Annotated in this window: 110 protein-coding genes, 3 tRNA genes and 1 pseudogene (2 of these 114 running past the window's edge); 62 read left to right on the top strand and 52 right to left on the bottom strand. The window is 67.3% G+C overall.

Annotated features, from left to right (window positions below; translation table 11 throughout):
• The 3 genes and pseudogenes from ABD115_RS05500 to ABD115_RS05490 all read left to right on the top strand — a co-directional run.
• On the top strand, positions 1-453 hold the final stretch of the coding sequence (locus tag ABD115_RS05500; protein ID WP_343959021.1) for a tyrosine-protein phosphatase. The gene continues 489 nt to the left of window position 1, outside the view; only the last 453 of its 942 coding nucleotides appear in the window; the start codon falls outside the window, past its left edge; it ends in the stop codon at positions 451-453.
• A 3-nt stretch (positions 454-456) separates the two neighbouring features.
• A pseudogene (locus ABD115_RS05495) lies at positions 457-741 on the top strand (RsmD family RNA methyltransferase); the annotation flags it as partial.
• On the top strand, positions 721-1,296 hold the full coding sequence (locus ABD115_RS05490; RefSeq protein ID WP_343959858.1) for an RsmD family RNA methyltransferase: 576 nt from the start codon (positions 721-723) through the stop codon (positions 1,294-1,296). The pseudogene ABD115_RS05495 and the gene ABD115_RS05490, both read left to right, overlap by 21 nt.
• Before the next feature lie 619 nt (positions 1,297-1,915).
• Here the strand turns inward: ABD115_RS05490 and ABD115_RS05485 are convergent.
• Together ABD115_RS05485 and gabT are read right to left on the bottom strand one after the other, a co-directional pair.
• Entirely contained in the window at positions 1,916-3,382 is a 1,467-nt protein-coding gene (locus ABD115_RS05485) for an NAD-dependent succinate-semialdehyde dehydrogenase (RefSeq protein WP_343959019.1), read from the bottom strand.
• A gap of 53 nt (positions 3,383-3,435) precedes the next feature.
• Positions 3,436-4,770, bottom strand: a complete 1,335-nt coding sequence (gene gabT, locus ABD115_RS05480; RefSeq protein WP_343959017.1) for a 4-aminobutyrate--2-oxoglutarate transaminase — start codon at positions 4,768-4,770, stop codon at positions 3,436-3,438.
• Positions 4,771-4,896: 126 nt separating this feature from the next.
• Here gabT and ABD115_RS05475 point away from each other — a divergent pair, with 126 nt between their 5' ends.
• On the top strand, positions 4,897-6,177 hold the full coding sequence (locus ABD115_RS05475; RefSeq protein ID WP_343959015.1) for a PucR family transcriptional regulator: 1,281 nt from the start codon (positions 4,897-4,899) through the stop codon (positions 6,175-6,177).
• 60 nt (positions 6,178-6,237) lie between these two features.
• Here ABD115_RS05475 and ABD115_RS05470 read toward each other — a convergent pair whose 3' ends face one another.
• Both ABD115_RS05470 and thiL read right to left on the bottom strand, forming a co-directional pair.
• Entirely contained in the window at positions 6,238-6,861 is a 624-nt protein-coding gene (locus tag ABD115_RS05470; RefSeq protein WP_343959013.1) for an SIMPL domain-containing protein, read from the bottom strand.
• A 25-nt stretch (positions 6,862-6,886) separates the two neighbouring features.
• Complete coding sequence (gene thiL, locus ABD115_RS05465) at positions 6,887-8,023, bottom strand: thiamine-phosphate kinase (RefSeq protein ID WP_343959011.1); 1,137 nt, start codon at positions 8,021-8,023, stop codon at positions 6,887-6,889.
• Between the two features lie 221 nt (positions 8,024-8,244).
• On the opposite strand from thiL, the gene ABD115_RS05460 reads away from it, so the two are divergent.
• The gene (locus ABD115_RS05460) at positions 8,245-8,811 is read left to right on the top strand and encodes a DUF3515 family protein (RefSeq protein ID WP_343959009.1); all 567 of its coding nucleotides are present in this window, start codon (positions 8,245-8,247) and stop codon (positions 8,809-8,811) included.
• A gap of 94 nt (positions 8,812-8,905) precedes the next feature.
• Here the strand turns inward: ABD115_RS05460 and ABD115_RS05455 are convergent, their stop codons facing one another.
• From ABD115_RS05455 to ABD115_RS05425, 7 genes are all read right to left on the bottom strand, one after another.
• Positions 8,906-10,024, bottom strand: coding sequence for a D-alanine--D-alanine ligase family protein (locus ABD115_RS05455; protein WP_343959007.1), 1,119 nt, complete (start codon positions 10,022-10,024; stop codon positions 8,906-8,908).
• Positions 10,021-11,226 (bottom strand): NAD(P)H-dependent glycerol-3-phosphate dehydrogenase, encoded by a 1,206-nt coding sequence (locus ABD115_RS05450; protein WP_343959005.1) that lies wholly within the window; start codon positions 11,224-11,226, stop codon positions 10,021-10,023. Before ABD115_RS05450 ends, ABD115_RS05455 begins: the two co-directional genes overlap by 4 nt.
• Positions 11,223-11,996 carry a lysophospholipid acyltransferase family protein gene (locus ABD115_RS05445; RefSeq protein WP_343959003.1) on the bottom strand — a complete coding sequence of 258 codons (774 nt, stop codon included), beginning with the start codon at positions 11,994-11,996 and terminating at the stop codon, positions 11,223-11,225. Before ABD115_RS05445 ends, ABD115_RS05450 begins: the two co-directional genes overlap by 4 nt.
• Before the next feature lie 75 nt (positions 11,997-12,071).
• Entirely contained in the window at positions 12,072-13,400 is a 1,329-nt protein-coding gene (gene murA / locus ABD115_RS05440) for a UDP-N-acetylglucosamine 1-carboxyvinyltransferase (RefSeq protein WP_343959857.1), read from the bottom strand.
• Between the two features lie 105 nt (positions 13,401-13,505).
• Positions 13,506-14,108 (bottom strand): 3-isopropylmalate dehydratase small subunit, encoded by a 603-nt coding sequence (gene leuD, locus ABD115_RS05435; protein WP_343959001.1) that lies wholly within the window; start codon positions 14,106-14,108, stop codon positions 13,506-13,508.
• 2 nt (positions 14,109-14,110) lie between these two features.
• Positions 14,111-15,553, bottom strand: coding sequence for a 3-isopropylmalate dehydratase large subunit (gene leuC / locus ABD115_RS05430; protein ID WP_343958999.1), 1,443 nt, complete (start codon positions 15,551-15,553; stop codon positions 14,111-14,113).
• A gap of 171 nt (positions 15,554-15,724) precedes the next feature.
• A complete protein-coding gene (locus ABD115_RS05425; RefSeq protein WP_343958997.1) occupies positions 15,725-16,798 on the bottom strand; it encodes a TerC family protein in 1,074 nt (357 codons plus the stop codon).
• Between the two features lie 256 nt (positions 16,799-17,054).
• Here ABD115_RS05425 and ABD115_RS05420 point away from each other — a divergent pair, with 256 nt between their 5' ends.
• Complete coding sequence (locus tag ABD115_RS05420) at positions 17,055-18,020, top strand: TIGR00645 family protein (RefSeq protein WP_343958995.1); 966 nt, start codon at positions 17,055-17,057, stop codon at positions 18,018-18,020.
• A 130-nt stretch (positions 18,021-18,150) separates the two neighbouring features.
• On the opposite strand, the gene ABD115_RS05415 is transcribed toward ABD115_RS05420, so the two are convergent.
• Complete coding sequence (locus tag ABD115_RS05415) at positions 18,151-19,626, bottom strand: HNH endonuclease signature motif containing protein (RefSeq protein ID WP_343958992.1); 1,476 nt, start codon at positions 19,624-19,626, stop codon at positions 18,151-18,153.
• Between the two features lie 124 nt (positions 19,627-19,750).
• Here ABD115_RS05415 and ABD115_RS05410 point away from each other — a divergent pair.
• Positions 19,751-19,835 (top strand) — tRNA-Leu (locus ABD115_RS05410).
• A gap of 145 nt (positions 19,836-19,980) precedes the next feature.
• Here ABD115_RS05410 and ABD115_RS05405 read toward each other — a convergent pair.
• Together ABD115_RS05405 and ABD115_RS05400 are read right to left on the bottom strand one after the other, a co-directional pair.
• Complete coding sequence (locus ABD115_RS05405) at positions 19,981-20,949, bottom strand: IS3 family transposase (RefSeq protein WP_343958989.1); 969 nt, start codon at positions 20,947-20,949, stop codon at positions 19,981-19,983.
• Positions 20,841-22,009, bottom strand: a protein-coding gene (locus tag ABD115_RS05400) for an IS3 family transposase (RefSeq protein ID WP_343958987.1) whose coding sequence is annotated in 2 segments (ribosomal slippage) — positions 20,841-21,722 and positions 21,725-22,009 — 1,167 coding nt in all. Because the reading frame shifts where the segments join, the coding sequence is not laid out codon by codon here. The genes ABD115_RS05405 and ABD115_RS05400 overlap by 109 nt, the downstream gene beginning before the upstream one ends.
• A 118-nt stretch (positions 22,010-22,127) precedes the next feature.
• Between ABD115_RS05400 and ABD115_RS05395 the strand changes: the two genes are divergently transcribed.
• A complete protein-coding gene (locus ABD115_RS05395; RefSeq protein WP_343958984.1) occupies positions 22,128-23,153 on the top strand; it encodes a hypothetical protein in 1,026 nt (341 codons plus the stop codon).
• Positions 23,154-23,164: 11 nt separating this feature from the next.
• Here ABD115_RS05395 and ABD115_RS05390 read toward each other — a convergent pair whose 3' ends face one another.
• The 4 genes from ABD115_RS05390 to ABD115_RS05375 form a co-directional block, all read right to left on the bottom strand.
• Positions 23,165-24,286 carry a hypothetical protein gene (locus ABD115_RS05390; RefSeq protein WP_343958982.1) on the bottom strand — a complete coding sequence of 374 codons (1,122 nt, stop codon included), beginning with the start codon at positions 24,284-24,286 and terminating at the stop codon, positions 23,165-23,167.
• Between the two features lie 137 nt (positions 24,287-24,423).
• Positions 24,424-25,539 carry a UvrD-helicase domain-containing protein gene (locus ABD115_RS05385; protein WP_343958979.1) on the bottom strand — a complete coding sequence of 372 codons (1,116 nt, stop codon included), beginning with the start codon at positions 25,537-25,539 and terminating at the stop codon, positions 24,424-24,426.
• Positions 25,529-27,127, bottom strand: a complete 1,599-nt coding sequence (locus ABD115_RS05380) for an ATP-dependent nuclease (RefSeq protein ID WP_343958977.1) — start codon at positions 27,125-27,127, stop codon at positions 25,529-25,531. Before ABD115_RS05380 ends, ABD115_RS05385 begins: the two co-directional genes overlap by 11 nt.
• A gap of 71 nt (positions 27,128-27,198) precedes the next feature.
• On the bottom strand, positions 27,199-27,621 hold the full coding sequence (locus ABD115_RS05375; protein WP_343958975.1) for a COG3415 family protein: 423 nt from the start codon (positions 27,619-27,621) through the stop codon (positions 27,199-27,201).
• A gap of 190 nt (positions 27,622-27,811) precedes the next feature.
• Here ABD115_RS05375 and ABD115_RS05370 point away from each other — a divergent pair, with 190 nt between their 5' ends.
• Together ABD115_RS05370 and ABD115_RS05365 are read left to right on the top strand one after the other, a co-directional pair.
• A complete protein-coding gene (locus ABD115_RS05370; RefSeq protein ID WP_343958972.1) occupies positions 27,812-28,246 on the top strand; it encodes a hypothetical protein in 435 nt (144 codons plus the stop codon).
• 109 nt (positions 28,247-28,355) lie between these two features.
• Positions 28,356-28,748, top strand: coding sequence for a hypothetical protein (locus ABD115_RS05365; protein ID WP_343958969.1), 393 nt, complete (start codon positions 28,356-28,358; stop codon positions 28,746-28,748).
• 32 nt (positions 28,749-28,780) lie between these two features.
• Here the strand turns inward: ABD115_RS05365 and ABD115_RS05360 are convergent, their stop codons facing one another.
• The 3 genes from ABD115_RS05360 to ABD115_RS05350 all read right to left on the bottom strand — a co-directional run bounded on the left by ABD115_RS05360 (position 28,781) and on the right by ABD115_RS05350 (position 31,066).
• Entirely contained in the window at positions 28,781-28,993 is a 213-nt protein-coding gene (locus ABD115_RS05360; RefSeq protein ID WP_343958967.1) for a hypothetical protein, read from the bottom strand.
• A gap of 66 nt (positions 28,994-29,059) precedes the next feature.
• Positions 29,060-29,935: an ATP-binding cassette domain-containing protein gene (locus tag ABD115_RS05355; RefSeq protein WP_343958964.1), complete on the bottom strand. Its 876-nt coding sequence runs from the start codon at positions 29,933-29,935 to the stop codon at positions 29,060-29,062.
• A 222-nt stretch (positions 29,936-30,157) separates the two neighbouring features.
• On the bottom strand, positions 30,158-31,066 hold the full coding sequence (locus ABD115_RS05350) for an ABC transporter ATP-binding protein (protein WP_343958961.1): 909 nt from the start codon (positions 31,064-31,066) through the stop codon (positions 30,158-30,160).
• A 184-nt stretch (positions 31,067-31,250) separates the two neighbouring features.
• On the opposite strand from ABD115_RS05350, the gene ABD115_RS05345 reads away from it, so the two are divergent.
• Together ABD115_RS05345 and ABD115_RS05340 are read left to right on the top strand one after the other, a co-directional pair.
• Complete coding sequence (locus ABD115_RS05345; protein ID WP_343958959.1) at positions 31,251-31,922, top strand: ClpP family protease; 672 nt, start codon at positions 31,251-31,253, stop codon at positions 31,920-31,922.
• Positions 31,919-32,512, top strand: a complete 594-nt coding sequence (locus tag ABD115_RS05340) for a ClpP family protease (protein ID WP_343958957.1) — start codon at positions 31,919-31,921, stop codon at positions 32,510-32,512. The genes ABD115_RS05345 and ABD115_RS05340 overlap by 4 nt, the downstream gene beginning before the upstream one ends.
• A gap of 28 nt (positions 32,513-32,540) precedes the next feature.
• On the opposite strand, the gene ABD115_RS05335 is transcribed toward ABD115_RS05340, so the two are convergent.
• Complete coding sequence (locus ABD115_RS05335; protein ID WP_382389263.1) at positions 32,541-32,888, bottom strand: helix-turn-helix domain-containing protein; 348 nt, start codon at positions 32,886-32,888, stop codon at positions 32,541-32,543.
• Positions 32,889-32,995: 107 nt separating this feature from the next.
• On the opposite strand from ABD115_RS05335, the gene ABD115_RS05330 reads away from it, so the two are divergent.
• The 8 genes from ABD115_RS05330 to ABD115_RS05295 all read left to right on the top strand — a co-directional run bounded on the left by ABD115_RS05330 (position 32,996) and on the right by ABD115_RS05295 (position 41,061).
• The gene (locus ABD115_RS05330; protein WP_343958955.1) at positions 32,996-33,442 is read left to right on the top strand and encodes an SRPBCC family protein; all 447 of its coding nucleotides are present in this window, start codon (positions 32,996-32,998) and stop codon (positions 33,440-33,442) included.
• 150 nt (positions 33,443-33,592) lie between these two features.
• A complete protein-coding gene (locus ABD115_RS05325) occupies positions 33,593-34,219 on the top strand; it encodes a TetR/AcrR family transcriptional regulator (protein WP_343958953.1) in 627 nt (208 codons plus the stop codon).
• A 67-nt stretch (positions 34,220-34,286) separates the two neighbouring features.
• On the top strand, positions 34,287-35,384 hold the full coding sequence (locus tag ABD115_RS05320) for an alcohol dehydrogenase catalytic domain-containing protein (protein WP_343958951.1): 1,098 nt from the start codon (positions 34,287-34,289) through the stop codon (positions 35,382-35,384).
• Positions 35,385-35,487: 103 nt separating this feature from the next.
• On the top strand, positions 35,488-36,255 hold the full coding sequence (locus tag ABD115_RS05315; protein ID WP_343958949.1) for an alpha/beta fold hydrolase: 768 nt from the start codon (positions 35,488-35,490) through the stop codon (positions 36,253-36,255).
• Entirely contained in the window at positions 36,252-37,019 is a 768-nt protein-coding gene (locus tag ABD115_RS05310; protein WP_343958947.1) for a HEAT repeat domain-containing protein, read from the top strand. The genes ABD115_RS05315 and ABD115_RS05310 overlap by 4 nt, the downstream gene beginning before the upstream one ends.
• A gap of 201 nt (positions 37,020-37,220) precedes the next feature.
• Complete coding sequence (locus tag ABD115_RS05305; protein ID WP_343958945.1) at positions 37,221-39,644, top strand: MucBP domain-containing protein; 2,424 nt, start codon at positions 37,221-37,223, stop codon at positions 39,642-39,644.
• Between the two features lie 36 nt (positions 39,645-39,680).
• On the top strand, positions 39,681-39,986 hold the full coding sequence (locus ABD115_RS05300) for a hypothetical protein (protein ID WP_343958943.1): 306 nt from the start codon (positions 39,681-39,683) through the stop codon (positions 39,984-39,986).
• Between the two features lie 268 nt (positions 39,987-40,254).
• Positions 40,255-41,061 carry a YidC/Oxa1 family membrane protein insertase gene (locus ABD115_RS05295; RefSeq protein WP_343958941.1) on the top strand — a complete coding sequence of 269 codons (807 nt, stop codon included), beginning with the start codon at positions 40,255-40,257 and terminating at the stop codon, positions 41,059-41,061.
• A gap of 20 nt (positions 41,062-41,081) precedes the next feature.
• Here the strand turns inward: ABD115_RS05295 and ABD115_RS05290 are convergent, their stop codons facing one another.
• A complete protein-coding gene (locus ABD115_RS05290) occupies positions 41,082-42,524 on the bottom strand; it encodes a helix-turn-helix domain-containing protein (RefSeq protein ID WP_343958939.1) in 1,443 nt (480 codons plus the stop codon).
• Between the two features lie 151 nt (positions 42,525-42,675).
• On the opposite strand from ABD115_RS05290, the gene fepB reads away from it, so the two are divergent.
• Genes fepB through ABD115_RS05265 form a run of 5 tightly spaced genes read left to right on the top strand, consistent with a single transcriptional unit; the run spans position 42,676 to position 47,715 of the window.
• On the top strand, positions 42,676-43,671 hold the full coding sequence (gene fepB, locus ABD115_RS05285; protein WP_343958936.1) for a Fe2+-enterobactin ABC transporter substrate-binding protein: 996 nt from the start codon (positions 42,676-42,678) through the stop codon (positions 43,669-43,671).
• 3 nt (positions 43,672-43,674) lie between these two features.
• Positions 43,675-44,727: a FecCD family ABC transporter permease gene (locus ABD115_RS05280; RefSeq protein ID WP_343958933.1), complete on the top strand. Its 1,053-nt coding sequence runs from the start codon at positions 43,675-43,677 to the stop codon at positions 44,725-44,727.
• Positions 44,724-45,821, top strand: coding sequence for a FecCD family ABC transporter permease (locus ABD115_RS05275; RefSeq protein WP_343958931.1), 1,098 nt, complete (start codon positions 44,724-44,726; stop codon positions 45,819-45,821). The genes ABD115_RS05280 and ABD115_RS05275 overlap by 4 nt, the downstream gene beginning before the upstream one ends.
• 11 nt (positions 45,822-45,832) lie before the next feature.
• Positions 45,833-46,861, top strand: a complete 1,029-nt coding sequence (locus tag ABD115_RS05270) for an ABC transporter ATP-binding protein (RefSeq protein WP_343958929.1) — start codon at positions 45,833-45,835, stop codon at positions 46,859-46,861.
• On the top strand, positions 46,858-47,715 hold the full coding sequence (locus ABD115_RS05265; RefSeq protein WP_343958927.1) for a siderophore-interacting protein: 858 nt from the start codon (positions 46,858-46,860) through the stop codon (positions 47,713-47,715). The genes ABD115_RS05270 and ABD115_RS05265 overlap by 4 nt, the downstream gene beginning before the upstream one ends.
• A 44-nt stretch (positions 47,716-47,759) precedes the next feature.
• On the opposite strand, the gene ABD115_RS05260 is transcribed toward ABD115_RS05265, so the two are convergent.
• Complete coding sequence (locus ABD115_RS05260) at positions 47,760-48,755, bottom strand: D-alanine--D-alanine ligase family protein (RefSeq protein ID WP_343958925.1); 996 nt, start codon at positions 48,753-48,755, stop codon at positions 47,760-47,762.
• 104 nt (positions 48,756-48,859) lie between these two features.
• Here ABD115_RS05260 and ABD115_RS05255 point away from each other — a divergent pair, with 104 nt between their 5' ends.
• The 12 genes from ABD115_RS05255 (at position 48,860) to ABD115_RS05200 (ending at position 61,204) form a co-directional block, all read left to right on the top strand.
• The gene (locus ABD115_RS05255; RefSeq protein WP_343958923.1) at positions 48,860-49,093 is read left to right on the top strand and encodes a hypothetical protein; all 234 of its coding nucleotides are present in this window, start codon (positions 48,860-48,862) and stop codon (positions 49,091-49,093) included.
• Between the two features lie 5 nt (positions 49,094-49,098).
• Positions 49,099-49,377 carry a hypothetical protein gene (locus ABD115_RS05250; RefSeq protein WP_343958921.1) on the top strand — a complete coding sequence of 93 codons (279 nt, stop codon included), beginning with the start codon at positions 49,099-49,101 and terminating at the stop codon, positions 49,375-49,377.
• Between the two features lie 110 nt (positions 49,378-49,487).
• Entirely contained in the window at positions 49,488-50,222 is a 735-nt protein-coding gene (locus tag ABD115_RS05245; protein ID WP_343958919.1) for a PadR family transcriptional regulator, read from the top strand.
• Complete coding sequence (locus tag ABD115_RS05240; protein ID WP_343958917.1) at positions 50,219-51,019, top strand: ABC transporter ATP-binding protein; 801 nt, start codon at positions 50,219-50,221, stop codon at positions 51,017-51,019. Before ABD115_RS05245 ends, ABD115_RS05240 begins: the two co-directional genes overlap by 4 nt.
• Positions 51,016-54,054: an FtsX-like permease family protein gene (locus ABD115_RS05235; protein ID WP_343958915.1), complete on the top strand. Its 3,039-nt coding sequence runs from the start codon at positions 51,016-51,018 to the stop codon at positions 54,052-54,054. Before ABD115_RS05240 ends, ABD115_RS05235 begins: the two co-directional genes overlap by 4 nt.
• Before the next feature lie 346 nt (positions 54,055-54,400).
• Positions 54,401-56,566, top strand: coding sequence for an MMPL family transporter (locus tag ABD115_RS05230; RefSeq protein ID WP_343958913.1), 2,166 nt, complete (start codon positions 54,401-54,403; stop codon positions 56,564-56,566).
• Complete coding sequence (locus tag ABD115_RS05225; protein ID WP_343958911.1) at positions 56,563-57,888, top strand: sensor histidine kinase; 1,326 nt, start codon at positions 56,563-56,565, stop codon at positions 57,886-57,888. Before ABD115_RS05230 ends, ABD115_RS05225 begins: the two co-directional genes overlap by 4 nt.
• Positions 57,885-58,505, top strand: coding sequence for a response regulator (locus ABD115_RS05220; protein ID WP_343958909.1), 621 nt, complete (start codon positions 57,885-57,887; stop codon positions 58,503-58,505). The genes ABD115_RS05225 and ABD115_RS05220 overlap by 4 nt, the downstream gene beginning before the upstream one ends.
• 123 nt (positions 58,506-58,628) lie before the next feature.
• Positions 58,629-59,078, top strand: coding sequence for a DUF2871 domain-containing protein (locus ABD115_RS05215; protein ID WP_343958908.1), 450 nt, complete (start codon positions 58,629-58,631; stop codon positions 59,076-59,078).
• Positions 59,079-59,142: 64 nt separating this feature from the next.
• A complete protein-coding gene (locus ABD115_RS05210; protein WP_343958906.1) occupies positions 59,143-59,595 on the top strand; it encodes a hypothetical protein in 453 nt (150 codons plus the stop codon).
• Positions 59,582-59,893: a transcriptional regulator gene (locus tag ABD115_RS05205; RefSeq protein WP_343958905.1), complete on the top strand. Its 312-nt coding sequence runs from the start codon at positions 59,582-59,584 to the stop codon at positions 59,891-59,893. The genes ABD115_RS05210 and ABD115_RS05205 overlap by 14 nt, the downstream gene beginning before the upstream one ends.
• 330 nt (positions 59,894-60,223) lie before the next feature.
• Positions 60,224-61,204: a TIGR01777 family oxidoreductase gene (locus ABD115_RS05200; protein WP_343958903.1), complete on the top strand. Its 981-nt coding sequence runs from the start codon at positions 60,224-60,226 to the stop codon at positions 61,202-61,204.
• Between the two features lies 1 nt (position 61,205).
• On the opposite strand, the gene ABD115_RS05195 is transcribed toward ABD115_RS05200, so the two are convergent.
• Positions 61,206-62,711 (bottom strand): cryptochrome/photolyase family protein, encoded by a 1,506-nt coding sequence (locus tag ABD115_RS05195; protein WP_343958900.1) that lies wholly within the window; start codon positions 62,709-62,711, stop codon positions 61,206-61,208.
• A 157-nt stretch (positions 62,712-62,868) separates the two neighbouring features.
• Here ABD115_RS05195 and ABD115_RS05190 point away from each other — a divergent pair, with 157 nt between their 5' ends.
• Positions 62,869-63,345, top strand: coding sequence for a PaaI family thioesterase (locus tag ABD115_RS05190; protein WP_343958898.1), 477 nt, complete (start codon positions 62,869-62,871; stop codon positions 63,343-63,345).
• A 413-nt stretch (positions 63,346-63,758) separates the two neighbouring features.
• On the top strand, positions 63,759-65,258 hold the full coding sequence (gene mgtE, locus ABD115_RS05185; protein WP_343958896.1) for a magnesium transporter: 1,500 nt from the start codon (positions 63,759-63,761) through the stop codon (positions 65,256-65,258).
• Positions 65,259-65,417: 159 nt separating this feature from the next.
• On the opposite strand, the gene ABD115_RS05180 is transcribed toward mgtE, so the two are convergent.
• Positions 65,418-66,629: an MFS transporter gene (locus ABD115_RS05180; RefSeq protein WP_343958894.1), complete on the bottom strand. Its 1,212-nt coding sequence runs from the start codon at positions 66,627-66,629 to the stop codon at positions 65,418-65,420.
• Between the two features lie 126 nt (positions 66,630-66,755).
• Between ABD115_RS05180 and ABD115_RS05175 the strand changes: the two genes are divergently transcribed.
• Positions 66,756-67,364 carry a TetR/AcrR family transcriptional regulator gene (locus ABD115_RS05175; protein WP_343958892.1) on the top strand — a complete coding sequence of 203 codons (609 nt, stop codon included), beginning with the start codon at positions 66,756-66,758 and terminating at the stop codon, positions 67,362-67,364.
• Here the strand turns inward: ABD115_RS05175 and ABD115_RS05170 are convergent.
• The 7 genes from ABD115_RS05170 to rplS all read right to left on the bottom strand — a co-directional run bounded on the left by ABD115_RS05170 (position 67,348) and on the right by rplS (position 74,792).
• On the bottom strand, positions 67,348-70,383 hold the full coding sequence (locus ABD115_RS05170) for an aminotransferase (RefSeq protein ID WP_343958890.1): 3,036 nt from the start codon (positions 70,381-70,383) through the stop codon (positions 67,348-67,350). The genes ABD115_RS05175 and ABD115_RS05170 overlap by 17 nt on opposite strands.
• 199 nt (positions 70,384-70,582) lie before the next feature.
• On the bottom strand, positions 70,583-71,179 hold the full coding sequence (gene rdgB / locus ABD115_RS05165; RefSeq protein WP_343958888.1) for an RdgB/HAM1 family non-canonical purine NTP pyrophosphatase: 597 nt from the start codon (positions 71,177-71,179) through the stop codon (positions 70,583-70,585).
• A gap of 57 nt (positions 71,180-71,236) precedes the next feature.
• Positions 71,237-71,971: a ribonuclease PH gene (gene rph / locus ABD115_RS05160; RefSeq protein ID WP_343958886.1), complete on the bottom strand. Its 735-nt coding sequence runs from the start codon at positions 71,969-71,971 to the stop codon at positions 71,237-71,239.
• Positions 71,968-72,807 carry a glutamate racemase gene (gene murI, locus ABD115_RS05155; RefSeq protein WP_343958884.1) on the bottom strand — a complete coding sequence of 280 codons (840 nt, stop codon included), beginning with the start codon at positions 72,805-72,807 and terminating at the stop codon, positions 71,968-71,970. Before murI ends, rph begins: the two co-directional genes overlap by 4 nt.
• A gap of 51 nt (positions 72,808-72,858) precedes the next feature.
• Positions 72,859-73,530, bottom strand: coding sequence for a ribonuclease HII (locus ABD115_RS05150; protein ID WP_343959852.1), 672 nt, complete (start codon positions 73,528-73,530; stop codon positions 72,859-72,861).
• Between the two features lie 25 nt (positions 73,531-73,555).
• Positions 73,556-74,287: a signal peptidase I gene (gene lepB / locus ABD115_RS05145; RefSeq protein WP_343958882.1), complete on the bottom strand. Its 732-nt coding sequence runs from the start codon at positions 74,285-74,287 to the stop codon at positions 73,556-73,558.
• Positions 74,288-74,444: 157 nt separating this feature from the next.
• The gene (gene rplS, locus ABD115_RS05140; RefSeq protein ID WP_343958880.1) at positions 74,445-74,792 is read right to left on the bottom strand and encodes a 50S ribosomal protein L19; all 348 of its coding nucleotides are present in this window, start codon (positions 74,790-74,792) and stop codon (positions 74,445-74,447) included.
• Between the two features lie 181 nt (positions 74,793-74,973).
• On the opposite strand from rplS, the gene ABD115_RS05135 reads away from it, so the two are divergent.
• Together ABD115_RS05135 and ABD115_RS05130 are read left to right on the top strand one after the other, a co-directional pair.
• A complete protein-coding gene (locus tag ABD115_RS05135; RefSeq protein ID WP_343958878.1) occupies positions 74,974-77,088 on the top strand; it encodes a RecQ family ATP-dependent DNA helicase in 2,115 nt (704 codons plus the stop codon).
• Positions 77,089-77,125: 37 nt separating this feature from the next.
• Positions 77,126-77,386 (top strand): hypothetical protein, encoded by a 261-nt coding sequence (locus tag ABD115_RS05130; protein ID WP_343958876.1) that lies wholly within the window; start codon positions 77,126-77,128, stop codon positions 77,384-77,386.
• Positions 77,387-77,494: 108 nt separating this feature from the next.
• On the opposite strand, the gene ABD115_RS05125 is transcribed toward ABD115_RS05130, so the two are convergent.
• From ABD115_RS05125 to ABD115_RS05115, 3 genes are read right to left on the bottom strand one after another with little or no spacing between them, the layout of a single operon-like run.
• Complete coding sequence (locus ABD115_RS05125) at positions 77,495-78,541, bottom strand: Fpg/Nei family DNA glycosylase (protein WP_343958874.1); 1,047 nt, start codon at positions 78,539-78,541, stop codon at positions 77,495-77,497.
• A gap of 2 nt (positions 78,542-78,543) precedes the next feature.
• The gene (locus ABD115_RS05120) at positions 78,544-79,035 is read right to left on the bottom strand and encodes a ribose-5-phosphate isomerase (RefSeq protein ID WP_343958872.1); all 492 of its coding nucleotides are present in this window, start codon (positions 79,033-79,035) and stop codon (positions 78,544-78,546) included.
• 10 nt (positions 79,036-79,045) lie between these two features.
• Positions 79,046-79,666: a DsbA family protein gene (locus ABD115_RS05115; protein WP_343958870.1), complete on the bottom strand. Its 621-nt coding sequence runs from the start codon at positions 79,664-79,666 to the stop codon at positions 79,046-79,048.
• 58 nt (positions 79,667-79,724) lie between these two features.
• Between ABD115_RS05115 and ABD115_RS05110 the strand changes: the two genes are divergently transcribed.
• The gene (locus tag ABD115_RS05110) at positions 79,725-80,405 is read left to right on the top strand and encodes a DedA family protein (protein ID WP_343959850.1); all 681 of its coding nucleotides are present in this window, start codon (positions 79,725-79,727) and stop codon (positions 80,403-80,405) included.
• Between the two features lie 79 nt (positions 80,406-80,484).
• Here the strand turns inward: ABD115_RS05110 and ABD115_RS05105 are convergent, their stop codons facing one another.
• Entirely contained in the window at positions 80,485-81,444 is a 960-nt protein-coding gene (locus ABD115_RS05105) for an aldo/keto reductase (protein ID WP_343958868.1), read from the bottom strand.
• Positions 81,445-81,534: 90 nt separating this feature from the next.
• Between ABD115_RS05105 and pepN the strand changes: the two genes are divergently transcribed.
• From pepN to ABD115_RS05090, 3 genes are read left to right on the top strand one after another with little or no spacing between them, the layout of a single operon-like run.
• Positions 81,535-84,120: an aminopeptidase N gene (gene pepN / locus ABD115_RS05100; protein ID WP_343958866.1), complete on the top strand. Its 2,586-nt coding sequence runs from the start codon at positions 81,535-81,537 to the stop codon at positions 84,118-84,120.
• Complete coding sequence (locus ABD115_RS05095; RefSeq protein ID WP_343958864.1) at positions 84,120-85,046, top strand: mechanosensitive ion channel family protein; 927 nt, start codon at positions 84,120-84,122, stop codon at positions 85,044-85,046. The genes pepN and ABD115_RS05095 overlap by 1 nt, the downstream gene beginning before the upstream one ends.
• Positions 85,043-85,564 (top strand): globin, encoded by a 522-nt coding sequence (locus ABD115_RS05090; RefSeq protein ID WP_343958862.1) that lies wholly within the window; start codon positions 85,043-85,045, stop codon positions 85,562-85,564. Before ABD115_RS05095 ends, ABD115_RS05090 begins: the two co-directional genes overlap by 4 nt.
• Positions 85,565-85,641: 77 nt before the next feature.
• Here ABD115_RS05090 and ABD115_RS05085 read toward each other — a convergent pair whose 3' ends face one another.
• Genes ABD115_RS05085 through ABD115_RS05070 form a run of 4 tightly spaced genes read right to left on the bottom strand, consistent with a single transcriptional unit; the run spans position 85,642 to position 88,110 of the window.
• On the bottom strand, positions 85,642-86,415 hold the full coding sequence (locus tag ABD115_RS05085) for a hypothetical protein (protein WP_343958860.1): 774 nt from the start codon (positions 86,413-86,415) through the stop codon (positions 85,642-85,644).
• Positions 86,416-86,426: 11 nt separating this feature from the next.
• A complete protein-coding gene (locus tag ABD115_RS05080; RefSeq protein ID WP_343958858.1) occupies positions 86,427-87,536 on the bottom strand; it encodes a hypothetical protein in 1,110 nt (369 codons plus the stop codon).
• The gene (locus ABD115_RS05075) at positions 87,533-87,829 is read right to left on the bottom strand and encodes a hypothetical protein (protein ID WP_343958856.1); all 297 of its coding nucleotides are present in this window, start codon (positions 87,827-87,829) and stop codon (positions 87,533-87,535) included. Before ABD115_RS05075 ends, ABD115_RS05080 begins: the two co-directional genes overlap by 4 nt.
• On the bottom strand, positions 87,826-88,110 hold the full coding sequence (locus ABD115_RS05070; protein ID WP_343958854.1) for an SAV_915 family protein: 285 nt from the start codon (positions 88,108-88,110) through the stop codon (positions 87,826-87,828). Before ABD115_RS05070 ends, ABD115_RS05075 begins: the two co-directional genes overlap by 4 nt.
• Before the next feature lie 219 nt (positions 88,111-88,329).
• On the opposite strand from ABD115_RS05070, the gene ABD115_RS05065 reads away from it, so the two are divergent.
• The 5 genes from ABD115_RS05065 to ABD115_RS05045 all read left to right on the top strand — a co-directional run bounded on the left by ABD115_RS05065 (position 88,330) and on the right by ABD115_RS05045 (position 90,529).
• Positions 88,330-88,405: transfer RNA gene (locus tag ABD115_RS05065), tRNA-Arg, on the top strand.
• Between the two features lie 339 nt (positions 88,406-88,744).
• Positions 88,745-88,996, top strand: coding sequence for a hypothetical protein (locus tag ABD115_RS05060; protein WP_343958852.1), 252 nt, complete (start codon positions 88,745-88,747; stop codon positions 88,994-88,996).
• Complete coding sequence (locus ABD115_RS05055; RefSeq protein WP_343958850.1) at positions 88,993-89,667, top strand: DUF998 domain-containing protein; 675 nt, start codon at positions 88,993-88,995, stop codon at positions 89,665-89,667. Before ABD115_RS05060 ends, ABD115_RS05055 begins: the two co-directional genes overlap by 4 nt.
• A gap of 87 nt (positions 89,668-89,754) precedes the next feature.
• Positions 89,755-90,210, top strand: a complete 456-nt coding sequence (locus ABD115_RS05050) for a hypothetical protein (RefSeq protein ID WP_343958848.1) — start codon at positions 89,755-89,757, stop codon at positions 90,208-90,210.
• A gap of 133 nt (positions 90,211-90,343) precedes the next feature.
• Positions 90,344-90,529 (top strand): hypothetical protein, encoded by a 186-nt coding sequence (locus ABD115_RS05045; RefSeq protein ID WP_343958845.1) that lies wholly within the window; start codon positions 90,344-90,346, stop codon positions 90,527-90,529.
• Positions 90,530-90,598: 69 nt separating this feature from the next.
• On the opposite strand, the gene ABD115_RS05040 is transcribed toward ABD115_RS05045, so the two are convergent.
• The 3 genes from ABD115_RS05040 to ABD115_RS05030 all read right to left on the bottom strand — a co-directional run bounded on the left by ABD115_RS05040 (position 90,599) and on the right by ABD115_RS05030 (position 93,646).
• Positions 90,599-90,808, bottom strand: a complete 210-nt coding sequence (locus tag ABD115_RS05040; RefSeq protein ID WP_343958843.1) for a putative quinol monooxygenase — start codon at positions 90,806-90,808, stop codon at positions 90,599-90,601.
• A 1-nt stretch (position 90,809) separates the two neighbouring features.
• Positions 90,810-91,898, bottom strand: coding sequence for a methyltransferase (locus ABD115_RS05035; protein ID WP_343958841.1), 1,089 nt, complete (start codon positions 91,896-91,898; stop codon positions 90,810-90,812).
• A 254-nt stretch (positions 91,899-92,152) separates the two neighbouring features.
• Positions 92,153-93,646: an SHIRT domain-containing protein gene (locus ABD115_RS05030; RefSeq protein ID WP_343958838.1), complete on the bottom strand. Its 1,494-nt coding sequence runs from the start codon at positions 93,644-93,646 to the stop codon at positions 92,153-92,155.
• Between the two features lie 192 nt (positions 93,647-93,838).
• Between ABD115_RS05030 and ABD115_RS05025 the strand changes: the two genes are divergently transcribed.
• Entirely contained in the window at positions 93,839-94,411 is a 573-nt protein-coding gene (locus ABD115_RS05025) for a GNAT family N-acetyltransferase (RefSeq protein WP_343958836.1), read from the top strand.
• 62 nt (positions 94,412-94,473) lie between these two features.
• Here ABD115_RS05025 and ABD115_RS05020 read toward each other — a convergent pair whose 3' ends face one another.
• The 4 genes from ABD115_RS05020 to ABD115_RS05005 all read right to left on the bottom strand — a co-directional run bounded on the left by ABD115_RS05020 (position 94,474) and on the right by ABD115_RS05005 (position 100,452).
• Complete coding sequence (locus ABD115_RS05020; RefSeq protein ID WP_343958834.1) at positions 94,474-96,579, bottom strand: hypothetical protein; 2,106 nt, start codon at positions 96,577-96,579, stop codon at positions 94,474-94,476.
• A gap of 8 nt (positions 96,580-96,587) precedes the next feature.
• A complete protein-coding gene (locus tag ABD115_RS05015) occupies positions 96,588-98,513 on the bottom strand; it encodes an HSP90 family protein (RefSeq protein ID WP_343958832.1) in 1,926 nt (641 codons plus the stop codon).
• 110 nt (positions 98,514-98,623) lie between these two features.
• Positions 98,624-99,109: a type III secretion system chaperone family protein gene (locus tag ABD115_RS05010; protein WP_343958830.1), complete on the bottom strand. Its 486-nt coding sequence runs from the start codon at positions 99,107-99,109 to the stop codon at positions 98,624-98,626.
• Positions 99,110-99,279: 170 nt separating this feature from the next.
• A complete protein-coding gene (locus ABD115_RS05005) occupies positions 99,280-100,452 on the bottom strand; it encodes a calcium:cation antiporter (RefSeq protein ID WP_343958828.1) in 1,173 nt (390 codons plus the stop codon).
• Positions 100,453-100,690: 238 nt separating this feature from the next.
• Between ABD115_RS05005 and ABD115_RS05000 the strand changes: the two genes are divergently transcribed.
• Entirely contained in the window at positions 100,691-101,908 is a 1,218-nt protein-coding gene (locus tag ABD115_RS05000; protein ID WP_343958827.1) for an MFS transporter, read from the top strand.
• A gap of 106 nt (positions 101,909-102,014) precedes the next feature.
• Here the strand turns inward: ABD115_RS05000 and def are convergent, their stop codons facing one another.
• Positions 102,015-102,581, bottom strand: coding sequence for a peptide deformylase (def, locus tag ABD115_RS04995; protein WP_343958825.1), 567 nt, complete (start codon positions 102,579-102,581; stop codon positions 102,015-102,017).
• A gap of 63 nt (positions 102,582-102,644) precedes the next feature.
• Between def and orn the strand changes: the two genes are divergently transcribed.
• A complete protein-coding gene (orn, locus tag ABD115_RS04990) occupies positions 102,645-103,316 on the top strand; it encodes an oligoribonuclease (protein WP_343958823.1) in 672 nt (223 codons plus the stop codon).
• 114 nt (positions 103,317-103,430) lie between these two features.
• Here the strand turns inward: orn and ABD115_RS04985 are convergent, their stop codons facing one another.
• Complete coding sequence (locus ABD115_RS04985) at positions 103,431-103,856, bottom strand: DUF1801 domain-containing protein (RefSeq protein ID WP_343958821.1); 426 nt, start codon at positions 103,854-103,856, stop codon at positions 103,431-103,433.
• Between the two features lie 90 nt (positions 103,857-103,946).
• Here ABD115_RS04985 and ABD115_RS04980 point away from each other — a divergent pair.
• The 5 genes from ABD115_RS04980 (at position 103,947) to ABD115_RS04960 (ending at position 106,307) form a co-directional block, all read left to right on the top strand.
• Positions 103,947-104,022 (top strand) — tRNA-His (locus tag ABD115_RS04980).
• Between the two features lie 255 nt (positions 104,023-104,277).
• Entirely contained in the window at positions 104,278-104,997 is a 720-nt protein-coding gene (locus ABD115_RS04975) for a PIG-L deacetylase family protein (protein ID WP_343958819.1), read from the top strand.
• Between the two features lie 67 nt (positions 104,998-105,064).
• Positions 105,065-105,412 carry a metallopeptidase family protein gene (locus tag ABD115_RS04970; protein WP_343958817.1) on the top strand — a complete coding sequence of 116 codons (348 nt, stop codon included), beginning with the start codon at positions 105,065-105,067 and terminating at the stop codon, positions 105,410-105,412.
• Positions 105,413-105,414: 2 nt separating this feature from the next.
• Entirely contained in the window at positions 105,415-105,717 is a 303-nt protein-coding gene (clpS, locus tag ABD115_RS04965; protein WP_343959849.1) for an ATP-dependent Clp protease adapter ClpS, read from the top strand.
• The gene (locus ABD115_RS04960; RefSeq protein WP_343958815.1) at positions 105,714-106,307 is read left to right on the top strand and encodes a DUF2017 family protein; all 594 of its coding nucleotides are present in this window, start codon (positions 105,714-105,716) and stop codon (positions 106,305-106,307) included. Before clpS ends, ABD115_RS04960 begins: the two co-directional genes overlap by 4 nt.
• 38 nt (positions 106,308-106,345) lie before the next feature.
• On the opposite strand, the gene dinB is transcribed toward ABD115_RS04960, so the two are convergent.
• Entirely contained in the window at positions 106,346-107,560 is a 1,215-nt protein-coding gene (gene dinB / locus ABD115_RS04955; RefSeq protein ID WP_343958813.1) for a DNA polymerase IV, read from the bottom strand.
• Positions 107,561-107,633: 73 nt separating this feature from the next.
• A complete protein-coding gene (locus ABD115_RS04950) occupies positions 107,634-108,602 on the bottom strand; it encodes a sugar-binding transcriptional regulator (protein WP_343958811.1) in 969 nt (322 codons plus the stop codon).
• A 106-nt stretch (positions 108,603-108,708) separates the two neighbouring features.
• On the opposite strand from ABD115_RS04950, the gene ABD115_RS04945 reads away from it, so the two are divergent.
• From ABD115_RS04945 to glpK, 3 genes are all read left to right on the top strand, one after another.
• The gene (locus ABD115_RS04945) at positions 108,709-110,430 is read left to right on the top strand and encodes a glycerol-3-phosphate dehydrogenase/oxidase (protein ID WP_343958809.1); all 1,722 of its coding nucleotides are present in this window, start codon (positions 108,709-108,711) and stop codon (positions 110,428-110,430) included.
• A 135-nt stretch (positions 110,431-110,565) separates the two neighbouring features.
• Positions 110,566-111,321: an MIP/aquaporin family protein gene (locus ABD115_RS04940; RefSeq protein WP_343958807.1), complete on the top strand. Its 756-nt coding sequence runs from the start codon at positions 110,566-110,568 to the stop codon at positions 111,319-111,321.
• 22 nt (positions 111,322-111,343) lie between these two features.
• Positions 111,344-112,447: the 5' portion of a glycerol kinase GlpK gene (glpK, locus tag ABD115_RS04935; protein WP_343958805.1), read on the top strand. The gene runs 411 nt beyond the window's last position; only the first 1,104 of its 1,515 coding nucleotides appear in the window; it begins with the start codon at positions 111,344-111,346; the stop codon falls past the right edge of the window.

The raw sequence follows: 112,447 nt of genomic DNA, 5'->3' as shown, positions 1-112,447 counted from the left end.
GGCGTCAAGCTGCTCGAAGAGTCGAACCGCCTCATGGTGTCGAGCGAGTCTGCGCTCGCGGCCTACCGCGAGTTCTTCATGCTGCTCAGCGAGCCGGGCGACTACGCGCCAACGCTATTTCACTGCACCACCGGAAAAGACCGGACGGGCTGGGCCGCCGCCGCCTTCCTGCTGCTGCTCGGCGCCGACGAGCACACCGCCATGGCCGACTACCTCCAGACGAACGCCGACATTCTTCCAATGATCGAGCCGATGCTCGAGCGGGCCGAGCGCGGCGGCGTCGACCCCGCACTGTTGAAGCCCGTGCTCACCGTGCACGAGAGCATGCTGCAGGCGGCGTTTGACGAAATGCGCGCGAGATTCGGCACGATCGAGGGCTACTTCACCGAGGGGCTGGGGCTCGACGCCGCGCGCCTCGAGACGCTCCGTCGCCGCTTCACCACGGCGGGCTAGGGCATGACACGGATCATCGCGGGTCGGGCGGGCTCACTGCGCCTGGAAGTACCAAAGGCGGGCACCCGGCCAACGAGCGACCGCGTGCGCGAGGCGATCTTCTCGGCGCTCGAGTCTTGGGGCGTCGTCGAGGGCGCCAGGGTGCTCGATCTATATGCAGGTTCGGGAGCGCTGGGGCTTGAGGCCGCGAGCCGCGGGGCGGCCGCGGTGACGCTCGTCGAGCGCCACTCGCAGGCCGCGCAGGTTGCCGGGCGAAACGCTACGACCGTGTTGCGGGCGTGGCGTGCTGGGGCCGCTGGGGCCGCTGGGGCCGCTGGGGCCGCTGGGCGCGAGAGTGCCGCGGGCGGCGCACCAACCATCGCCGTGGAGCGGCAGGCCGTGCAAACGTTTCTCGACCGAGAGGTCGAGCGCGCCGCCTCGGGCGGCGCCGCGGGTGGAGCTGCGAGCGGCACCGGCGTCACCACCGCCCCCGAGGCGGGCGTAGACGGGGGCGTCTCGGGCACAGTAGTTAGCGCTTCGGGCGCGGGCGGCGCGGGCACAGCTGCCAGCGCCGCGGGCACAGCTACCAGCGCCGCGGGCACAGCTACTAGCGCCGCGGGCACAGGCGGCGCGGCCCCCGCGCGCTGGGACGTGGCGCTGCTCGACCCGCCCTACGACCTCGATGAGGAGTCGCTGACCGCGAACCTGACTGCTCTACTGCCGCTGCTGGCACCCGACGCGATTGTGCTCGTCGAACGCAGCAGCCGCTCCCCCGAGCCGACACTTCCCGCTGGGCTCAGGCCCATTCGCAATCGCTCCTACGGCGAAACCGTTCTCTGGTGGTCGGAGCCCGACTCCGACTAGGCGCGGCACGGGCGGGCTCCGGGCGGGCTCCGGGGTTGCTCCCGGTTGGCTCCCGGCGTTCTCAGCGCTTTCTCTGTGGTGCTGTGGCGGCTCGTGCGTGCTGATCAATCGTCGATCCGTGGCTGCATCTCTGCGAGCCCCGCAGCAGGCGACTGTACTCCCTGCGCACAACAGGCCTCGGCCTAGTGGCTCCTGGGTGGCCGCCGAGACCCAATCTGGAATCTCCTTGGCGTTGCCCGGCAGCATTCCAACAAGTTCCCGGTAGCGACCGAGCAGATTCCCTGCTTTGGACTAGCGCTGCCGTTGCCGATATCGCACCACGACTGCGATAGATAGCGGATCTGCAGAACCACGGCCCCTGCCCCGCGCCCGGGGCCTATCTTGTGCAGATCGGGTCGAGTTCGGCAGAAACCCGGTGCGCGCAGCACGCACAGGCACTCCACCCAGGCACACAGGCCACTGCAGTAGATAGCGGATGTGCAGAACCACGGCCCCTGCCCCGCGCCAAAGGCCTATCTCGTGCAGATCGGGTCAAGTTCGGCAGAAACCCGGTGCGCGCAGCAGCACAACGCAGTGTGGCCCGGGCAAAAGCCCGGGCCACACCTGCAGCTGCCGCTCCCTAGCGCGGAATAAGGGTGTACTTGCTCGAGAGGAATTCGTGGATTCCCTCGAAGCCGCCCTCGCGGCCGATGCCCGACTGCTTGATGCCGCCGAAGGGGGCAGCAGCGTTCGAGACGAGGCCGGTGTTCAGGCCCATCATGCCGGTTTCGAGCTTCTCGATCATGCGGTGACCGCGGGCAACGTTCTCGGTGAACACGTAGCTCACGAGACCGTACTCGGTGTTGTTCGCAATCTCGACAGCCTCTTCTTCGGTCGAGAAGCGGATGATGCCGAGGACGGGCCCGAAGATCTCCTCGCGCATGATCGCAGCCTGCGGGCTGAGCTTGTCGATGACGGTGGGCTGGAAGAAGTTGCCGGGGCCGTCGATCGCTTCGCCACCGGTGACGATGGTTGCGCCGGTCTCGACCGCGTCTGCGACGAGGCGAGCCGTGTTCGCCACGGCCTTCTCCTCGACGAGCGCGCCGATGTCGTTGCCTTCTTCGGCCCCACGACCGATGGTCATGGCAGCGACCTTCTCGCCGACGCGACGAGCGAACTCGTCAGCGACCGACTCGTGCACGATGATGCGGTTCGCAGCGGTGCAGGCCTGGCCGATGTTGCGGAACTTCGCGAGCAGCACGCCTTCCACAGCCTTGTCGAGATCCGCGTCTTCGAACACGACGAACGGGGCGTTGCCGCCGAGCTCCATCGAGGTGCGAAGCACGTTCTGCGCAGCTGCCTGCAGCAGCGTCACGCCAACCGGGGTCGAGCCGGTGAACGAGAGCTTGCGCAGACGCGTGTCCGACAGCAGGGCGCTCGACTGAGCGCTCGACTTCGACGTCTGCACGACGTTGACGACACCGGCCGGCAGGCCAGCGTCTTCGAGCAGCTGCGCGAAGAACATCGTCGTCAGCGGGGTGAGCGCTGCGGGCTTGATGACCACGGTGCAGCCGGCAGCGAGCGCCGGAGCGATCTTGCGGGTTGCCATCGCGAGCGGGAAGTTCCACGGCGTGATGAAGTAGCAGGGGCCAACGGGGATGTGCGAGACAACCATGTTGCCCGTGCCCTCTGGGTTCTGGCGGTAGTCACCGCGCACGCGCACGGCTTCTTCCGAGAACCAACGGAGGAACTCGCCACCGTAGTTCACCTCGCCGCGTGCCTCGGCGATGGGCTTGCCCATCTCCATCGACATGAGCAGCGCGAACTCTTCCTTGCGCTCCATGAGGAGGTCGAAGGCGCGGCGCAGAATGTTCGAGCGCTCGCGCGACGAGGTGGCTGCCCACTCCGCCTGCACGGCGACTGCCGAGTCGAGCGCGCGCACTGCGTCTTCGACGGTTGCGTCGGCGATCGTCTTGATGACGGCGCCGGTTGCGGGGTCGACGACGTCAAACGTCGCGCCGGAGGTCGAATCCTCCCACTTGCCACCGATCGCGAGCCCCGAGGGGACGCGGTCGAGGAGTTCCTGTTCATTGGGCTTGAGAGCCATAAGCGGTTTCCTTTCAGCCTGGGTGTGCTGTGAAAGCGTACGTGCTGTGTGGGTTAGTTCGCTGCGAGCGCGTCTGCAACGATCTGCAGCGCCTCGCGGAGCAGCTCGTCGGAGATCGAGAGCGGCGGGAGGAAGCGAACGACGTTGCCGTAGGTGCCGCAGGTGAGGAGGATGACGCCCTCGTTGCCGGCGTGCTTCGCGATCGCGCCGGTGAGCGCTGCGGCGGGGGTCTTCGAGCCGGACTCGACGAACTCAACTGCCATCATCGCGCCGCGGCCACGGATGTCGCCGATGCGGTCGTCGGTCTTCTGGAGCTCGGTGAAGAACTCGGTGATGATCGCGCCGATCTCCTTGGCGCGGTCAGCAAGGTTGTCCTTCTCGTAGGTCTCCATCGTTGCGAGCGCGGCCGCACAGGCGATCGGGCTGCCAGCGTAGGTGCCGCCGAGGCCGCCAGCGTGCGCGGAGTCCATGATTTCGGCGCGGCCGGTCACTGCCGACAGCGGCAGGCCGCCCGCGATGCCCTTGGCGGTGGTCACGAGGTCGGGAACGACGTTCTCGTGGTTCGCTGCAAACAGGTCGCCGGTGCGGGCGAAGCCGGTCTGCACCTCGTCGAGAATGAAGACGACGCCGTTTGCGGTTGCCCACTCTTGGATCGCGGGGAGGAAGCCCTCTGCGGGAGCGATGAAGCCGCCCTCGCCCTGGATGGGCTCGATGATGATCGCTGCGACGTTCTTCGACCCGATCTGCTTTTCGATCTGCGTGAGCGCGACCGCTGCCGCGTCGACGCCCGAGAGGCCGTCACGGAAGGGGTACGAGGTGGGAACGCGGTAGACCTCGGGGGCGAACGGGCCGAAGCCGTCCTTGTAGGGCATGTTCTTTGCGGTCATGCCCATGGTGAGGTTGGTGCGGCCGTGGTAGGCGTGGTCGAAGACAACGACCGCGCCGCGGTTGGTGTAGTGGCGTGCGATCTTGATCGCGTTCTCCACTGCCTCTGCACCCGAGTTGAACAGTGCCGAGCGCTTCTCGTGGTCGCCGGGGGTGAGCTCGTTGAGCTTCTCTGCGACGGCAACGTAGCCCTCGTAGGGGGTCACGGTGAAGCAGGTGTGGGTGAACTGCTGGACCTGCTGGGTCACGGCCTCGACAACAGCGGGAGCCGAGTTGCCGACGCCGGTCACCGCGATGCCGGAGCCGAGGTCGATGAGCGAGTTGCCGTCAACGTCGACCATGACACCGCCGCCTGCGGCAACGATCGAGACGGGCAGCGCAACGCCAACGCCAGCCGCAACGGCTGCGTTCTTGCGTGCGAGCATCTCCTGCGACTTCGGGCCGGGGATGCTGGTGACGAGCTTGCGCTCCTGTGGGAGTGAGGGGCCGCCGGTGAGAGTCATGGATGTCTCCTTACGATGTGAGGGGTGAACGCGCAGCCGCTCGCCAAAGTGGCGCTCAACCGCACGTGTGATAACTCCAAGGATACGATCGTCGACCCTCAGCAGAAGATGCCATAATGGCGATTGATGATGCAATTATTCGCCGAACCGGCAATTCACTCCTGGATCGAGCTCGACACGCTGCTGCGTGACTACGAGCTCGGGCTCGTCGTCGTTGCCGGCGGTGACGACGACACCGGTTCGCGCGCCGTGCAGTGGGTGCACTCCACCGACCTCGCTGACCCGACGCCGTTTCTCACCCCGCGCACGGTGCTGCTCACGACCGGCGCCCAGTTCAAGGGCACGCTGGGGTTGCGCACCGCCGAGGCCTACGTCGCCCGCCTCATCGCCGCCGGCACGACGGCGCTCGCGGTCGGCGTGGGGATTCGCTGGGACCGAATTCCCCCGACCCTCGTCGAGGCGTGCGAGAGGCTCGGCCTGCCCCTCATTCGGGTACCGTACGATACCCCGTTCATCGCGATCACGAGGGCCGCCGCGCGCCTCATCGACGCCGCGGTGCACGCGCAGAACATGGCCAGGCTGGAGAACGCACGCACGCCGCGTTCCAGTGGTCTTGCCCGCTCCGAGGCCGCCCTCGCGACCGCGGTGCTCAAGCTCCTCATCGCGGGGCACCGCAGCCTCGCCGACGACGTCGCCGGGCCCAGCTTTCCGAAGCTGCCGCGCGGCCAGGTCTCCGTCATCGCACTCCCTGCGGCACAGTACGGCTTCGACCCGCGCGAGCTGGGCGACGGAACGGCCGCCGGGGTGGTCGACGGCAGGCTGCTGCTCGTCTGCGAGGCGGGCCGCATCGCCGCGGCAAAGAAGCTCACGCGGGGCATCCCCGGCGGGCTATCTGAGCGCGGCTCGCTCGACGATCTCGTCGAGCTGGTCGCGCAGGCAGACCGCGCCCTCGAGCACGCCCGCGCCGCGGCGCTCGCCTCCGCGGCCGAGCAGCGTGCGTCGCAGGCGAGCGGCGCGTCAGGGGGCGGATCTGGTGGCGGATCGAACACCCCGCTCACCGGCAAGCTCGTCGAGTATCGCCCGGCCATGCACGCGGGGCTGCTCCAGCTCATCGGTGAGAGCCAAGACGCCCGCCGCCGCGCGACCGGCTTCCTCTCCCCCGTGCGCTCACACGACTCCCGCCACGGCGACGAGATTGAACGCAGCCTCGAGGCATGGTTGCGCCACAACTCCCAGCTCTCGCCCGCCGCGGAAGAGCTCGGAGTTCACCGCCACACGCTGCGCGCGCGGATCCGCACCGCTGCGAGCCTGCTGCAGCGCGACATCGACTCGCCCGACACCCGGGCCGAGCTCTGGACGGCGCTGCGCATCTCAGCACCAACCGCCAGCGCTAGCGGCCAGCGCTAGCGGCGCCGAGCGACCAGCGCTATCACCGCAGCACCGCAGCACCGCAGCACCGCAGCACCGCTACTCGGCGGTAAACACCGCCTCGATGCGCACACTCACGTCGATCTGGCCGACGGTCACCTCTGGCGCCGCCATGTCGGCCATCGCCATGCGCGCGCCAGCGACGGGCACTGGCCCACCGCCGCCGCGGCCATCGGAGAGCGACACGAGCGCCGGCTCGCCCGCCCCGATCGCCGCAGCGTAGTCGCCCGCGGCGACCCTGGCGTCTGCGACGGCGTCTGCGCGAAGCCTGCGCGTCCACTCCTGGCGCAGCGCCGACCCCAGCTCCCACTGCACGCGCACGTCGGCCCCGCTCGCGGTGAGCTCGGCCGCGACCTCGCCGACGCGCTCGAGCGCTGTCAGCACGATGCGCACGCTCGCGTTCGCCTGGTGCTCGACGACGTTCTCGCCGCGCTCGTCGCGCCAGGTGTTCGAGTAGGTCGACACGGGGTCGGCGTCGTAGCGACTCGCGGCCCCCTCGGCGACGAGGGCCTTGGCCCGCTCGACGAGCCGCGCGTGCGCCTCGTTCGCCCCGGCGAGCGCGGCCTCGCGAGACGCGTCGCGGCGCGACACAGAGGCATAGAGATCGGCCTGATCGGCTGGCACTCGTGCCTCCGCCGCTCCGCTAACAGTGATGTGAGTCATGCTCCGCCTATCGTGTGGGGCTGCGCTACTCGGATGGAGACCGCAGGGTGGTGAGCCTATTGTATGGATCCCACCCAGTCGGCGCATAGGGTTTCGCCCCGACCGAAATCAGGGTCGCTGCGCCGCCCTCCGCCCCCAGGCCGCCGCGCTCGCCGCCCTCCGCGCCCGGGCCGACGCGTTCGCCGGACGCCGCACACTCGCCGCGCTCGGCGCCCTCGCCGCCCTCCGCCCCCTCGCCGCGCTCAGCGCGCTCTAGCACCCGCCCGATCGCGAAAAACCCGCCAGGCAGCGGCGCGTCAGGCGGGAAGCAGGCGAGCAACCCGTGATCTTCGCCACCCTCGAGCATCGCGTGAAGGTCGACGTCGACTCCGGCCTGCGTGCCAAAGCCCGACGCGAGGAGCGCGGGGTCGAGGTCGATACGCACGCCCGAGGCGCGAGCAAGCCGCTGGGCGTCGAGCGCGAGGCCGTCTGAGACATCCATCATCGCGGTCGCGCCGCCGAGGCTCGCGGCGACACCGTCGGCTATCGGGGCGTGCGGAGCGAATTGGGCACCCAGCTCGGCCGCGTGCCGTTTGCGTAACGAGGGCACACCCTCCGCGCTGGCGACGCCCGCCGAGTCTGCGCTGTGCTCGAAGAGGAGCGCGAGGCCCAGGCCTGCGAGCCCGAGCGCGCCAGAGTAGGCGACGATATCGCCGGGGCGTGCACCTCCCCGCGTCACGAGCTGGCGACCCTCGAGGTCCCCGAGCGCCGTCACCGCGCCGAACAGCACGGGGGCCTGACCGAGGTCGCCACCAACCACGCCACAGCCGGGGGCAAGCGCGCGACACGCCGCGTCGAGGCCGCGCGCGATCTCTTCGAGGAGCGCTACTGGGGTGGCCTTCGGGCACGCGAGCGCGACCGTCAGCGCCGTTGGCCGCGCGCCCATCGCCGCGACGTCTGAGAGGTTCGTCGCAGCGAGCTTCCACCCGAGGTCGAAGCCGTCGTGCCAGGCGAGCCTGAAATCTGGCCCCTCGATCATTGTGTCGCTCGTGACGACGACGTCGCCCGCGCTCGTGAGCACCGCGCAGTCGTCGCCCGGGCCGATCGTCGCGGCCGCCGCGTCGCCGAGCTGAGCCAATATTCGCGCGAGCACGCCCGCCTCGCCAAGTTCTCCAACGGTCATCACTCCCCTACGGTACCGCGTTGGTCGGCGCGCGGCGGCGCCCGGTCGTCGGCGGTGCAGGATCCACGACGGTGCAGGATCCGCGACGGTGCAGGATCCGCGGCAGTGCGGTGCGAGGCCGGGCCGCTTGCACCCCTCGTCTAGACGCAGGCGCCCCTCGGATCCGCCCCACTCAGCGGGCTCCCCGGATTCTCGGCGAAAGCAACGGCTAGGCTTGAGGCGTGAAAGCTCGTTTCGTTCGATCCAGCGCCCTCGCCCTTGCAGCAGGGGCCATCGCAATGGCCCTCACGGGCTGCACGACCGAGGTACCGATGGAGGCCCCGGCCGACGCGAACAACCCCGCCTGCGCCGACGTGATCGTGCGCTTGCCCTCGAGCGTCGACGGCCTCGACAGGCGCAACACGAATGCGCAATCGACCGGCGCCTGGGGCGACCCGGCGAGCGTTCTCCTCTACTGCGGCATCGAGCCGAGCGGCCCGACAACCGACAGCTGCGTGAACGTCAAGGGCGTCGACTGGATTATCGACGACACGCGCGCGCCCCTGTTCCGCTTCGAGGCCTACGGCCGAAGCCCCGGTCTCGAGGTGATCGTCAACGCAGACGAGGGCGTGAGCGGCACGAACGTCATCATGGAGCTCAGCAACTCAGTCGCCAAGCTGCCGCAGGAGCGCAAGTGCACTGCCGTCACCGATCAGCTCGACGATTCGCAGTTTGGCGACGCGCCACAGACCGACGTGGCTCCCGAAGACGAAGCTCCCGGCGACGTCGCCACGCCAGAGGGCGAGTAACCTCCGCGGCACGGCGCCGCGCCGGAGCGCACCGGAGCGCCGCCGCGCCGGAGCGCCGGAGCGCACCGCAGCGCCGCGGGGAACCACCGCTCCGCTAGTAGGCTGGCTGCTTCTCGAGCGCGAGTTCGAGCAGTTCGGTGATGAGCTCGGTGTAGCTCACTCCAGACGCCTGCCACAGCATCGGGTACATCGATGCGGGGGTAAATCCCGGCAGCGTGTTGATCTCGTTGAGCACCGGCCCCTGCTCGGTCAAGAAGAAGTCGATGCGCGACAGCGAGCGTGCCTGCGTGCCCTCGAAGGCGCGCACAGCCGCATCACGAATAGCGGCGAACTCCGCGTCGCTCACTTTGGCGGGGAGCACGAGCTCGACGCCGCTCGCTCCGAGATACTTCGCCTCGAAATCATAGAACTCTCGGCCGGTGACGACGATCTCGCCGAGCACGTCGCTCGTGCGGGTCGGCTCGCCCTCGCGCCCCTCGAGCACGGCGATCTCAACCTCGCGCCCGGTGATGCCAGATTCGATGAGCACCGTGCGATCCTCTGCGAACGCGACCTCGAGCGCGGCCGGAATCTCAGACTTTTCGGTCACGCGACTCACCCCGACCGAGGAGCCGGCGCGCGCCGGCTTCACGAACAGCGGGTAGCTCAGCCCCTCGTCGATGCCGTCGAGCAGCTCTGGGTTTCGATCGAGCTCACCGCGAGTGACGGTGCGCCACGGTGCGACGGGAATTCCCATGCTCTGCAGCACGACCTTGACGAGGTGCTTATCCATGCACAGCGCCGAGCCGAGCACCCCCGAGCCGACGTATGGCATATCGATGAGGTCGAGCATTCCCTGAATCGTGCCGTCCTCGCCGTAGGGGCCGTGCAGGGTTGGCATCACCGCGTCGACGTGGCCGAGCGTGGTGAGGCTGCCGTCGCTCGACACGAGTGTGAGCGAACGCGTGTCGACCGACGCCGGCCAGATCACCCGCGTACCGTTGTCGCCGACCTCGGGCAGCTTCGGCCCGTCGAGCCGGTAGTCAGCGAGGTCTTCCTCGTGCATGAGCGTCATCGCACCGCGCTTGGTCACCCCAACAAGCAGCACGTCGAAGCGCTCGCGGTCGATCGCGCGAAGTATGCCGGCGGCGGTGACGCAGCTGATGCCGTGCTCGCTCGAGCGGCCACCGAACAGCAGGGCGATCGTCTGCTTCTTAGCCTGAACTGCGCTCACTTCGCGCGCTCCTTCCGGCGGCCAAAGAGGCGACGCCAACCTGTCTGTGCGTCGCGACCCAGAACGAGTTCGCGCTGCGGAATACCGTCTTCGGTTGCGAGGTGTGGGCCGAGATCTTTCGGCTCCATCTCGCCGTCGAGCACCATGCCGACCTGCTGCACGATTGGCATGACGACGCCCTGCTGCTTCGCGATCTCGAGAATCGGGGCGACCGACGTGATGCCCTCGGCTGTCTGCTGCATCTGCTCGCGGGTTTCCTCCTGCGAATACCCCTGGCCGATAAGCCGGCCGGCAGTGTTGTTGCGCGACAGCGGCGACTGGCAGGTTGCGATGAGGTCACCGAGGCCCGCGAGCCCCGACAGTGTGCCGGGCTCCCCGCCCTGGCCGACGGCGAACTCGGTCATTTCTGCGAGGCCGCGCGTGATGATTGACGCCTTCGTGTTCTCTCCGTAGCCCACACCGTCGACGATGCCGATCGCCAGCGCGATCAAATTCTTGAGCACGCCGCCGAGCTCCGTGCCGACGACGTCGGTGTTCACGTAGGTGCGGAAGTACGGCGCCGAACACGCCTTCGCGACCTCCTGCGCAATCTCGATCGATGCGCAGGCCGCGACGGCCCCGGTCGGCTGCTCTTTGGCAATTTCGAGCGCGATGTTCGGGCCAGAAACGACAGCGATGCGGTCGGGCTCGAGGTCGAGGGTGTCGTGCACGACCTCACTCATGCGCATGGTTGTCGAGCGCTCCACTCCCTTAACGAGGCTCACGAGAATGCTCGTGCGTTCGAGGTAGGGCTCGAGGTCGAGCAGATTCTGTCGCAGCGATTGGCTCGGGACCGCGAGGAACACGAGCCTGGCACCCCGCAGCGCGTCGGCGAGCTCGGTGGTCGCCTTCAGCGTCTTCGGCAGGTTCACGCCTGGCAGGTACTGGCTGTTGCGCTTGGCGACCTGGATCTCTTCGGCGACCTCGGGCCGGCGAGCCCACATCGTGACGTCGGAGCCCGCGTCGCACAGCACCTTGGCAAAGGTGGTTCCCCAGCTGCCGGCACCGATGACTGCGACCTTAGCCCCGGGGGCGGAGGTCGCAGAGGCGCCGCGCGCCGCGCTCGCAGTCGCGGATCCGCCACGGACCGCGGTGCCTGCCGAACGCGCGCCGCGAGCCGCGCCGCCCTGCTTCACGCCGACCGCGCCGCGCGCCGCGTTCAAAAACGCCCCGTTTCGTTCTGCTGGTGCTTCGACGGGTCCCAGCGCTCGGCCGGGGCCTGCTCGCCGCGCAGCCCCTCGAGGAGCGCGGTAATCGCGTTCATGAGTTTCTTCGTCGCCTCGTTGATGAGCTTCTGGTCGACGTGCTTGCCCGCGAACTCGCTCATGTCGAGCGGCTCCCCGATCGCGACCTCAATGGTCTTGCGCGGGAAGGGGCGGATCGACTTGCCGTAGCGCGGCATCAGCTCCTGCGTGCCCCAGTGGGCCGCCGGAATGAGCGGGATGCCGCTCTCGAGCGCGAGCCGCACGGCCCCGCTCTTACCGCGCATGGGCCAGAGGTCTGGGTCGCGAGTGAGCGTGCCCTCGGGGTAAACGATGACGCCGCTCTGGTTCTCAATGAGTTTGCTTGCGGAGCTCATTGGGTTGTCGAGGCCGGTGGATCGCGTGGTACCGGCGCGCTCCACGGGGATTTGCCCGCTCTTGCGCAGCATCCACCCGAACACGGGAACCTTGAACAGGCTCTCCTTCGCCATGAAGCGCGGCACCCGACCGAGGTGCCACACGGCAGCCCCCATAGCGATGGGGTCGATCTCGCTGTAGTGGTTGGGCGCGAGAATGAACGGCCCGCGCTTCGGCAGCTTCGACTCGGGCGTGAAGCGGTAGCGCACCATCAGCGACCACACAGGCAAGATCAAGCCTGCGAGCAGCCAAAACATCGAGGGCTTGCGCTTCTCAGCCCCTGGCTGGCTCCGCAGCTTCACCGTTTTCGTCATAGTTCAATTATCCCGGAATCCCGCGCTCGCAACGGCATAGGCCGCCGTGCGGCGCGGGACTCGTCGAGACTGTTCCTAACCCTCGAACACGAAATCAGCGCCGAGCAGCCGCAGCTTCTCGATGAAGTTCTCGTATCCGCGGGCAATAATGCCGATGTTCGAGACCTTGGATTCGCCCTCGGCAATCATCGCTGCGATGAGGTGGCTGAAGCCGCCGCGCAGGTCGGGCACGACGACGTCGGCCGCCGTGAGCGGCGTGGGGCCGGTAATGACCGCAGCCTGCTCGAACTCGCGACGCTTCACACGGCGCGTCTCGTCGCTGAGCCCCTGCGGGTGCACGACGATGTTCGCGCCCATCTTGTTCAGGGCATCGGTGAAACCGAAGCGGTCTTCGTACACGGTCTCGTGAATCGTCGACTGCCCCTCGGCCTGAGTGAGCGCGACGATGAGCGGCTGCTGCCAGTCGGTCATGAAGCCGGGGTGCACATCGGTCTCGATGGTCACTGGCTTGAGCGCACCGCCGGGGTGCCAGAAGCGCATGCCGTCGTCGTGCACCGAGAAGTCGCCGCCAACCTTGCGGTAGGCGTTCAAGAAGGTCATCATCTCTTCCTGGCGCACACCGCCAACGAAGATATCGCCCTTGCTCGCGAGCGCGGCTGCGGCCCAGCTGGCGGCCTCGTTACGGTCGAAGATCGCCTTGTGGTCGTACCCGCGCAGCTCGTCGACGCCCTCGATGAAGATCACTCGGTTGGGCTCCATCGAGATGATCGCGCCCATCTTCTGCAGAATGCAGATGAGGTCGATGATCTCGGGCTCAATCGCCGCGTTGCGCAGCTCGGTCTGCCCCTCGGCGAGCACCGCCGTGAGCAGCACCTGCTCGGTCGCGCCGACCGACGGGTAGGGCAGCTCGATGTTCGCACCCTTGAGGCCGTTGGGCGCGGTTAGGCTGATGCCGCTCGGCAGCTTCTCAACGACGGCGCCAAACTCGCGCAGCGCGTCGAGGTGGAAGTCGATCGGGCGGTCGCCGATGCGGCAGCCGCCGAGATCTGGAATGAACGCCTCGCCGAGCCGGTGCAGCAGAGGGCCGCAGAACAGGATCGGAATGCGCGACGACCCGGCATGGGCATCAATGTCTGCCTTGTGAGCAACCTCGACGTTCGAGGGGTCAAAGTGCCACTCATCGGCGTCGTCACCCTTGGTGATGAGCACGCCGTGGAGGGCCAGCAGGCCAGCAACCACGCGCACATCCGAGATATTCGGCACGTTGCGCAGCACGCTAGGGGTTTTGCCGAGCAGCGTCGCGACCATCGCCTTGGTGACGAGGTTCTTGGCGCCACGCACCTCGATGCGGCCCTCGAGTGGCTTGCCGCCCTTGATGATGATCTCATCTGAGCTGAGCCCCACCTTTGCGCCCTGGTTAGCGTTGTCTCGCGCCACGGCGTCCCCCTGCGGATCTTCCGGGGTCTCCGGCGTCTCCTGCTGTTCTTCGTTACTCACGTACTGGCCTCCCTAGGCGGTTTTTGCGGGCAGCGTCTGCGGCATCCAGCTTGGACGGCGTGCCTCAAAATCGGTGATCGCCTGTTCATTACGAAGCGTCAAGGAGATGTCGTCAAGACCCTCCATCAGTCGCCACCGAGTGTAGTCGTCGATGTCAAACGGAACTGTGAGGTCGCCGGCGGTGACCGTGCGCTCCTCGAGGTTCACCATCACGCGGGTCGCCGGATCCGCCTCGACGACGGCCCACAGGCGTTCGACGTCGGCCTCCGCGACCTGCGCGGCGAGCAAACCCTGCTTACCCGAGTTGCCGCGGAAGATGTCTGCGAAGCGGGCCGAGATGACGACCTTAAACCCGTAGTCGCGAAGCGCCCACACCGCGTGCTCGCGCGACGAGCCGGTGCCGAAATCGGGGCCGGCGATGAGAATCTCGGCTCCGGCGTACTCCGGCCGGTTCAGCACGAAGTCTGAATCTTGGCGCCAGTGGTAGAACAGGGCGTCGTCGAAGCCCGTCTTCGTGACCCGCTTCAAGAACACCGCGGGGATGATCTGATCGGTATCGACGTTCGAGCGGCGCAGGGGCACCGCGGTCGCGTTCAGCGTCGTGAACTTATCCATCGTTATGCCTCCACATTCTGAGTTGCGTCTGCCTGCAGATCCCACGGGCTCGACAGCGTGCCCCGGATCGCGGTTGCTGCGGCAACGAGCGGAGAGACGAGGTGGGTACGCCCGCCCTTGCCCTGGCGGCCCTCGAAGTTGCGGTTCGAGGTCGAGGCGCAGCGCTCCCCCGGTTCGAGCTGATCTGGGTTCATGCCAAGGCACATCGAGCAGCCGGCGAAGCGCCACTCGCCGCCGAACTCCTCGACGATCTTGTCGATGCCCTCGGCCTCGGCCTCGAGCCGCACGCGGGCGGATCCTGGGACGACCATGAGGCGAACGCCGTCTGCCTTCTTCTTGCCCTGGATGATGCTTGCGAACTCGCGCAGGTCGTCGAGCCGCGCGTTGGTGCAGGATCCCATGAAGACCGCGTCGACCCGGATCTCCTTCATCGGCGTGCCCGCCTCGAGATCCATGTACTCGAGCGCGCGCTCAGCCGCGGCGCGCTCGTTCGCGTCGGCGATCTCGGCAGGGTTCGGCACTGACTCGCTGAGGTGCACGCCCTGGCCCGGGTTCGTGCCCCAGGTCACGAAGGGTTCAAGCGAGCTCGCGTCGATGTTGACCTCGGCGTCGAACACCGCTCCCTCGTCGGTCGGAAGAGTCTTCCAGTAGGCGACAGCCTCGTCCCAGGCTGCGCCGGTCGGGGCAGCCTCGCGGCCCTTTACGTATTCGAAGGTCTTCTCGTCTGGCGCGATCATGCCAGCGCGGGCGCCGGCCTCGATCGACATGTTGCAGATCGTCATGCGCCCGTCCATCGACAGGTTGCGGATCGCGGAGCCGCGGTACTCGAGCACGTAGCCCTGGCCGCCACCGGTGCCGATCTTTGCGATAACGGCAAGAATAATGTCTTTCGCTGTGACGCCGGGGCGCAGCTCACCGTCGACGTTGATCGCCATCGTCTTGAACGGTTTCAGCGACAGCGTCTGCGTCGCCATGACGTGCTCGACCTCGCTCGTTCCGATGCCGAAGGCGAGCGCGCCGAAGGCGCCGTGGGTCGAGGTGTGGCTATCGCCGCACACGACGGTGATGCCGGGCATCGTCAGGCCGAGCTGCGGGCCGACCACGTGCACAATGCCCTGCTCTTTGTCCCCGAGCGGGTGGGCTCGCACGCCGAACTCCTCGACATTCTTGCGCAGCGTGTCGATCTGCAGCCGGCTCGTCGGGTCTTCGATCTGCCGGTTGATGTTCAGCGTCGGCGTGTTGTGATCTTCAGTTGCGATCATCAGGTCGACGCGGCGCAGCGGGCGATCTGCGACCCGCAGGCCGTCGAAGGCCTGCGGGCTCGTGACCTCGTGAATGAGGTGCAGATCGATGTAGATGAGGTCGGGGCTGCCGCCCTCACCCTTGACGACTACGTGGTCGTCCCAGAGTTTTTCGGCCAGCGTACGGGGCTTCGTGTCAGTCATTGCTTCTCTTCATTCTTTCGCTTCGCGAAGCGCAAACGTACGTTGCGAACGCGAGTGGATCGGCCGTGCAAGAACCCCGCGACGGGCGGCCGTAGGCTAGATCCCGTCGCGGCCACGAAGAAGCTGGTGCCGCTGACGCATGATGAAGAGTCTAACACTCAGCCCATGCGATCAATTCCCGGCGTCTGAATCACGATCCTTCGCGGGCCCCTGATCCGCTGCGCTGTCGTGCGCGTGCGGCTCCGCAGCGCCGAAGTGCAGCGTCTCACCCGTGGCCTTCGCAACCTGCTTCGCCTTCCATACGCTCGCGACAGTGGAGACCACCATCGCAGCGAGAATGAAGATCAGCGACATGCCGGTTGTGATGTCGGGGACAGCAACGGGCTCGCCGCCGTTGATGAACGGCAGCTCGTTTTCGTGGAGGGCGTGCAGGATGAGCTTCACGCCGATGAACGCGAGGATCGCGGCGATGCCGTACTTGAGGTACGGGAGCTTCTCGAGCAGACCGCCGAGCAGGAAGTAGAGCTGGCGCAGGCCCATGAGCGCGAAGACGTTCGCCGTGAAGACGATGAACGGGCTCTGCGTGATGCCGAAGATCGCGGGGATCGAATCGAGCGCGAAGAGCAGATCGGTCGCACCGAGCGCGATGAGCACGAGCAGGAACGGCGTGAACATGCGCTTGCCGTCGACGGTCGTGCGCAGCTTGCCGCCGTCGTACTCGTCGCTGAACGGCAGCACCTTCTTGACCTGGCGAATGATCCAGCTGTCGCCCTGGTCCTCGTGCCCGCCCGGCTTCACCTGCTGCCACGCGGTCCAGATGAGCCACGCACCGAAGATGAAGAAGACAGCGATGAAGCGCTCGATGATCGCGGCGCCGACGAGGATGAAGATGCCACGGAAGACGAGCGCGAGCACGATGCCGATCATGAGGGCGCGCTGCTGGTATGCGCTTGGCACCTTGAACGCGCCGAGGATCAGCACGAACACGAAGAGGTTATCGATCGACAGACTGTACTCGGTGAGCCAGCCGGCGACGAACTCTGTGGCGTGCTGAGCGTCGCCGAGCAGGTAGATCGCACCGGCGAAGACGAGCGCGAGGAGCACGTAGAAGCCGACCCACAGGCTAGCTTCGCGCATTGACGGAACATGGGGGCGCTTGATGATGAGCAGCAGGTCAACGATGAGGATCGCGGTGAGTAGCACCATGGATCCGATTTCGAACCAGAGCGGTAGAGCGAGGGTCACGGTAGAGACATTCTCCTTCGGGTGGGCGCAGGGTGCGCGAAACGCCGAAAGTCTCTTCCCGGAGCTGGCCTGTGCAGGCCGCCCCGCGCTCGCACCGGCCGCGCGGTCTTCGCGCGGCGTATTGACGATACGAGCGAGGTGGAATACTCCCCTTCGCAGAGAGCCAGTATAGCCCCGAGAGGTTACCGCGATGTTTCGGCCACACTGCTCCCCCAAATTTCTTCTTCAGCATTCGGCTGCCGCACTGGGATAACATATGACTCTCATTTCCAGCCTGCAGCACCCCGGGAGAACACACGTGAACGAACGCTCGACGCCGTCAATTCAGCGCAGCACCGATCGCGGGCCGGGCGCAGCCTCACGCACACTCGCGGCATTTATCTTCGCGAGCCGCTGGCTGCAGGCCCCGCTCTACCTCGGGCTGATCATCGCGCAGGGCGTCTACGTCGTGCTGTTCTTCGTCGAGCTGTGGCACCTGTTCGAGAACGTCATCATCTCAGGCAACATCACCGAGACCGATGTCATGCTGTCGGTGCTCGCGCTCATCGACATCGTCATGATCGCGAACCTCCTCATCATGGTCATCATCGGCGGATACGAAACCTTCGTCTCGAAGATTCGCGTCGAGGGGCACCACGACGAGCCCGAGTGGCTGTCGCACGTCAACACGAACCTGTTGAAGGTCAAGCTCGCCGTCTCGATCATCTCGATCTCCTCGATTCACCTGCTCAAGACCTTCATTGAGGTGGGTCGCATGCAAGACGGCCTCGTCGTCGACGCCAAGGGCAAGGTGATTTACTCGTACGACGGCGTGTTCTGGGAGGTCGTCATTCACCTCGCCTTCATCGTTTCGGCGCTCGCGCTGGCCTGGATTGACAAGATGGCGCAGCACCACCCGGCCGTGCAGCGCGACGAGGTCACCGCAGGGGCCATCGAGGCGCGACTGTCGGGCGACAGCGCTGGCAGCGTCGGCGGTGCTGGCAGTGCTGGCAGTGCTGGCAATGCCGCAAGCGCCGGAAGCGCCGGAAGCGCCGGAAGCGCCGGCAGTGCCGGAAGCGTCGGCTTCGGGGCGAACGGGGCGCTCGGGCCCTTGGCTTCACCGGAACATGCGGCCACTACCGCGGCACCCGCACAACCGAGCGACGGCTACGTGACCGTGCGCATGCCGGCCGGCTCAGCGCTGCCCGCCGGCGCGGAGATCATCGACACCACTCGCCCCTAAGCCCAGAGCTGCCCGCCGGCGCGCCGATCGTTGACGCCACCCGACCCGAGATTCTCGCTGCCAGGCGCTCGCTGCCAGGCGCTCGCTGCCAGGCGCTCGCTGCCAGGCGCTCTCCAAGAGCGAGCTGGTTTTAAGCATCGGCCGCCTCCGGGCGACGAAACCTCACCCGGCTCGGTGGGCGGTCGTGGTGCACGCGACCCGTCGGGCTCGTCCAGGTCATCACACCGTTTGCCTCCTGGCGCACTGTCCAGTCGGTGTGGTGTTTGAGCGTGTGGTGCCCCCGGCAGAGGTGGGCGAGATTCGCCGTAGAGGTTGCCCCGCCGCGTGCCGCGTCGATTGTGTGGTCGATGTCGCAGCGGGTCGCCGGCACCCGACAGCCGGGCGCTCGGCAGTGCAGGTCTCGGGCTTTCAAGCGCCGAGCATGCTCTGCCGACGGCCGGTAGCGATCGACCGAAAGCACGTCGCCTGCTTCATCGACTCTAATTCGCTCCCAAGCCTCGCTCTCCCCCGCGATGCGGGCGGCCGTGACATCATCGAGCGGGCCGTAGCCGATCAACTCCGCGGGCCCATCTGCGGGGATGACCACCTGAATGTGGGCCTGAACCGCCTGCCGCCCGAGTGCCGCCTCGCTCGCGACGCCCGCCGCGCCCGCGTCGCCGGCCTCGCCGGTCTCGCCCAGCAGCAGATCACGAAGCACATCGGCTCCAGCGACGGCCGCGGTGCGGCTTTGGCCGGCCCCTGCCTGCCTACCCGTGCCGGCGCTGGGTTCCGTGCTTGCGCTGGTACCCGTGCCGGCGCCCGGCCCTGCGACAGTCTCGGATCCATCGTCAGCGACGGAGCCAGCGCCACCGCCAGCGTCTACGCCCACGCCATGCGCCTCGCCGCGAAACGCAACCGGCGCTGCGCCTGCTCGCACGGCGGCTTCTCCCCCGCCCGCTGGCGCCACCGACTCGTGCAGTGCCCGCTTCGCCAACCGTTGGATGCGGTCTTTGATTGCGTAGGCGTCTTCGGCGGGCAGGTGCGCAATCAAATCTGCCATGCCGTCTTCGAGCGGCACGACACGCACGCAGCGACGTTGGAGCGCGGTTTCGTGGCGTTCAGCGAGCGCCACGTCTGAGTGGGCCGCAGCGAGACGTCGCGCGATGGGGCGCAGCCGGTTCGGGGTCTCCTCGCGCGCGAACGCGAGCGCCGCGCTCTCGTACCGCGCCCGGCGCTGCTCGTCGGTTGCGGGGTCTCCCGTTTCGATCGGCGCACCCTCATCGGTAATCACCCGAAGGTGGCTCATGGAAATCTCGCCGCCACGCAGCGCGCCCAGCGTGGCGGGGTAGCTGTTCTGGGCGAGAAACGCCGTGTTCATCATGCGCTCTGCAATGTACTCGCTCTCGTGCAACGCCGTAGCAACTTCGAAGCGCAGCGATCGAAACGCCAGCTCACGCTCGGCGCCGTTGCCGCCGGCAGCGTCGAGCGCGCTGCCCATCGCGGCCGCGAGCGCCGCGAGCTGCTCTGCATCGAGCCGGCGCTTCTGTGCTTCGCAACGCTCTATCTGGCTGACGGAGGCATCGATCACCGCCAGTTGGGTGTTTGTAAATTTTCCACTTGAAGTCATGTGTCTAGTAACTCATGAACCACCGACATTTAGCAGCGTCAAGGAGCGAGCGCGCCCACGCCACGGCATGCGCACCACGCTCCTCAGAAACCGATAGTCTAGATCGGTGCCGTTCGCGGCACGAGCGCGAGTGGCGGAATTGGCAGACGCGCTGGATTTAGGTTCCAGTGTCTTCGGACGTGGGGGTTCAAGTCCCCCCTCGCGCACCATCATGCTCTTACTAGAACTAAAAGCACTAGAAAGAGCATTGGGAGAGTGAATTACATCAGCAAAGACCCTGTCGGAAACGGCAGGGTCTTTGCTTTTGAGTGCGAATTCATTGGCAGCGATTCGGGCCTATAGGACAAAAGGGGCTTAGGACTGTTTTTTGGTCGGTTTTGCTTCCAGTGTTTCACGATACTCCGCGATCGTGATTCCGCCGAGTACGGTCTTGATTCGGTCGTTGTTATAGAAATGCATGTAGCTCTGGATCGCGTCCTCGATCTGGGCCGCGTTTTCCCACTCGCGCCCGTAGAACATCTCGGTCTTCATTCGTCCGAAGAATCCTTCACAAGCTGCGTTATCGCCGCTGTTGCATTTTCTCCCCATCGATCTGGTGAGTCCCGCCGACTTCATCAACTCGATCCATTCACCACCGCGGTAGTGGCCGCCCCTGTCGGTATGAACCGCTAACTGGGCGGTGCTATTCGCTGCGCGAAGCTCTGCCCGATATGCGGCAGGCAACGTGCTGATCGCATCGTCAAGCATGCTCTGGGTGAGGTTCTGGTTCGGGCTGCGAAGTGTCCGCCAGGCCACGACTTTTCCGTCGAAACAATCAATCATCGGACTCAGATACACCTTCGCGTCCGGCGCCGCGAACTCAGTCACATCGGTCAGCCAGATCTGGTTCGGGGCATCAGCCCGAAACTTTCGCTTCACCAGGTCAACGGGCGCTGGTGTCAGCTCGCCCTCGTAGCTGGAGTACTGGCGTTTCCGTTTGGCGTAGAACACGGGAATGCGTTCCTCTTTCATGAGCCGGCGCACGACTTTCTCCGACACCCGGATGCCGGCTTTCCGCAGCGCGAGCCAAATCCTTGGGGAGCCATACGTGTGCATGCTCGCGTGCGCGATCTGCCGAATCGTGTCCCGCAGCTCGGCATGACTCTGCGGGCGCTCTAACACTTTCTTGGAGTACTGGTAGCTAGGGTCTGATGCACGTTGAGGTGACAGTTTGATCAGGCAGCGAGTGCGACCTGTTTGGTCATGATGCTCTCGTATTCGATCGGCGTCAATCGCCCCAGCCGAGCCTGTCTGCGACGTCGATGGTAAGTACGCTCGATCCACGTCACAATTGCCAACCTGAGCGCGTCTCGGGTGGCCCAGGTCTTGCGGTTCAGGACGTTCTTCTGGAGCAGGCTGAAGAACGACTCCATCGCCGCGTTATCGCCCGCAGCGCCCACGCGACCCATCGAGCCGGCCATGCCATGACCGGTGAGTGCACGCTGTAGTTTCCGGCTTCGAAACTGGGACCCACGATCGGTGTGCAGGACGCAGCCCGCGACGTCACCACGGCGTAGCACGGCGTTGTTCAACGCCGTCACCGCCAGCAAGGAGGTCATCTGCGAGTCGATGGAGTAACCCACAATCCGGTTCGACCACACGTCTTTCACCGCGCACAGGTAGAGCTTGCCTTCACTCGTCCAATGCTCGGTGATGTCCGAAAGCCACAATTCGTTCGGGGCAGCGGCCACGAACTCGCGCTGCACGAGATCGTTATGCACGGGCGGGCCAGGCTTTCTGCCCTTCCCGCGGGCTTTCTTCTTCCCAAACGCTGACCACCAGCCCTGGTCGCGGCAGAGCCGCCACGCAGTCCGGTCGCACATCGGTTCCCCGAGAGCTTTCGCCTCGTCTGCGAGGAACCTGTACCCGAACTCGGGGTCTTCCAGGTGGGCGTCGTGGAGCGCGTTCGCTCGATACGCCTGCGTAAGGTCTCGTTCAGTGACTGGGCTGCGGAGCCATCGATAGTAGGGCTGGCGGGCGAGCTTGAGTACCCGGCACGACACCTGGACGGGGATCCCGTCATTGGTGAGCTCTTTCACGAGCGGGTAGAGCCTTTTCCCGGCAGGTGCGCCTGGGAAAGATACGCGGCCGCACGACGGAGTACTTCCACTTCTTGTTCGAGGAGCTTGTTGCGTTTGCGTAGCTCACGCAGCTCAGCATTCTCGGACCGCGTGACACCGGGTTTCTGGCCCTGTTCGACGCGTTCCTCTCGGAGCCATTTATCGAGGGTTCCAACGTGGATGCCGAAGTCTTTCGCGATCTGCGCCAGTGTCACTTCCGGGCCGCGATCCAACGCGATCCTCACGACGTCGTCACGGAGCTCTTTGGGATAACGAGGAGGCATAGGTTCATCCTTCCAGGCCAGCCGAAACTAGCCATGTTGATGTCACCTACACGTGCATCAGACCCCTGTCATAATCAGGGGCAGTATGAGCAGGGAAGAACGAGGGAGTAGTGTTCGTGTGAAGTTTCTTAAGTGGCTATTTTGGATCCTGCTTGTCGTTGCCTTCATTGAGCTGTTCATATGGAAGCTTTTGCCAGTGCTTCAAAGACTCGAGTGGCAGACAACTTGGGATATCTGGGCAATACTCACGGCCATTGGTACCATTGGTGCGACGGTCACCTCGTTGGTACTTGCGTTTCGTGCATGGGCTCAGGAGCGCAAATCTGCAGCGAGGCTCATCTCAGCGTGGATCACCGACGATCACGTTGCTAAGCCAGACGGAAGCGCGTACGAACGCAAGGTTCAGCTTCACATTGCCAACGAATCAAACGAACCGGCTTTTAATGCTATGGCCTCCGTACATGTCGGGAGAGAACACACGCCGCTTGGGCCACTTGCCGCGCCGTCCCCAATAAGCGTGATTCCGCCGCGTCGGGAGCATGTGTATGACATTTCCGTTCCTTTGCTCGCGCATTCAGGCGCGTGGCTGCCAAAGGCATCCCTCACTTTCCAAGATCCCAGCGGAAAAACCTGGCTCAGGGATGTTGACGGTTCTCTGCGCAACGTCAGCGGGAAGAAGCAAAAGTGGTCGAAGCCCAGGAATGAGCCTGATGAGCGCCAGATCGGAGACCAAGACAGTTTCTTTAATCCGCTCACAACAGTCCTGACATTTCTTGCAGGCCTGCGAGATCCCGAGACAGATAATGACAACCTAAAAGTCCTGCTTGCCGAACAAGCTCCCGGTTGGAATGACGTTGACCTTGCCGCTGTTCAGGCTGATCTTGAAGGCTTCCAACCGACATCAATGGTGGACTATCAAGCCCCACGAATTGCGAGAGTAAAGCTTTCGGGCGACCGCTCTCTTGAGGGGCGGTACGTCGTAGGTGACGGAAAGCACATTGAGCTTCAGAAGCTGAAATTCGTCACGCTCACCCTTCACCCGGAGAAAGGATGGCAGATCTTTGGCATTGGCGACGCGGTGCCCACTGACCGGATCCACTTCGGAGGCAGTCTGAACGAGGAGATCAAGCCCTACGGAGGATAGGTATATGTCGCTTACGTCCAACGTCCCTGCAGCCAGCTATTCATAAGAGCGGCGGTTTCCGAAATAAGTGCATCAAAATCTCCGAAGAAATCTTCCACTCGCTCTTCCCCGAGCGCTGCGGCGAGCAAGGTGCCAAGAAGATTGTCGGTGTTGAGCTGCGTTGGGTCAAGGCGCGAGTCAACGCTGTAGTGCATAAGAGTGTTGCGTAGTGGCCGCATATCGTCTGCCATGAGCGCCCGTGCACCCGGGTGCTGAGCAATCAAATCGATCGCCTGGAGAGACTCTGCAGTGAGCCTTTCGTGTTGTTGATCCCGAAGAATGACCAAGCTTCTCACGATTTGATAGATACCGAGAAAACGAATCTTGAAGGTGCTGTAGCGCAGCCGTGCGGAATCGGGTTCCGTCGAGACAATCTCGTTGATGAAGTTCAGATGTCCAAGAAGGAGTAGTAGCGTCGCATTGAGTTCCGGCGTTTCAGTGCCATTGAAGATCGTCCGGTAGTACTTTTTAGCTTGGTAGTCTTCTTCCCGTTGCGAGAAGAGCGCCCCATCTAAATAGTCGGGGAATGAGACGGCCGACATGTCCAGTGCTGCACCCAGCGCACCAAAGTAACGCCCGTATTCCGTTGAAATGCTTAGGATGCGTTCGCCGAGATTTGCCTCGACAATGGCAGAGGCTTCCAGTCCAAGCGAAAACGAAGCCGCATGGGTCGTTGAAATGACCCTCCCGTTGTAGCGGTAGACCCCAACGTCCTTAGCGAGAGGCTTGAGCCAAGAGAACCGGAGCAAACCAACAAAGTAGTCTTCGTGCGAGGGGACAATCTCGTCCCAAAATAGCGACTGCAGTCCCTCCAGTCCGAGTTTTGAGTCATCAAAAAGCTTGAGGCTATGCCGTGAACGAGTAAGGACTTGTTGAGCCGCATCGGATATTTCAACGCCCAGATCTGGGTCTATCTTCTTGATTTGTCGCTGACCCTCGTACACGAAGAGCGCCATGTAGCTCCCCATGCAGAAGCTCAGGAACGGCATAAATCCCTGGGCTTCGGGGCGCTGCAGTGAACTGAGATAATCGCCGATGAACAGTGCATCTTCGTGAATTGCATGCATCATCAAGAGCTGACGGCTATGTTCCATGGTCTTCGTACTATGGATTCTGCGTTCAAGAAAGTCAACTTTATGCTTGGCACTATCACGGAGTAGTCCTCACTCCGGCTCTGATCTACCGCCTGTCAGCCGTATTGATGAACTTAACTGACGCCGGAGTTCTAGCTCTAACTACTCCACAGGTTGATCTTGCCCTTAAAATCTGCGTGAAGCTGAGCATGCAGCTTTGCCGCCCCTTTTGTCACGAGCGCCACGCTATACCGCGCTCTGGTCACCGCCACGTAGAAACCACTCGCCGAACTATGTTTCAGGAGCTTACGCGACTTCAGAAGACTCACTATTGGGCCAGTAGTCAGTATGGCGACTCGTTCTCGAGTGATGCCTTTGGCTGTACCAAAGGTGAGAAGTTCACCCTGCGGGAGTTGCCGCTGTGACTTTTGCGACCAGAGAATTGTCGCTCGCCGAGGTAAGGACTCAAGGTACTCCGCGAGCTGCGACTCATCTACCAGGAAAACACCGTCATGACCAGTGACCTCCATCTGAGTAGAAGAAGTCGGCGGAAGCTCTAGCGTCGGGTCATGAATCAAGTCAGAGAAGTCGGCGATGGCTTGGTTGAAGCGTGTCGTTGTGTCACTTGGCACAAGCGTGCAGAGACCCGCATCGCGTTTCGCCCGAAACCAATCAACCTGCTTCACTCCACGATAATCCTCATTAAGCCGGTCGGAACGTGAAGTCTCAAGAACTGACTGGCGAACATCACCCGTCATGAAGAGGTTGATTTCCGAGTCCATGAGCGCGGCAACTACCTCTAGATCGTTGCCAACCAAGTCTTGAAACTCATCGATGTAGATGTTGTCGTAAATACGCTGGAGCCGTTCAATTGGCGCGCCATTGGTCTTCTTAATGACCTGTTTTGCCAGAAGCGCAAGCCTGAGATTGTATGGCTGGTGCTGATCGTTGAGGTAATACTTCCAGCCGCCACGACCTTTAGGAATCTGGCCAAGGCTATCGATGAAGCAGAGGCCTCGGGGAATAAGATCCTTGTCCGGATAGAGCAGCGGAAAGAAGGGTCGCACAATGTGCCGCACGAGAAAGGCATACCATCCCATAGTCTCGTGCTCGGAGGCGAGTGTGCTCGGTAAACGAGCCTCAATTTCCGACTGAGCGAACTGCGTAAAGGTAAGCGCGAGAGAGGTGGTACCTTGTTGCTGCTCAGAGATCTTCCTGACGATTTCTGACGTCTTCCCACTGCCCGCAACGGCCAAACGTACCTCAGCTGGCATCGATGAACTCAATCGCCTCTTGGATATATGTCGGCCATACGAGGCCTGGCTCAGAATCAGCGACCCTCCAAGCCCACTCCGTTTTCTGGGAAAGCATGTATTTGAGCAAGTCATCTTTTGCGTCAAGCCCGAAAAGTATGCGGAGCGCCGTGTCGTTTCCCGCTTCAATCATTTGAGGCTCAAGCGTACGACCGAGCGACGTTGCGCCGATGAACATTTCACGCACTCCGTCCTCTAGATAGTCGCTCACTGGTGCCCTCCAATGGTCAGGTTCCTGATCATCGTTATCCCGGAGGACTGCCATCTTTCGTCCAAGTGCTTTTCCTAGCTCAAGCGCTCGTTTCCCTCGGGTTCCCAAGGTAATTACGTCAACGCCTGCAGCACGGGGAGAACGTCCCTTGACCTTTTCAAAGGCCAAATTGAAGATCATCTCGTCCGAGGGCCCCTCTACGACCACTACCCTGTTTGCCAGCACTAGCCGCAAGGTGTCATATCCCGACTGCTTCTTGAAGTACGCCATCGTGTCAGCAGATATAGCACTGGCATCAAAGGGAATGATTCTCGATTCGTGCATCAAATGCAGCGACTTGAATCCCAGACGGTTAAGGACAAACGAGCTGTGAGTAGTGACAAAGCACTGCCGCCCGTTTGAGAGTGTTTGAATTTTCTCAATGACGCTCTGCAGCTCAGTGTGAGAGAGGTGGTTTTCAGGTTCTTCAAGCAGCACCAACTGGGTATGCTCGGCGCTGCGACTCATTGCGAGAGCGATCTTTGTGGCAACCTGCCGCCCCTGGCCAAGCATGGCAAATGGCGTTTCCTCAACATGAGGCGCCACGACCGTGTCCCAGTTGGAATTGGCACTTTGATCCATCTGCAAACTCACACCAAAAGAGCCTTCGTCCTTGGCTATGCGCTCGTTCACAGTTCGAAGGATTCCGTTGGAAATCTTTGCTTTTGAGGTGCGATGTTCTAGTGCAATCTTCGCGCTCTCCTGAGGTTTAACGAAGTCTCGCAGTAGCTGGCGGAGCTTGTAGTCCACCCCTGAATGCGTTGACGATGTGTTGCTATTTACTAGCGCAACCCCAAGACCACGAGGTTGTCTCGTGATCGGATCACCAGAAAACGCGTGCCAACTCACCTGATATAAGTCAGTCGGCAGCAACTCCGGTAGCTCGTCTTCGGCAAGATACGCCTCCAGCTCAGCATGATGGTCAGAATCTGGGCGGACACGCATACGAATTCCGGGGCACTTGAGCCTTAGGGAGTTGTGCGCCCCCAAAAGCGTCGCGACACCCGGAGCGTCGTCCGAGAAGTAGATTTCAAGATCAATTTCGGGAAGAGCCGGGTTCTGACCTGCCTTGTGAGCAGCGAAGTATTGCCTGACGACATCATGGTTAAACCAGTAGGGGTTGAGATCATCAGCTGCCCAACGGCCTCGTACGCGTCCCCCAACAAGCAGAGAGATGACCTCCAGGAGAGTCGACTTGCCCGCTTCATTTCCACCGACAATGATGTTCATCCCCTCATGAGGAACAAAGTCCAAAGACTTGAAGCATCGATAATTGGTCGCCTTGATGCGGGTGATCATACCTATGAGTATGACATCGTTGTAATTTCAGTCAACCAGGCGGCAACTGTACGGGTTTGGCAAGCAGCCGATCAGTCTTCGGATGCGTTCAGTAGCGCAGCCTCACTTCTACTGCGCCGCATCACACCAGACCGTTTCAGAGACTTTTCAACGGCACTCTTGCTCACCCCAATGTTGTCTGCCACCTTCGCGATTGATAGCCCCGTGCCGTAGAGACGCGCAATTTCAGCCGCCTGAGACGGCGTAATTGGCGGTGCTTTACGAATCTTGACCCCATTGCGGTTCAGGACGTCCAGAACCGTCTTGTGCGGCTTTCCGAGCCTCTCAGCAACTTTGTTTGCGGGCAGCCCTTGGGCGTACAGATCAAGGATTTGCGCCACCTCACGCCCCGTCGTGAGCCTGTAGCCACGTTTTTGAGTTGCAGCCTCTGGCGGTTCAAGAGGTTCGATAGGCTTTTCTAACAGAGGTGCGACCTTTTCAAGAACAGAGGTCAATTCTTTTGTCTTGCAGGAACTGAGGCGCACACTATACGGGGCAAGGGAAGTAGCGCTTCTCTTGCCCCGTGCTCGTTTCTGGCTGCACCTTATTTTGCATCTTTTGGAAGAATTCGCAGCAGCGATCACAGCGCAGACACAGCACCGACTCCTACACTCGGCCAGACAAAGCTCGACGAACGGATCGGCAATGAAGGCGCGGTTAGGCACGCTCGTCGCGGCCTTCGTTGCTCTTGCAACAGTGCAGGGACTCGCGGGTTGCGCCGCTGACGCGTGCACAACCGTCGGCTGGTCAAATGTACTGAAAGTGAAACTCACCGGTGAAACCGCTGCCCTGGCCATGGTGCAAGTGTGTGTTGCGGGAGACTGCGCGCAGATAGCCGACGGCAGCCGAGCCGAGGCCCCCGGGCCCCAACGTTTTGAGCTTGATCTGTTCGATCAGCGCGAGGCAAACGTTTGGCCATTCGACGCTGGAATGACGCAGCCCAAGCGAGTCACGGTGCTCGTACTCGGGCCCGGGGGCGAAGTGCGCTCCGACACAGAGGTCACCCCGGAGTGGGAGCGAGTGGGCGGTGACGAGCGCTGCGGTGGGCCGGCCGAGGCGACGGTCACCGTGCGGCCCTAGGCGCCTCACCTGCGTCGCTGCTGTACGCCTCGTTGCTAATTGAGCCCGCCGCCACATGAGAGCGGTCAACGGCGCACCTACCGAGCTCCAAACCGCGTACGCTGGGACAATGCCCACCCGCTTTGAAGCCTCCATTCGCCTCGACATTCCCCTCGAAATGGCGAAGCGCCACGGGATCCCATCGCAGATCAGCAACACCGAGCTCGACAAGATTGAGGCAGACCCGCCAGCCTGGCTGCTGCAGTCACGCGCGAACCGCACCGGCAAGAAGCCCGTGTGGGCGACGCTGACCTGCGTCGTGTGCGGGCGCGAGGAGAAGGCCCGACCGAAGAAGTGGTGGCCTGAGTTCACGTTCGTTGCCTGCGACGAACACGACACACACCAACTCCCCGCGGCGCCTGCCGGCGCGGATCGGGAGTTCGTCTACGGCGTCGGCACCCAGTTCTTCGGCATCGTCGACGGGCCTGGCCGAGTCGACGGCCCTGGCAGGGACCAGCGCTAGGGCTGAGTCGAGCGCTAGGGCGGAACCGAGCGCTAGGGCTGTGCCGACGGCCCGGATGGCGGCGTAGACGCGAGGGGCACAGTGGCCGGCGCCGCGGTCGCGACAATATAGAACGTTGCGAACGGCCCAAAGAACAGGCTCAGCAGGAACCACGCCCACCGAGATCGGTTCTTCTGCTCCGCAAGCCCAGCGTTCACGAGCGCGAGCGTGATCCAGAAGAGGCCGTGCGGCACGTAGTCACCCATAGCTCAACCCTAGACGAGCCGTTGGCGCCGGTCGATTGCGGAAGCCGCAACGATGGGATCTCGCCGCTACCCAGCGGAGCTCGCCGCCCCGATGCGCAGCGCGGCGACGAACTCGCGGTAGAGCTCGTCGCGCCCCAGGAGTTCGTCGTGCGTGCCGCTCGCGCGAAGTCGCCCGGCTTCGAGCACGAAGATCTGATCGGCGTCGAGCACGGTAGAGAGCCGGTGCGCGATCGTCACGACGGCGCCAACGCTGGCGGCCCCCGCGATCGCGCGCTGGATCGCCGCCTCCGTGACTCCGTCGAGCTGGGCGGTCGCCTCGTCGAGGAGCAGCACGTCGGGCCGGCGCACGAGCGCACGCGCCACCGCGAGTCGCTGCCGCTCACCGCCAGACATATTGGTCTCGGTGATCTCGGCGTCGAGCCCGCCTTCAAGCGAGCGAACCTTGTCGTCGAGCAGCACCGCGGCGAGCGCCTCCCAGGCCTCGTCATCGAAACTCGGCGCGCCGGGTTGCCGCATCCCACTCTCGGCATCACTACTCAGTGCAGCGCCACCCGCGGCAGCGCCATTCGCGATGCCACCCGCGGCAGCGCTCGCCCCGGCATCGACCCGAAACAGCACGTTTTCGCGTATGGTGCCGGGCACGACCGGAGCGTCTTGCTCGACGTACGCGATTCGGGAGCGAACGTCGTAGATCGACAGCTCCGCAAACGGCGCACCGTCGAGCTCGAGCCGACCTGCTGTGGGTTCGATAAACCGGAGCAACAGGGAGAGCACGGTCGTCTTCCCGGCGCCCGAGGGGCCGACGAGGGCGACGTGGCCGAGGCTCGGGATCTCGAGGGTGAGTCCGTCCAAAGCGAGCACCTCGGAACCACCATAGCTCGCGGTGACGTCGCGGAGCGCAAGCACCGGCGCTCCCGGCGGCACGCGCAGAGGCGACGCCACGTCGGGGCGGGCGAGCGTGTCCTCGAGTTCGAGGTGCTCGGTCTCGCGAATCCGTGCGGCGGCGGCGAGCCCCGACTGCAGCGTCGCGATCGCTGAGGCGAGCTCTGAGATGGGGGTGACGATGTTGAATGCGTACAGCAGGAACGCGACGAGGGTGGAAACGGTGAGGGTGCCGACGGCTACGCGCCCCGCGCCCAGCCCGAGGATGGCGATGATAGCGAGCTACATGCCGCCGCCAGCGATGGACCAGCTCAGGGCCCCGTACCAGACGGCTCGCACCGAGTGCCGTTCTGCCTCGCGCGCGCGACCGACGACCCGACCGATCTCTCGGGTTTCTGCGCGGCTGGCTTTGACTGTGCGCAGCGCCCGGATGCCTGTTTCGAGGGTGCCGCCGAGCTCGCCGATTGCTGCCTGAGTGCTTCGGTTCGCCCGCCCGATCTGCGGCACGAACACGGCGAACAGCGCGCCGACGACGGCGAGCGCGATGAGCGTTGTCGCGAGCAAGGGCCAGTCGAGAAACGCCATGAGCGCGATCGTGCCGATGAGCGAGACGAGCCCGTTCACGAGCCCGACGAGGCTCGAGGTCGCCGCCTCGCGCAGCAACACGGTGTCGCTGGTGACGCGGGTGACGAGTTCGCCGGTACGAAATCGCTGTACCTGCTCCAGCTTGGCGCGGAAGAATCGGCGGATGAGGGTTTCGCGCGCGGTAAAGACGATGCGCTCGGCGAGCCGCCCGAGGAGCACGACCTGCATCAGGCTAGCCGCGGTACCGACAACGAGGAAGCCGACGAGCAGCGTCACGGGTCGCGCAAGATCGAGCCCCGATTCGAGGGAGTCGAGCACCCATTTCGTGACGAGCGGGGTCGCGAGCAGCGTCGCGGTGCCGATGAGCCCGAGGAGCAGGGCGAGCGCGATCTTGGGGAGGTGGGGGCCGGAGTACGACCAGAGCAGAGCGATTCCGGCAGCGAAGGATCCGCGACTCCCACGCGGCGACGCCTCCTCTGCGACACCGGGGGTGTTCACGGCACCCGCCACATCGGCGGGACCGGCCGCACCGGCCGCACCGGCCGCATCGGCGGCACCGTCTTGCAGCGGCTCGCGCAGCGGATCATTCGCGGGTGGGTGCGTCATGCGGGGCGGGGCCTCTCGTGTTCGGTGCCGCTATGAATCCCCCGCGCGCCGACATGGCGCTTCCGTAAACCTACAACGCTATGCAACACACGTCAATCAATGATGCTCGGTGCCGCCGCTCACAGCGGAGCTGCCCCGGGCAGAATCACCACACGGCCGGGCCGCGCCGCGGCAGGCTGAACCCATGAGCGATTCACCCAAACCCCCGGTCTTCACCGAGCCCTACCGGCGCGAGCTGTTCGACAGGCGCACCCTCGTGTTAGACGGCGAGCTGAACGACGACAACGGCCTACTGCTCGCAACGCAGCTCCACGCGCTCGCTGCCGCGGACGCGGAAAGCGAGATCTCGCTGTGGATCCACTCGCCTGGCGGATCGGTGCCCGCGATGCTCGCGATCCGCGATCTCATCAGGCTCGTGCCGAACGATGTAGCGACGCTCGCGCTCGGAGTTGCGGCGAGCGCCGGCCAGTTCCTGCTCACCGCGGGCACGCCAGGCAAGCGCCGTGCGCTCCCTCACGCTCGCGTGCTCATGCACCAGGGGTCCGCGGGGATCGGTGGATCAACGGTCGACGTCGAGCTCCAGGCCGCGCACCTGCGCCACACCCGCGACACCGTGCTCGGGCTAACAAGCCACGACACCGGGCAGCCCCTCGAGCGCGTCTTCGAGGATTCGCTCCACGACCACTGGTTTACGGCGACCGAGGCGGTCGCATACGGCTTCGTCGACCGGGTCGTCACCGACTTCGGTGAGATCGCGCCGCCGGGCACCGCGACGCGCATCGGCACGGGGTTCGCCCCGGCACATACAGACACCACAGCGGCACCCGCCGCACCAGCACCGGAGGGCACGCGATGAGCCAGACCTACTCGATTCCCAACGTCGTCTCGCAGAGCCCGCGCGGCGACCGCATCATGGATGTGTACTCGCACCTGCTCAGCGAGCGGATCATCTACCTCGGCACCCCGATCGACGCCGGCGTCGCGAACGCGGTGATCGCGCAGCTGCTGTTTCTCGATTCGGCCGGCGCCGACGCAGACGTGAACTTCTACATCAACTGCGAGGGCGGCGACCCGAGCGCGATGCTCGCGATCTACGACACGATGCAGTACGTGCGCGCCGATGTCGCGACGACGTGCGTCGGCCAGGCGGTCGGCGTTGGCGCTGTGCTGCTCGCCGCCGGGAGCGTCGGCAAGCGCATGGCGCTCCCCCACACGCGCGTCATTCTGCACCAGCCGGGCAACGAGGGGCGGCGCGGCACGATCCCCGATCTCATCCTGCAGGCCGACGAGGCGGTGCGCCTGCGCTCCGACCTCGAGGCGGTGCTCGCGAAGCACTCGGGCCAATCGGTTACGAGGCTCCGTCGAGACACCGACCACGATCGCGTGTTCACCGCGACCGGGGCCCGCGACTACGGTCTCCTCGACCACGTCATCACCGAGCGGTGAGGCGCCGGGGTCGGGACCGGAGCCGGTGCTATGCGGCGAGCACGAACGCAGACTGCGGGCCGACGCTGGCCGCTGCCGTCATCGCGCTCAGTTCGTCGGCGACCGCGACCGTCAGGTCAACAAGCGTGACCCCAAGCGCCCCGGCAACCGCCGCGATCATCTCGCTCGACGGGTCTTTCACACCGCGTTCCATCTCTGAAAGGTACTGCGGAGACACCCCGGCGCGCTCGGCGGTATCTCCGAGCGTCTCGCCGCGCTCGTGACGCAGGCGCCTGAGCTCACCGCCGAGCATGTGCCGCCAGAGCGGCTGCGGGGCGGGGGCGGATCCGCGACTCACTCGCGGCCCCTCGTTCGTGGTGTCTTGGTGCTCGGCCATACCTGATCGTAACCCCGGGCAGCCAGGCGCGGCCCGCCCTCCGCTCTGAGCAGAATCAGATCCACCGCGAATCAGCCACGCGCGCTGCACGGTGGCAAACTAGCTCCATGACAAGCACCTTCACCGTCGTGACGCGCACGTCGGCTCCGGCCGATGCGCTCTTTGACGCGTCCCTGAGCATCGATGCCCACGTCGAGTCTCTCTCGCACTCGGGCGAACGGGCCATCGCCGGGGTGACAAGCGGGATGATCGGCCTCGGCGAGACGGTGACGTGGCGGGCGAGGCACTTCGGCGTCTGGTTCACGATGACGTCAAAGATCACCGAACTCGATCGACCACACCGGTTCGTGGACGAGCAGGTGCAGGGCCCGTTCAAGCGCTTTCATCACGTCCACGAGTTCGCGACGGAGCACGGTGCGACCATCATGAGCGACACCATCACGGTCGCTTCCCCGGTCTTCGGTCGACTCGCGGAGCGGCTCGTGCTCGTGCCGTATTTGCGCCGGCTGATCCGCACCCGCAACGAGCACCTGGTGCGCTCGCTCGTGGGTTAGCGAGCCCGGCAGGGCCTGCGATCCACACCCCGCGATCCGCGCCCCGCGATCCGCGCCCCGCGATCCACACCCCGCGCCCCGCGATCCGCCCCGGGCGAACACGAAGATATTTTGGACACGTGTCTAAAAAATTGGTCTACACTGGCAACCGTGACCTCACCGACCCCCACCGCACCAACGAAGCCAGTCGTGCGCGCAGCCGACCCCCGCACCGCCCGCACCCGCGCGGCGATCGTCACCGGTTACGCGAGCCTGCTGCGCGACGGCAACTGCGACGTGAGCGTGCGCGACGTCGTCACCGCGGCGGGAATCAGCCGCGCCTCGTTCTACACGCATTTCGACGGGGTCAACGAGGTCGCCCTCATTCTCGTGCGCGAGATGTTCGCTGGCCTCGGCGCAGAGTATCTCGATGAGCGACTGCGCACCGGCTACCGCACGAGCGAGGCGGTCCGCGCGGGGCAGGAGCGGCTCGCCGACGCGTTCTGGGAGCGGCGAGCGACCCTCGCGCCGCTCCTCGAGGGCGGGCAGGCAGCCGCAACGTACATCGAAATCGTCCGCGCCTTTGCGGCCACCATCGAGCAGCTCCTGCGCCACGACCTCTCTCGCATTCCCGCGGGCATCGATCCATACCTCGCGGCGGTCGCCATCGCCAACACGCTCGTCGGGCTGCTCTCGGCCTGGATCACGGGGTCGATCGACGCCGACCGCGACCTGGTCGTTGACCATCTCATCGCGATGCTCCCAGCCTGGGTGTCGCAGCCAGACTCCCCCGCCTGACACACGGGGCGGGGAGACATGACGTGCGCAAACCCGCGCACGCCGCACTACTAAGAAAGGTGTGACCATGAAGGCTTCGGTAACCACCGGCGTCGGCAACGGTTTCAAGACTGCGGACATCCAGCTGGCAGACCCCATCGGCCGGGAAGTACTCATCGACGTGAAGGCGTCGGGGCTGTGCGCCTCCGACATCCACATCGAGCAGGGCGCGTCGCCCTCGGCAGTGTTCCCCGCCGTGCTCGGGCACGAGATCTCGGGCATCGTCTCAGCGGTGGGCCCCGACGTGACGACCATCGCGGTCGGCGACCACGTCGTGGCGAGCCTCATTCAGTTCTGCGGCGCCTGCGCCGAGTGCTTGTCGGGTCGCACCTACTCCTGCCAGTTTCCGGCGACCACGATGCGCGGCGCCGATGAGCCTGCGCGCATGACCGACGAGAACGGCGAGCCGCTCATGCAGCTACTCGGCATCGGGGGCTTCGCGGAGCGGACCCTCGTGCACGAGAACCAGCTCGCCGTGGTGAACAAGGAGATCCCGTTCCCCCAGGCCGCCGTGCTCGGCTGCGCGGTGTCGACGGGGGCTGGAGCGGCGATCAACACCGCGGGCGTTCGCGTCGGCGACTCGGTCGCCGTCATCGGCACGGGCGGCGTCGGGCTGAACGCGATCTCGGGCGCGGTGATCGCCGGCGCGACGACGATCATCGCAATCGACATCAGCGATGAGAAGCTCGCCGTCGCGAAGAAGTTTGGTGCGACCCACGTCATCAACTCGTCGCAGGTTGACCCGGTTGCAGAGGTGAAGCGCATCAGCGGTGGCGGCGTCGACCATTCCTTCGAGATCATCGGCTTCCCGCAGACCCAGCAGCAGGCAGTCGAGATGCGTGGCGTGGAGGGCACCGCCTACTTCATCGGAGTCGCACGTCCGGGCACCACCCTCGACCTGCTCACTGACGCCACAACCCTCATGGGCCAGGGCGGCGTTCGCATGGTGAAGATGGGCTCGACAAACCTCAAGCGCGACATCCCGATGTACGCCGACATGTACGTGCAGGGCCGCCTGAACCTCGACGACCTGATCTCGCAGGAGATCTCCATCGACGAGGTCGAAGCGGGCTACGCAGCGCTCAAGCGCGGCGAGGTCATTCGCAGCGTCATCACGTCGTTCTAGCAGACCGCCCCGGGCTTCGTGCGGGCTAATCTCCCCCACACGGAGCCCGGGGTTTTGCGCAGCTAGCGGGTTCACCCGGGCCAAGCGCGTTAGTGTAAGAGCTATGACGCACGGTGACCACACCTTCCAACACGGCGACTACACGATGCGATTTTCGAGCTTCCCCGGGCCTACTTCACGAACCTTTGTGTTGATTCACGGCATCGGCATGGGGCGCATCGTTTTCGACGAGGTCGCAGAGGTACTCACACTGCAGGGCGGTGTGCTCGTGCCAGACCTCCCCGGATTCGGCGACTCGCCCGAGCCTGGCACAATGGCAACGATTCAAGACAACGCCGAGCTCATCGAGCGGTTCATCGGGAGCCAGGCGACCGGCCACGTGACGCTCGTTGGCCACTCCATGGGCACCCAGATTGTTGCCGAGGTGGCTCGGCAGTTCCCGGAGAGCATAGACTCCCTCGTCTTAATCGCCCCAACCATCAACCGCCACGAGCGCAGCGCGACGAAGCAGGCCGCGCGAATGGTGCAAGATCTGTACGGCGAGTCACCCAAGGTGCTCGCCGAGGGCGTCGTCGAATACGTCAAGACGAGCCCGCTGTGGTTCGCGAACAAGCTTCGCCTCATGCTCGATCATCGCCTCGAAGATGTCTGCCCGCAGGTGCGTACCCCGACGCTCGTCATGCGGGGCGAGACCGACAGGGTCTGCCCGCGAGACTGGGTTCGCGAGGTCGCCGACGCGCTCCCCGATTCTGAGTACGAGGAGATTCCCGGGCGCGGGCACGAGGCCGTTATTAAAAGCCCCGAGCCCGTCGCTTCGATGGTGCTCGACTTCGTGGCGCGGCGCACCGCGACGCCCGGCGCGAACCAGTGACGGGGGCTCAGGCCACAAGCAGTGCGACCGGGGCCGACGATCGCCTCGCTGCGCTCGAGGCGGGCAGCGCCGAGGCGCGCACGCTCGCCGAGGCCCTCGCGATCGACCACACCGTGCTACTTCGCGCAGCTGTTCCTTCTGCCAGCCCGGCGCTGCGGGAGGCAGCTGCGACCGCTCAGCAGCTCGGCATCCTCAAGCGAATGGCGGCCATCGGAGACGCGCTCGCGACGCATGCGCCGAGCCCGGTACTCGAGGCGCTAGGCGATCACCGCTCAGACACCGTGCGGGGGTGGTGGTGCTTCGCACTTGCTGCCGACCGATCCCGATCGAATGCTGAACTCCTCGCCGCGGCACTGCCCCGCATTGACGACGAACTGTTTACGGTGCGCGAGTGGGTGTGGATGGCGCTGCGGCCCCGGCTTGTTGACGATCTCCCCGGCGCGATCGCCCTGCTCGAACCGCTCACCCAGCACGCGTCACCGAACGTTCGCCGATTCGCCTCCGAGGCGCTACGCCCGCGCGGGGTGTGGGCGCAGCATATCTCGGAGTTCAAGCAGCGACCCGAGCTCGGCGAACCCCTGCTCGAACCGCTGCGTGCAGACTCTGCGCGGTATGTTCAGGATTCGGTGGCGAACTGGATCAACGACGCTTCCAAGACATCACCCGACTGGGCGAGGTCGCTGTGCGCGCGTTGGAACGCTCAAAGCCCGACGGCGGAGACCGCACGAATCACCAAGCGCGCGCTGCGAACAATAGGCCAGTAGGGCCGTCAACCGCGACGCGCCGCATTCAAGAACATAATTTGCCGACAGCTATTTCATTCTTGACTAATAGGCTCTGGGGCCCCAGAGTGAGAACGAGCGGGGTTTCGTCACCCGGCCCAGCAAAGCCGGGCTGCGTGCTTGCCGAGCGTCATCGCGGCCGCAGCGACGCCGCCCGTCATCGATCGATGTAGAGGAGCCCCTGTGAAGCGCACGACCAAGAACACCTGGTTTGCAAGCGGAGTGACCGCGGCGTTGCTCGCCGGCACCATTGCCGCCAGCGCTCCCGCGAGCGCCGCTGGCCCGGAGGTTGGGTCTGCGATCGAGCTCAAGGCCGCGGTCGAGGCCCTCGGCCCTGGAGCCGCGACAGTCACCCTCGCGGCAGGCTTCGAAGCGGTTGCGACGCCGCCGACGATCACCATTCCAGCAGGCGTGGCGCTCACCCTCGATGGCAACGGCGCGACGGTCACGAAGCAGGCCGGCTCCACCGGCCGGCACCTCAATTTCACCGGCAACGGCAGCGAGCCAATGGTCATCACCGACGTGACATTCCAGGGGCCGAACGACGCTGACCCTGTGGGGCAGGCAGGCGGCACACCGGGCGGTGGGCTCGGCATTAACAACGTCCCGACGCTTTCGGTCAGTGATTCGACGTTCGCTGGAATCGACAGCTCGGCGGGCCTCGCGCTCTCGGGGGTGACGACCCTCACCGTCAGCCGGTCGAGCTTCATGGGCAACCGCGCCGCCGCTGGCGCCGCCATCGACCTCCCCAACGGCGTGAACGCCACGATCACCGACACGACAATGCACAAGAATTGGGGCACGCAAGCGGGATACTCCGGCGGCGCCCTCCGCCCGCAACGCGGCACCAACCTCACGATCGAGCGCTCGGTGTTCTCGGGCAATGGTTCGCTCACGCGGGGCGGTGCGATCGCGTTTCATCAGATGGAGGGCTCGTTGACGGTGCGCGACTCGGTATTCGACGGCAACACCGTGCCCGAGTCGTCGTACAACCCAAGCATGCACGACGGCGGGGCGATCGCCGTGAGCGAGGTCGCGACCCCCAACCTCCAGACCGGCACAACCCTCATCACCGGCACGACCTTCGTCAATAATTCCGCGTCAGACGAGGGCGGGGCGCTGCTGCTGCAGTCAGGCAACGGTTCGAAAGCGACAATCATCAACAGCACGTTCTTCAACAATTCCTCCTACGGCAAGCAACCCACGATCGACGATTCGAGCGGCGGCGGCGCCATCGAGGCATTCGGCACAGCGCTGACGCTCGAGCTCACCACGTTCGTTAACAACCTCGCGTACAAGGGAACCACTCTCGGGCATCAGCGCGGCGGCGCGGTCTCAGCGACGGGCGACCAGAAGCACCTGACAGCGCAGCCCCTGACGCTGTCGCGCAACCTGTTCGTCGGCAACGATGTCGTAGCGAACAACGGCACGCCGGCGGTGTCTAGCCTGTACCGCCAGGTGTCTGCGCGCGGCGGGATCGAGACCCTCGAAGGCACACCCGACACCTCCGCAACCGAGCACTCCCCAGACGAACCCGAGTTCGAACCGGGCGACCGCGAGCTGGTTGTGCCCGACCGGGCCGCGAACCCGGCAGATCAGGGCGACGATTTCCTCCCATTCGCGAACGAGGAGCTTACCCGCACGCTCAACGTCGGCATCGACAACGGCACAAAGCTCGACGACGGCGTGACTCGGCTCGCAGTGCTCGGCACCGATGCCCCGAAACTCGCCCCGAACGGCAACCCGATCGTGGCTGGAGACCCGCGCACCGGCCTGGCGCAGACCCCGGGCACCATCGTCTTCCACCCGCGCGATGACGGCTACTTCGCTGGTCTCGCCGACAACATCGGAGAGGCGCTCGCAGGCCAGGATCCGCCAACCGCGCTCCCCGTACCGTCGGTAACCGAGGATCAGCGCAGGGCCCCGCTCGACCAGCCAGCCGACGCCGGGGCACTCCAGCAGGCATTCATTCGCTTCGACCCGAACGGTGGCGACTGGCCGGAATACACGCCGTCGGCCTTCGACGGCAGCCGCATCGTACAGCGCGACGCAGCAGCCGTCGTCTGGGCCGTCGCCGCAGTTGGCGCAGAGCTGCCCTCGGAGCCCGCTCCCGATGCGGCGCCCGCCGGCACGAGCTTCGCGGGGTGGAACACCGAGCCAGACGGCAGTGGCCTCGCCTACCCGGCCGGGACGTTCACCGTGCCAGCCGGCAACCTTCGTCTCTACGCCATCTGGAAGCCCCAGTCGGCGACCCAGGGCAGCGTCACCGCCCACTACGTTGACGAGCGCGGCGCACAACTTCGCGACCCTGTGGTGCACACGGGCGACATTGGCGCTTCGTACGTGACGGAGCGGCTCAAGTTTGCCGGCTACGACTTCGTTCGCGTCGTTGGCGCGGCATCTGGCCAGTTCGAGACCGACCCTGCCACGGTGACCTACGAGTATCGGAAGCAGTCAGGGCCGACGCCTCCGCCAATCGTCAACCCGCCGTCCACGGGTGGGCTGGCCGACTCGGGCTCGCCAGCGGCCGGCCCGCTGCTCGCCGCGGCCGCGGCGTTGCTGCTCGTCGCAGCCGGGGCGTTTCTGTCGCTGCGTCGGCGCCGCTAAGCTGAGAGTGCACCGAGCCGAACGGAGGTGAAGCGAATGCTGTTATCGCTCTGGCTGATGAGCCAGTTCTTGCTCATCACGCTTCTCGTCGCGTTCGGCGCGGCGCAGCCGCAATCGCCCGCCCAGCTCGCGCTGCTCGGGGCGACCTGCCTGCTCGCGCTTGCGCCAGTGGTGACCGCGATTGTGTGTGCACGCCGAATCGCGTTGGCCTTCCCGCTGCCCTCGCTTACGTCACGGTCGCGCCGCGCGTCGTTTCGCACGTTCCGCGTCGCTGCGGATCCGGGAACGCCGGGTGCGGCACTCGCCCGGGCGCCGTCTCGCGTCGTTTCGTCCCTCGACTAAACGACGCCTCGGCGCGCGGCCCTCGCCTGGCGGCGCAGTGCGCCGGCTCTGCGCCACGGCTAGCTCTGTGCACCGACTGGCGCCGCGGCACGCGGAATAGTTCGTCGTTTCTCGAGGTGATTGATTTCATCGATACTGCGAACGAAACGAGTTTCACCTTGCCAAATCTCCAAACCCCGAGCGCGCAGGCGCTTCAGCGCACCGATCAACACCGCCGGAGCCTGCACCACCCCGCGATGGCGGCGCGCCACCAGAACGGGGGCGCACGGTGAACATCTACGAATTCCTCCCGATCAAGCTCCTCATTCGCGGGGCGTACTGGCTGGTCACCACGCTCAGCGACCTCATCGAACCGCTGACGGGCGCGCAGAGCGCGGCGGTCGCGATCATTCTGCTCACCCTGTGCGTGCGGCTGCTGCTCATTCCTGTTGGCCGCTCGCAGGTGAAAGCGACCCTCGCCCGCCAACGCCTCGCGCCAAAACTCGCCGAGTTGCAGCGCAAGTACAAGAAGCCCGAGGTGCTGCAGCGCAAGACGATGGAGCTCTACCAGGCAGAGAAGGCCTCGCCGTTCGCCGGGTGTCTGCCGGTGCTCGCCCAAATGCCGGTACTCATGGCCGTGTACGGGCTGTTCATCTTGCCTGAGGTCGACGACCACCCGAACGAACTGCTCAGCAAGTCGTTTCTCGGGGTGCGGCTCGACTCCGGGCTCGCCGCGCAGGTGTTCGGCGGCACGGTGACGCTCACGCACGCCGTGCTCGGTGTGGCGATCATGCTGCTCGTCGGCGCCGTGACACAGGTCTCGCGCAAGCTGCTCACCCCGCCTGCGCCAGAGCCGACAGCGAAGCCAGCGAATCCAGCGAATCTGCCTGCGGGTATGCCCGACCTCTCTGGCATGACCAGGATGATGAGCTTTGTGCCGTTCATCACGGTGATCATCACGGCGTTCGTGCCGCTTGCCGCGGCGCTCTATCTCGCCACGACGACGACGTGGACGCTCTGCGAGCGGCTCGTGCTCGGCAAGATCTACGGGACACTCCCGCACCCGAAGCCGACGGGCACGGCCTCGGCGCAGTAGCCTTCGCCCGTTCCCGTCGGCTACAGCGCGGAGGCCGGCAGCCGCATCTCGCGGCCCCACGCGGCTCGAGTAGGTGCCAGGTTCGGCACTCCGAGCCCGGTGGGGCCGGCCCCGTGCACCGCTCGGAACGCCCGCGAGAACGCCGGGAGGTGCGAGTAGCCGAGCTCGCGGGAAATCTCTGACGGGGTCTCACCATCGCCGAGCTGGTTGCGCGCGCGGGTCATGCGCAAGAGCCGCAGCCACGCTGCGAACTGCTCGCCGGTGTGTGCCCCGACGACCCGGCAGAGCTCGCGCTCGCTCAGGCCCAGCCGCTCGGACGCCGCCGCGAGGCTGAGCTCGGGCTCGCGCACAAACAGGTTCGCGGCGCGACCGAGCAGCTCCGAGCCCGTGGTCGCGGGCAGCCGCTCGGAGCCAGCGAGCACCGCGGCGAATCCGCGATCGGGGTCGACATCGGTCACCCCGACTCGGGTGTAGCTCGCGAGCACCGCCTCGAGCATGCGCATCGAGTCGAGCCCGCCGATGTGCGCCGCCGTGAGCGGTGCACCGATGGGCCCGGTCAGCGCGGAGCGAAACCCGAGCGGCACGAGCAGCGAGCCTGACGGGACGCGGAATTCGTTGGGCGTGCCTGCTGGAATGATGACCGCTTCGCCCTCGGCAAGTGTGAGCGCGCGACCGGCGATGATGAGCCGGGCGCCGCCAACCGCGGCCCAGACGGCAACGTGCGCACCGTTCACCCGCGCCCAGGTTCGCCGCTCCGCACCGTGCCCGTCGCCGCCCTCTCCGCTCTCGAGCTCGGGGCGCGATGGCCCGACGCCCATGCAGCCCTCAGCCGATTTCTGCCGCCACTGCCCTGGGGTCATGCCCGTCGCCTCCGAGAACGCCCTAATGAACCCAGGGAAGCTCCGGTAGCCAACGCGATGCGCCACCCACTCGAGGTCGCGGCCGTCGGTGATGAGCTCGGCGGCGATGCGCACGCGCTGACGCCGCACCCAGGCCGCGACGGTCCACCCGGTCTCGGCCAGGAATCGCCGCTGCAGCGTGCGCACGCTCCAGCCGGGCACGGCCCGTGCAGCGGCAGCCTGCAGCCCCAGCTCCGGGTGTGCGGTGAGCAGCTCGGCGAGCGGGCGCAGCTCGGGCGATCGCAGGGCGGGCGGCGCCGCGAGCGGCTCCGGGCTGCCGCCGCGCAGCTCAAGCCTCGCCGCGCCCTGCGCACCGTCAAGGTGGCCAAGGGCCTCGGTGAAGGCGCGCAGCAGCGCGACGTGCGCGTGGGGCGGCACCCCCAGTCTCGTGGTGACGGTTCGCCCCGCTCCCGCGACAGGAATGGGCAGCACGATGGCGCCTGGCTGGGGCGTCACGGCGACAGTCTCGCCGGCGGGCACCCACACGCCGGCGTCTGCGTGAAGGTCTAGCGCGTCATCACCGACCCGCACCATGGCACTCCCCCTGAGCACGGCGTACAGCATGGGTTCACCGAGTCGCACCGGGGGTAGCTGAACGGCTGGTAACACGTTGTCATTTCCAATCAACAGATGAAAGTAAGGCTTAGCTAACTTTGAGGATAGCGCGCACCGCTGTGCCGCCACACATCATCAGGAACACTCGGAGGTTTCCCGCATGGCTAGACGCCTGCCCGCCCTCGCCGCCCTCGCAGCGGCCGCACTGCTACTCGCCGGTTGCAGCCCCGCTGCATCGGACAACGCATCGGGCGAATCAACCACCCCAGAGTCTACGGGGACCTGGCCGCGCACCATCGAGCACGCCGCTGGCTCAACGACGATCGACGAGCAGCCGCTGAGAATTGTCTCGGTCGCGCCGTCGCTCACGGGCGGGCTGCTCTCATTCGACGCCCCCGTCGTCGCAACCGCCGCGGCCCCCGTGACCCCGCTGTCTGACGAGAACGGGTTCTTCACGCAGTGGGCAGACGTCGCGGTGGAGCGTGGTGTCGAGGTCGCGTACAAGGATCTCGAGCTCGATATCGACGCCGTCGACCAGCTCGAACCCGACCTCATCATCGGGTCGGCGAACGGCGGCGACAACACGAGCGACGCCTACGAGCAGCTCTCAGAGATCGCCCCGACCGTGCTGCTCGACTACGGCGACGCGACCTGGCAGGAGCTCACCGAGCAGCTCGCCGAGATCACCGGGCACGAGGCCGAGGCGAAGAAGGTGCTCGCTGAATACGACACCTGGGTGGCTGGCGAGGCGAAGAAGCTCACGCTCCCGCCGCAGCCGACCACGGCGCTGATCTACATGGGCCCTGAGGGCTCATGGCCGTTCGACCCGGCGAGCCCGCAGGCGATGCTGCTCAGCTCGCTCGGATTCGACTACCAGCCGCCGCGCGACGAATTCTTGACCGAGGGCCAGGGCGGCCGCGTCGGCATTCTCACGAGCGAGAACGCGCCAGACGGGCTCGCCGACGCCGAGACCATCATGATCGTCGCGATGCTCGGTGGCGACCCCGTGGCTGAGTTCGCGAAGGATCCGCTGCTCGCCAACCTCCCCGCGCTCACGAATGACAACGTCTTCAGCATGGGCCCGCAGGCCTTCCGCCTCGACTACTACAGCGCAAAGCTGACGGTCGAGCTGCTCGTGGACACGTTCTCGGGCTAGCGAGTGCTGCACGCTGTCGAAACGCGGAGCGCTGAGGGGGCAACTCCTCAGCGCTCCGCGGCGCGCCGCACCGCCCTGCTCATGCTCGGCGCCGGGGTCGCCCTCGCGGTCACCGCGGTCATCGGCATCGGGCTCGGTTCAAACCCGATCCACCCGGCGACCGTCGTCGAGGCGATCTTCGCCTACGACCCCGCGAACAACGCGCACCTCGTGATCGTGCTGTCGCGCCTGCCACGCATCGTGCTCGGCCTCGTCGTCGGCGCCGCGCTCGGCCTCGCCGGCACACTCATGCAGTCGGTGACGCGAAACCCGCTGGCCGACCCCGGCATTCTCGGCGTGAACGCCGGCGCCTCGCTCGCCGTTGTCATCGCCATCGCGTTTCTCGGGGTGCAAAGCGTGGCGGGGTACGTCTGGTTCTCCTTCATCGGAGCGGCGGCCGCCGCGACGCTCGTCTACCTGCTCGGCAGCGCTCGCGGCAACGCAGGCACTCCCGTGCGGATCGCCCTCGCAGGCACGGCCGTGAGCATCGTCATCGGAGCGCTCACGCAAATGGTGCTGCTCAGCAACGACGCGGCCTTCAACAGCTTCAGGTTTTGGGCGGTCGGGTCGCTCCAGGGGCGCGGCTTCGACGTGATCGTCACCGTGCTGCCCTTCATCGCCGTCGGCATCCTCGCGAGCATCGCACTCATCTCGCCGCTCAACGCCGTCACACTCGGCGACGACGTCGCAACCGCGCTCGGCACGAGCACGACCGCCGCCCGCATCGGTGTGGCATTCGCGGTCGTGCTCCTCGCCGGCTCCGCGACCGCAGCTGCCGGCCCGATCGGGTTCATCGGGCTTGGCGCAGCGCACATCGCCCGCTTCTTCACGGGCAACGAGCACCGTCGCCTCATCCCGGCCTCGATGCTGGTCGGCGCGGCGCTTCTCGTCATCGCCGACACCCTCGGCCGCGTCGCCGTCGCGCCCGCCGAACTCCAGACAGGGGTGGCCGCTGCGCTCTTCGGCGGGCCCCTCTTCGTCGCCCTCGTGCGCTCTCGAAAGGTTGCCGCGCTGTGACAGTCGCCGATCCACCCGCCGCGTCGCCTGCCGCCGGCCGCGCGCCGGCCGGAGCTCCCACCGCAAGGTCGGTGATCACCACACCGGTGCTGCGGTTCGCCGGGCGATCGATTCGCATTCGCCCGCGCCTCGTCATCGTCGCAGGTATCGCGCTCGTCGTGCTCGTCGCCGTCATCGCGGCATCCCTGATGGTCGGCACCATCAGGCTCGGCTTCGGCGACCTCGCCACGGTGTTCGCCGGCGACGCGAAGCCCTCGCTCGAACGCAGCGTGCTCGGCAGGCGCCTCCCCCGAGCCCTCACCGCCGCCTTCGTTGGCGCGCTCCTCGGCATGAGCGGTGCGCTGTTCCAGTCGCTGTCACGCAACCCCCTCGGCTCCCCCGACATCATCGGTTTCACCTCCGGGGCCGCGACAGCCGCGGTGTTCCAGATCATCGTGTTCGGCGGCGGCATGCTCGCGACCGCGCTCGCGGCCGTCGTCGGCGGCATGCTCACCGCCCTCGCCGTGTACCTCCTCGCGCGCCGCGACGGCGTCACAGGCGGTCTCAGGCTCGTGCTCGTCGGCATCGGGGTCGGCGCGGTCGTGAGCGCATTCTCGTCGCTCCTCATCGCGCGCGCAGACATCAACGACGCGATGGTCGCGCAGCTCTGGGGCGCGGGCTCACTGCTCGGGCGCGGCTGGACACACGCGTGGCTCACACTCGCGGCGCTCGTCGTGCTGACGCCACTGCTGCTCGTGCTCGGCCGCAAGCTCGCGCTCATGGAAATGGGCGACGACACCGCCCACAGCATCGGCGTGCGGGTCGAACGCACGCGCTTCATCGCGATGCTCGTCGGCGTCACGGCGGCCGCAGCCGCGACGGCTGTCGCCGGCCCGATCGCTTTCATCGCCTTCGCCTCGGGCCACATCGCTCGCCACCTCGCCCCGGTGCCCGGCGTGCTCATCGGGCTCTCGGCAGTGGTCGGTGCCGCGCTGCTCGCGGGCGCCGACCTCCTCGCCCAGAACCTCGATGTCGGCATGCGCACCCCCGTCGGCCTCGTCACCAGCCTGCTCGGCGGCGTCTACCTGCTGTGGCTGCTCGCTCGCAGAATCTGAACGGATCACTCATGCCAACGTCACCCTCCACCCCATCGTCCTCGCTGTCGGCGCCCTCGCCCGCGCCCGCATCCGCGCCCGCGCCGGCTCGCCCCGCGGGGTTGTCGGCGCACGGCCTCGAGCTCGGCTACGGCCCCCGCACCATTGTCGCGGGCCTCGACCTCGACATTCCTGCCGGAGGCTTCACCGTGATCATCGGGCCCAACGGCTGCGGCAAGTCGACGCTGCTGCGCGCCCTGTCTCGCATGCTCAAGCCGCGCGGGGGCTCCGTCACGCTCGACGGCGCTGATATCGCCAGGCTGCGCACCAAGCAGGTTGCCCGAAACATCAGCACCCTCGCGCAAGCTCCGGCGACGCCCACCGCGATCACCGTCGCAGACCTCGTCGCCCGCGGCCGAAACCCGTACCAGAGCCTGCTCCAGCAGTGGAGCGCGGCCGACGAGGCCGCGGTCGCCTCGGCCCTCGCCGAGGTCGCGATGACCGAGCATCGCGAGCGCCTCGTCGAGGAGCTCAGCGGCGGCCAGCGGCAACGCGCGTGGATCGCGATGGCGCTCGCGCAAGAAACCCCAATCCTGCTGCTCGACGAACCGACAACCTACCTCGACATCTCGCACCAGATTGACGTGCTCGACCTCTGCGCCGGGCTCCACGAGGCGGGCCGCACGCTCGTCGCGGTGCTGCACGACCTCAACCTTGCCGCGCGCTACGCGAGCCACATCGTCGCGATGCGCGACGGGCGCGTCGTCGCCGAGGGGCCGCCAGAGAGCGTCATCACGTCCGAGCTGCTGCGAAGCGTGTTCGACCTCGAGGCGCTCGTGATCCCCGATCCCGAGACCGGGCGACCCCTCATCGTGCCGCGCGACCGGCGGGCGCGCGGCACGGGGTCGTGCTCGGGGCCGGCGGCTGGCTCGGGGCCGGCGGCGGACGCCGTCGCGGATCCGCACGCCGCCGAACCCACAGCCACGGCCACAATCACCCACACAACCACCCCCACAGACGCCGTCGAGCCAGCGCTCATGGCAGAACAGGAATCAGCATGAACACCCCAGCAGAGCAGACCCCCGAGACCGGCAAGTCGCAGCTCATTACCTCGAAGGCGACGCAGTCTGACGACCACAATCGCGGGCTGCAGCTCGGCTCCGCGACCGTGCTGTCGTTCGCAGATATCACCCCGGAGCTCGCTCGCGTGGTGCTGCAGATCCCCGATCTCCCCGCCGAGCCGCTGTGGAGCGCGCCGAACGTCGCCATTCGGTTCTACCTCGACGAGCGATTCGAAAGCGCCACGCGCGTCTACACCGTGCGCTCGGCAAACGTCGCCGAAAGCAGCATCGAGGTTGACGTCGTAAAGCACGGCGAGTCGAGCCCGATGATGCAGTGGCTCGACACGCTGAGGGTTGGCGACGCCCTGAAGTTCGGCGGGCCGCGGCCGCACTTCGACATTCCGAGGGCGGAGGGTCGCGACGCCGTGATCTTTGCCGATGCCACGTCGATCCCTGCGCTGTACGCGATTCTTGAGCAGGCCGAGCCCGGTCTGTCGGGCCGCGGCTGGATCGCCACGCACGATGAGGGCGCCTTCGCCGAGCTCCCGGTACTCCCCGGGCTGAACCTCACCCGCATCGCCCCCGGCACCGGATTCACCGACCAGCTCGCCACCCTCGCCGACCCCGCCTCGGTGGTCGTTTGGGGCGCGGGCGAGCGCGATGAGATGCGGGCCGTGCGCTCCTTCTTCCGTAACGAGCACGGCCTCGCGAAAGACGACGTCGCCGTGTTCGGGTACTGGAAGCGCGGCACGACGAACACCCAGATCGACGTGCAGCGGGTGAAGGCCTACGAGATCGCCCTCGCCGAGGGGCGTTCCGTGCACGACCTCGACGATCTGGCGCTCGCGATCTAGCGCTGCCGTCGCAATTCATCGCCGTCGCCCGGCTCGGGTTCGCATCACCGGGCGACGCCGAGCCGGGCGATGCGTTCGCACAGACTGGCGAAGTCAACGCCGGCGGCCGCAGCGGATTGAGGGAGCAGGCTCGTCGCGGTCGTGCCCGGCAGGCGGTTCACTTCGATAAGCCAAGGCTGTCCGGCAACATCGAGGCGAAGATCCGATAGGCTGTTGCCTTCCAACTGGTGAATCCGGTGCGCCTGTACCGCCATTTGCTCGACTTCGCGCCTGGCAGCATCGTCGAGCAGCGCCGGGAAGCTCGCTCGCATCGCTCCTGCCTGGTACTTGTCTGAGTACGAGAACACCGACTGTGCGTCGAGATGTACTTCACCGATTGCAAGCGCATCGCCTCCCAGAACACCCACTGTGAGTTCTCTGCCCGCGACAAAGCGTTCGATCATCACCGGGCCGTATCGCGCGGCGCGGGCTATCGCCGGGGTAAGTTCGCTCGCAACCCTCACGAGCGGGAGCCCCACAGTCGAGCCCTGCCGAGTCGGCTTGACGACCACCGGAAGTTCTAGTTCAGCTTGGGCTTCGCTTCCACCTGTTGGAGCGAGCAGCCAGTCTGGCGTTGCGATGCCGTTGGCCCGCAGCAGAGTCTTGCTCACGTGCTTGTCCATCGCAAGGCCGCTCCCGAGCGGGCCAGAACCCGTGTAGGGAATACCGGCGAGCTCAAGCAACGCCTGCAGCCGCCCGTCATCCCCCGACCCACCGTGAAGCGCGAGAAACACCAGGTCGCTCTCTCCGATCTCGCGAGGAAGCCTGAGTGCGCTGCCGCGCTGACGCATGGCGGCGAGTGCGGCACCCGCGGGAGGTTCCACGCCAACCATTCCCCCGAGCACCCGTTTCTCGGCATCGAGCGCCAGAGCGCCGGTCAGCGTGTCAACGGCTCGAACGCTGTGTCCGCGTGACCGCAGCGCCGGGATGATTTCTGCCGCACTCGCAATCGAAACGTCGCGCTCTTCGCTGTCGCCACCAAAGAGTACCGCTATTCGCATGCTCGCAACATGGGCGCTGAGGCTTGGCACTGGCTGGGTACTGTGCCCAGTTGCTCCCTGCGGTTCCCCTCGACAAAGACTCATTTCGCAAGTAAACTTGCGAAATGGAACCGAAGCCGATCGTCATCGACAGCGCGCATCGGCACGGTGTCACAGAATCAGCAATGCTCCATGCGCTTCGATTCGCAGTCCACTATTTTGTACAAAACGACTCAATGACAATGTTCATCGGCCCTGACGAGACGGGCGTCTTCGTGGAGGTCGGAGTAATTGAGTGGCATGGTGTGATTGCCATCGCCCACGCCACGCGCCCAGCTCGAACCAAGTACCTGAGGTGATCATCATGACTCGACGCTCGATAGACGACATCAAGGCCCGCGCAAACGAGTTCGCGGACGCATTCGAGAGCTACAACCCCCGCCCGGGAGATCACAACGCGCCACTCCCCTCCGCCATGGCAGTCAAACTCGCGGCGTGGCGCCGTGACGTCGCGGAACGAGAACTTGCCGATGCGGTTCAGGCCGCGCGCGAGCAACGGCTCTCATGGCGCGAGGTCGGAGAGGCCATCGGCACTACCGGCGAAGCCGCCCGCCAACGGTACGGCACGAGGGTCACTTCCTAGGAGCCTCGGGCGCCCGCTGCCTGGCACACCCCTGACAAACGCAACGAGATGGGTTACTCTGTAACCAGTTACCCAGTAACCAATGTCGTCGGCTCCGTCGAAAGGCTCCCATGTCAGTCAAACACGCCATGCTCGCGCTGCTCGCCGCGGAGCCCTCCTCGACCTATCAGCTACGCAAGCGCTTCGATGCCTCGACCGGGCAGGGCCTTCCCCTGAACATCGGCCAGGTGTCATCGACACTGCAGCGCCTCGAGCGCGACGGCATGGTCACGCGAGACGGCATGGTTGATCTCGGCGGCGGGAACCCCGGCGCGCACGATAACGGCGCGGGGCCAGAGACAGCTGCCGGGGCCGGCCAGCGCTGGCAACTTCTCGCGCCAGGGCGCGACGAGTTGTCGAAGTGGTGGGCGAGCCCCGTCGTCGCCGAACAGCGCGGCCGCGACGAGCTCGTGCTGAAACTCACGCTGGCCGCGGTCACGCCGGGGGTCGATGTCGCAGCGCTGCTCCAGACGCAACGCGCAGCGACCCAGCGTGCCATGCACGACCTCACCAAGGTTCGCCGAGGCATCGACGCGGGCGATCTCGTTCCGCGCCTCGTCGTCGACCACCACCTCTTCATCACCGAGGCGGAGCTCCGGTGGATCGACGACGTTGAGGCAGCGCTCGTACAGCGCGCCGCTGCGGCGTCACGCGCCGCGTCGATCGCGGGCGGGGCCCCTGAACAATCGCTCGCCCATAGTGCCTCGGGAAACACAGGCACCGCTGGCACCGCTGGCATTGCTGGCACCGCGAGCACCGTGGCTGCCACACCATCGAACACGGCGAACACGGCGGAGATGCGATGAGCCCGGTCAGGCGGCGGGCTCGGCCAGCGCTCGCGGATCCGCCCCGCGCAGGCGGCGCCGCCGCGCCCGTGCTCGAGCTGCGCGCTGTCACCCGCGTGCACGGCGAGGGCGCCCGCGAGGTGCGCGCGCTCGACGCGGTCTCGCTTGCAGTGAATGCCGGCGAGTTCATCGCGGTGATGGGCCCTTCGGGCTCCGGCAAATCGACGCTGCTCAATCTCGCAGGCGGGCTGGACTTCGCCGACACAGGCGAGGTGCTGATCGACGGCACGCCGCTCGCCGGGCTGCGCACGAAGCAGCTTGCGGAGCTTCGCAGGCGCAGCGTCGGGTACGTCTTCCAAGATTTCAACCTGCTCCCTGGTCTCACCGCGGCCGAGAATGCTGCGTTCCCACTCGAGCTCGACGGTTGGGCGCGGAGGCCCGCGTTTCAGGCGGCCAAGGATGCCCTCGGCGAGTGCGGCATCGCGCACCTTGCCGACCGCCGCCCCGAATACATGTCTGGCGGCCAGGCGCAGCGGGTGGCGATCGCCCGCGCGCTGGTGGGCCCGCGGCAACTCGTACTCGCCGACGAGCCGACGGGTGCGCTCGACAGCAACACGGGCGCCGCGATTCTCGAGCTCCTGCGCGACCGTGCCGACCGCGGCGCCGCCGTCGTGATGGTAACGCACGAATCGCGGTTCGCGGCGTGGGCGGATCGCACGGTCTACCTGCGCGACGGCCGCGTCTCGGGCATCACCGGCCCGTCAGACCCCGGCGAGCTGCTCGGCGACCCTGATGCCGGGAGCAGGCCGACGTCATGAGCCGCCGCACCAGTGGCGACGGCGCTCGCGCGTGGCGTCCAGCCCTTCGGCTCGCGCGCCGCGACTCGCGGCGGCACCGTGCCCGAACGGTGCTCGCCGCGACCCTCATTGCGCTGCCCATCGCCGCCCTCGTGGCCTTCATCGGGGTGACGGCGAGCGACACGCCGTCGAGCGAGCAGGCGCTCCGCGGCATCCCTGAGGGGGCCGACGCTGTCATTACCGCAACGGCGATCTCGCGCGATGCCCCGCCGTTTGTTCAGCTCCCCGAGGGGCCGCCGGGCCCATGGATGGACGACGCCGAGGTGCTCCCTGCAGGCTCAGAAGACGTCGCGAACGTGCTCGACCCCGACACCGAACTCCACGAGTACTGGAAATCACCGAAGCTCATCGCTTCGGTCGATCTCGGCCTGGCTCCCGGCGAGCAGCGATCAGCGGGAGCCGAGGCAGCCGGCCTCGACGCGATCGCGTTTGACAGGCTCGGCACCGTAGAGCTCACCGAGGCTGAGCCTGGCGCACTGTCGCTCCTCGTCCCCGATCTCTCGGCTGGCACTCTCCCAGGCGATGCGAACGAGCTTGTTGTGAGCGCGGCGCTTGCAGAGCGCCTCGCGCTCTCCCCAGGCGATACAGTTACGCTGCTCGCCCCGCCAGACGCCGGCTGGCGCAGCACTGACGGCAACACCGCCGCCGCGATGCAAGACTCCGAGCACGGGTTTCGCGTTGTCGGGGTCGCCGCCCAGGGTGCGGGCGGCGCGGAATCCGCTGCTGCTGCTGGCACTCCCGCTGGCACTCCCGCCGCCGGTGCCGCTGCCGCTTGGGCGCTCCCCGGCTGGCTCTCCGGGCTCGTTGACGATCTACCCGAGGGCATTCAGCGCCACTGGCTCGCGACCGGTGGCGACGTGACCTGGGAGCAGACCAAGGCCCTCAACGAGGCGCAGGCTTTCGCGGTGTCGCGTCACGTGCTCACGAATTACCCGCCCGCGAGCGAACTGTACCCGGTGCCACTCAACGTCGGCGCCTACATCGAGGCGGTCGTTGGCATCATCGCGATGGGTGTCGTCGGCGGGTTGCTTGTGCTGTTTCTTGTCACGCCGGCCTTCGCTGTGTCTGCCGAGCAGTCTCGGCGTTCACTCGGCCTTGCTGCTGCGGCCGGCGCAGCCCCGCGCGATCTCAGGCGCATCATTCTGTCGCAGGGCATCGTGCTCGGGGCGATCGGCGGCCTCGCGGGCCTCGCCCTCGGAGTGGGGGCGGCAGTCGGGGTCACCGCGTGGTTCGAGCGACTCGCCGCCGACTCAGGCACGATGGCCCAGCAGTACAGCTTGGCGTCGCTACTCACACACTTTCCGTGGTGGGTGCTGCCGGTGGCGTGGCCGCTGGCTGTGGGCCTCGGCGCACTCGCCGCACTCCCCCCGGCGCGTACGGCGGCGAGGATGGCCCCCGTCGACGCGCTGCGCGATCGGCGGCCAGCCGCACCTTCGCGCGGAAGGATCGCGCGGCTCGTCGCTGCGCTCGGCGGGCCGGCGCTCATCGCACTCGCGGTGGGGCTTGGCCTGATTGGCTTTACGGTGCCACTCGGTGAGATCGAGATGGATCCCGAACTCGGAATGCGCGGCACCGCCCCCGCCGGCGCTCAGACGCTCGGGCTGCTGGTAGCCGCAGCATTGATCTGTGGCGCTGCCGGCCTGGCGCTCAGCGCCCGCGCAATCATCGGCTGGCTCGGCACACGCGGCGGCCGCGCCAGGCCCGCTCTGCGACTCGCGCTGCGCGACGCCGCCGACCACCCGAGCCGCTCGGTGCCGGCAACGCTCGGCGTGATGTTTGCTCTCGCTGCGGCCGCGTTCACTCTGGTAACCGGGGCATCGCTCGTGTCAAATATGCGCGACAGCGGCACAACACTGGAATGGAACGGCACTTTCATGGTCGGCCCTGCTGTCGGGGTGAGTGACGATTTCGATCGCCTGCTCGCGACCGCGGCCGTCGACGACATTCGCTCGGACACCCCCGAGGTGACGGGCAGCAAGCCCATCTTCGAGGTTGCGCGGGCTTCGGCGCTGCAGCTGCAACCGTTTCGCCCTGCGGCGAGCGCCTGCGAGTGGGACGAGGTGCCGCACGTGTCGAGCGCCACTCGGCCAGGCGCAGAACTTAAGTGTGTGAATCAGATGTCTGGAGCCGGGTTCAACCCAGGTTTCAGGATCGGTGGTCTCATTGCGCAGTCAAACGTCTTTCTGTTCAGCGGTGACGCTGTGCGCGCGACAGGCATGCCCGGCGCTGAGGCGGCCGCGCAAGTGCTCGACGCGGGCGGCGCGGTGGTGAACGATGCGACTTTCATCAGCGAGGCCGGTACGGTGCGCGTGGGGGTCGACCCCGACATGCTGGCCGACGAGGCAGACACCGACGAGTTCGTGGAGGTGCCAGGCGCCTACCTGCGCGGGCTGGGAACCCCATTCGTAGTCTCCCCTGGTACCGCGAGGGCGCTCGGCGTCGACGCGACGCACTACCTCGGCGAGATAGCGACGGTGTCGACACCGCTGTCTGACAGCGAACTGTTCGGGTTGCTCGACCGCCCGGCGTTCCAGTCACTCGCACGGGTGTCCATCCCAGACAGCACGAGCAGGCTGGCCCCCGCCAACGACCCGGTCACCCTCGCCGTTGTGTGGTCAGTGCCGGCGTTGCTTGGGCTCGTCGCGGTTGCTGCCGCAACTGTCGCGGTGCTGCTCGCTGCGACGCAGGGGCGGCGCGATGCGGCAACGATGCACGCCGTCGGCGCCGGGCGCGGCACACTTGCGCGGTTGGGTGTCGCGCGCGCCGCGGTGATGCTCGGCGTCGGCCTGCCTCTCGGAATAGCAGGGGGCATCGCCGCCGGCAGCTACCAGGTGGCGTGGAACCGGCACATTGAGGCGAGCGGCGCGTGGCTTGACACCGTGATGATGTGGGACACGCAGTTCACCGTTGGCTTGGCTGTGCTCGTTGCGGCGCTCGCGGCGGCGCTCCTCGTCGCGCGGTCACCCCGGAGCTTCGTGCGGCGCGGGTTGGACTAGCCTCTGGGGGGGGGTAACCATGGTGAGACCTTACCCGGCCCGAGCCTGCCCGTGCCGATTCCTGCGGCACCGACACGGGCGGCACCGGTACTGGCCGACCAGTCAGACCTGCATATGACGCTTGTTGTCGTTATGGCTGCCTGCATACGACAATAAGCGTCATATGGGCGCAGCGGAGTGCGGGCCTAGGCCGCCATCTCCCCTTACCCCAGGCCCCAGGCCCCAGGCCCCAGGCCCCAGGCCCCCAGACACCCAGGCACCCCCGGCCCCATCATCCTTTTGGATGATAGGGAGTTCAGCATCCTCCCCGATGCCGGAAAACGCGTGCGCTGGTGAAGTTGAGGGTATGGCTGATTCCCCTCAACGCACACACTTCGCAGACCTATTGACGTCGCGCCGCGGCGCGTGGGTCTCGCTCGGCGCGGCGCTCCTCATACTCGTCACGCTGTTCGGCGTGTTCGGCGGCGCCCAGGCACCCGCGAGAAACGCGCAGGCCCCCGCCGACTCCGAGTCGGCCCGCGTGAGCGAGCTGCTCGAGACGTTCCCGAACGCTGACAGACAGTCGGTGCTCGTCGTCGCCGCGCGCGAAGACGGCGCGAAGCTCACCGCCGCCGACACGCAGGCGCTCGCCGAGCTGCTGCCGGTGCTCGATACTCACGCCGACGCTGAGTCGAGCGGCCCGCTGGTTAGCGACGACGAGCAGGCCGCCCTGCTCGTCACCCCCATCCAGGTCGGCGAGACCAACACCGACACGGCCGCGGTGATCGGCGAACTGCGCGACGAGATCGCGGCGGCGACGCCCGCTGGCCTCACCCTGCAGGTGACGGGCGGCCCGGCGTTCGGCGCCGACATCGCAGCGGCGTTCGAGGGCGCTGACTTCACGCTGCTCCTCGTCACGATCGTGATCGTCGCGCTGCTGCTCATCATCACCTACCGCTCCCCCGTGCTGTGGCTCATTCCCCTCGTAGTTGTGGCGCTCGCTGACGGTCTCGCCGGGCGGATGACCGCGGCAGCCGGCGCCGCGTGGGGTCTGCAGTTCGACGCGGGCATCATCAGCGTGCTCGTGTTCGGTGCCGGCACGAACTACGCGCTGCTGCTCATCTCGCGCTACCGCGAGGAGCTGCTGCTCACCGACGACCACCGCGCCGCGCTCAGCGCTGCGTGGCGGAAGACGCTCCCCGCGATCCTCGCGTCAAACGTGACGGTGGTCGCTGCGCTCCTCACGCTCGTGCTCGCCGTCATTCCCGGCACCCACGGTCTCGGCGTATCTTCGGCAATCGGCCTCGTGATCGCGCTCGCCGCAGTGCTGTTCCTGCTGCCGCCACTGCTCGCCGTCTGCGGCCGCAGGGTGTTCTGGCCGTTCGTGCCGAAGCCGGCCGCCGCAGCGGTGCCTGGTGACGCAGAGCGTCGCGGATCCGCCCAGCGCGGCGGCGCCTGGCGCGCGATCGCGACGCGGGTCACCGAGCGCCCCGCACGCAGTCTCCTCGCCGGCGTCGCTCTGCTCGCCGTCATGTCGGCCGGGCTCTTCGGCACGACGGTCGGCCTCGATCAGGTCGAGAAGTTCCGCGGTGGATCCGAGTCCGCGAGCGGCCTCGAAACCCTGTCCGAGCACTTCCCCGCGGGCGAAGCTCAGCCAATTTTCATCGTCACGGGCACCCCGAACACTGAGGCCGCGGTGGAGGCGGCGGACACCGTTGACGGCGTCGTGCGCGCTCACCCGGCAGGCGAGAGCTCCGACGGCTCGCTCACGAAGGTGATGGTGACGAGTGAGTACGAACCGAGCAGCGCCGAAAGCCTCGCCCAGATCGGCGAGCTGCGCGACGCGGTCGCCGAGCTGCCAGATACGTTCGTCGGCGGCGCCGTCGCGACCGACGTCGACGCTCGAGCAGGAAATCAGCAAGACCTGCTTCGCGTCGCACCGCTCGTGCTCGCCATCAGCTTCCTCGTGCTCGTGTTCCTGCTGCGGTCGCTCATCGCGCCAGCGCTCCTCCTCGTCGTGAACCTCGCGAGCGCCGTCGCGGCGATTGGAGCCGGAGCCTGGCTGAGCCGCGTCATCTTCGGGCAGCAGGCCCTCGACCTGCAGGTGCCGCTGCTCGCGTTCCTCTTCCTTGTCGCGCTCGGCATCGACTACACGATCTTCCTCGTGCACCGTGCACGCGCCGAGGCGAACGTTCACGGCACCCGCGCCGGAATGGTCGAGGCGGTCGCGCACACCGGCAGCGTCATCACGAGCGCGGGCATCGTGCTCGCGGCCGTGTTCGCGGCCCTCGGAGTGCTGCCGCTTGTCACGCTCGGCCAGCTCGGACTCATCGTCGGGGTCGGCGTGCTCGTCGACACGCTCGTCGTGCGCACCGTCATCGTCCCCGCGATCTTCGCGCTCGTCGGAGATCGCATCTGGTGGCCAGGGCGCCGGCCCCAGCGCGCCGCTCGGCCGGCGGGCGGCGCACCGGAATCGCGCAACGCAGCTCTCAGCGCCCCAAACGAGGGCGCGAGCGAGAGAATTGACGCATGAGCCTCGTCGACGCGCCACTTGCGGGCGGCACCCCACGTGCCGCCCGGCCAGCCGAGCCGACCGTGCGGGCGATGGAGGTCGGCCAGCACCTCATCGCCATCGCGCTCACGGTGATCGGCGCGATCCGGGCGATCGGCGACGGCGTCGCGGTGCCCGCCGCGGTTGTTGCCGGCGTCGCGGTGCTCGCCTGGCACACGGCAGGCACATTCTTGCCGCGCAAGACCGCTGCGCGCGGTGCGGTCGCCTGGTGGCTTGTCGGTTTCGCCGCGGTGTGGATCGCCGCCGTCGCCGTCTCCCCAGAGTTCGTGTGGCTCGCGTTCTTGCTCTGGCTGCTCGCCGGGCACCTGCTGCCGCTCCCGTGGGGGCTCGCGTTCTCCGTGCTCGTGTTCGGGGTGGTCGCTGTTGCGCCGATTCTGCACCACGGCACAACGAGCTACGCGAATGTATTCGGGCCGCTCATCGGCGGGGCGTTCGCGTTCGGGATCTCGCGCGGCTACCTGGAGCTCCTCCACCAGGCCGCAGAGCGCGAGCGGCTCGTTGCCTCGCTCACACTCGCGCACACCGAAATGGCAGAGCTGCAAGACGAGCTCGCGCTCGCCCAGCGCGAGGCGGGCGCGATCGCAGAGCGGACGCGCATCTCGCGTGACATTCACGACACGATCGCGCAGGCGCTCTCGTCGATCCGCCTCGTCGCCCACGCGGGGGCCGACCGCACAACCGACCCTTCGGCCACGCTCGCCCTCACCCAGGTCGAGACGCTCGCCGGGGACAGCCTCGGTGACGTCAGGCGGATCGTCGCTGAGCTCGTGCCCGCAGAACTCGAGAGCGGTGCGCTCGCAGCCGCCCTCGAGCGAATGCTCGAACGTGCACGCGAAGAGACTGGGATTCGGGCCGAGCTGCACGTCGACGACACCCTGCCAGTGCTGCCCACCGAGATCGAGGTGGGGTTGCTGCGCAGCGCCCAGTCAGCGCTCGCGAATGTGAAGCTGCACGCCGCTGCGACCCGCGTGGTCGTCAGCCTCGTCGACGCGGGCGACTCTGTGCGGCTCGACATCACCGATGACGGTGTCGGCTTTGACGCGACAGCGTGGGAGCACTCCCCCGCGACGGGCTCCTCGAGCTACGGCCTTCGCTTCATGCGAGACCGGCTCCGAGAGTTGGGCGGTGGCCTCGACGTTGAAAGCAACCCTGGCGAGGGCACGGCGCTGTCGGCGCACCTGCCGATCCGCTACGATTCCGCGCCCACTGCTCCCGCTCCTGGCCGCGCTCCCGCGCCTGACCCCGCTCCCGCGCCTGACCCCGCTCCCGAGGAGATGCCATGACCATCACCGTGCTGCTCGTCGACGACCATCCGGTCGTGCGCAGTGGGCTTCGGGCCGTGCTCGACACCGGGGGTCGCGTCACCGTGATCGGTGAGGCCGCGACCGGCGAGGCGGCCATCGCGCTCGCCGAGCAGCTCCGCCCAGATGTGGTGCTCTGCGATCTCAGGCTCGGCGCCGGCATCGACGGCATTCAGACCACCGCGGCGCTGCGGGAGCTCGACCCGGCCCCGGCCGTGCTCATCCTCACGACGTTCGACCGCGATGCTGAGATCCTCGGCGCCATCGAGGCAGGCGCCGCCGGCTACCTGTTGAAAGACGTCGCGCCGGAGGTGATTGTCGAGGGCATCGAGCGCGCCGCAGCCGGCGACATGTACCTCACCCCCGATGTCGCGGCCAGGGTGCTGCAGGGTGTGCGCGATCCGCTGCCGAAACTCACCGACCGCGAGATCGAGGTGTTGCGGCTCCTCTCGACCGGCAAGGCGAACAAAGAGGTCGCGAAGGCGCTGTTCGTCACCGAAGCGACAGTGAAGAGCCACGTCGCGCACATCTTCACCAAACTCGACGTCGACAGCCGCTCGCGCGCGATCCACCTCGCGCAGGAGACCGGGCTCATCTGACCCTCTAGCGGCACTGACACGCCGCCACGTTTCCCTGGCCCGGGCACAGCTCCCGGGTGGGCGTATTCGGCGCGCTCGCGAACCACTCTTGACCCTTCCCAACCGTTCGAAAGGAACACCACCATGAAAAAACTCCTCAACGCCGCGTTCATCTACATGCTCGTCGGGGTGGCCTCCGGCCTGTTCTACCGCGAGTTCACCAAGCTCAACGACTTCCCTGAGGGGCAGTTCACGCAGCTCGGCCTCGCTCACACTCACCTGCTCACGCTCGGATTCATCGTGCTGCTGATCGTGCTCGCGCTCGAGAAGGCGTTCGCCATCTCTGCGAGCAAGAAGCTGTTTGCCTGGTTCTTCTGGCTGTACAACGCGGGCGTCGTGCTCACGTCGGCGATGCTCGTGTGGCACGGCAGCCTCACGGTGCTCGGCGAGGAATCGACCAAGATGATCTCGGGGATTGCCGGGCTCGGGCACATGCTCTTGACCGCCGGCATGATCGTGCTGTTCGTTGCGCTGCGGCGGGCGGTGGGCCGCGCGGGCCGCGCGGGCCGCGCATCGGCGGGCGTGGTCGCGTAGCGGCGGGTCGCGGCGCCCGGCCCGTCTCTTTCCTCCATGGAAAGTCGCTGGTACTCTTTCCTGTATGGAAAAAGACCCCACACCGCAGGAAGCGATGGCCACACTCGCTGAGGCCGAGCAGCAGAACATCGCCAGGCTGCAGCGGCCTGCCCGCTACTGGCCAACGCTCGGGCTCATGCTCGCGGTGTTCGCCCTGCTGCCGTACACCCGCTCCTGGCCGATGCTATTGCAGTACCTCATTCCGCCGGCCACTGTCATCGCGATCGGCGCGGTCGCCGCGTGGAAGCAGCCGAGCGCGGTGCGCAAGCTGCGGCTCTCCGGGAGCATGACGCTGGGGCTTATCGGCTTCGCCGCAGCAGCAGGGGTGCTCGGCGGGCTGAGCACCGCCCTGTACGCGGAGCACGGGTGGTGGTGGCTGCCAGCAGTCGCCGCGGCTGCACTGTTCGCGCTCGTCACCTTCGGCGGCCGCGCACTCGATCGCTTCTGGGCCAGGCGAGCGAGCCGTGGCCTCCGGTAGCGCCGCACACCCGAACGGGCTTGACCCTGTCATTCACCCCCTGCCGAGGCTGCGCATCTGTGCGCTCCTCGAGCCGGTGAGCGAGGAGGAGTTTGGGGCGCTACGCGAACTGCTGCAGGTCTCTGACTCGGCGCTGAGCAAGCAGCTCGCAGCCCTGGTCGAGGCAGGGTATGTCGAGCAGCGCCGGGCCGTGCGGTCGGGCCGCAGCCGCGTGTGGGTTCGCCTCTCAGATGCTGGTCGGCGCGCGTTTCGCGGGCACATCGCCGCCCTCACCGCGCTCGCGGCACCCGCAGACTAGGGGCCGCCTGGCGCACTGAGCCGCAGGCGCTGGCGGCAGCGGCGCTGCCACCCCGGCGGGCTCGCTCCGTCACCATGTTTTTGCTCCGTCACCATCGAAACTCGCGTGATTCGGGTGGTGACTGGGCGAAAAGGCTCTGACGGAGCGGTGGCGCCGTGCGTGCCAGCCACCACGGGTGCGCGGGCACTCACCGGGCGCCTGCGAAGGTGCGGTCGTACAATTGCTCTCACGCGGCGCCCTGGATGCGCCGGGGACACGCTGCATTGGCGAATACAAGCATTCGAGCGACACCAGGCACTTGGGACATGCCAGAATTTGGGGGAACACCAGATGAGTGACACGCCGGTACGTGCCCAGCGCCACGCCGACGAGCGCCCCGCACCGCGCACCGTGATCGCCTCGGGCGCTTCGGGCCTCGTTGGCAGCGCCCTCGTGGGCTCGCTGCGCGCAGACGGCACTCGGGTCACGCGGCTTGTGCGTCGCGCGCCCCAAGCACCAGACGAACTGCAGTGGCAGCCCGGCGAACGGCTCGACCCCGAGCTCATCGCGGGCGCAACTGCCGTCGTAAACCTCAACGGCGCGAGCATCGGGAGGCTCCCCTGGGGCAAGCGCTACCGGCAGCAGCTCATCGACTCCCGACTCACCCCGACGCGCACACTGGCCACCGCCATCAGCGAGCTCGGTGACGCCGCGCCACACTTCGTTTCGGCCTCGGCAGTTGGCTACTACGGCGACCGCCCCGGCGAGGTGCTGAGCGAGTCTTTGACTGCTGGCAGCACATTTCTCGCCGCCCTCAGCGCTGAGTGGGAAGCCGCGGCACTGCCCGCGAACACCGCAGTTCGCGCTAGAGGTGGTGGCACGCGTGCCGCTGCCGGCCCGAAGGTCACACTGCTGCGAACCGCGCCGATTTTGCACCGGCGCGGGGTGCTGAAGCCGCTCATCTTGCTCACCAGGCTGGGCGTCAGCGGGCCGCTGGGGCACGGAACGCAGATCTGGCCGTGGATCTCGTTAGACGACGAAGTGCGCGCGATCCGCCACGTCATCGACACGGGGCTCACCGGCCCCGTCAACCTCACTGGCCCAACGCCCGCGACCGCGAGCGAGATCGGTCGCGCTATCGCCGCCCAGCTCGGGCGACCCTATCTGGTGCCCGCTCCGGCCTGGGTGCTCCGGCTCGCGCTCGGACGAGACGCGGCTGATTCGCTGCTGCTCAGCGACGCCAACGTAGCCCCAGCCGCGCTGGCTGCGTCAGGGTTTCATTTCTCGCACCGAACGGCAGCGCAGGCGGTGAGGGCCGCACTCGACACCTGAGCTACCGATCAGGCTCATGCGCAGCGCGCACCCGCGGCGCATTGCGCACGGTGTCGTAGGCGGCGAGCGCCCGCACCCGTGTCTCACGGAGGTCAACGAGCTGAGGCAGCATCACGCTGTGCGGGGCGAATCGCTCGACGTACGCGCCTTCTGGGTCAAACTTCTGCTGCTGCGTTTCGGGGTTGAACACCCGAAAATACGGGGCTGCGTCTGCCCCGCACCCCGCAACCCACTGCCAATTGAAGGGGTTGCTCGCCGCGTCGGCATCGACCAGGGTGTCCCAGAACCAGGCCTCGCCAACCCGCCAGTTTGCGAGCAGGTTTTTCGTGAGAAACGAGGCGGCGACCATGCGCACCCGATTGTGCATGAACCCGGTCGCCCGCAGCTCGCGCATGCCGGCGTCAACAAGACCGAACCCTGTCTCGCCTCGTTGCCACGCTGCGAGTTCTGCCTCGGTCGTGGCGCGCCACGGGAAGGCATCAAACTGAGGGTTCAGTTCTCGCTCGTGCAGTGCTGTGCCGGGGAGCACGACCGCTGGGGCCGTCGAGCCGGCCGTGTTGGCGCCGCCGGCCGCGTCTGTCGCGTCGGTTGCGTCGGCGGCTCGGGCAGCTTCGGCAGCGCCCGCGTGGAAGGCCGTGTGCCAGGCAAACTCTCTCCAGCCCAGCTCAGAGAGAAACACACCGACGTCGACGCCGTGATCGGCGGCAGCCCCAAGCGCGGCGTGCCACACGGTGCGCGGGCTGATTTCGCCCCACCGCATGTAGGGCGAAAGCTCCGACCCGGTGTCGAGCGCCGGGAAATCTCGGTTTGCAGCATAGTCACGCGCACGGGTAGCGAGAAAGCGCTCGAGCTGAGCGAGGGCGGCGGCCTCCCCCGGAACCCAGCGGGTAGCAAGCCCCGCTGCCCAGTTCGGGCTTGTCGGCTGCAAGCACCAGTCGGCGAGCGGGTCGCTCGCCAGCCCGACTGACAGCTCGCTCGCGAGCCTGGTGGCGCGGGGCGTGAGCGCACCCGGCGCCGCGAGCGGCTCTGCCGGCGCGGGGGCTCCCAGGCAAGCCCGCCAAAACGGGGAGTACACGCGGTAGTGCCCGCCGCTACCGGTTCGCACCGCCCAGGGCTCGAACAAGAGCCCACCCCGGTACGAGGTTGCAGTGACCCCACTCGCGCGCAGTCGCACTTTGAGCCGCGCATCGATCGCGCGTTCCGCCCCGTAGCGCCGGTTCCAGAGCACGCGGTCGATTGCGCGAGCTGACGCCACCTCTCGCACAACCTGCTCGGCGGCACCGCGCCTGAGCACCAGCGGGATGCCCAGCTCGGCGAGGGCCGAGCTCAGCGCCGTCAATGACTCGTGCAACCACCACTTTGCCGCGCCACCGAGCGGCCGGGTCTCAGGGCTCATCTCGTCGAGCACATAGAGCGCTACCGCGCCCTCGGGGTCGGCCGCCGCGGCAGCGAGTGCAGCGTGGTCAGTCAGCCGAAGGTCGTCGCGAAACCAGAGAAGACTCGTCACGGCACAACCCTACTGCCGCTGTGCACAAGCTACGCCTTTCTGCTGCGCCGGGCACCGCAAATGGCGCGGCCGTCAACAATGTTTCGGCTTCGACCGGTGATGTCGTGTTGAGTAGAACTCACCACACCGAACGACAAGACCAGACAAGGGAGTCAGCATGAGCGGGAGCGATCTTCGGGGCCAGAGCGCAGCGGTGCACAAGGAGGGGTTCAATCACTGGCCGACGCTGCAGACCCAGGGCATCAGTGTGACCGAGCTCGCCGACGATTTCACGCGCGCCGTGATTCGTATGGACATCACCCCCGAGAACGCGAACTACATGGGAACTGCGTTCGGGGGCTCGCTGTTCTCGATGCTCGACCCGTTTCTCGTCATCATGTCGCTCAACCAGCTCGGGCCCGACTACGTTGCGTGGGATAAGGCGGCCGAGATCGAATTCGTCTCGCCAGGAACCGGCTTCGTCACCGCAACCGTGGAGATGCCGCCCGAGACCGTAGCCGAGCTGCGGGAGGCCGCCGCCGGCGGCAAGAAGGTGTTGCGCTGGTTTGAGATTCCGATCACCGGGCCCGACGGCGCACTCGTCGCCCAGGTTCGACGACAGCTCTACGTGCGCGAACGCCGCCGCGACAGCTAGCCGCGGGCAACTCGCGCTGCCTGGTTTGCTGGGAGGCTGGGAGGCTGGCGATCGCCCGGACCCTCCCTATGCCGCGTGGGCCCGCCTGCGCCCACGCCATAGCGCTTGGCTCCACAGGCGCGGTCGGCCGACCCCACCCGCGAGTTTGGGCTGCGACATCGCGCGCTGATAGTGTACCTGCGGGGAGCTGCATATCCCCCGCATCAGGCGTTCGACCGAAGTGAGGTGATTTCCGTGTCCAGTGACAGTTGCAGTCCTCGGCCGGATCTCGTGTTCGCTCGCTTCGCACTTCACACCGCGTAGCGACCCACTCGCCGTCCGGCTCCATCTCGGGCGCCGCATTCGCTGTGCGCCCGCCATCTGTTTTGCGCACTCGGCGTCTCGCGTGCGCACCCCGGCGAAGGAGCGACGCCATGACGACCCCACAGCTGCCAGAGCAGCAGCCAGCAAAGCAGCAGCCAGCACAGCAGCCAGCGACCGCCGCAACGCATGTGCTGCCGACCGCAGCGGCAGGCAGCCAGTCACTGCCGCCGACGACGGGCAGCACGGCCGTGCTGCCCCCAGCGCAGCAGAAAACCCAAGATGAGCTCGTCGACACGATCGCGCAGCTCTACGCAGCCCGCGATCTCAGCGCGATCACTGACGAGCTGAGCCCGCTGCTGGCGCCCGACATCATTCCAGTTTTCGAGCGCCTGAACGACAAGCAGCGCGCAGTCATGTACCGGCTCCTGCCGAAAGATCGCGCGGCCGAGGTCTTCGAGATTCTCGACCCCGCGCTGCAGAGCGACCTGCTCCACGGGCTGCAAGACGCCGAGGTTGCTCAGTTGTTCGTTGACCTCGATCACGACGATCGGCTGTGGCTGCTCGATGAGGTTCCCGCTGCCCTCGCCACGCGGCTGCTCCGGGGCCTGCCCGAGCAGGAGCGCGTGCTCACCTCCGCGCTGCTCGGTTACCCGCAGGGCAGCGTCGGCAGGCGCATGTCGCTCGAGTACGTTTCAACCCGCGCGGCATTCACGGTCGCCGAGACCCTCGAGCGAGTTCGGGCGCGGCTGGCTGACGCCGAGACCGTGTACACGATTCCGGTGCTCGACGACTCTCGCCACGTCGTCGGGGTCACGAGCCTGCGCGAGATTCTCGCTGCCGATGGCGACACGGTGATCGCCGACATGATGAACCCGGTGCACACGGCCGGCGCCATCGAGGAGGCCGAGCAAGCCGCGCGCCGGTGCGCAGACCGCGCGCTGCTTGCCCTACCGATCGTCGATCGAGAGGATCGCCTCGTTGGTATGCTCACCATCGACGACGCGATTCGCATTCTCGAACACGAGGAAAGCGAAGACGCGGCGCGCCAGGGCGGCACCGAGCCGCTGCGGCGCCCGTATCTCTCAACGCCGGTCGGGGCGCTCGTGCGCTCGCGCGTCATCTGGCTGCTCGTGCTGGCCGTCGGCGCGACGCTCACCGTGCAGGTGCTGTCGGTATTCGAGGCGACGATCGAGCAGGTGACCGTGCTTGCGCTGTTCGTGCCGCTGCTCATCGGAACCGGCGGCAACACCGGCAATCAGGCCGCGACCACCGTGACGCGCGCGTTGGCGCTCGGCGACGTTGGCTCGCGCGATTTCTGGCGGGTGCTCACCCGCGAGCTGCGCACGGGCGCCATGCTTGGTCTGCTGCTCGGCACGCTCGGATTCGCGATCGCTGCGATCGCTTTTACACCGCAAATCGGTCTCGTTATCGGGCTGACGCTGCTCGCTGTGTGCACGCTCGCTGCCGCCGTTGGCGGGTGCATGCCGCTGCTCGCGCGGGCCGTGAAGGTCGACCCGGCGGTGTTCTCGAACCCGTTTATTTCGACGTTCGTCGACGCGCTCGGGCTCATCATCTACTTCCTCATCGCGCGCACCGTGCTCGGGCTGTAGCGGGCGAGCTGCGATACGTGCACGCGGCTGCCGCCGCCTAGACCCACGTCACGGCACGGGAGGTTGTCGGTGGCGGATCGCGTGCTCGTCGCTGAGCTCACCCCTTCGAGCGAGCCGAACTGCGCACGCCCGCTCCCCGGGCCCAGGCCGAGGCGAGGGTTAGTTTGCTCCCTGGGTGCCGCGGCGGCCCACCCGCACGCACAGGGTGAGGCTCGCAACGGCGACCAGCAGCAGCCCGGCAAGAGCGATGAGCAGCGCAGGGAAGTTCAGCCCGAGGCCGATAGTCAGTGGGCCGATGCTCGCCCCCAGAAATAGGAAGAAGCCATTGAGCGCCATGCCGCTCGCGTGATTCGGTGCGGCGCTCTCGCCGAACAGCGCGATCATCGCCGGGAGCGCGAGCGCAACGCCGGTGACGAACACAAGGCTCGCCAGCGCGACTCCAACAAGCGACCACGACAGCGCTGCTTCGAGCACGAGGCCCAGCGCGGCAACCGCAAAGCCGAAGCGCGCGGCCCCCGGCCGACCAAACCGGCGAACGAGCAGGCCGGTCAACAGAGAGGCGAACATGCCGGGCAGGCCGAGCAGCCGCACCAGCATAATGTGAGAGGCATCGAGCCCGAATGCCGTGAGGTGCGGGCCAAGTGCCGAGTACATGGCCACGAGCGACAGCAGCAGCGTCATGTGGGCCACCGCAAGCAGCAACACCGTCGGCCGGGTTGCCACGACCCTGAGGTTGCGCATGCGCCCGCGTAGGCCCAGCCCGTCTGGCGCCCGCGACGGTTCGCGGCGCAGCGCCCAGACGCCCACTGCCGCGAGCGCGATGAGCGCGGTCGAGACGTAGAACACGCTCTGCCAGCCAAAGTGGAGCGCGAGAAACTCGGGAATGACCTGCCCCGAAATACCCGCGACGAGAAACGCAGTCGCCATCGCCCCGATGGCGGGGGCTCGGCGGGCGGGCGCCATTGACTCGGAGAGGTAGGCCAGCGCGACTGGCGCGAAGCTCGCCGCGAGAAACCCCTGCGCCGCGCGGAGCAGACCGATCGCTGTCATGGAGGTTGCGAACGAGCAGCAGACCGTGACCACGGTGAGTGCGATCAGGCCGATGAGCATAATGCGGCGGCGCCCAAACTGGTCTGCGAGCGGACCCCAGATGAGAAACCCGAGGGCGTAGCAGAGACTAAACGCGGTCGACACAGCGAACGTAGCGTCACCGAGCAGCTGCGCAGAGAGCGGCGCGACGAGCGGAATGGCGGCGTAGAGCTGCATCACGACGACAAGCGCCGAGCAGACGAGCAGCGCCACCGACAGTCGGTTTCCCGGGTACTCCGTTGCGCCGCCGCCCGCGGCCCCAATTCCCTGATCGTTCGACATCGCACCCCTCACCAACGTTAACGTTGGAATTAACCGTAGTACAGTTGGTGACCAAGTACCAACGCGAGCGTTGGAAATGGTTTTGGGGCGGCGCACCAGTGCCGCCACACGTGAAAGGGTGCGTCGATGGCCTGGGATACCGCCGCAACACAACAGAAGATTCTCACGGCCGCCGTGGCGGAGTTCGCTGAGCACGGCCCCGACGGCACGACCGTGGAGCGCATCGCCCGGGCGGCGGGCGTGAACAAGGAGCGGGTGTACAACTACTTTGGCGACAAGCGCGCCCTCTTCGCCGTGGTGCTGCGCGAGGAGCTCGCGAGCGTCGCCCGCGACGTGCCCATCAGCGCGGCCTCCCCCGGCGACATCGGCGAGTATGCTGGCCGCGTCTACGACTATCACCGGGCACACCCGCAGTTCAGCCGGCTGCTGCGCTGGGAGGGGCTCGTCTTTGACGCGATCGTGCCAGACGAGGCACAGCGCAGGGAACACTACCGCGACAAGGTCGAGGCGGTCACCGCTGGCCAGCGTTCCGGCGCGATCAGCTCGGCCCACAGCCCAGATCAGCTGGTGTTTCTGATTTTCGCGATTGCGGGGTGGTGGTCGGCCGTGCCGCAGGTCGCGAGAATGATCTCGGGCCCGGTGAATGAGCAGGAGCACGCGCGGCGCCGCGACACGGTCGTTCGCGCCGCGAGCGAGCTCGCGACCCCTCAGCCGGCGGTTACCACCCCTCGGTGAGCACCCTGTCGAGCTGGGCGAGCACGAAGTCGGCGCTCTCGGCGCTGAGCGTCAACGGCGGCTTTACCTTCAGCACATTCGAGCGCTCCGAGGTCGTGAGCACGACCACGCCAAGCTCCCGCAGGCGCTCGCAGATCGCCGCGGCCTCGGCGCTCGCCGGTTCCATGGTCTGCCGGTCGCGCACGAGCTCGACCCCAACATAGAGCCCCTTGCCGTGGATCGGGCCGATGATCTCATGCCGCTCGGCGAGCTCACGAACCCCGGCCGAGAGCCGCTCCCCAACCTCGGCAACGTTTTGCTGCAACCCCTCGTCGCGCATCGCGTCGAGCACGGCGATGCCGACGCGGCACGACAGCGGGTTGCCGCCTGCCGACGAGAAGAACTGCCCCTGGCTCGCCAGCGCGTCGGCGATCGCCTTCGAGGTGATCACGCCGCCGACAGGAAACCCGTTGCCCATGGGTTTGGCGATCGACACGATGTCTGGCACGACACCTGACTCTTCGAACCCCCAGAACGAGGAGCCGAGGCGACCGAAGCCGACCTGCACCTCGTCGGCGATGCACAAACCGCCCGCCGCGCGCACCCGAGCGTAGACGTCTGCGAGGTACCCTTCGGGCAGCAGCACACCGCCTGCGTTGCCCAGCACAGACTCGCAGACAAATGCTGCGACGTCGCGCCCCTCCGCGCCGAGTCGCACAAGGTCGTCGCCGAAGTCTGCGGCGTAGCGCTGCCCCACCGTGCGGTCGCTCTCCGCGCCGCGGTAGGTGCCGCGGAACCGGTTCGGCACGTCGGCAACGTGCACCCAGTCCGGGCGATTCTCGAGCGCGAACGGGTTATCGAAGGCACTCGTGGTCACCGCATCGCTCGCCATCGTCCAACCGTGGTAGGCCTCGCGAAGCGCGACAATGGTCTTTCGGCCGGTCGCAGCCTGCGCGAGGCGCAGCGCCAGGTCGACTGCCTCTGAGCCGCTATTGACGAGCAGCACGGTGTCGAGGCCGGTGCCGGCTGGGAGCATCGCGAGCAGCCGCTCACTGTACTCGGCGAGTTCGCGGTACAGGAACCGCGAGTTGGTGTTGAGCCTGCGAATCTGGCTGTTCAGCGCGTCTGCGACGCCCGGGTGACCGTGGCCGAGCCCCGCGACGTTATTGACCATATCGACGTAGCTGCGGCCCGTGGTGTCGACGAGGTGGTGTCGCCACCCGCGCTCGATCTGCATCGGGCTGTCGTAGTAGCGTTCCTGCGCGCTCGCGAAGATGCGCTCGCGCCGCGCCAGTTCGTCGCCCGATTCGTCGCGCTGCGACAGCGGCTCGAGGCCGAGTAGCGCGGCAGGGTCGAGCGAAAGCCTGCGCCACGCGGGCACGCGCTCAGGCGCGACGAGCTGGGCGCGACCCGCCGCAGGCGCCGTCACCGCCAAGATCGCGGGCGCGAGCCCCGAGACGGCGTCTGCGCGACAGAGCATCACCGAGAGCGGTCGCGGGTCGTCTGAGCCAGCGAGCTCGCCGATCGTATCGCCCCGGCGCAGCGCTGCGCCCTCGGCCACCGATGGCACGGCACCGTCGATCGAGAGGAACCAGCCGTCGCCGGTGTCGAGCAGGAGCCCGCGCCCGGTCACCGCGACGACCGAGGCGTCGGCCGGGGCCGCGACGGCGAGGGCCGAGCCGGGGGCGACCCAGGCTTCGGTTCCGAGCGGCCAGGTCTCGGCGGCGCCGGCAGCGTCGATCGCGGCGCGCGTGAGCCGAAACACCCCGTACGGCAGCACCGCTGCAGCGGCTCCCGTCACAAAGGCGTCGTCAACGAGGTTGAGTTCAGCGGCGGGGTCGAGCCACTTGCCGGCGTCGAGCTCATCAGATTCGACACCGGGGTCGAGCACGCGCACGTCGCCCGCGAGCTCTGGCAGCAGGGAGCGCAACGGCACGTTCGGGGCCGCTGAGCCGGTTGCTGAGGGCACCGCCGCCACGGCCTGCAGGCCAAACTCGCCATCGGCGCCGGGCGCCCCGATGAAGCCGAGCCGTGCGAGCACCTGCTCGGTCATTTCGGTGAGCGGGTAGTGCGTAGCGGCGTCGAAGATGGCCTGCTCCCCCGCGATCCGCTCGCGCGCGTACTCGTTGTCGCCATCGATCGCGAGCTGCCGCCAACCGCTCGCGACGAGCAGCGCACCGCGCAGCACCACGAGCGGCCAGACCGCGCGCGCCTCGGCGAGCGACAGGGAGGCCGCGCAATGGAACGCGCCAACCGCATCGAGCACCCGCAGCGGGCGGTCGCCCTCGTGGTGCAACAACGACGCGGCCGTGACCGCGAGCTCGGCAACGCGCCACCCGCAAGAGAGGTCGCCGAGGTCGAGCACCGTGTGCGGGTGCAGCCGCGAGTCGTCGCCGCGCCGGCCGACGACGTTGTCGTCGGTGAGATCGCCGTGAATCGCCTGCACCGCGAGGTCGTCTTGCACCGTTGCCAGCGCCCGCTGCGCCTCCGCGGCGGCCTCGAGCACGCGGTCGCGCAGCCGATCGTCGGTGATCGCGGCCGCGAGCTTCACCACCTCTGAGTGTGCGACGCGCATGTCCCACATGTGGGAGCGCTCGAGGCCCGGGTGGCTAAGCTCTGCAAGCGCCGTCACGGACGCGGCGGCCAGGGCTCCAAACTCGCGCACCACCGTGGGCGCGAGGTAGCCACAGTCGACGAGCGGCTCACCCTCGACAAACTCGCTGCGCCTCACGGCGAGCTCGCCCCAGCGCTGCACCAGCTGCCCGTCGACCCCCGGGAGCACGGCTGGCACCGAGAGCCCCGCGGCCCGGTAGGCATCGAGCGCGAGGTGCTGGGCTTCGCGCGCTGCGTCTTCAAAGACCGGGTGGTCGACGCGCAGCACGGTGCGTGAGCCGTCTGCGGCCTCGAGCACGAAGTTGCGATCTTGGTTGCTGCCGAGCTCGCGGGCCACGACGTCGACCCCGTAGTGGTCGCTCGCGATCGCGGTCGCGTCGGCCTCGGTTACGTCGGGCCGCACGAGGCCACCACTGAGTTGCGTCACAGGAAACCACCTTCGAGGTCGCGCGCACGGCGCTCAAACGATTCTCTGCCGAGTGTATCGCCTGCCGGGTGTATCTTCTGCTGGCGCGATGAAATGGCCATGCGCTGGCCGATGCCTGACGGAGCCGGCCGAGCCCGGCGGGCCCGGGAGACCCGGCGGGCCCGGGAGACCCGGCGGGCCTGCCTGCCGGTCCCAGCCGCTACTCGCCGAGCAGCTCGGCGATGGCCGGCGCGAGCTGCGTGAAGGCCCGCGTGCGATGCGACACGAGGTTCTTCTCTTCGGGCCGCATCTCGGCCGCGGAGCGCCGCTCACCCTCTGGCATGAAGATTGGGTCGTAGCCGAAGCCGTTCTCGCCGACCGCCTCGGTAAGCAGCGACCCCTGCCAGACGCCGAGCTCGCATACCTCGTGCCCCTCGGGGGTGACGAGCGCCGCAGCGCAGACGAAGCCGGCCGCGCGGTGCTCCTCAGCGATGTCCGAGAGTTGCTCAAGCAAGAGCTTCACGTTCGCCCTGTCGTCGCGCGCGTGCCCGCCCCAGCGCGCCGAGAAGATGCCGGGGCTCCCACCGAGCACCTCAACTGCGATGCCGGAGTCGTCGGCAAGCGCAGGCAGGCCCGTGTGTGCGGCCGCTGCTCGGGCCTTGAGCAGGGCGTTTGCCTCGAAGCTCAGACCGTCTTCGACCGGCTCGGGCCCGTCGTAGCCGACGAGTTCGATGCCCGGAATGAGCGGCTCGAGCACCGCCCGAAGCTCAACGAGCTTGTTCGCGTTGTGCGAGGCGAGTACGAGTGTGCGTGACATATGGAAAGACTCCCAGTGCGTGTGGCGGCCCGGCTACGTCAGGGCCGCGGGTAACGGTTATGCGGAGAGCGCGGAGCGCTGCAGTTCCGCGAGCTCTGCGGTGCTGACGAGGGCCAGATCGAGCAGTGAGTTCAGCTCCGCCCGGTTGAACGGGGTGCCCTCGGCGGTGCCCTGCACCTCGACGAAGTCGCCCGCTCCGGTGACGACGACGTTCATGTCGGTCTCTGCCCCAGAGTCTTCGACGTAGTTCAGGTCGCTCACCGGCGTTCCCCCGACGATGCCGACAGAGACGGCCGCGACGGTGTCAATGAGCGGCTTCGCGTTGCGGGCGATGTGCCCGTTCGCGCGCGCCCACTCTACGGCGTCTGCGAGCGCGACGTAGGCACCCGTGATCGACGCGGTGCGTGTGCCGCCGTCGGCCTGCAGCACGTCGCAGTCAATGACGACGGTATTCTCGCCGAGCGCCTTCGTGTCGATGATCGCGCGCAGGCTGCGGCCGATGAGCCGCGAGATCTCATGGGTGCGCCCGCCGATCTTGCCGCGCACCGATTCCCGCTGCATGCGCTCGTTTGTCGAGCGCGGCAGCATCGAGTATTCCGCGGTTACCCAGCCGGTTCCCTTGCCCATGAGCCAGCGGGGCACTCCGGGCGTGAACGAGGCGGTGCAGAGCACCTTCGTGTTGCCGAACGAGATAAGCGCGGATCCCTCGGCCTGCGCGCTCCAGCCGCGCTCAATGGTGACCTCGCGCATTGCGCCAGGCGAACGTCCGTCTGCACGGGTGATCTCGGTCATGTTTCCTCCGAATGGTGGGTGTGGATCACGGCCTCGAGCGAGTCGCCGCCGATTCCGAGCATGCGGCGCGCAAGGCGAACGAACTCGCTCGTGTTACCGCCGGTGGTTTCGTAGCGGATCGTGGGAGCTCCCGCCGCGGAGTCGCGGAGCAGGCCGAGCTCGGTGAGCCGTTCAAAAACCAAGTTCGCGGTCTCGATGTCGCTCGAGACGAGTGCAACATCTGGGCCGACGACCTGGCGCAGCGCTCCGCGCAAGAACGGGTAGTGCGTGCACCCCAGCACGAGTGTATCGATCGCCTCGTCGACGAGGGGCCGCAGGTATTCCTCGGCGATGGCGAGCGTCTCGGGGCCGCTCGTTTGCCCCGCCTCAACGAGCTCAACGAAGCGCGGGCACGCTTGAGACACCAGCGTGACGTCTGAACGGGCCGCAAAGTGCTCGACATAGGCGCCAGAGGCGATCGTTGCCGCGGTGCCGATCAGGCCGACGCGACCGTTGCGGGTGATCGACAGCGCGCTGCGCGCCGTCGGCCCGATCACCTCGACAACGGGAACGTCGTAGCGCTCCGAGGCCTCGCGCAGCACCGCCGCCGAGGCAGTGTTGCACGCGATCACGAGCATTTTCACGCCAGAGGCGACCAGACTGTCAAGCATCTCGAGCGCGAGCTCGCGCACCTCGGCAAGCGGCCGCGGGCCGTACGGCGTGTGTGCTGTATCTGCGGCGTAAAGAATCGATTCGCCCGGCAGCTGGTCGCGAATCGCCCGCGCAACAGTGAGCCCCCCAACGCCCGAGTCGAATACTCCGATGGGAGCATCAGCAAGGTTTGCGCGCGTACTCACGGATTCAAGCTTAGCGGCTGGGCGATGACGCTGCGATTCGCGGCGGCCACGTCACTTCACCCAGCTCTTACGGTGCAGCCCGGTGAGCCCGTGCTCGGCGATTCCCGCGTAGTGCGCGGCGGCGCCGTAGCCCTTGTTCGATGCCCACGCAAACACCGGGTGTGCCTCGTGGGCCTCGCGCATCACCGCGTCGCGGGCGACCTTCGCGCCGACGGAGGCCGCGGCGACGCTCGCGCAGGCGCGATCCGCCCCCACTCTGGTGACGATGTTCAGCGGGCTGCGCAACGCCGGCGTCAGCCAGTCGTGCGAGCCGTCGAGCACGATCAGGGCCCGATCCACCGCGACACCCGCGGCGTGCAGGTCGAGCAGCGCGCGCCTCGCGGCCTCGCCGAGCATCGCAGTGATGCCGCGCTCGTCGATCTCCGCCGCCGTCGCAAACCCGACGACACCCTGCCCCCACTCGGCGACGAGCGGCGCGAGTGCCTCGCGCTTCTTCTCGCTGAGCAGTTTCGAATCGCGCAACCCTGCCGGGAACGGCCCGATGTCGGCGCCCACGGCGTGCGCGCCAACGGCGACGGGACCCGCAATCGCACCCCGACCGACCTCGTCGAGGCCGATCACCACGTCGAAGCCGCGCGCGAACCACTCGCGTTCAACGTCGAGCGTCGGGTCTTTGCTCGCGGCGCTGGTAGCGCTGGTCGCGCTAGTCGCGCTCGCTGCCACGGCTGCCCCGCTCCCGACCGCTCGACTACTGGGCACTCGGAGCCTCGGCGGGCCGTTCGGCGGCCTCCTCGACGCCCGTGAAGGTGCTCTCGGGCCGGCCAAGCCACCCGAAGTGGTCGAGCGGCCAGTTCAGCAGAAACGCCCGCCCAACGATCTCTGACTCGGAGACGAACCCCTTGCCCGGCTGGTCTTGGTTGTAGCGAGAATCCTTACTGGCGTAGCGGTTATCGCCGAGCACCCACACCGACCCCTCGGGCACGGTCACGTCGAAATCGATCTCCGAGGCCCGGGTTTTGCCCTCGGGAATCACGATGTATGGCTCGTCGAGCGGCACGCCGTTGACCTCGATGCGCCCGTTCGCGTCGCAGCAGGTGACGCGGTCGCCTCCGACCCCGATCACGCGCTTCACGACGTAGTCGTGCGTCGTGTCGGCTGCGAGCCCGACGGTCTGCAACACCTTTTCAAAAGCGCTCGGCGTCGTCGCCATGGCTTTCGGGTAGAGCCACCCGCCCGGGTCGCGGAACACGACAACATCGCCGCGCTCGACACCGACAACGTTCGGCACGAGCTGGTTCACGAGGATGCGGTCATTCACCTGCAGCGTCTGCTCCATGGAGCTCGACGGAATGTAAAAGCTCCGCACGAGGAAGGTTTTCAGCAGGAAGGAGATGAGAAAGGCTACGACCAAAATTATTACGAGGTCGCGCACGAATCCCAGCAGGCCCCCTCGACGTCGTCGCTCCGCAGTCTCGCTCATACCTGGCTCACATTCCTCGTCACAGTCAGAGCGCGGCTAGCGCACGACAACATCTACAGTACCGACAGCGGGGGCCCTCAGGCTGAAAGCCGCACCAATGATTCAGGCCCCCAGCCGTAAAAACGACGGGAGGCCTGAACCGGAAGAAGCAACGCTATTACGCGAAGCGCTTCTCCTTGATCTTCGCCTTCTTGCCGGTGAGGCCACGGAGGTAGTAGAGCTTCGCACGGCGAACGTCACCGCGCGTCACAACCTCAATCTGCTCAATCGTCGGCGAGTGAACCGGGAACTTACGCTCCACGCCCACCTGGAAGCTGATCTTGCGAACAGTGAAGGTCTCGCGGACACCCTCGCCGTGACGCGAGATCACAACGCCCTGGAACACCTGAACACGCGAGCGGTTACCCTCGACAATGTTTACGTGCACCTTGACGGTGTCGCCTGCGCGGAAATCGGGGATGTCGCTCTTCAGCGACGGGGCATCGACGTGGTCGAGCTTCTGCATGATGTTCTCTCTCTGCGCCCGCCGCAAGTCGGTACGCGGAATAAATGTTCAAAGAATTTGCGTGCGTTCACGGTGTGTGCGAAACCCTTGCGGCAGATTCGCACCGTGGCACAAGGATCTATTATGCCACATCCTCTCGCATTGCCGCACACCTGTCGGTGGCACCTGAGAGGATCGATGCATGGCGAATCTTGAGCACCCCACCCACACCCAGGCACTCGCGGTGCTGCGGCAGCTCACGGGCGCCGCCGACGCCGAGTTTCATGCGGGTCAGTTCGAGGCGATCAGCGCGCTCGTCGACGAGGGGCGGCGGGCGCTGGTCGTGCAGCGCACGGGGTGGGGCAAGTCTGCCGTGTACTTCGTCGCGACGGCGCTCCTGCGGGCCCGCGGGGCCGGGCCGACGCTGCTCGTTTCGCCGCTGCTCGCGCTCATGCGCGATCAGGTTGCGGCAGCCGAACGCGCGGGCGTGCGCGCCGCCGCCATCAACTCGGCAACCGCCGAGGAGTGGGAGGAGATCGAGGGTCGCCTCGCCCGCGACGAAGTCGACGTACTGCTCGTGTCGCCCGAGCGGCTCAACAACCCCCGGTTCCGAGACACACAGCTGCCCGCGATCCTCGCCCGCATGGGCCTCATGGTGATCGACGAGGCGCACTGCATCTCTGACTGGGGCCATGACTTTCGACCCGACTACCGCCGCATCGCCGCGCTGCTCGCCGGGCTCGAGCGCCACGTTCCCGTGCTCGCGACGACCGCGACGGCGAACGCGCGCGTCGTCGCGGATGTCGCCGAGCAGTTAGGTGACGACGTGCTCACGCTGCGCGGCACGCTCGCGCGCGACTCGCTCAGGCTCGGGTGCCTGCGGCTGCCCTCAGCCGACGCACGGCTCGCCTGGCTCGTTGGGCACCTCGGCGGTTTCACCGGCAGCGGCATCGTCTACGCCCTCACCGTGTCTGCTGCCGAGGACACGGCGCTGCTGCTGCGCGACGCTGGCTACGAGGTCGCGGCCTACACGGGCCGCACCGACCCCGAGGAGCGGGCGCGGCTCGAGACCGCGCTCAAGCACAACGAGGTGAAGGCGCTCATCGCGACGAGCGCGCTCGGCATGGGCTTCGACAAACCCGACCTCGGCTTCGTGGTGCACCTCGGGGCCCCCTCCTCCCCCGTCGCGTATTACCAGCAGGTCGGGCGCGCCGGCCGAGGTACCGCGCACGCCGACGTGCTGCTCCTGCCCGGGGCGGAAGACGCCGCGATCTGGCGCTACTTCGCGACGGCCTCGATGCCCGACCCCGAGCGCGCACACGCGGTCATCGAGGCGCTCGGCTCCCCCGATTCGCCGCCGCTGTCGACCCCCGCGCTCGAGGCCCGCGTCGATCTTCGGCGCACGCAGCTCGAGCTACTTCTCAAGGTGCTCGACGTCGACGGCGCGGTGAGCCGGGTCTCAGGCGGCTGGGTCGCGACCGGCGCGGACTGGAGCTACGACGCCGAACGCTACCGGCGCATTGCCGAGGCGCGCGAGGCCGAGCAGGCGGCGATGCTGCGCTACGAGCGCGGTGAGGCGTGCCGCATGGCCGAGCTGCAGCGCGAGCTCGACGACCCGACGGCAGCCGATTGCGGCCGCTGCGACGTCTGCGCCGGCGCCTGGTACCCAACAGAGGTTGCGGGCGACGCCGCGGCGCGGGCGGCGAGCAGGCTGCAGCAGGCCGGGGTGCCCGTCGAACCGCGCGGCCAGTGGCCGACCGGCGCCGATCGGCGCGGCGTCCCCGTGCGCGGGCGCATCGCGCAGGAGGAGCGCGCCGAGCCCGGCCGAGTCGTCGCGAGGCTCACCGACCTGGGCTGGGGTGGCCCGCTGCGCGAGCTCCTCGCAACCGGCGCACCCGACCAGCCGCTCCCCGAATCACTACTCGGCGCGGTGCTCGCGACGCTCAGGGATTGGCCCTGGGAGGAGCGGCCCGTCGGCGTCGTCGCGATGCCCTCCTTCAGCCGGCCGACACTCATCGCGAGCACCGCAGCAGCAATCGCCGAGCGCGGCAAGCTCCCCTTCCTCGGCACCCTCGAATTCGCAGACGATCGCCCGGCGACGGGGCCAGGCGGCAACAGCGCCTTCCGTTTGGCGTCGGTGTGGGGGCGCTGGGCGGTGGGGCCTGAGCTCGCGGGCCTCGTGAGGCAGGCGCCCGGGCCTCTGCTGCTCGTCGATGACATTGTTGACAGCCGCTGGTCGTTCACGGTCGCGGCGCGCGAGCTCCGCCTGGCGGGCGCGCCCGCCGTGCTGCCGTTTGCCCTCGCGTCCGTTGGTTAGTGCCGCGAGCCGCGCCCCCACGCGTTAAGCTGCATCCATGGACACCACAGCTGCGCAAGAGCCCGGCAACGGGGCCCTCCACGAGCTCGGGCTCGACGCGCTACCCGAGACCCCTTCGATCGCGGCCGAGGCCCACCTGCCTGGCCGCACCAAGCTCACCGCCTGGGGGCTCGGGATCGCGGGCGTGCTCGCGTTCGCCACGCTCACGCTCGGGGCGATCGCCGCCGTCGACTGGGCGATCCCGTACCTGCGCTACCTCTACCTCGTGTTGCTCGGCTCGGGCGGCAGCGAGTTCTAGCGCCCGATCGCTTTCACCGGAGCACACGTAAGCCACGAAACACCATGCTTTTGCACTCGATTAACGTGTGCGCTGGTAAATAAGGTGTGCTTCGGTGGTGCTTGCCGGTCAGGTCTGGCAGCCGGGGCACCAGTAGAGCTTGCGATTGCCCATCTCTTCGAGCTTGATGTTCGCGCCGCAGCGCTTGCACGGCGTGCCCTCGAGCTTGTACACCCAGTGCCGCTCGTCGCGGTCGACAAGTGCCTTCTGGTAGGCGGTGCCGACGAGCCCGTCGATGGTGATCATCTGCCCGACCGTGATGCCGATCTCGAGCAGGTGCGCCCAGTCGTCCCAGAGCTCCTCGAGCACCGCGCGGTCGAGCGTGTTCGCGGGGGTGTGTGGGTCGAGCTCGGCCCGGAACAGCATCTCGGCGCGGTAGACGTTACCGATGCCCGCGACGACCGACTGATCCATGAGCACGAGGCCGATCGCGGTCTTCTTCTTGCCGGCGCGCTCGACGAAGCGCTCACGCTCCAACGCGTTGTCAGCGTTCGCCGGGTCGGGCCCCAGGCGCTGAATCACGCGGTTCACCTCGGCCGGCGTGAGCACCTCGCACGCTGTCGGGCCGCGCAGGTCGGCGCAGACGGTCTCGTTGAGGAGCCGCACGCGCACCGCGCCGACGGGCTCGGGCGGAAACGACTCGAGCAGCTCTCCCTCTTTGTCGGCCTCGGCCATGCGCACCCGCGTGCGCCTGGGCGCACCAATCGACGTCACCGAGTCCTCGCCGAGGCTATCGACCGGGGCGTCGCTCGCAGCGAGCGCAGCATCGCGCAGCGCGTCGCTGCCCTTCGTGCCGCTGCCGACGTGCTCGCCGGTCTGGCCGAGCTTCGAGTGGCCGGGAGTCTGGCCGTGAATCTGGATCGACGGGTCGACCTTCACCTCGCCCGAGAAGTCCCAGGCACCATAAATGCCGAGGTGAATCCGAAGCCACAGATCGCCCTCGAACTCGAGAAACATCTGCTTGCCGACGGCGCGCGCGTCGAGCATCTTGCGGCCGTCGAGCTCGGCTGCGCCCTCGACGAAGCGCCCCTGTGGGCTCGACACCTCAGGTGCCGAGCCCACAAAGTTCGCCGCGAACTGCCTCGCGATGCGGTGTACGGAATGACCCTCAGGCATTGTTACAGGCTGTCAACCTGCTTGCCGGCGATCGCGCCGGTCTGCTCGTACTCGCCGAGCTGGGCGATGCGGCGCACGTGGCGCTCGTCACCGGGGAAGGGCGTGTCGATGAACAGGTCGATGAACTTGATCGCGTCGGCGACCTCGTGCTGGCGCGCGCCGATCGAGATGACGTTCGCGTTGTTGTGCTCGCGGGCGAGCGACGCGGTCGACTCGTTCCACACGAGCGCCGCGCGAATGCCCTGCACCTTGTTCGCAGCCATCTGCTCGCCGTTGCCCGAACCGCCGAACACGACCCCGAGCGCCTCGACGCCATCGCGCTCGTCGCGCGCGACTCCGAGCGCTGCGTTGATGCAGAACGACGGGTAGTCGTCGAGCGCGTCGTACTCGGCTGGCCCGTGGTCGATCACCTCGAATCCGCGGTCGCGCAGGTGCTGCTGCAGCTGCTGGCTGAACTCGAGGCCGGCATGGTCGGTGGCGACGTGAATACGCATGGTGTTAAGCCTAGTCAAACTGCGGGCCGACGGTGCGCCCGCGCTTGAGCTCGTAGAACCCAGGCACGCTCGCGGCCGCCGCGATCCCGTCCCACAGGCGCAGCGCCATCTCGCCCGTTGGCGCGGGCGACACGACGGGGCCGAAGAACGCGACGCCGTCGATCGAGATGATCGGCACGCCGACGTCGGGGCCGGCGATGTCGAGCGCGTGGGTCGTGTTTGCGCGGAGCTGGGCGTCGCTCGCATCGGTGTCGGCCGCTGCGGCGAGCGCGGGGTCGAGACCGACGGCGGCGAGCGCCTCGGCGAGGATAGCCTCGACATCCATGCGGTCGCCCGGGTGCACGCGGGTGCCGATTTCTGTGTAGAGCTTTCCGACGACCGCGTCGCCGTCTGATCCCTCTCCGGCGGCGACGCGCGCCGCCTCGACAACGCGCCCGAAGCGGTGGCCGGCCGCGTGGTGCTCGGCGTGCGAGGTGTCGGCGTTGCCCTCGTTGATGATCTTCAGGCTGATGGGTTTCCAGGTGATGGCGAAGCCTCGAGCCTCAGAGACTTCGTGCGCCCAGCGGCTCGTCATCCAGCACCAGGGGCAGATCGGATCGAAATAGAATTCAACTCTCGGCGTGTTTCCCATGTGCTGATTCTAGGCTGTTTGCCGAGAGAGCAAAACGGACGAGGGGATCCACTTGAGTGTGTGGGAATGGGTAACGAACGCGATCGAGACGTTTGCCCTCGCAACGGTCGAATCTCCGTGGGTGCTGCTCGTCGTGCTGGCGCTCTGCATCATCGACGCGATCTTCCCGCCGGTGCCGTCGGAATCGGTGATCATCGCGATCGCGACCGTTGTCGTCGCAGACCACCCGCACACGCTGTGGCTGCTTGGCGCGATCGCGGCCGTCGGCGCGTTCACGGGCGATCAGATGGTGTACTGGATCGGCCGCAAGATCGGTGCACGAAACCCGAAGTGGCTGCGCGGCAAGCGCACGCAGCGCACGCTCGGGTGGGCGAGGCGTGCGATTCGCCGGAGCGGCCCGATCCTCATCATGACGGGTCGCTTCATTCCCGTCGGGCGCACCGCGGTAAATCTCGCGGCAGGCACGACGCGCTACCCGGCGTGGAAGTTTTCGATCGCCGCCGCGTTCGCCGCCGTCTTCTGGGCGGCGTATTCGATTGCGATCGGCGCGGTCTTCGGCAATATTTTCGGCAGCCACCCGCTGCTCGCACTGCTGCTCGGCCTCGTCACCGCGTTCATCATCGGCCTGCTCGTCGAGTTCCTTTCGAAGCGGATCGGCCGGCGCATTCAGACCCGACGCATGGCGGCGTTCCGGGCGTCGATCGCGGCCGACCGAGCTGCTCAGGGCAGCTCAATGTGACAGTTATTGTCGCCTCATCGCGCTCACGGCGACAACGACTGCCATATGGATGCGGGCGCCGGCGGGCGCCGGCGGGCGCCTACGCGGCCGCGGGCACCGGGAAGAGCGCCTCGATCTCGGCGATCTGCTCCGCAGTCGGGCGGAACGCCTCCCCCGCCGCCGCATTCTGGCGCACCTGGTCGGGCGTCGTCGCGCCCGCGATCACGCTCGAGATCGGCTCGTGGGTGAGCAGCCAGCCAAAGGTCGCCTCGAGCATCGTCACGCCCCAGCCGTCGCAGAGCGCGCGGTACGCGTCGAGCGCATCCCAGTTCGCGCCCTCGGCGACGTGGGCACGCTGACGCATGATGCGGGAGTCCGCCGGGAAGTGGTCGCGAGTGAACTTGCCGGTGAGCAGCCCGTTCGCGAGCGGGAAGAACGGGAGTAGTCCGAGGCCGAGCTTGCGTGCCGTGGGCGTCACCGACACGTCGCTCTCGCGGTTGATGAGGCTGAGCTCGTTTTGGGCGGTGACGAACGGGGTCACCCCGAGCTCGGCCGCGACGCGGGCGGCCTCTTCCATCTGCTCCGCCGAGAAGTTCGAGTGGCCGATCGCGAGCACCTTGCCCTCGCGTACGAGCTCGTCGAGCGCCGTCAGCGTCTCGGCGATGGGGGTCTCGGTGTCGGGCATGTGCAGCTGGTAGAGATCGATGCGGTCGGTCTGGAGGCGCGTGAGCGAGCCCTCGATGGATGCGCGAATGAACTCGCGGGAGCCGCGGGCCCCCGCGTACGGCGCGCCCGACTCGGGGTAGCCGAACTTCGTTGCGAGCACGATTTCGTCGCGGCGCCCGGCGAGGGCGCGACCCATCATCTCCTCGCTCTTGCCGAAGGAGTAGCCGTAGAGGTCGGCGGTGTCGAACAGCGTGATTCCCGCGTCGATCGCGGCGTGGATCACCGCGTCGGTGCCCTCCTGGCCCTCGGTTTGTGAGCCTGGGCGCCCGAAATTGTTACAGCCGAGGCCGGTGGCAGAGACGACGATTGACGATGTACCGAGTGCGCGAGTCATGCCCCCACCATATTTCGTCAGCGGGCTCATTGGCTACGGGATTAGGCTTAAGCCATTCACTGATAGTTCTTACTTTGCACAAGGAGTACCGTGCCAGGAACAAACCTCACCCGCTCAGAAGCCCAGGAGCGGGCAAGCATCGTCACGAGCCACAGCTACGAGGTCGCCCTCGATCTCACCACTGGCCCCGAGACCTTCGCAGCCGACACCACCGTGCGCTTCGGCGCGACCGTCGGTGCGGCAACCTTCATCGACGTCATCGCCGACTCGGTCGAATCGATCGAGCTCAACGGCGAGTCGCTGAACCCCGCCGAGCTGTTCGCCGATTCGCGCATCCAGATTCCCGGCCTCGCGGCCGAGAACACACTGCGCATTCGCTCGACCATGCGCTACATGAACACCGGCGAGGGCCTGCACCGCTTCGAGGACCCGGCAGACGGCGAGGTCTACCTGTACTCGCAGTTCGAGGTGCCGGACTCCCGCCGCATGTTCCCCGTGTTCGAGCAGCCTGACCTCAAGGCGACGTTCCAGTTCACCATCACCGCGCCGGCGCGCTGGAAGGTCGTCTCGAACCAGCCGACGCCCGAGCCGACCCCGGCCGGCACGAAGGCGCAGGCGCAGGGCGCCGACTGGGCTGAGCAGGACATCGCGACCTGGGCGTTCGGTAAGACCCCGGTGATGTCGAGCTACATCACCGCGCTCATCGCAGGCCCCTACCGCGAGGTGCGAGGCGAGCTCACGAGCACCGACGGCCGCGTGATCCCGCTCGGCGTGTTCTGCCGCGAGTCGCTCGCGCCGTACCTCGACGCCGACTACATCTTCGACAAGACCCGCGAGGGCTTCAAGTTCTTCGAGACCGAGTTCGACTACCCGTACCCGTTCGACAAGTACGACCAGCTCTTCGTTCCCGAGTACAACATGGGCGCGATGGAGAACATCGGCGCGGTGACCTTCACCGAGGCGTACGTCTTCCGCAGCCAGGTCACCGACGCGATGCGCGAGCGCCGCGTCGTCACCATCCTGCACGAGCTCGCTCACATGTGGTTCGGTGACCTCGTCACGATGCGCTGGTGGAACGACCTGTGGCTCAACGAGTCGTTCGCCGAGTACATGTCGGTGCTCGCCACCGCCGAGGCGACCGAGTGGACCGGCAGCTGGACGACGTTCGTCGGCAGCGAGAAGTCGTGGGCGTACCGCCAAGATCAGCTCCCCTCGACCCACCCGATCGTCGCCGAGATCAACGATCTCGAAGACGTGCTCGTGAACTTCGACGGCATCACCTACGCGAAGGGCGCCTCGGTGCTCAAGCAGCTCGTCGCCTGGGTCGGCCGCGAGCCGTTCATGCAGGGCGTGCACGACTACTTCGTGAAGCACAACCACTCGAACACCGAGCTGCCCGACCTCATGGTCGAGCTCGAGGCCCGCAGCGGCCGCGACCTGAGCGACTGGACGAAGAAGTGGCTCGAGACCGCGGGCGTGAACACGCTCACCCCCGAGTTCACGGTCGACGAAGACGGCACCTTCGCCTCGTTCTCGGTCGCGCAGACCGCCGCGGCCGACTACCCGACGATCCGCCCGCACCGCATCGCGGTCGGCCTGTACGAGGAGCAGGGCGGAAAGCTCGTTCGCGTGAAGCGCCTGGAGCTCGACGTCGACGGCGCGTCGACCGACGTGCCCGAGCTCGTCGGCACCCAGCAGCCGGCGCTCGTGCTGCTCAACGATGAGGATCTGTCGTACGCGAAGATCCGCTTCGACGAGCGCTCGCTCGAGACGGTGAGCACGAAGCTCGGCGATATCGAGGATTCGCTCGCCCGCTCGCTGGTCTGGGGCTCGCTCTGGGATGCGACCCGCGACGGCGAGTTCCCCGCGAGCCGCTTCGTCGACATCGTGCTCGCGCACGTCGCAGGCGAGACGAACTCGACCGTGCTGCGCACCGTCATCCAGCAGCTCGTACTGTCGGCGTCGAGCTACGTCGCCCCCGAGAAGCGCGAGGCGACGCTCGAAAAGGTTGCAGACGCGCTCTGGCAGCTCGCGCTCGCAGCCGAAGCTGGCTCCGACAACCAGTTCCAGTTCGTGAAGGCGTTCGCGTCGCTCGCCGGCACCGACGCGCAGCTCGACCAGGTGCTCGCGCTGCTCGAGGAGCGCACCCCGCTCACCGGGCTCGACATCGACACCGACCTCGGCTGGGAGCTGCTCATCTCGCTCGCAGCTGGCGGCCGGGCGACGGCCGCCGAGATCGACGCGGCCCTCGCAGACGACCGCACCGCGACCGGCAACCAGTCGGCGGCGCACGCCCGCGCCGCCCTCCCCACCGCGGCCGACAAGGATGCAGCGTGGGCGTCGGTGTGGGACGAGGCCGGCAAGCCCAACGCGATCGTCCGCGCGACGGGCCTCGGCTTCCTGCGCGCGCACGACCGCGAGGTACTCACGCCGTACATCGAGCGATTCTTCGCCGAGCTCATGCCCGTCTGGGAATCGCGTAGCTACGCGATCGCCGAGGAGCTCATCGACGGCTTCTACCCGTCGCCGCTCGCGAACGAAGAACTGCGCCAGGCGACCGCCGCATGGCTCGACGCGAACACCGAGGCGCCCGCGGCGCTTCGCCGCATGATCGTCGAACACCTCGCGGGTGTCGAGCGGGCACTCGCTGCCCAGGCGGCTGACGCGAGCAACTAATGTTCACCACTCAAACGGGCGCGGAGGAGGTCACGGAGGCGGTAGGAAACGCCTTAGTCGACTTCCTCCACGCCTGGGCGACCCCGCTGTGGATCATCGGCATCATCATTGGCGCCGTCATCGCGAACTGGGTGCTGCTTCGCATTCTCAACCGCACGGTCACGCAGATCGTGCGCGGTGTGAAGCGCTCTCAGAACGTCGACACGACGAGCGAGATGCGGGCGGCGCCGTACATTCACGCGCGCGCCGTGCAGCGCACGCGCACGCTCGGCTCGGTCGGGCGGGCGGTCGTGACGTGGACGGTTGCAGTGATCGCGCTGATCCTCATCCTCGGTCGCCTGCAGGTCGATCTCGGCGCGGTGCTCACCTCGGCGGGCATCGTCGCCGCGGGCCTCGCGTTCGGCGCGCAGAACATCGTGAAAGACGTCTTGAACGGCATCTTCATGGTGTTTGAAGATCAGCTCGGCGTCGGCGACGTCGTCACCGTCGACCAGATTACGGGCACCGTCGAGGAGGTCGGCATTCGCGTTACCAAGGTGCGCGCCCTCGACGGCACGCTCTGGTTCATTCGCAACGGCGAGATTCTCACCCTCGGCAACTCCTCGCAGGGCTGGGGGCGCGCCCTCGTCGATTTCACCGTCGATGCGAGGCAGGATCTCGAGCACGTCTCAGATGTCGCCGTGTCGGCCGCGCGCACGCTGCTCTCGTCTGACCAGTTCGCGCGCAAGGTGACCGGCGAGCCCGAGGTGCTCGGGCTCGAGAGCGTGTTCGGTGACCGCGCAACGCTCCGACTCGCTATTCGCACGCGGCCCGAGGCACAATGGGAGGTGCAGCGAGGCATCAGAGCCGAGCTGCGCCGCAAGTTCGCCGAGGAGAACATTCGCCTCGCTGATGAGCTCCCCCGCCAGCCCAAGGGAGAAATATGAGCGACGAGCAGCAATCGGTCGCCGCCGATTCGCAGAGTGGTGGATCCGCGAGTTCAGGATCCGCCCCCGCCGAATCGACCCCGGCCAGCCCGCCGCCCGCGCCGCGGCTCACGCTGCGCAGCGGCGAGGCGGGCGACGCGGTCACCGACACCGTGTGGTCGCAGGTCGGGGGCACCGAGACCTTCGAGCGCATCGCGCGCGCGTTCTACCGCGGCGTGCGCGAAGACGAGGTGCTCGCGCCGATGTACCCCGACGACGATTGGGAGGGCGCGACCTGGCGCATCCAGGCGTTCCTCGAGCAGTACTGGGGCGGGCCGTCGGCCTACCAGCAGGAGCGTGGCCACCCGCGGCTGCGCATGCGACACAACGCGTTCCCCGTCACGCCCGACGCGAAGGAGCGCTGGCTGAAGCACATGCACGCAGCACTCGACGAGGTCGAGCTGCCGCCCATGCACGACGCCGCGTTTCGCGACTACATCGAGCGCGCCGCGCTCGCGCTCGTCAACCGGTTCGAGTAGGCGCGGGCCGTCGCCTCAGCCGGCCGCCTCGGGGCTGACTCGCGGCGCCGACTCAGCCCGCGTCTCGGGGCGCCGGCTCAGGCCGCCGCCGCTTCGACCGCACGAATCGCGCCGATGCCGTCTGCGAGCTCTGCCCGGCTCGCGGGCCTCGCGCGGTAGTGCTCGATCACGGCGGCGATGATCGCCGGGTCAGAACCCGTGTGATTCGCGTCGACGACTATTGACGCCCCGGCTCTCGTGCTGAGCAGCAGCTTCGGGCCGTGCGCGCCGACCGGGGCCGCGCTCGCTAGGTCTTCCCATGCGAGCTCGACACGCTTGCTCCCCCGCACGCCCCTCAGCCCGTCGGGCCCAACGCGCAGCCCGAGCGCCACCCGGAGCGACAGGCACAGCCGCGCAAGCGTAACAAGCGAGAAGACCCACAGCACGTACGGCAGCGCCGCGGCGAGCCGGGAGGAGCTCGGCTGCGTGGGGAGGTCGAGCACCGCGATCAGCACCAGCGCGACGGCGGGCACCAGGAACGCGAGCGGCACCCCAACCATCGCGGCGCGCTGCGACCGGGGAGGCACGAAGCGTAGCTCCCCCGCGGCGGCGACGTGAATCGCGCCGGCCCGCAGCGCGCGCACCCGCGCGGTGAGGCCGAGCACGAGCACGAGCAGGGCAAAACCGAGGCTCGCCATCAGCAGGCGAAAGCCGCTGCGGGTGTCGAGCATTGCGATGACGAAGCCGATCGCGGGCGCGACGTACAGGCCGAGCAGCAGCGGGAGCGGGTTTCTGCCGCCCGGCAGAATCGGGCGCCCGCCCGTCGGAATGCGCGGCGTCAGGCGCGCGACCGGTGTGGGGGTGTGAGTCATTGTGTGTGTTCCTATTTCGCGAGCTGCGGCCCTTGCCAGAGCGAGGTGCCGTCGTAGAGCCAGCCGTCGATTGCTTCGCGGGTATCGATGGGAACCGCCGCCTCCCAGCCCCAGCGCGCGCCGGCGCCGATGAGAATGCCGCCGCCGACAACGCCCGCGATGACCCAGCCGACCGGGCCCCCGAGCGCTGCGATGGTGCCGCCAACCGCGGCCCCGCCGCCGGCGCCCGCGAAGGCCTCAACGAGCACCGACGAGCCCGGCTCGCCGTCGGCAATGTCCCCGGCAGCGCTGACGATCTCAAACACCTTGCCGGCCACTGGAATCAGCTTGCCGACCTTGTTCACGTCGTGAATGTCGTCGAGCAGATCGTTCATCGCCGAGCGGATCGCGCGCGGGTTCGCCTCCTCGGCGGCGGCCAGCACCGCCGGGTTTTTCGACCTGAGGCCGCGCTGAAACTTGTCTGCGTCCTCCTGCATCGCCTGCGCCGTATCGCGCCACGTCGAGAGGCGATCTTTCAGGTGCAGATCTGCCCCGGTGAAGGCGTGCTGCAGCACATCATCATTGTCTTGCGCGAGCCCATCGAAGGCGGCGCCAAGGTCTGCGAACTTCTCGACCTCGGCCACAAGCGGGGTGAGGTTGTCGGCGATCCACACCTCGAGCTCGCCCCACCACGTGCCGACGCGATCCGAGAGGTCGTTGTATGTACGCGAGCGCGACACGAAGCGATCCCACTCGGCGCTGACGCCCGGCTCGGCGCACACCTCGGCGCTCGACGTCGGCCGGGTGACGACCCTGCCATAGACCGTGAGACCCTGCTCGCGACACTGCTCGAGGTAGGAGTCGAAGTCTCGCACCCCGCGCTCCAGCCGCGTGGCGTAGGCGTGGAACACGTCGGCGGCCTTGCCCAGGTGCGGGGCGACGGGGCTCATTCGGTCGCGCACGGTGCCCGCGGCGGTGTGAAAGGCGCTGCCCGCCTCTCCGCCGAGGTAGAGGTTCGAATCGCCCGCGACGTAGGAAAGCTCAAGGTCGACCTCGACGAGGGCATCTTTGGCGGAGTCGAGCCAGTCAGCGAGCGCGTGGATCGCAGCCGGGTCGCCGGCAATCGTCAGGTCAACACTCATCGCGATTCGAGATCCTGTTCCATGTCTCGAAGCTCCGCTGCGATCTGGCTGTCGGTCGCGGCCATATCGTCGACGACGTCGATCGTCACCGCGCTGAGGAGCCGGGCGAGGTCGGCCGAAATCACCGCGGCTTCGGCGCCGGCACCGGCGATAAACGCGATCAGCGAGGTTGCGATACCGCCGTCTGGCGCCGCTGGCATCTTGCCGAGCGCCCGGTCTGCTGCGTCAACGCGCTCGAGCACGGTGCCGAGGCGACGCTCCATGCCGTCGCGGTCGACGTAGATCTCGGTCATCGCAGCCGGCTCGCGGTTCGCTGCGTCTCTGGCACGTCGAGGTCGAACGCGACGACATCAAAAGGCTGCGCCTCGCCGATGCGCGCGAGCTGCTCGATCGGCAGCAGCACCCACGGCTGCGCGTCGCCGCAGCTCCTCACCAGGCGATCGAGGGCCGTGTACGCGAGCAGGCCGTCGCGCCCGTTTGAGAGTCTCCGAACGACGAACGCCTGGTTCTGCTCCTCCTGCGACCCCACAACCGGGAAATACAGCACCGGCGGCACGACAGGGTTGTCACTCATCTTGTCTCCCCAGCATCTCGTCTGCCCCAACACTCTCGATTGAAAAACAGTAACAGGTCGCCGGTTGCCCTGTGGCGAAATGCCGGGTTCTTCGCAGGAGCGGGCGCCCGGGCCCCGGGGCAGCCGGCGTCCTCGGCTCGGGGCAGCCGGCGGCCGGGGCTCGGCGCGGCCGGCGGCCTGGAGCGAGAAGGCGCCCAAACGTAGTAATCTCGATACGTCGCCTCCTTAGCTCAGTGGATAGAGCAACAGCCTTCTAATCTGTCGGTCGCTGGTTCGAGTCCAGCAGGGGGCACCATACTGCGGCCCGGGGTCGGCGCCCTGCGCCGGCCCCGGACGGGCGCTCTGCCCAGGCCCGTTCCCCGCACGCCCACGCCCCGCTCCCCATGCCCCGCTCCCCGCTCTCGCACGCGACACCGCTCCGAACTCGGTGTCAGTTTGCCCCGGTTTCGGGGGCAGAATCGGCCGTTTTTTGGGGGAAACTGACACGGACTTCGCGCTGGGCCGCCTGCGCCCCGGAGGAGGTGCGCGTCGCCGGGCGCTTGGCTGGGCGTCGTCTGTGAACCCGATCGGAGCACTCCCCCTGCCCAGGCCGTGGTCGTATCGTGGGCAGCACTCAACCGGATTGGAGAATGCCATGAAAGATGACACCCGCCGCAGCGACCAGACTGCGCACACCGGCAGCACCCCCGCGAGCGACACCACCGGCAGCACCCACGCGAGCAACGCCACCGGCGCCAGCCCCAATGGCACCATCGACGAGCCGATCATGGACGGTGCGACCGACACTCAGCCGAGCGACGCCGACCCGCGCAAGGGCCAGTCAGACCCGGCCCTTGTTCGTCACCCCGAGAAAGACGACAAGACGACCTCGCCCTACAACCTGTGACGACGCAGCGCGCTGAGACTTCGGGGGCACCAGCCGAGGCGCACGCCCGACGCTGGGCGGGTGCCCTCTGGGTGGCTGCGCCGGTCTGGTATGTGCTGTGCGAGGCCATCGCCGCCGCGAGCTTTCCCGGGTACAGCTACGCGACCTTCTATATCAGCGACCTCGGTGTGCCCGAGCGCGGGCCGTTCGACGGCAGGTTGCTTGACTCCCAGGCCCACGCCGTCATGAATGCGGGCTTCATCGGCGCGGGGCTGCTGTTCTTCCTCGGCATCGTCGCTATCGCCCCACAGCTCGGCCGCGGCGCGAGCCGGTGGCTCTGGCTCGGGTTCGGGCTACTCAACGCGGCCGGCATCGTCTTCGTCGGCCTGGTGCCCGGCTCGCAGACGAACGCCGACAACGGCCTCATGGCGATACACGTCGGCGGTGCGATCGCCGCGATCGCAGGGGGAAACCTCGCCGCGATCTTCGCCGCTCGGGCGCTGCGGCCACTCGGCCTGCCGCGGTGGGTGCTTCGCGCCGGCCCCGTGCTCGGCGCCGTCGGATTCGGCAGCGCGCTGCTGCTCATCGGTCACCTCATTGTGCCAGACGGCGTCTCCGAGCGCGGGGCAGTCTACGCGTTCTTCGCGTGGCAGCTGCTCACCGGAATCGGGCTGCTGCGATCGCGCGGCTGACACCGGCGCTAAAGATGGCCCCTCAGTACCACCCGCGCGGCACCGCGGTGCGATGCGCAGCTCAGCCTGTTCAGCGAGAGTTGAAACATGACGAACACCAACTCACGAACCCGTCGTATCTCCGTGACCATCGCAACCGCGCTTGCCCTGGGGGCCTCGCTTGCCGGCTGCAGCGCGATCGAGCAGATTCAGAAGTCTGCCGCTGATGCCTGGGCGGTAACCTACGAGGTGACCGTCGAGGGGCAGAGCACTGCAACGCTGACCAATGTCTCGTTCCTCGACCAGGCGACCCGCGCAGAGGAGCGCACGACCGTTTCTGCTGACTCGGTCACCGCTACCGCTGGCGAGAATGGCGTCGCCACCTGGTCAGCGAATTCGATCGTCATCGTCGGCGACGAGGCAAAGCTCGAGGCGACTGCCGCCGACGGCGAGCGCGCGACGTGCAAGATTCTGCTCGACGGCAAACGCGCGATCGCCAACGAGACCGGTGAGCCGGGCGGCACCGTGACCTGCTCGGCGACCGCCCCGGCGTTCGACAACTGACGCCCCAAGGGCGCCGCGAGCGCCCCGCCTGGCTGGGGCTCCCCCACGCGGGGGTGCGGCCCGCCACACAGGCGCCGAGATCTCCCCCGAGAAGGGGAAGTGCGCGCGGGGCGCGCGCCGTACCTTGGGTGGCATGAACCAGAACAACAACCCACTCATGAACGCCTCGATGGGCTGGACGGTCGCCGGAATACTCGTCGGTGCCGCGATCGGAGCAGGCATCGGCGCTCTCGCCGGTAGCCTCGCCATCGGCGCCGCGCTCGGGCTTGCGCTCGGCGCCGTCGCGGGCTTTATCATCGGTATGCCTCGACGGCGGTAAGGCCTGAGCGCTCCGCTCACGCCGCGTCGTCGCCCCATGGCCGCGCGAGGGGTCGCCGCTCGCGAACGATCAGCCCTCTGCTGGGAACACCCGGCGCATCTGAATGTAGGTGTCGCGGGCGCGCTGGTGCGCGTCGATCTGGGGCACGAGCCTGGTGAAGTGCTCGGTCGCGCAGTGCGCATCGAGCGCCGCGCGGTCGGGCCACTCCTCGACGAAAATGAAGTGGCCCGGGTCTTCGTGATCTACAAACAGCTCGTACGAGATGTTCAGCGGCTCCAAGCTACGCGACGCGGAGCCGCCAGAGCGAGGTGACCTCGCGGGAGCGCGCGGCGTGCAGCACGTCGTCGGTGTCGGCCGCACGAGCGTGGGTCGGTGAGGTGTCGAGCCGATCCACCACGACAAGCCCCGCGCGCGCGATCGCGTCGAGCAGCATCTCGCGCGTGCGCAGGCCGAGCAGCTCCGCGAGGTCTGAGATGACGAGCCAGCCCTCGCCGCCCTCCACGAGGTGGTCTGGCAGGCCACCAAGGAAGCTCAGCAGCATCTGGCTGCCCGGGTCGTAGATTGCCGCGTCGAGCGAGGTTGCCGCGCTCCCCGGGAGCCACGGCGGGTTGCACACGACGAGCGAAGCCCGACCCTCAGGGAACATGTCGCAGACGCGCGCCTCGGCGACGCCCGAGACGCCCAGGCGCTCGAAGTTCTCGGTCGCGCAGTCGACGGCCCGCTGGTGCAGGTCTGTGCCGACGACGCGGCGCACGCCCCGCCTCGCGAGCACTGCGGCGAGCACGCCGGTGCCGGTGCCGATGTCGAACGCGAGATCGCGCCCGGGCAAGGGCGCTGCGGCCACAAGGTCGACGTACTCGTGGCGCGTCGGCATGAACGTGCCGTAGTGGGGGTGGATCTTGGCCCCAAGGCTCGGAACCTCGACGCCGTTCACATACCACTGGTGGGCGCTCAGCACACCGACGAGCTCTTGCAGGCTGACGACCGCGCGCCGGGCCCCTACCGCGGCCGCCTCGCCGTACGCGAACGCGATCGCGGCGCCAATCTCGGGGGCGCGCGGGAGCGGGATCGTCGCGCTACCCCCGGCCGGCAGGTCGAGGGGAATGAGGATCAGCGAGAGGATCCGCGAGCGCTGGGCGCGCGCCTGCCGAATCCTGTAAAACTCCTCCGCAGTGCCCCCTGCTCCGCCGCCCCGGGCCGCGGGCCTGGAGCCGCGCCGAGCGGGCTTGCCGCGGCGTTTCGTGAGGCGCCGGCCAATCGCGCCGAGCAGCTGTTTCGCACCGTGGTAGTCGCCGAGCCAGAGCATCGCGGTTCCCCGGGAGGCGAGCGAGATCGCCCGATCGGCGGTGAGGGTGTCGTCGACAGCCACGACGGCGGCGGGCGCGGGCCTGGCGTTCGCCGACAGCCAGGCCGCCGACTCGGCCCCGTGCGGGCCGGCCCACGTGACCTCCGCGGGCGCTGGCGAGTGCTCTACGATAGCCGCGCACCCCGTTCAGTGAGTTATTCTCCCCCGGCGCTGCGGCGCAGGCGGCGCGGGGCTGTACGGTGTCTAGCCTACCCGCAGCCCCGCTCCGATCCCGCGCCCGCTATGGCCGCCGCGACCGAGCGGCAACCCGGCTCACGCTAGGACCGCCGCAATCGCGCGGCAACCCCGACCCCCGCGAGGGCGAGGCCTGCGCACAGCATCGCGACGAGCGTGACGATCGCGCCGCTCCCCTCGGTGCCCGATGTCGCAAGCGTGCCGGGCGCGTGCGTTCCGGGGCCCTTCTGGCCGCCCTCCTCGGGAGGCGTGACCGGCACAGTCTTCACGGTGCTGCTCCACGTGCCGGTGAACACGACGTTGGCACCGTCGACCGTGGCGCTCGGCGCGTCCCAGCCGTCGAACACCCAGGTCGTGGTTGTGCGCTTGCCCTGGGCGGTGGTTTCGATCACCACTCGCTCTTTGGCGGGCGGCGCGGCAGCGACCGTCTCGCCCTGCATCGCTGCGGCTGGCGGCGGCAGCAGCTCGGTCACCGCGTCGGGGAGCGCCCCGCCGTCGCGGTCGACGAACTCGTATCGCACGCCGAACTTCGCGTCGGGGTTGACGTGATACGACCAGTAGCCAACGAAGGCGAGATCGCCTCCTGCCGCGGTGGCGCTCGGCGGCTGCCAGCCGTCGAAGAGCCACGTGCCGCGATCGCCGTCTAGCACCATTGTCGACGCTGGCTGCGGCGCGGTGACGGTCTCGCCGTCTTTCACCGAGGTCTGCCTGCGCGGCTGCAGCTCGAGCACGCCCGCAGGCAGTTCCTTGCCCCCTGTCGCAGAGGCAAACGCGTAGTTCGCGTTGTAGGTGTGCACCATTTCGAGCGGCACCGCTGCCGCCGAGTTCGAGGCGAAGTTGATCGGCAGCTGATCGACGAACAGCTCTTTCAGCGTCAGCGAGCCCTTCACATACGGGTTGATCATTGAGAAACTCTCGCCCGGCACGAAATCAGACTGCTGCACGAAGAGCGACCCCTGAGGGGTCGAGAGCAGCAGCTTGGTCGGCTGTGCGGCAGCGGCATCGAGCTCCTTCGTCGTCGTGGGGCTGCCATCGGTGTGTACCGTCGCGAACTTCGCGACGTAGGCGCCGGTTGCCCCGTCGTAGGTGACGCTCTGGCACGTCATCAGTTTCGGGAAGTCGCCTGAGTTCTGCAGCTCGTACTGCTGCTGCAGCGTGTCGCACGACATAAACGCTGGGTCGACTGTCGTGTACGCGGGGTCGACGGTGAAGCCGATCTCGAAGCCCCCGACCACCTCGAACCGCTCCCAGCGCTCCGTAGCTTGATCGTGAGACATTCCCTTGATCATCTGTGTCGCGATGTAGAAGGAACGGGCGAATTCGTAGTTCGACCACACCGTTGCCATGTCGAGCGTGCCCTCGTAGGCGATCTGGTAGGCGGTGTCTGCCGTGTCGCCCTTCGCCGAGTCGAAATAGAGCACGCCGTTCGTCGACTCGATCTCAGCGCCCGTCGCCCTCGTCGCGATCGACACGGTAACGTCAGTTGCCGCCTGAGCCGGCGACGCGACCGATAGGCCGCCGGCGACGAGCAGCGCGGCAACGAGCGTCAGGCCGCTGGCCCGGTGAAGCGTTCGCATGGAGTCTCCCTCATGGGCGGCCTCTGCCGGGCGCCCTCCTGGTGAATAGGTCACACATTTAGAACACGAATGATTTGCAGCGAATATACCCCGGCAATGCATATTTGGCTAGGGTCGACGTGCACTCGCCTGGGCGGCAGCCTCGCAGATGGTCCGCACGAAAACCGCTGCTGACCTGCTAGATTCGGGAGCATGGCAACGATGCACAGTGAACACGCAGCCGCGGGCGGCGCGGTCGCGCGGCGAATGGAGCGCGCCGACTGGGCCTGGGTTCAACGGTGGTTCGAAGACGAAACGCTTGACCGCGAGCTCGGCCCGCTCGACACCGACTGGCTCGAGCACGTGCTCGCAGAGACCGACGGCGTCGAGCTCGTCATCGAGGCGCCGCACCCGGCAACGGGTCTGCCCGCACCGATTGCGCTCGTTGGCGTGGTGTGGGGCGACGCGCCCGCCGCAGGCGCTGTGCCGGGTATCGACGCCAGTGGCGGGTCGGCCGATGCCGGCGGCAACGGTCACGGCATCACCGACCTTGCAATCGACCCGGCGAGGCGCGGCTACGGGCTTGGGCGCAGCGCGATCGATGCGGCGATCGCCTGGCCTGGCCACCCGCCGACGCGATCCTGGGTTGCTTTTGTCGACCGAGACAACAGCGGTGCCCGCGCGTTCTTTGCCGCAATCGGCTGGGCATACGAGGGGCTCGATGGCGAGGGCGACGAGGCCATGCACCGGTTTGCCCACACGCCCGTCGAGGGGCCCGCGGCGTGACGCCCGCGGATCCGCCCCGCTAACGTGCGTGCCCGCAGCGTGAACTCCGCGGATCCGCCCCGCTAGCTTGACAGCCCGGCGACGACGGCCTGAGCGCGCTCGGTCTGACCGGTCTCCTTGAACAGCTTGATGAGCTCCCCCGCCGCGGCGACCCGCTCCTTGCGTTTCTTCGCGGCGGCGAACCCCTCGACCGCCGACTCGAGGCCCCACACGGCAGCATCAGTGTCGCCGCGATCGAGGTGAATCTTGCCCGCGAGCCAGAACGCGTGCGAGGCGTCTGCGAGCAGCCCGAGTCGCGCGAACTCCTCGCCCGCGCGCAGAGCCTCTGCCGCGGCCCTGTCGCTATCGAGCCCGTCTCCGAACGAGCGACCGCGGGTCGCAGCGAGTGACCTCGCGAGGGTATCGCGCAGCGTCGCGCGCTCGGTTGCCCACTCGCGCTGGCGCCGCTCGGCGAGCTCGTCAGTCAGCCCGCCCGCATCGAACTCCGGGTGCGCGTCGAGCGCGGCGGCGGTCGCCCGAATCTGTGTCTCGGCGTCGTTCATTCGGGCCGCGACCGGCGCCCACGCCGCGAGCACAGCGGCGAGCGTGCCCGCGTCTGCCCCGCCCGATCGCAGCAGCGGAAGGGCGCGCGAGAACAGCGCGTGCGCGGCATCCTCGTCGCGATCGAGCGCCGCCGACTGCGCGGCCTCAGCCGCGGCAAGACCCGCGCGCTCGAGCCAGCCCGCGGCCTCGAGCGGGGCGACCGCTGCCGCGTAGTCGCGGGCAGCGGCGGCATACTCCTTCCGCGCCACCGACTCCTCGGCCCGTGCGAGCAGCGCCGAGGTCGCCGATGCGGCGTCGGCAGCTGGCTCAGCGCCCGGCTGGGCATCGCCCGAGGGAGCGGCTTTGTCGGTGAGTTTGCTCCACAGTTTCGCGAGCCCGGAGGGCTTCGGTGCACCGGCAGCGGCCGCAGCACGCTCGTTCAGCGTCTCGCCACCCGCGGCCGGCGCCCCGGCGGCCAGCGCCCCGGCGGGTTGCTCTCCGGCCGCCGCCTCGCCTGAGCCCGCCGCGGCGACGGTCGCCCCGTAGCCGGAGCCGAAACGCAGCGAGGCGCTCGACTGGGTCGCGGCGAGGGCGCGGTCGACAAGCTCGCCGTAGTAGCTCGAGCCCGAGCGGGCGTCGAAGGCGACCGCGTACGCGCGAGCCTGGTCGGCCGCCCATGCATGCAGCTCTGCGACCGATGCGTCGTTGCCGCTCGTGCCAGCACCCCCGATGCCCGGCAGGGTAATGCCACTCGATTGCTCGCCGCTGTCGAGGTTCGCCGACAGCCCGGCGAGGAAGCCAAGCAAGAACCTGAGGTGCGCGAGCGGCGACGGCGGGTCGGTGATGAGCTCGCGGTAGTCGCCGCGCAGCTCTCGAAGAGCGCGCTCGAGCTGGCCGCCGCGCGCGAGCAGCTCGAAGCTCTGACCTCGAGACGATGCGAGGTCGCGATTGCCGACGGTCTCGCTCGCCGCCGCACGGTGGTGGTACTCGAGCGCCGCTTCGGGTTTGCCCAGGCTCAGCGCGGCGAGCGCAGTCGCGTGGAACGTCTTCGCCGGCTCGATGTTGCACTTGCCGTCTTGTGTGGCGCCCAGCGCAAGCGCCTCCTCGAAGCGCCCCTGCTCGATAAAGAAATCGGTCTGGCGGCCAATCACGCAGGCGTGGCAGTCATCGAAGCTGTCGCGCGGGCTCGTGATCCACTGCAGCCGCCGCTCCTCTGCATCGCTCGCGCCCGATTGCCAGGCCCAGGCGAAGCGCGACGCCAACACCGCTGAGGTGCCGCTGCCCTGCAGCTCGAAGCGGCGCTGCATGTCGTCGAGGAATGCCTCGGCCTGCGGCGCGGTGATCTGCGGGTAGTCTGCGAGGTCGCTTGCGACCCACTTGAACTCCCAGAACAGGTTGTGTTCGTCGCTCGCGTCGAACAGCTCCGGGCTCGCATCCCACAGCCTAAGCGCGCGGGCGAACACCACAAACGACTTGGCGCCCTCGCCGCCAAAGGTGTAGGCCTCGACGAGGTCGAGCAGCGCCTCGGGAAGCAACTCTCTGGGGCCGTCGGCCTCGATCTTGCGGGCCGCTGCCTCGGCGGCAGCCGTTCGGGCCGTGCCGTAGGGCATGCGCCTGATGTTGTGGAGTTCTTTGGCGTCAGACATGGCGATCCTCAGGAGTCGGGGTGAGCGGTGTCGGGGCCGGGCCGGCCGGGCGTTGGCGCTGCGAGCGCGGCGTCGAGCAGCACCCCGAGCGAGTCGGACAGCGCGGCCGATTCCGCGGAGCGGAGCCCCTCGCCCGCAAGCATCACGGCAGAAAGATACAGCGAGCGCAGCCCCGCATCAAACACAGCGCCGCTCGGAGCCGCGAGGAGTCGGCGGGCGACCGGCGACCGGTCGTTGAGCACGAGCGTGCGCGTGCGGCCCTGGGCCTCGCCCGCGAAGGAGTCGAGCAGGCCGTCCCAGAGGTCGGGCTTCTCGGAGCGCTCGCGGTCGAGCTCGCGCCTGTGCTCGCCCTCGGAATCACGAAGAAGCACCGCGGGCACCGTCTCGGGCTCGAAGGTGCGCAAGATTGCGTCGCAGTCTTCGTCGGCGAGAATGCCGCGGGCGACGCTCAGCGCGCCAGCGGCCGCCATCTCACGCTCGACTCCTGGCATGCCGAGCACCTGCACGAGGTCTGCCGACGTCAGCTCACGCACGTTCCAACCGGGCCTTGCGGCGAGCTTCGCGAGCAGGTCGGAGTCGTACACGTAGCCGGCGTTCACGACGACAAGACCCTGCGCGCGCGCAACCGCGGCGACCCGCTGGAACGCCTCGGTTGTCGATGTGTAGACGAGTTCACCGAGCTCAGCGACGGCGGCGAGCGTCATCGGCCCGTCGCTCGTCTCGAACGGCAGCACCTCGGAGACGAGCGTAAGCATGTCGGGGTCGGTGAGCGCAATCGCCCGCAAAGCCAGGTGGTGCGTCTGCAGCACCTTCTGCGTGAGCATGCTCGGGCTGCGCAGCGTGTCGAGCGCCCAGCGCTTGATCTGCTCGCCAAGCGCGTCGCGCACGCCGAGCAGAATCTCGTCGTCGTGCAGTTGCTCGCGCGAGGCGGTCGGCGAGAGCGTGTCGCTGTCGATGACCGCGCGCACGAAAAACGCCCACTCGGGCAGCACCTTCTCGGTGCGAGCGCTCAGCAGCATGCGCTTCATGTAGACGCGGTGCTGGCCCGAGCCCGGGGTCACGGCCTGCGGCAGAATGAACGCGACGCCGGTGACGCCGGCCACCGGCAGGTTCAGGTCGATGTGCCCGAGCGGGGTGAACCCGAAGGTGCGTTCGCAGTAGTCGGTGAGCGCCCGGGAGCGAGCGGATCCGCTTGGCTGCTCGACCAACCAGGGCAGCTCGGGCTCAGTGACGCGGCGCCACGTGTGAGCTTCGTTCACGGCGTCGCGGGCACCACCGGCGTCGCCCCCGCCCGTCGCCGCGCCGCCCGACCCGGCGCCGCCCTCGATAGGCACGCTGACGGCGACATCGAACGGCAGCAGCGACCCGTACTCGCGGGCGAGACTGAGCACCGTGTCGTTCGCGAGCCAGTGCGCGGTGTCGCGCCGCGCCGTGAGACGCACGGTCGTGCCAATGGGGATCTCGGCGCCAGCCTCTGGTAGCTCGGTCACATCGAACGTGCCGTCAGCGCGCCCCTGCCACCTGATCGCTGTCGCGTCGACTTTCACGGAACGCGAGGTGAATTCGATCTGCTCGGCGACCATGAACGCCGCGAGCATACCGATGCCGAACTGACCGATGAACTCAGCCCTGCCTGTTCCCAGCGCCTGGTCACGCTTCGAGGAGCGCCCGATCGTTGCGAGCAACTCGGTCGCCTCGTCGGCGGTGAGCCCGATACCGGTGTCAGACACCTCAAGGGTGGCCGCCCCGGCGGCATCGGTTGACGTGCGCAACCGAATCTGCACCGGCGCGGCCGGATCGAGCGCGGCCCGCGCGGTGACCGCGTCGACGGCGTTCTGAATCAGCTCACGCAGGTACACCTGCGGCCCGGAGTACAGGTGCCTGGAGAGCAGGTCGACCATTCCGGTGAGGTCAACTTGGAAGCGTTCGGACACAGTATTCCTTGCGATGCGGTGAGCGGCCTTGGAGGCGGGATTGCGTGGTGGTTTCGTTGCGCGATTGCGTGCGAGGCCGGTGGGCTACGCACGCAATCGCGGTTGGCAGGTTACTCCTGCGGCTTCGCCTTCTCCCACGCCTCGGGGAAGATCTCGTTGAGCTTCTCGAACGCCGACATGCTCGTGTTCACGACGCAGAGCAGATGCTGCGAGAGCTGCTCGTCGGTCAGACCGTGTTCGTAGTCAACGTTGAGCTCGGCGTTGACTCGAACGTTGCCCGAGTCGTCGCGCGCGACGTACATCTTCGGCCAGAGCTTTTCGCGGTTCCAGTCGTTCACCGACTCGAGCGCCTTGAGGTAGTCGGCCTCGGCGAGCTCACCGCGCCAGAAGCCGCGCACGCACAGCAGCTCATCGTTCTCACCGTTCACGAAGAAGTAGAACGAGCCGTACTCCCAACCGCCGCCGATATCGCCGTCGGAGTCAACGTTGTACGACCAGCCGGCCTGCTCGAGAGCGTGCTTAATACGGTCTTTCGAGAGCGGCTTCAGCGCGCCCCCGGCTGCGGGGACGGGGGCGTCCTTCGTGAAAAAACCCATGCTTCGCATTCCTTTCGGGTCGGGTCTTCCAGTTTAGGGAGTATTCGCCCCGAGCATGCAGCCCCGCGAAATTCTCCGCAGATTCTCCGGAGGAAGCCAGCGGAGGGCTCGGCGTCTCGGCCGCGCAGCGTCTCGGCCGCTCGGCCGCTCGGCCACGCCGCGCGCGCCTCCTACTGGAACACGGTGAGCCCGTACAGCACGAAGACGAACAGGTGCGCGGCCCCGTGCATCGCGGTGACGCGGCGCCCGGTGAACGTCGTCATCGTGAGCAGCAGCGAGACAGCGAGGAGCACGAGGTTCGTCGGCCCCTCGCCGAGCGTCACTGTCTGCCCGGTGAGCAGCCCGATCGTGAGCACCGCGGGGATCGTGAGCCCAACGGTCGACACGAGTGCGCCGTGGCAGAGATTGCTCACGCGCTGAATCTCGCCGGCGAGCGCCGCGCGGATCGCGGTGATCGTCTCGGGCAGGAACACGATCATGGCGATGAGGATCCCCGACAGGGCGACCGGGGCCCCGAGCCGGTCGAGGCCGTCGTCGAGCAGCGACGCCATGTCGTGCGAGAGCAGCACAATCGGCACGACCATGGCGACGAGCAGCAGTGAGCGGCCGATGAGCTCGGGCCGGTGGTGAGCGAGCGCATCGGCCAGTCGACTGGTGGGCTCAGCTGCGGTCGCGGATCCGCCCCCACCGCGCACCACGGTGACCTCCGCATCACCGGTCGCAACTTCTTGGAAGTCGGCACGCTGGGCGCCCATTTGGCGCGCGAGGAAGAACGCGTAGAGCACGACCGTGAGCGCGACGATCGGGATCGCCTGGGCGCTCGTATACGACCCCGCGGTGCCGATGAGCGCAGGCAACGCGAACGCCACGGTCACAAGCACCACAAGCAGCGAAAGGTAGGCAGACACGCCGGTCTTATTTGGCCGCAGATTGCTGTGCTTGAGGCCACCGACGAGCAACGAAACGCCGACAACGAGGTTCAAGATGATCATCGACACTGCCATCACGGAGTCGCGCGCGATCGTCGCGTGCTCCCCAGGGCCGAGCATGACGGCCGAGATGAGGATCACCTCGATGAGCACGATCGACAGCGTGAGCACGAGTGTGCCGTAGGGGTCGCCAAGCTTCTCGGCGAGGTGCTCGGCCTCCGTCACGACGCCCGAGGCCGCCGCGAGGATCACCGCGACGATGAGCCCGAGCACGGTGAAGAGCACCGGCGTCGACAGGTCGCCCTCGAGGGCCTTGCCGCCGAGCACAAGCGCGACAACGCTCCCCCAGGCGAGCACAAGCTTCGCGATCGCTGTGGGTGTCAGCACGGTCTTCAGTACGGAAGTGGTGGGCATATTCGCGCCTCCCCTTTGCGCGGGGCCGTCCCCACTCAGCACACAGCCGCAGGGTCGTCCCTGCGGCACTGTCGCTCACTAGCTTAGCCAAAAACTGCCGACCTGGCATGGTGCCCCGAAGCCGCGGGCGATCGCGGGCGATCGCGGGCGATCGCGGGGCGCGGGGCGCGGTCGATCGCGGGGGTCGCGGGCGATCGCGGGCGATCGCGGTCGATCGCGGGCGAGATAGACTCGTTCGGTGCCCAAACTACCCGCCAATCAGCCGAAACAGGCGCGGCTCCCCTTCGAGGTTTGGGCCCTGGTAGCGGGTGGTTTCACGGTCGCACTCGGCTACGGCGTTGTCGCACCGGCCATCCCGCAGTTCGCGCTCGAGTTTGAGGTGAGCACGTTTGCAGCCTCGGCGATTGTGAGCGCCTTCGCGCTCATGCGTCTCGTTGGCGCCCCCCTGGCTGGCTGGGTTGTGAACCGCTTCGGGGAGCGTTTCACCTACACGACGGGGCTGCTCGTCGTCGCCGCTTCAACCGGCGCGGCCGCGTTCGCAATGAACTACCCTCAGTTTCTCGTTCTGCGCGGGCTCGGCGGGCTCGGGTCTGCGATGTTCACGATCGCCGCAACCGCGCTGCTCGTCGAGGCGAGCCCGCCGCAGGGCCGCGCGCGCGTCGCGAGCATCAACGCAGCAAGCTTTCTATTCGGCGGGCTACTCGGCCCCGTGCTCGGCGGCATCGTCGCGGGGTTCGGCATTCGCGCCCCGTTTGTCTTCTACTTTTTCACCCTCGTCGCCGCCGTGATCGTCGTGACGATCGCGCTTCGCAGCAAGCACGCGCGGCCCCAGGGTGCGCGCGGGTCGCAGGGCCAGGGAGACGAGCTCGGGCTCCGCGAGGCGCTCCGGCTGCCAACATACCGCTCGCTGCTGGTGTCGGCGTTCGCGTTTGGGTGGACGTCTTTCGGGGTGCGCGTCTCGCTGATTCCCATCTTCGTCGCGGTCGTGTTTGCTGGCGACGCCACCACGGCCGCGTGGGTGCTCGCCGCCTACGCCGCGGGCAACGCGCTCTTCATCTTCCCGGCCGGTAGATGGAGCGACACGTTCGGCAGGGCGCCGCTGCTCATCACGGGGCTCAGCGTGCTCGCCGCCGCGTTCCTCGCGTTCCCTTTCTCGGGCTCGCTGTGGATCGCAATGGGGGTCACCGCCGTGGCCGGTATCGGATCGGCCCTCGCGAACCCCGGCCACCAAGCCGTGCTCGCCGATGTGCTCGGCCAGCGTCGCGGCGGGCAGGTTGTCTCCAGCTATTCGATGGCGTCAGACCTCGGCGGTGTGCTCGGCCCGCTGATCGCGGGGGCAATCGTCGACGTCGCGGGGTTCGGCTGGGCCTTCGGGCTCACCGCAGCGCTCCTCACGGTGGCGGCGCTCGGCTGGGTCGTGACCGCGAAACCAACGGCCGCGCTCAGCAAGCCGTAGCGGTCGCTAGCTGCGCCGCTGTCGGCCGTTAGCTGCGCCGCTGTCGGCCGCTAGCTGCGCCGCTGTCGGCCGATTGCTGCGCCGCTGTCGGCCGATTGCCCCGCCGCTACTCGCCCTCGAGATCGTCGACGCCCGGCAGCCAGCTCAGCCCGGGCACGCCCCAGCCGCGCTTGCGCTGAATCTTCTGCGCCGCGCGATTCTCGGGGTGCACGAGCCGGTCGACGTAGAGCAACCCGTTGAGGTGGTCGTACTCGTGCTGCATGATGCGCGCGAACCAGCCGCTCGCCTCGACCTCGAACGGCTTGCCGTCGATGTCTTGCGCGCGCAAGAGCGCCCGCGGCGAGCGGCGCAGCGCGAAGCGCTCGCCAGGGAAGGAGAGGCAGCCCTCGACCTCGTCTTCCTCTGGCAGGCCAGGCTCGAGCGGCGCGATCCACAGCTCGGGGTTGATCGCCACGCCCTCTGCCGGCGCCTCATCCTGATCCTCATACATCCACACAAAGATGCGCTGCCCAACGCCCACCTGCGGGGCCGCGAGGCCCACGCCGGGGGCCGCGACTGTCGTCTCGAACATGTTGTCGACGAGCGTGCGCAGCTGAGCGTCGAACTCGGTCACGGGTGCGGCCGGGCGGTGCAGCACGGGCTCGCCGCAGATGGTGATTGGGAGAATAGCCATGACCGCAAGCCTACCGGCGCGGGTAGACTTGCTTCGACCGCGCCCCCACTCAAAGGAGTCACCTTGTCGAATGCCCCCGCAGAACAGATCGTCTGGATCGACTGCGAAATGACCGGGCTCGACACCGACACCGACGGGCTGTGCGAGATCGCGGTTATCGTCACCGATTTCGAGCTGCAGCCGCTCGACGCCGGCTTCGACATCGTCATCAACCCGGGCGAGGCAGCCCTCGCCCAGATGAACGATTTCGTGCGCAACATGCACGAGACCTCTGGCCTGCTCCCCCGCATCGAGGCGGGCGTCACCGTTGCCGACGCCGAGGCTCAGGTCATTGAGTACGTCAACCGGTTTGTGCCGGCGGGCCGGCGCCCGCTCGTCGCAGGCAACACCATCGGCATGGATCGCCGCTTCATCGCGAAGTACATGCCCACGCTCGAGGAGCGCCTGCACTACCGTTCGATCGACGTGTCGACCATCAAGGAGCTCTCGCGCCGGTGGTACTCGAGCGCCTACTACGCTGCCCCTGCAAAGCGTGGCGGGCACCGGGCGCTCGCTGACATCGCCGAGTCGATTCAGGAGCTCGCTTATTTTCGGGGCACGGTGCTCGTCGACGGCTCAGGCCCAGACTCGAAGGCATCGAAGCGGGTTGCGGGCACCGTGTCAGAGCAGTACGCGTCGCTCATCGACGCCGAGCCTGGTGACTCAGTCGCGACGGGAGCGCCTGCGGCGAAGTAGGCGCTAACCGGCGGGCGTCCGAGCGGGCGCGGCCGTCCGAGCGGGCGCGGCCGTCCGAGCGGGCGCGGCCGTCCGAGCGGGCGCGGCGGGGGCATACCGCGCAACCCGAGCCAATCAGGCTGGCTCAGGGTCGTCTCGGCGCGCCGCTGCGATGCCGATGAGCTTGCGCAACACCGCGAGGTCAATGTCTTCGAGCTTGCGCACGTACACGCACCCGGCGCCCTCGGTGTACTTGCCGAGCCGCGGCAGCAGCGCCGCCCCCTCGGGCAGGTCTTTCAGCCCGTAGAGCGAGAGCTGCGTCTTGCGCGGCGAAAAGCCCGTCTTCGGCCAGTCGCCTCGCGTGCGCGGGTTTGCAGGCGAAATGTAGCGGTAGCTGCCGTACCCGATCATGCTCGGGCCCCACAGCACGGGAGCCTCACCGGTTTCTTCGCTGAAGATCTGGGCGAGTGCCAGCCCGTCTTCGCGCCGCTTAGCGGGTGCAACGGCATCGAGAAAGCCAGCGACGTCGGCGTCGGTTGGCTTGGTTTTTATTTCAGACACGCCATGATTGTCGCACGCGAATTGGCAACGCGCACGGGGTTGGGATATGCTGGTCAGGTTGCCAGGTGAGCTTGCTCGCCCGGTCGCATGGTGGCTATAGCTCAGTCGGTAGAGCACCGGCTTGTGGTGCCGGTGGTCGCGGGTTCAAGTCCCGTTAGCCACCCCAAGTGACCTGTGCCCCGGTTTTCGAACCGGGGCACAGGTCTTTTGTCGCATGCGGGGTCTGCGAGTTGCGCCCCCGTCGGGTTTCTGCAGTAGCTAGGCACCGAGCCGGGGGCTTCGTTCCATCTATGGCAGATTACCCCCTGGAGCGCAGTCCGAGCCACCAGCGAGCCGAGAGCACAGACCGAGCCACCAGCGAGCCCCGAGCGCACCTGTTGGCGCGCTAGAGCCCACGCTCGTTCGCGGCTAGGCTCGGGGCATGACGACTCTCGCCCTCTTCGACCCGGCAGATATTCAGCGCGTGCTCTGCATCGTGGCGCACCCCGACGACATGGAGTACGGCGCATCGGCCGCGGTCGCAGAATGGACCGCGCGCGGCATCGAGGTCTCGTACCTGCTGCTCACCGCTGGCGAGGCCGGCATTCGCGATCGCTCCCCCGTCGAGGTCGGCCCGATGCGATCAGAGGAGCAGCGGGAGGCCTGTGAGATTGTCGGCGTCTCCCGGCTCACCATTCTCGACATGCCAGACGGGCTCATCGAGCATTCCATCGAGACGCGCCGCCGCATCGCGCACGAGATTCGGGAGGCACGGCCCGATGCGATTTTCACGATGACATGGGATCTTGAGGCCGGTTGGGGGCTCAACCACGCCGACCACCGGGCTACCGGGCTCGCAGTCGTCGACGCGATACGCGACGCCGACAACCCCTGGCTGTTCCCCGAGCAGCTCACGAGCGGCCTGACGGCGTGGAAGACCACCTGGCTGCTCGCGACCGCGCACCGCCCCGATCACGCGATCGAGGTCTCGGAGGAGTCGCTCGAGCGCGGAATTGCCTCGCTCGCGGCCCACCGCGAATACCTCGCGGCACTCACCGACCACCCGACCCCGCACGACCTCGTGACCGGGGTGCTCACGGCTGGCGGCGAGCAGGCGGGCGTGCCCTACGCCCTGCCGGTGCACGCGTACCGCATGGGCTAGCGGCGGCCGCGCAACAGACTGACAACTTCTTGCGGCGCGGATCGCTGAGAACGGCTAGGGTGAAGACATGCTCGATGTGTCCCGCGATGAGTTCGAGGCGCTGGTCTCGGACGGCCTCGACACGCTTCCCGACGAAATGCTCGATCAGCTCGACAACGTCATCTTTCTCGTCGAAGACGCGCCGGAAGACGGCGCAGACACCCTCGGCCTCTACGAGGGGTTTTCGCTCGCCGAGCGAGAATCTTACGGGTTCGGCGAAGAACCAGACCGCATCACGCTGTTTCGGCTGAACCTGCTCGCCCACTGCGCCGATCACGACGAGCTCGTCAGCGAGATTCGAGTCACCCTCGTGCACGAGGTCGCCCACTTCCTCGGTCTCACCGAGGAGCGAATTCACGAGCTGGGGTGGGGATAGTGATCGACCGGGCCCCCGGAGTCGAGCGCACGCCGCACGACGAGGGCGCCGTCGCGGTCGCCCCGTCGCAGCCCTGGCGCACAATCGTCTGGGACGATCCGGTCAACCTGATGTCATACGTCAGCTACGTGTTTCGCTCGCATTTCGGGTTTTCCACGGAGCGCGCCGAGGAGCTGATGCTGCGCGTGCACAGCGTCGGCCGGGCCGTCGTCGCCGAGGGCTCCCGCGAGGCGATGGAAATGCACGTCGAGGCGATGCACGAATACGGTCTCTGGGCCACAGCTGAGCAGGAGGGCGCGTCGTGAGGCTGCAGCAGGGCGACAGCGGTGTGGCGATTCTCTTCGCCTCAGACGAGGCGGGGGTGCTGCAGCAGCTCGTACACCAGCTCGTGATGCTGCTCGAGAGCCACAGCTCCGTGCCCCGAGACCCAGACCCGCTGTTCGCGCGCCTGGAGATCGGCGGAGGCGAAGAGGCCCCGACAGACCCCGCGCTCGCGCGGCTCTTCCCCGATGCCTTTGCCGACAGCGACGACGCAGCGAGCTTTCGCCGGGTTACCGAGCAGGGCCTCGTGAACCGGAAGCTGCAAGACGCCGAGCAGGTCATGGCAGATCTGCGCGCCCCGGGCTCGGCGCCTCGCCGAACCGGCGATGATGAGCCGACCGCAGACGGCCCGACGACCGCGGTGACGATTACCCCAGACTCGTTTCTTGCCTGGGCTCGCACCGTGACGGCGCTGAGGCTGGCGATGGCGGCCCGCATCGGCCTCGAACGCGAGGCAGACTACGATCGGCTCATCGACGACCCAGCCACGCGCGGCACGGTGCTTGTCTACGACTGGCTCGCGGCGCTCCTCGACGCCGTGCTCGCCCTCAGCAACGTGCGCACCGAGGAGTAGCCTGCCGCGGCCCAGGCGAGAACGCTGCGCGCGCGAACCTAGCCCGGGTCTTGCAGCGACCGGTGATCCACCACGTCGCGACGCCCACCCAGCAGCCGCGCCGATGTCAGACCCGCCGCCCCGAAGCGGCCGCGCACTTCGTCGACCGCCGAATCGAGCGCCCGCCACTGCTCGTCGTCGTCCCAGAGCGCTTGCCCCTCGCTCCCTGCTGGCAGCAGCTGTTCGGCTCGCACGCCGATCAGCCGAACGGGCCGCACGAGCCTGCCCCCTGGCGAAAGCGCAGCGAACAGCTCTCGCGCGGTGCGATAGACGCGCTGCGTCGCGTTGGTTGGCTCGGGCAGCGTGCGCGAGCGTGTGACGGTCTCAAACGTGTCCCAGCGCACCTTAATCGCGATGGTTCTCGCCTCGAGCCCGGCGTCTCGCAGTCTCTCTGAGGTGCGCGTCGCGAGCCGCAGCAGCTCGCGCTCGAGCTCCTCCGTGTCGCTAACGTCGACGGCAAACGTCTCTTCGTGGCCGATGCTTTTCTCGACCCGTGTGGTTTCGACTTCGCGGGTGTCACGACCGTTGGCGAGTTCGTGCAGTCGCTCCGCGCTCGCGTTGCCGACGAGGCTCCGCAGTGAGGCGAGCGGCTCGCGCGCGAGGTCGCCGATGGTGTGGATCGCGCGGGTCTTCAGGGCACGCTCGGTCGCGGCCCCGACTCCCCACATAGCCTGAATGGGCAGCGGGTGAAGAAACTCCAGCGTTCTCGCCGGCGGAATCTCGAGAATGCCCTCGGGCTTGGCGCGCTGCGAGGCAAGCTTCGCGACGAACTTCGTGCCGGCGAGGCCGACAGACAGCGGCAGCCCCGTCTCCGTGAAAACGCGATCTTTGATCTGCCTTGCGATCTCGATCGGCTCACCAAAAATGCCGACGGAACCCGCGACGTCGAGAAACGCTTCGTCAATGCTCAACGGTTCGACGAGCGGTGTGAACTCGCGAAAGATCGCCATGACGCGGCGTGAGGCAACTCGATATTTCTCGAACACCGGTGTTACGAAGATGATCTGCGGGCAGAGTTGTCTGGCTCGGCCGACAGGCATGGCCGAGCGTACACCGAACTTTCGCGCCTCGTAGCTCGCGCTCGAGATCACCGAACGACCCGTGTCGTGCGCGGCCGCGACGGGCAACCCGCGCAGCTCGGGTCGATCGAGCAGCTCGACGGAAACGAAGAACGCATCCATGTCGACGTGCAGCATCGATGCTGTAGCTCTCACTCCTGTTCCCACCCCTCAATCACACCACACACCGCTGACAGTGCGCCTGCTGGTGCGTGACCGGGCTGGGCCACTACTCCCCCGCGGCGAGCACCAGCCGGGCGAGCGGCTCATCGACGACGAGGTCGGTGATGAGCCCCGCGGCGAGCGCGCCGCGAAGGCTGTCGCGCTTGGTAGCGCCAGATACCACGCAGATGCGCTGGGGCGCCCGTCGCACAATGTCGAACGATGGCCCGCTCGAGCGGTCGTTGATGGGAATGCCCGCCGTCGTGCCGTCGAGCCGGTAGAACCTGCTGGCGCAATCGCCGACGACGCCCTCGCCCGCCAGCTGACCGAGGTCGTCTGCCCCGAGGTAGCCGCCGGAGTAGATGTGGGAACGCGGGTCGCCGATGCGCGAACCGAGGCCGAAGATAAACAGGTTGGCGGCCGCCTGCATGTCGAGCACCCGCGCGATGGAGCGCTCGCGCCACAGCGCCTCGCGCGTCGCGGGGTCGTCGAAGATCGCCGGCACGGCGAGCTGAAACACCTCTGCCGAGAGCCGCTCCGCGAAGCCCCCAAGCAGCTCAGTCGTGTACTGCAGCCCGGTGGAGTACACGTTTGCGGCGCCATTCATTTGCACGAGCTGCACGCCCTGCTTCGTTGTGCCCGGAAGATGTTTGGTGACCGCGGCCATCGTTGACCCCCACGCGAGCCCAACGATGGAGCGAGGCTTGACCATCGCGGTAATAATGTGGGCCGCCGCCTGGGCTGTGCGCTCGAGCTGTTCTGCCTCAGAGAGCTTGCCCGGAACGGGAACGACGTGCGCCGCGACCCCAAAGCGCTCTGCGAAGCGCTGCTCGACACGCGAGCGCGCCTCCTGCGGCGAATGAATGCGAATCTCGACGAGCCCGGATTCGCGGGCATAGCTCAGCAGCCGAGACACCGAGGAGCGCGACACCCCCAGTTCGCTTGCGATGGCCTCCATCGTGAAATCCTGTCGGTAGTACAGGTGTGCCGCCGCGAGCGCCTCGCGCATTTTCACACTTTTCCGACCTGCCGCCATGTTTCGCTCCTCAGTTCACTGCAAGTTTTGCACATATGTGCAAGAGCTTTGCAATTCAGTGCACCGAACGAGCAAGCTTGGGTCACAACCCGAGAGAGGCTCCGTTATGCATGTGCGTCACGAATCACCCCGACCGAGCATCGCGCGGCTGCGCGAGCGGCCGAACGCTGACGTACTGATCATCGGAGCAGGCATTAACGGCATCGCTACGTTCCGCGATCTCGCGCTCCAGGGCGTTGACGTTGCGCTTGTGGAGCGCGGTGACTTTGTCTCCGGCGCCTCGTCTGCGTCGAGCCACATGATTCACGGCGGCATTCGCTACCTCGAGAACGGTGAGTTTCGGCTCGTGCAGGAGTCGGTGACCGAGCGCAACCGGCTGCTGCGCACCGCACCCCACTACGTGCGCCCGCTCGAGACGACTATTCCGATCTTCTCGACTTTCTCGGGCATCCTCTCGGCGCCGTTTCGGCTGCTCGTCACCCACGGCCGCGGCAAGCCCCGCGAGCGCGGCGCCGCGCTCATCAAGATGGGCCTGATGATGTACGACACGTTCTCGCGCGACGGCGGCCAGGTGCCAAGGCACCGCTTCCTCGGCAGGAAGAAGTCGCTCGCCGAGCTGCCCACGATGAACTCCGACATCAAGTACACGGCGACGTATTACGACGCATCGATGCACGACCCCGAGCGGCTCGCGCTCGACGTGCTGCACGACGGCGAGCTCGCCGGCGACGACAGCGCCCGCGCCGCGAACTACCTCGGCGCCGTCGGCATGAGCGACGGCAAGGTGACGCTGCGCGACGAACTTACCGGCGAGACCTTTGATTTCGGCGCGAAGGTCGTGCTCAACACGAGTGGCCCGTGGACAGACATCACGAACTCCGCCCTCGGCGAGCACACCGAGTACATGGGCGGCACCAAGGGCTCGCACATTGTTCTCGACCACCCCGAGCTGCTCGCGGCGACCGCCGGCCGCGAGATCTTCTTCGAACACTCCGACGGCCGCATCGTGCTCATCTACCCGCTCAAGGGCCGCGTGCTCGTCGGCACCACCGACATCGACGCCGACCCGGCGAAGCCTGTCGTCTGCACAGACGACGAGGTCGAGTACTTCTTCGACCTCATCGGCCAGGTCTTCCCCACGCTCACGGTTGATCGCAGCCACATCGTATATTCGTTCTCGGGGATCCGCCCGCTGCCGCATCACGATGACACCGCGCCGGGGTTCGTGTCGCGCGACTACCGCATCGTCGAATCGAACTCGCTCGGCACCCCCGTGCTCAGCCTGGTCGGCGGCAAGTGGACGACGTTTCGCGCGCTCGCCGAGCACCTTGCGAACGACACGCTCGCGCTGCTCGGCAGGGAGCGCAAGGTGACAACCGAAACGCTCAAGATCGGCGGCGGAGCAGGGTATCCAACCGATCGCAACGCGCGCGTTCGCTGGCTGACCGAGCAGGCCGACGGCCGCGATCAGGGCCGCGTGGAGCAATTGCTCGAGCGCTACGGCACGCGTGCGACCGAGGTTATTCAGGCCACGCCCGAGCAGGATCCCGAGCTCACAGACCTCCCCGGCTACACGGCTGCCGAGCTTGCACACCTCGCCGAAACCGAACAGGTCGTGCACCTCGATGATTTGCTGCTACGACGCACCTCGATCGCCTTTGTCGGCGGGCTCACCGACGCCCGCGTTCGTGCCGCAGCAGGCGCCGTCGCGCCGGTGCTCGGCTGGGACGAGGCACAACAGACTACGGAAATTGAGCGGTTCATCGCGCTGCTGCGCGATGCCCACCGCATCGATACAGCAAAGGGGGGAGCGTTTATCGCCGGCTGAGTGGTGGCCGGCATCCGTTGATGCCGTAAGTGTGCATCGACGCCCGTTGTTTACCGTAGGCGCGTAGACTCGCGCTTCCACACACCATCGATTTCCGACCGGAACGATGGTTCTTTGAAAGGTCAATGAAGACAAATGAATGAGATAAACCTCGGACTGTACTTCCTCTCCGAATTCGTTGGCACGGGCCTGCTCGTGCTGCTGGGCTGTGGCGTCGTCGCCAACGTTGCCCTCGCGAAGACCAAGGGCAATGCCGGCGGCTTCCTCATGGTGAACTGGGGCTGGGGCCTCGCGGTGTTCATGGGTGTGCTCGTATCGGCATACTCCGGCGCGATCTTGAACCCCGCGGTCGGCATCGGCCTGCTCGTCGCTGGCACGATCACCGCTCCCATGTTCTTCGTCGCCTTCGCGGCCGAGGTGCTCGGCGGCATCGTCGGCGCGATCTTCTGCTGGGTGAGCTACAAGCAGCACTTTGACGATGAGCCTGAGGCTGCGAACAAGCTTGGCGTCTTCTCCACCGGGCCCGCGATGCGCTCCTACGGGTGGAACTTCATCACCGAGGTCATCGCGACCTTCGTGCTCGTGTTCGCGATCTTCGCATTCGCCGACTACGGCGACATCGAGGTCGGCGTTCCCGGTGGCCTCGGCCCGCTCGCGGCCCTGCCCGTCGCACTCGTCGTCGTCGGCATCGGCGCGTCGCTCGGCGGCCCGACCGGCTACGCGATCAACCCAGCGCGTGACCTCGGCCCCCGCATCGCACACGCAATCCTGCCAATCAAGGGCAAGGGCGCGAGCGACTGGGGCTACTCATGGGTGCCCGTTTTCGGCCCGCTCGTCGGCGGCGTGCTCGCCGCGCTCGCGGCCCCCGCTCTCCTCGGCCTCGCGGCCTAAGCCTCCCCGAAAGGATTAGACAATGGCAAACTACGTAGTCGCCATCGACCAGGGAACCACGTCGACGCGCGCGATCATCTTCGACAAAGCCGGCTCGATCATCTCTGTCGGCCAGAAGGAGCACGAGCAGATCATGCCGCAGGCCGGCTGGGTCGAGCACGATGCCGCCGAGATCTGGCAAAATGTGCAGGAGGTCATTGGCATCGCCCTCGGCCGCGCCGACCTCACCCGTCACGACATCGCCTCGATCGGCATCACGAACCAGCGCGAGACCACCGTCGTCTGGAATAAGCACACCGGCGTTCCCGTCTACAACGCCATCGTGTGGCAAGACACCCGCACCCAAGACATCGTCGACCGCCTCGCGGCTGACGGCGGAACCGATCGCTTCAAGGAGATCGTCGGCCTGCCGCTCGCGACCTACTTCTCGGGCACGAAGATCGCGTGGATTCTCGAGAATGTCGAGGGCGCGCGCGCATCGGCCGATGCCGGCGACCTCATCTTCGGCACGACCGACAGCTGGGTGCTCTGGAACCTCACGGGCGGCCCCGAGGGCGGGGTGCACGCGACCGACGTCACGAACGCCTCGCGCACGCTCTTCATGGATCTCGCGACGCTCGAGTGGCGCGACGACATTCTCGACGCGTTCGGCGTGCCGAAGTCTATGATGCCGGCGATTAAGTCGTCGTCCGAGGTCTACGGCGTTGCCGAGGATTCGTCACTGCTGCGCGAGACCCCGATCTCGGGCATTCTCGGCGACCAGCAGGCGGCAACGTTCGGGCAGGCCGCGTTCGAGGCTGGTGAGTCGAAGAACACCTACGGCACCGGCTGCTTCCTCATCTTCAACACGGGCGAGGAGATCGTACACTCGAAGAACGGCCTGCTCACGACCGTCGGCTACAAGCTCGGCGACGGCCCGACGCACTACGCCCTCGAGGGCTCGATCGCGGTCACCGGTTCGCTCATCCAGTGGCTGCGCGACCAGCTCGGCATCATCGAGTCGGCACCCGACGTCGAGGAGCTCTCGGCGAGCGTGCCAGACAACGGCGGCGTCTACATCGTGCCGGCGTTCTCGGGGCTCTACGCCCCGTACTGGCGGCCCGACGCGCGTGGCGCCATCGTTGGC

Origin of the sequence: Leucobacter albus (assembly GCF_039528015.1) — a bacterium.
GTDB classification, from domain to species: domain Bacteria; phylum Actinomycetota; class Actinomycetes; order Actinomycetales; family Microbacteriaceae; genus Leucobacter; species Leucobacter albus.
Note: the sequence above shows the minus strand (reverse complement) of the source record. Positions and strands in the feature narration are given on the sequence as shown.

Bases quoted from the DNA above. Each gene is read 5' to 3' on its own strand.
- ABD115_RS05220 (WP_343958909.1), top strand. From the start codon at position 57,885: ATGACCATCACCGTGCTGCTCGTCGACGACCATCCGGTCGTGCGCAGT.
- ABD115_RS05340 (WP_343958957.1), top strand. From the start codon at position 31,919: ATGAGCCAGACCTACTCGATTCCCAACGTCGTCTCGCAGAGCCCGCGC.
- ABD115_RS04970 (WP_343958817.1), top strand. From the start codon at position 105,065: ATGCTCGATGTGTCCCGCGATGAGTTCGAGGCGCTGGTCTCGGACGGC.
- ABD115_RS05130 (WP_343958876.1), top strand. From the start codon at position 77,126: ATGGACACCACAGCTGCGCAAGAGCCCGGCAACGGGGCCCTCCACGAG.
- ABD115_RS05200 (WP_343958903.1), top strand. From the start codon at position 60,224: ATGAGTGACACGCCGGTACGTGCCCAGCGCCACGCCGACGAGCGCCCC.
- ABD115_RS05050 (WP_343958848.1), top strand. From the start codon at position 89,755: ATGACGAACACCAACTCACGAACCCGTCGTATCTCCGTGACCATCGCA.
- ABD115_RS05135 (WP_343958878.1), top strand. From the start codon at position 74,974: ATGGCGAATCTTGAGCACCCCACCCACACCCAGGCACTCGCGGTGCTG.
- def (WP_343958825.1), bottom strand. From the start codon at position 102,581: ATGGCTATTCTCCCAATCACCATCTGCGGCGAGCCCGTGCTGCACCGC.
- ABD115_RS05235 (WP_343958915.1), top strand. From the start codon at position 51,016: ATGAGCCGCCGCACCAGTGGCGACGGCGCTCGCGCGTGGCGTCCAGCC.
- ABD115_RS05210 (WP_343958906.1), top strand. From the start codon at position 59,143: ATGGAAAAAGACCCCACACCGCAGGAAGCGATGGCCACACTCGCTGAG.
- ABD115_RS05485 (WP_343959019.1), bottom strand. From the start codon at position 3,382: ATGGCTCTCAAGCCCAATGAACAGGAACTCCTCGACCGCGTCCCCTCG.
- ABD115_RS05360 (WP_343958967.1), bottom strand. From the start codon at position 28,993: ATGGGTGACTACGTGCCGCACGGCCTCTTCTGGATCACGCTCGCGCTC.
- ABD115_RS05120 (WP_343958872.1), bottom strand. From the start codon at position 79,035: ATGCGTATTCACGTCGCCACCGACCATGCCGGCCTCGAGTTCAGCCAG.
- ABD115_RS05445 (WP_343959003.1), bottom strand. From the start codon at position 11,996: ATGACGAAAACGGTGAAGCTGCGGAGCCAGCCAGGGGCTGAGAAGCGC.
- ABD115_RS05415 (WP_343958992.1), bottom strand. From the start codon at position 19,626: ATGACTTCAAGTGGAAAATTTACAAACACCCAACTGGCGGTGATCGAT.
- ABD115_RS05255 (WP_343958923.1), top strand. From the start codon at position 48,860: ATGGAACCGAAGCCGATCGTCATCGACAGCGCGCATCGGCACGGTGTC.
- ABD115_RS05105 (WP_343958868.1), bottom strand. From the start codon at position 81,444: ATGACTCGCGCACTCGGTACATCGTCAATCGTCGTCTCTGCCACCGGC.
- ABD115_RS05075 (WP_343958856.1), bottom strand. From the start codon at position 87,829: ATGACCGAGATCTACGTCGACCGCGACGGCATGGAGCGTCGCCTCGGC.
- rdgB (WP_343958888.1), bottom strand. From the start codon at position 71,179: ATGTCACGCACACTCGTACTCGCCTCGCACAACGCGAACAAGCTCGTT.
- ABD115_RS05265 (WP_343958927.1), top strand. From the start codon at position 46,858: ATGAACACCCCAGCAGAGCAGACCCCCGAGACCGGCAAGTCGCAGCTC.
- ABD115_RS05390 (WP_343958982.1), bottom strand. From the start codon at position 24,286: ATGGAACATAGCCGTCAGCTCTTGATGATGCATGCAATTCACGAAGAT.
- ABD115_RS05180 (WP_343958894.1), bottom strand. From the start codon at position 66,629: ATGTCGAACGATCAGGGAATTGGGGCCGCGGGCGGCGGCGCAACGGAG.
- ABD115_RS05005 (WP_343958828.1), bottom strand. From the start codon at position 100,452: ATGCCCACCACTTCCGTACTGAAGACCGTGCTGACACCCACAGCGATC.
- ABD115_RS05320 (WP_343958951.1), top strand. From the start codon at position 34,287: ATGAAGGCTTCGGTAACCACCGGCGTCGGCAACGGTTTCAAGACTGCG.
- ABD115_RS05270 (WP_343958929.1), top strand. From the start codon at position 45,833: ATGCCAACGTCACCCTCCACCCCATCGTCCTCGCTGTCGGCGCCCTCG.
- leuD (WP_343959001.1), bottom strand. From the start codon at position 14,108: ATGGATAAGTTCACGACGCTGAACGCGACCGCGGTGCCCCTGCGCCGC.
- lepB (WP_343958882.1), bottom strand. From the start codon at position 74,287: ATGAGCGAGACTGCGGAGCGACGACGTCGAGGGGGCCTGCTGGGATTC.
- ABD115_RS05070 (WP_343958854.1), bottom strand. From the start codon at position 88,110: ATGAGTGACAACCCTGTCGTGCCGCCGGTGCTGTATTTCCCGGTTGTG.
- ABD115_RS05385 (WP_343958979.1), bottom strand. From the start codon at position 25,539: ATGCCAGCTGAGGTACGTTTGGCCGTTGCGGGCAGTGGGAAGACGTCA.
- ABD115_RS05330 (WP_343958955.1), top strand. From the start codon at position 32,996: ATGACAAGCACCTTCACCGTCGTGACGCGCACGTCGGCTCCGGCCGAT.
- ABD115_RS04940 (WP_343958807.1), top strand. From the start codon at position 110,566: ATGAATGAGATAAACCTCGGACTGTACTTCCTCTCCGAATTCGTTGGC.
- ABD115_RS05250 (WP_343958921.1), top strand. From the start codon at position 49,099: ATGACTCGACGCTCGATAGACGACATCAAGGCCCGCGCAAACGAGTTC.
- ABD115_RS05335 (WP_382389263.1), bottom strand. From the start codon at position 32,888: ATGGCCGAGCACCAAGACACCACGAACGAGGGGCCGCGAGTGAGTCGC.
- ABD115_RS05240 (WP_343958917.1), top strand. From the start codon at position 50,219: ATGAGCCCGGTCAGGCGGCGGGCTCGGCCAGCGCTCGCGGATCCGCCC.
- ABD115_RS04975 (WP_343958819.1), top strand. From the start codon at position 104,278: ATGACGACTCTCGCCCTCTTCGACCCGGCAGATATTCAGCGCGTGCTC.
- leuC (WP_343958999.1), bottom strand. From the start codon at position 15,553: ATGACTGACACGAAGCCCCGTACGCTGGCCGAAAAACTCTGGGACGAC.
- ABD115_RS04950 (WP_343958811.1), bottom strand. From the start codon at position 108,602: ATGGCGGCAGGTCGGAAAAGTGTGAAAATGCGCGAGGCGCTCGCGGCG.
- ABD115_RS05370 (WP_343958972.1), top strand. From the start codon at position 27,812: ATGAAGGCGCGGTTAGGCACGCTCGTCGCGGCCTTCGTTGCTCTTGCA.
- ABD115_RS05260 (WP_343958925.1), bottom strand. From the start codon at position 48,755: ATGCGAATAGCGGTACTCTTTGGTGGCGACAGCGAAGAGCGCGACGTT.
- ABD115_RS05080 (WP_343958858.1), bottom strand. From the start codon at position 87,536: ATGAGTGTTGACCTGACGATTGCCGGCGACCCGGCTGCGATCCACGCG.
- ABD115_RS05125 (WP_343958874.1), bottom strand. From the start codon at position 78,541: ATGCCTGAGGGTCATTCCGTACACCGCATCGCGAGGCAGTTCGCGGCG.
- ABD115_RS05045 (WP_343958845.1), top strand. From the start codon at position 90,344: ATGAACCAGAACAACAACCCACTCATGAACGCCTCGATGGGCTGGACG.
- ABD115_RS05345 (WP_343958959.1), top strand. From the start codon at position 31,251: ATGAGCGATTCACCCAAACCCCCGGTCTTCACCGAGCCCTACCGGCGC.
- rph (WP_343958886.1), bottom strand. From the start codon at position 71,971: ATGACCGAGATCACCCGTGCAGACGGACGTTCGCCTGGCGCAATGCGC.
- ABD115_RS05215 (WP_343958908.1), top strand. From the start codon at position 58,629: ATGAAAAAACTCCTCAACGCCGCGTTCATCTACATGCTCGTCGGGGTG.
- ABD115_RS05475 (WP_343959015.1), top strand. From the start codon at position 4,897: ATGATGCAATTATTCGCCGAACCGGCAATTCACTCCTGGATCGAGCTC.
- ABD115_RS05030 (WP_343958838.1), bottom strand. From the start codon at position 93,646: ATGCGAACGCTTCACCGGGCCAGCGGCCTGACGCTCGTTGCCGCGCTG.
- ABD115_RS05315 (WP_343958949.1), top strand. From the start codon at position 35,488: ATGACGCACGGTGACCACACCTTCCAACACGGCGACTACACGATGCGA.
- ABD115_RS05095 (WP_343958864.1), top strand. From the start codon at position 84,120: ATGTTCACCACTCAAACGGGCGCGGAGGAGGTCACGGAGGCGGTAGGA.
- rplS (WP_343958880.1), bottom strand. From the start codon at position 74,792: ATGCAGAAGCTCGACCACGTCGATGCCCCGTCGCTGAAGAGCGACATC.
- ABD115_RS05230 (WP_343958913.1), top strand. From the start codon at position 54,401: ATGGCTGATTCCCCTCAACGCACACACTTCGCAGACCTATTGACGTCG.
- ABD115_RS05175 (WP_343958892.1), top strand. From the start codon at position 66,756: ATGGCCTGGGATACCGCCGCAACACAACAGAAGATTCTCACGGCCGCC.
- ABD115_RS05085 (WP_343958860.1), bottom strand. From the start codon at position 86,415: ATGACTCACACCCCCACACCGGTCGCGCGCCTGACGCCGCGCATTCCG.
- ABD115_RS05020 (WP_343958834.1), bottom strand. From the start codon at position 96,579: ATGTCTGACGCCAAAGAACTCCACAACATCAGGCGCATGCCCTACGGC.
- ABD115_RS05470 (WP_343959013.1), bottom strand. From the start codon at position 6,861: ATGACTCACATCACTGTTAGCGGAGCGGCGGAGGCACGAGTGCCAGCC.
- mgtE (WP_343958896.1), top strand. From the start codon at position 63,759: ATGACGACCCCACAGCTGCCAGAGCAGCAGCCAGCAAAGCAGCAGCCA.
- ABD115_RS05420 (WP_343958995.1), top strand. From the start codon at position 17,055: ATGACTCTCATTTCCAGCCTGCAGCACCCCGGGAGAACACACGTGAAC.
- ABD115_RS05380 (WP_343958977.1), bottom strand. From the start codon at position 27,127: ATGATCACCCGCATCAAGGCGACCAATTATCGATGCTTCAAGTCTTTG.
- ABD115_RS05190 (WP_343958898.1), top strand. From the start codon at position 62,869: ATGAGCGGGAGCGATCTTCGGGGCCAGAGCGCAGCGGTGCACAAGGAG.
- ABD115_RS04945 (WP_343958809.1), top strand. From the start codon at position 108,709: ATGCATGTGCGTCACGAATCACCCCGACCGAGCATCGCGCGGCTGCGC.
- ABD115_RS05060 (WP_343958852.1), top strand. From the start codon at position 88,745: ATGAAAGATGACACCCGCCGCAGCGACCAGACTGCGCACACCGGCAGC.
- ABD115_RS05290 (WP_343958939.1), bottom strand. From the start codon at position 42,524: ATGCTGTACGCCGTGCTCAGGGGGAGTGCCATGGTGCGGGTCGGTGAT.
- ABD115_RS05010 (WP_343958830.1), bottom strand. From the start codon at position 99,109: ATGGGTTTTTTCACGAAGGACGCCCCCGTCCCCGCAGCCGGGGGCGCG.
- ABD115_RS05115 (WP_343958870.1), bottom strand. From the start codon at position 79,666: ATGGGAAACACGCCGAGAGTTGAATTCTATTTCGATCCGATCTGCCCC.
- ABD115_RS05350 (WP_343958961.1), bottom strand. From the start codon at position 31,066: ATGACGCACCCACCCGCGAATGATCCGCTGCGCGAGCCGCTGCAAGAC.
- ABD115_RS05025 (WP_343958836.1), top strand. From the start codon at position 93,839: ATGGCAACGATGCACAGTGAACACGCAGCCGCGGGCGGCGCGGTCGCG.
- ABD115_RS05365 (WP_343958969.1), top strand. From the start codon at position 28,356: ATGCCCACCCGCTTTGAAGCCTCCATTCGCCTCGACATTCCCCTCGAA.
- ABD115_RS05300 (WP_343958943.1), top strand. From the start codon at position 39,681: ATGCTGTTATCGCTCTGGCTGATGAGCCAGTTCTTGCTCATCACGCTT.
- ABD115_RS05090 (WP_343958862.1), top strand. From the start codon at position 85,043: ATGAGCGACGAGCAGCAATCGGTCGCCGCCGATTCGCAGAGTGGTGGA.
- ABD115_RS05225 (WP_343958911.1), top strand. From the start codon at position 56,563: ATGAGCCTCGTCGACGCGCCACTTGCGGGCGGCACCCCACGTGCCGCC.
- thiL (WP_343959011.1), bottom strand. From the start codon at position 8,023: ATGACCGTTGGAGAACTTGGCGAGGCGGGCGTGCTCGCGCGAATATTG.
- gabT (WP_343959017.1), bottom strand. From the start codon at position 4,770: ATGACTCTCACCGGCGGCCCCTCACTCCCACAGGAGCGCAAGCTCGTC.
- ABD115_RS05245 (WP_343958919.1), top strand. From the start codon at position 49,488: ATGTCAGTCAAACACGCCATGCTCGCGCTGCTCGCCGCGGAGCCCTCC.
- fepB (WP_343958936.1), top strand. From the start codon at position 42,676: ATGGCTAGACGCCTGCCCGCCCTCGCCGCCCTCGCAGCGGCCGCACTG.